General features: G+C 71.9%; 103 protein-coding genes, 2 tRNA genes and 1 pseudogene (2 of these 106 only partly in view). 67 read left to right on the top strand and 39 right to left on the bottom strand.

From position 1 onward, the window contains the following. On the top strand, positions 1-1707 hold the 3' portion of the coding sequence (locus R4Z63_RS06440) for an AMP-binding protein (RefSeq protein ID WP_384446972.1). It extends 111 nt beyond the left edge of the window; only the last 1707 of its 1818 coding nucleotides appear in the window; its start codon lies off the left edge, out of view; its stop codon occupies positions 1705-1707. A 68-nt stretch (positions 1708-1775) separates the two neighbouring features. Beyond that, on the top strand, positions 1776-2381 hold the full coding sequence (locus R4Z63_RS06435) for a TetR/AcrR family transcriptional regulator (protein WP_037925716.1): 606 nt from the start codon (positions 1776-1778) through the stop codon (positions 2379-2381). Here R4Z63_RS06435 and R4Z63_RS06430 read toward each other — a convergent pair. Then, positions 2320-3471 carry an alkene reductase gene (locus R4Z63_RS06430; RefSeq protein WP_384446974.1) on the bottom strand — a complete coding sequence of 384 codons (1152 nt, stop codon included), beginning with the start codon at positions 3469-3471 and terminating at the stop codon, positions 2320-2322. The genes R4Z63_RS06435 and R4Z63_RS06430 overlap by 62 nt on opposite strands. A 53-nt stretch (positions 3472-3524) precedes the next feature. On the opposite strand from R4Z63_RS06430, the gene R4Z63_RS06425 reads away from it, so the two are divergent. Further along, positions 3525-3896, top strand: coding sequence for a MerR family transcriptional regulator (locus tag R4Z63_RS06425; RefSeq protein ID WP_037925719.1), 372 nt, complete (start codon positions 3525-3527; stop codon positions 3894-3896). Between the two features lie 134 nt (positions 3897-4030). Here the strand turns inward: R4Z63_RS06425 and R4Z63_RS06420 are convergent, their stop codons facing one another. The 7 genes from R4Z63_RS06420 to R4Z63_RS06390 form a co-directional block, all read right to left on the bottom strand. Next, positions 4031-5245: an acyl-CoA dehydrogenase family protein gene (locus R4Z63_RS06420; RefSeq protein WP_037925721.1), complete on the bottom strand. Its 1215-nt coding sequence runs from the start codon at positions 5243-5245 to the stop codon at positions 4031-4033. A gap of 10 nt (positions 5246-5255) precedes the next feature. Further along, complete coding sequence (locus R4Z63_RS06415; protein ID WP_037925723.1) at positions 5256-6305, bottom strand: phosphotransferase family protein; 1050 nt, start codon at positions 6303-6305, stop codon at positions 5256-5258. A 141-nt stretch (positions 6306-6446) separates the two neighbouring features. Continuing rightward, positions 6447-7358 carry an MBL fold metallo-hydrolase gene (locus R4Z63_RS06410; protein WP_384446977.1) on the bottom strand — a complete coding sequence of 304 codons (912 nt, stop codon included), beginning with the start codon at positions 7356-7358 and terminating at the stop codon, positions 6447-6449. A gap of 131 nt (positions 7359-7489) precedes the next feature. After that, positions 7490-7786 carry a hypothetical protein gene (locus tag R4Z63_RS06405; protein ID WP_037925727.1) on the bottom strand — a complete coding sequence of 99 codons (297 nt, stop codon included), beginning with the start codon at positions 7784-7786 and terminating at the stop codon, positions 7490-7492. Between the two features lie 83 nt (positions 7787-7869). Beyond that, the gene (locus R4Z63_RS06400; RefSeq protein WP_384446980.1) at positions 7870-8172 is read right to left on the bottom strand and encodes a DUF202 domain-containing protein; all 303 of its coding nucleotides are present in this window, start codon (positions 8170-8172) and stop codon (positions 7870-7872) included. An 11-nt stretch (positions 8173-8183) separates the two neighbouring features. Next, entirely contained in the window at positions 8184-8582 is a 399-nt protein-coding gene (locus tag R4Z63_RS06395; protein ID WP_030963723.1) for a YidH family protein, read from the bottom strand. Positions 8583-8591: 9 nt separating this feature from the next. Further along, complete coding sequence (locus R4Z63_RS06390; RefSeq protein ID WP_384446982.1) at positions 8592-9113, bottom strand: NUDIX domain-containing protein; 522 nt, start codon at positions 9111-9113, stop codon at positions 8592-8594. Positions 9114-9197: 84 nt separating this feature from the next. Here R4Z63_RS06390 and R4Z63_RS06385 point away from each other — a divergent pair, with 84 nt between their 5' ends. Continuing rightward, positions 9198-10853: an FAD-binding dehydrogenase gene (locus R4Z63_RS06385; RefSeq protein WP_384446984.1), complete on the top strand. Its 1656-nt coding sequence runs from the start codon at positions 9198-9200 to the stop codon at positions 10851-10853. A gap of 87 nt (positions 10854-10940) precedes the next feature. On the opposite strand, the gene R4Z63_RS06380 is transcribed toward R4Z63_RS06385, so the two are convergent. Beyond that, positions 10941-11366 (bottom strand): ASCH domain-containing protein, encoded by a 426-nt coding sequence (locus R4Z63_RS06380; RefSeq protein ID WP_037925736.1) that lies wholly within the window; start codon positions 11364-11366, stop codon positions 10941-10943. A 360-nt stretch (positions 11367-11726) separates the two neighbouring features. Between R4Z63_RS06380 and R4Z63_RS06375 the strand changes: the two genes are divergently transcribed. From R4Z63_RS06375 to R4Z63_RS06365, 3 genes are all read left to right on the top strand, one after another. Further along, positions 11727-12674, top strand: coding sequence for a hypothetical protein (locus R4Z63_RS06375; protein WP_384446986.1), 948 nt, complete (start codon positions 11727-11729; stop codon positions 12672-12674). Between the two features lie 93 nt (positions 12675-12767). Next, positions 12768-14312, top strand: a complete 1545-nt coding sequence (locus tag R4Z63_RS06370; RefSeq protein ID WP_037925738.1) for an APC family permease — start codon at positions 12768-12770, stop codon at positions 14310-14312. Between the two features lie 209 nt (positions 14313-14521). Continuing rightward, positions 14522-15961, top strand: a complete 1440-nt coding sequence (locus R4Z63_RS06365) for an amino acid permease (protein WP_037925740.1) — start codon at positions 14522-14524, stop codon at positions 15959-15961. Between the two features lie 181 nt (positions 15962-16142). Here the strand turns inward: R4Z63_RS06365 and R4Z63_RS06360 are convergent. From R4Z63_RS06360 to R4Z63_RS06350, 3 genes are all read right to left on the bottom strand, one after another. Then, a tRNA-Leu gene (locus R4Z63_RS06360) sits at positions 16143-16227 on the bottom strand. A gap of 717 nt (positions 16228-16944) precedes the next feature. Next, positions 16945-18147: a hypothetical protein gene (locus R4Z63_RS06355; protein ID WP_384446989.1), complete on the bottom strand. Its 1203-nt coding sequence runs from the start codon at positions 18145-18147 to the stop codon at positions 16945-16947. A 484-nt stretch (positions 18148-18631) separates the two neighbouring features. Continuing rightward, positions 18632-18719, bottom strand: a tRNA-Leu gene (locus R4Z63_RS06350). 172 nt (positions 18720-18891) lie between these two features. Here R4Z63_RS06350 and R4Z63_RS06345 point away from each other — a divergent pair. The 3 genes from R4Z63_RS06345 (at position 18892) to R4Z63_RS06335 (ending at position 21508) form a co-directional block, all read left to right on the top strand. Then, entirely contained in the window at positions 18892-20217 is a 1326-nt protein-coding gene (locus tag R4Z63_RS06345) for a M20/M25/M40 family metallo-hydrolase (protein WP_037925745.1), read from the top strand. A 131-nt stretch (positions 20218-20348) separates the two neighbouring features. Further along, on the top strand, positions 20349-20582 hold the full coding sequence (gene chpH / locus R4Z63_RS06340; RefSeq protein ID WP_037925746.1) for a chaplin ChpH: 234 nt from the start codon (positions 20349-20351) through the stop codon (positions 20580-20582). A gap of 164 nt (positions 20583-20746) precedes the next feature. After that, positions 20747-21508 carry a chaplin gene (locus tag R4Z63_RS06335; protein WP_384446992.1) on the top strand — a complete coding sequence of 254 codons (762 nt, stop codon included), beginning with the start codon at positions 20747-20749 and terminating at the stop codon, positions 21506-21508. A gap of 40 nt (positions 21509-21548) precedes the next feature. On the opposite strand, the gene R4Z63_RS06330 is transcribed toward R4Z63_RS06335, so the two are convergent. Next, complete coding sequence (locus tag R4Z63_RS06330) at positions 21549-21737, bottom strand: DUF5703 family protein (RefSeq protein WP_030037337.1); 189 nt, start codon at positions 21735-21737, stop codon at positions 21549-21551. 47 nt (positions 21738-21784) lie between these two features. Here R4Z63_RS06330 and R4Z63_RS06325 point away from each other — a divergent pair, with 47 nt between their 5' ends. After that, positions 21785-22447: a hypothetical protein gene (locus R4Z63_RS06325; protein ID WP_384446994.1), complete on the top strand. Its 663-nt coding sequence runs from the start codon at positions 21785-21787 to the stop codon at positions 22445-22447. A gap of 71 nt (positions 22448-22518) precedes the next feature. Here R4Z63_RS06325 and R4Z63_RS06320 read toward each other — a convergent pair whose 3' ends face one another. Next, entirely contained in the window at positions 22519-24798 is a 2280-nt protein-coding gene (locus R4Z63_RS06320; protein WP_384446996.1) for a helix-hairpin-helix domain-containing protein, read from the bottom strand. After that, positions 24795-25778: an aldo/keto reductase gene (locus tag R4Z63_RS06315; RefSeq protein WP_384446998.1), complete on the bottom strand. Its 984-nt coding sequence runs from the start codon at positions 25776-25778 to the stop codon at positions 24795-24797. Before R4Z63_RS06315 ends, R4Z63_RS06320 begins: the two co-directional genes overlap by 4 nt. A gap of 101 nt (positions 25779-25879) precedes the next feature. Between R4Z63_RS06315 and R4Z63_RS06310 the strand changes: the two genes are divergently transcribed. Both R4Z63_RS06310 and R4Z63_RS06305 read left to right on the top strand, forming a co-directional pair. After that, entirely contained in the window at positions 25880-26929 is a 1050-nt protein-coding gene (locus R4Z63_RS06310; protein ID WP_037925756.1) for an LLM class F420-dependent oxidoreductase, read from the top strand. A 194-nt stretch (positions 26930-27123) separates the two neighbouring features. Continuing rightward, a complete protein-coding gene (locus tag R4Z63_RS06305; protein ID WP_384447001.1) occupies positions 27124-27912 on the top strand; it encodes a ferritin-like domain-containing protein in 789 nt (262 codons plus the stop codon). Positions 27913-27961: 49 nt separating this feature from the next. Here the strand turns inward: R4Z63_RS06305 and R4Z63_RS06300 are convergent, their stop codons facing one another. After that, a complete protein-coding gene (locus tag R4Z63_RS06300; protein ID WP_037925760.1) occupies positions 27962-28954 on the bottom strand; it encodes a magnesium and cobalt transport protein CorA in 993 nt (330 codons plus the stop codon). Positions 28955-29009: 55 nt separating this feature from the next. Between R4Z63_RS06300 and R4Z63_RS06295 the strand changes: the two genes are divergently transcribed. From R4Z63_RS06295 to mshC, 4 genes are all read left to right on the top strand, one after another. After that, on the top strand, positions 29010-29729 hold the full coding sequence (locus R4Z63_RS06295) for a histidine phosphatase family protein (RefSeq protein ID WP_037925762.1): 720 nt from the start codon (positions 29010-29012) through the stop codon (positions 29727-29729). Between the two features lie 77 nt (positions 29730-29806). Beyond that, a complete protein-coding gene (locus R4Z63_RS06290; protein WP_037925764.1) occupies positions 29807-30397 on the top strand; it encodes a DUF3090 domain-containing protein in 591 nt (196 codons plus the stop codon). Between the two features lie 14 nt (positions 30398-30411). Further along, a complete protein-coding gene (locus R4Z63_RS06285; protein ID WP_384447022.1) occupies positions 30412-31233 on the top strand; it encodes an SCO1664 family protein in 822 nt (273 codons plus the stop codon). Between the two features lie 109 nt (positions 31234-31342). Next, a complete protein-coding gene (gene mshC, locus R4Z63_RS06280; protein WP_037925768.1) occupies positions 31343-32572 on the top strand; it encodes a cysteine--1-D-myo-inosityl 2-amino-2-deoxy-alpha-D-glucopyranoside ligase in 1230 nt (409 codons plus the stop codon). A 142-nt stretch (positions 32573-32714) separates the two neighbouring features. On the opposite strand, the gene R4Z63_RS06275 is transcribed toward mshC, so the two are convergent. From R4Z63_RS06275 to R4Z63_RS06255, 5 genes are all read right to left on the bottom strand, one after another. After that, entirely contained in the window at positions 32715-33713 is a 999-nt protein-coding gene (locus tag R4Z63_RS06275; RefSeq protein WP_037925769.1) for a PAC2 family protein, read from the bottom strand. A 126-nt stretch (positions 33714-33839) separates the two neighbouring features. Beyond that, on the bottom strand, positions 33840-35447 hold the full coding sequence (locus R4Z63_RS06270) for a glycerol-3-phosphate dehydrogenase/oxidase (protein ID WP_384447005.1): 1608 nt from the start codon (positions 35445-35447) through the stop codon (positions 33840-33842). Between the two features lie 41 nt (positions 35448-35488). Next, the gene (glpK, locus tag R4Z63_RS06265; RefSeq protein WP_037925773.1) at positions 35489-37015 is read right to left on the bottom strand and encodes a glycerol kinase GlpK; all 1527 of its coding nucleotides are present in this window, start codon (positions 37013-37015) and stop codon (positions 35489-35491) included. 79 nt (positions 37016-37094) lie between these two features. Then, a complete protein-coding gene (locus R4Z63_RS06260) occupies positions 37095-37877 on the bottom strand; it encodes an MIP/aquaporin family protein (protein ID WP_384447007.1) in 783 nt (260 codons plus the stop codon). 314 nt (positions 37878-38191) lie between these two features. Continuing rightward, positions 38192-38959 carry an IclR family transcriptional regulator gene (locus R4Z63_RS06255; RefSeq protein ID WP_384447009.1) on the bottom strand — a complete coding sequence of 256 codons (768 nt, stop codon included), beginning with the start codon at positions 38957-38959 and terminating at the stop codon, positions 38192-38194. A 274-nt stretch (positions 38960-39233) separates the two neighbouring features. Between R4Z63_RS06255 and metH the strand changes: the two genes are divergently transcribed. From metH to R4Z63_RS06235, 4 genes and pseudogenes are all read left to right on the top strand, one after another. Then, positions 39234-42746 (top strand): methionine synthase, encoded by a 3513-nt coding sequence (metH, locus tag R4Z63_RS06250; protein ID WP_037925779.1) that lies wholly within the window; start codon positions 39234-39236, stop codon positions 42744-42746. Between the two features lie 112 nt (positions 42747-42858). Beyond that, entirely contained in the window at positions 42859-43560 is a 702-nt protein-coding gene (locus tag R4Z63_RS06245; RefSeq protein ID WP_037925781.1) for an HAD family hydrolase, read from the top strand. Between the two features lie 602 nt (positions 43561-44162). Continuing rightward, positions 44163-45768: pseudogene (locus tag R4Z63_RS06240) on the top strand (ABC transporter substrate-binding protein). Positions 45769-45839: 71 nt separating this feature from the next. Then, positions 45840-47423 carry an ABC transporter substrate-binding protein gene (locus tag R4Z63_RS06235; protein WP_037925786.1) on the top strand — a complete coding sequence of 528 codons (1584 nt, stop codon included), beginning with the start codon at positions 45840-45842 and terminating at the stop codon, positions 47421-47423. Between the two features lie 122 nt (positions 47424-47545). Here the strand turns inward: R4Z63_RS06235 and R4Z63_RS06230 are convergent, their stop codons facing one another. Both R4Z63_RS06230 and R4Z63_RS06225 read right to left on the bottom strand, forming a co-directional pair. Then, on the bottom strand, positions 47546-48217 hold the full coding sequence (locus R4Z63_RS06230) for a response regulator (protein ID WP_037925788.1): 672 nt from the start codon (positions 48215-48217) through the stop codon (positions 47546-47548). A gap of 178 nt (positions 48218-48395) precedes the next feature. Beyond that, a complete protein-coding gene (locus R4Z63_RS06225; protein ID WP_384456617.1) occupies positions 48396-49283 on the bottom strand; it encodes a RecB family exonuclease in 888 nt (295 codons plus the stop codon). Between the two features lie 223 nt (positions 49284-49506). On the opposite strand from R4Z63_RS06225, the gene R4Z63_RS06220 reads away from it, so the two are divergent. The 3 genes from R4Z63_RS06220 (at position 49507) to R4Z63_RS06210 (ending at position 52347) form a co-directional block, all read left to right on the top strand. After that, positions 49507-50640 (top strand): site-2 protease family protein, encoded by a 1134-nt coding sequence (locus R4Z63_RS06220; RefSeq protein ID WP_106967660.1) that lies wholly within the window; start codon positions 49507-49509, stop codon positions 50638-50640. Between the two features lie 18 nt (positions 50641-50658). Beyond that, positions 50659-51555 (top strand): tRNA (adenine-N1)-methyltransferase, encoded by an 897-nt coding sequence (locus R4Z63_RS06215; RefSeq protein WP_030833375.1) that lies wholly within the window; start codon positions 50659-50661, stop codon positions 51553-51555. Positions 51556-51753: 198 nt separating this feature from the next. Continuing rightward, complete coding sequence (locus tag R4Z63_RS06210; protein ID WP_384453410.1) at positions 51754-52347, top strand: hypothetical protein; 594 nt, start codon at positions 51754-51756, stop codon at positions 52345-52347. 4 nt (positions 52348-52351) lie between these two features. On the opposite strand, the gene R4Z63_RS06205 is transcribed toward R4Z63_RS06210, so the two are convergent. After that, positions 52352-52672 carry a ferredoxin gene (locus R4Z63_RS06205; protein ID WP_384453413.1) on the bottom strand — a complete coding sequence of 107 codons (321 nt, stop codon included), beginning with the start codon at positions 52670-52672 and terminating at the stop codon, positions 52352-52354. Between the two features lie 264 nt (positions 52673-52936). Between R4Z63_RS06205 and arc the strand changes: the two genes are divergently transcribed. The 6 genes from arc to prcA all read left to right on the top strand — a co-directional run bounded on the left by arc (position 52937) and on the right by prcA (position 59098). Continuing rightward, positions 52937-54703, top strand: coding sequence for a proteasome ATPase (gene arc / locus R4Z63_RS06200; RefSeq protein ID WP_030655926.1), 1767 nt, complete (start codon positions 52937-52939; stop codon positions 54701-54703). A gap of 260 nt (positions 54704-54963) precedes the next feature. Continuing rightward, the gene (dop, locus tag R4Z63_RS06195; RefSeq protein WP_384453416.1) at positions 54964-56475 is read left to right on the top strand and encodes a depupylase/deamidase Dop; all 1512 of its coding nucleotides are present in this window, start codon (positions 54964-54966) and stop codon (positions 56473-56475) included. 174 nt (positions 56476-56649) lie between these two features. After that, positions 56650-56862, top strand: coding sequence for a ubiquitin-like protein Pup (locus R4Z63_RS06190; RefSeq protein ID WP_030233608.1), 213 nt, complete (start codon positions 56650-56652; stop codon positions 56860-56862). Between the two features lie 37 nt (positions 56863-56899). Then, positions 56900-57499 carry an endonuclease VII domain-containing protein gene (locus R4Z63_RS06185; RefSeq protein WP_384453421.1) on the top strand — a complete coding sequence of 200 codons (600 nt, stop codon included), beginning with the start codon at positions 56900-56902 and terminating at the stop codon, positions 57497-57499. Then, on the top strand, positions 57451-58290 hold the full coding sequence (prcB, locus tag R4Z63_RS06180) for a proteasome subunit beta (protein WP_037925808.1): 840 nt from the start codon (positions 57451-57453) through the stop codon (positions 58288-58290). Before R4Z63_RS06185 ends, prcB begins: the two co-directional genes overlap by 49 nt. Positions 58291-58333: 43 nt before the next feature. Continuing rightward, positions 58334-59098, top strand: coding sequence for a proteasome subunit alpha (gene prcA, locus R4Z63_RS06175; RefSeq protein ID WP_384453425.1), 765 nt, complete (start codon positions 58334-58336; stop codon positions 59096-59098). A gap of 81 nt (positions 59099-59179) precedes the next feature. On the opposite strand, the gene R4Z63_RS06170 is transcribed toward prcA, so the two are convergent. Next, positions 59180-60178, bottom strand: coding sequence for a LacI family DNA-binding transcriptional regulator (locus R4Z63_RS06170; protein ID WP_037925813.1), 999 nt, complete (start codon positions 60176-60178; stop codon positions 59180-59182). Positions 60179-60313: 135 nt separating this feature from the next. Between R4Z63_RS06170 and R4Z63_RS06165 the strand changes: the two genes are divergently transcribed. The 11 genes from R4Z63_RS06165 to R4Z63_RS06115 all read left to right on the top strand — a co-directional run bounded on the left by R4Z63_RS06165 (position 60314) and on the right by R4Z63_RS06115 (position 71634). Beyond that, positions 60314-61576: an MFS transporter gene (locus tag R4Z63_RS06165; RefSeq protein ID WP_384453429.1), complete on the top strand. Its 1263-nt coding sequence runs from the start codon at positions 60314-60316 to the stop codon at positions 61574-61576. 140 nt (positions 61577-61716) lie between these two features. Beyond that, the gene (pafA, locus tag R4Z63_RS06160) at positions 61717-63078 is read left to right on the top strand and encodes a Pup--protein ligase (protein ID WP_037925818.1); all 1362 of its coding nucleotides are present in this window, start codon (positions 61717-61719) and stop codon (positions 63076-63078) included. 114 nt (positions 63079-63192) lie between these two features. Further along, positions 63193-64134 (top strand): FKBP-type peptidyl-prolyl cis-trans isomerase, encoded by a 942-nt coding sequence (locus R4Z63_RS06155; RefSeq protein WP_384453432.1) that lies wholly within the window; start codon positions 63193-63195, stop codon positions 64132-64134. 38 nt (positions 64135-64172) lie between these two features. Continuing rightward, positions 64173-64559, top strand: coding sequence for an FKBP-type peptidyl-prolyl cis-trans isomerase (locus tag R4Z63_RS06150; RefSeq protein ID WP_037925824.1), 387 nt, complete (start codon positions 64173-64175; stop codon positions 64557-64559). 124 nt (positions 64560-64683) lie between these two features. After that, positions 64684-65640, top strand: a complete 957-nt coding sequence (locus R4Z63_RS06145) for a helix-turn-helix transcriptional regulator (RefSeq protein WP_037925826.1) — start codon at positions 64684-64686, stop codon at positions 65638-65640. Between the two features lie 97 nt (positions 65641-65737). Next, positions 65738-66706 carry a helix-turn-helix transcriptional regulator gene (locus R4Z63_RS06140; RefSeq protein WP_037925829.1) on the top strand — a complete coding sequence of 323 codons (969 nt, stop codon included), beginning with the start codon at positions 65738-65740 and terminating at the stop codon, positions 66704-66706. Positions 66707-66720: 14 nt separating this feature from the next. Next, positions 66721-66948, top strand: coding sequence for a CpXC domain-containing protein (locus R4Z63_RS06135; protein ID WP_384453438.1), 228 nt, complete (start codon positions 66721-66723; stop codon positions 66946-66948). A gap of 26 nt (positions 66949-66974) precedes the next feature. Next, a complete protein-coding gene (locus R4Z63_RS06130; protein WP_037925835.1) occupies positions 66975-67175 on the top strand; it encodes a hypothetical protein in 201 nt (66 codons plus the stop codon). 169 nt (positions 67176-67344) lie between these two features. After that, positions 67345-67638, top strand: a complete 294-nt coding sequence (tatA, locus tag R4Z63_RS06125; RefSeq protein ID WP_037925838.1) for a Sec-independent protein translocase subunit TatA — start codon at positions 67345-67347, stop codon at positions 67636-67638. Between the two features lie 47 nt (positions 67639-67685). Then, complete coding sequence (gene tatC, locus R4Z63_RS06120; RefSeq protein WP_384453442.1) at positions 67686-68651, top strand: twin-arginine translocase subunit TatC; 966 nt, start codon at positions 67686-67688, stop codon at positions 68649-68651. A 142-nt stretch (positions 68652-68793) separates the two neighbouring features. Further along, positions 68794-71634 carry a DEAD/DEAH box helicase gene (locus R4Z63_RS06115; RefSeq protein ID WP_037926458.1) on the top strand — a complete coding sequence of 947 codons (2841 nt, stop codon included), beginning with the start codon at positions 68794-68796 and terminating at the stop codon, positions 71632-71634. 49 nt (positions 71635-71683) lie between these two features. On the opposite strand, the gene R4Z63_RS06110 is transcribed toward R4Z63_RS06115, so the two are convergent. From R4Z63_RS06110 to R4Z63_RS06095, 4 genes are all read right to left on the bottom strand, one after another. Then, a complete protein-coding gene (locus R4Z63_RS06110; protein ID WP_384453446.1) occupies positions 71684-72640 on the bottom strand; it encodes an RluA family pseudouridine synthase in 957 nt (318 codons plus the stop codon). Between the two features lie 19 nt (positions 72641-72659). Then, positions 72660-74195, bottom strand: a complete 1536-nt coding sequence (locus R4Z63_RS06105) for a serine hydrolase (RefSeq protein ID WP_384453449.1) — start codon at positions 74193-74195, stop codon at positions 72660-72662. Positions 74196-74319: 124 nt separating this feature from the next. Further along, positions 74320-75159: a siderophore-interacting protein gene (locus R4Z63_RS06100; protein WP_384453452.1), complete on the bottom strand. Its 840-nt coding sequence runs from the start codon at positions 75157-75159 to the stop codon at positions 74320-74322. A 49-nt stretch (positions 75160-75208) separates the two neighbouring features. Continuing rightward, complete coding sequence (locus R4Z63_RS06095; protein WP_384453497.1) at positions 75209-76114, bottom strand: 5'-3' exonuclease; 906 nt, start codon at positions 76112-76114, stop codon at positions 75209-75211. Between the two features lie 231 nt (positions 76115-76345). Here R4Z63_RS06095 and R4Z63_RS06090 point away from each other — a divergent pair, with 231 nt between their 5' ends. Next, complete coding sequence (locus tag R4Z63_RS06090; protein ID WP_236647779.1) at positions 76346-76987, top strand: helix-turn-helix domain-containing protein; 642 nt, start codon at positions 76346-76348, stop codon at positions 76985-76987. A gap of 8 nt (positions 76988-76995) precedes the next feature. Then, positions 76996-77715 carry a helical backbone metal receptor gene (locus R4Z63_RS06085; protein ID WP_384453455.1) on the top strand — a complete coding sequence of 240 codons (720 nt, stop codon included), beginning with the start codon at positions 76996-76998 and terminating at the stop codon, positions 77713-77715. 170 nt (positions 77716-77885) lie between these two features. On the opposite strand, the gene R4Z63_RS06080 is transcribed toward R4Z63_RS06085, so the two are convergent. Next, entirely contained in the window at positions 77886-79004 is a 1119-nt protein-coding gene (locus R4Z63_RS06080; protein ID WP_384453458.1) for a TDT family transporter, read from the bottom strand. 70 nt (positions 79005-79074) lie between these two features. On the opposite strand from R4Z63_RS06080, the gene R4Z63_RS06075 reads away from it, so the two are divergent. Next, positions 79075-80043 (top strand): LysR family transcriptional regulator, encoded by a 969-nt coding sequence (locus tag R4Z63_RS06075; RefSeq protein WP_384453461.1) that lies wholly within the window; start codon positions 79075-79077, stop codon positions 80041-80043. On the opposite strand, the gene R4Z63_RS06070 is transcribed toward R4Z63_RS06075, so the two are convergent. From R4Z63_RS06070 to R4Z63_RS06055, 4 genes are all read right to left on the bottom strand, one after another. Next, complete coding sequence (locus R4Z63_RS06070) at positions 80040-80837, bottom strand: thioesterase family protein (RefSeq protein WP_384453464.1); 798 nt, start codon at positions 80835-80837, stop codon at positions 80040-80042. The genes R4Z63_RS06075 and R4Z63_RS06070 overlap by 4 nt on opposite strands. Positions 80838-81100: 263 nt before the next feature. After that, a complete protein-coding gene (locus R4Z63_RS06065; protein WP_037925860.1) occupies positions 81101-81808 on the bottom strand; it encodes a gamma-glutamyl-gamma-aminobutyrate hydrolase family protein in 708 nt (235 codons plus the stop codon). 60 nt (positions 81809-81868) lie between these two features. Next, positions 81869-83347: an ethanolamine permease gene (gene eat / locus R4Z63_RS06060; RefSeq protein WP_037925863.1), complete on the bottom strand. Its 1479-nt coding sequence runs from the start codon at positions 83345-83347 to the stop codon at positions 81869-81871. A gap of 135 nt (positions 83348-83482) precedes the next feature. Further along, on the bottom strand, positions 83483-84229 hold the full coding sequence (locus R4Z63_RS06055) for a FadR/GntR family transcriptional regulator (RefSeq protein ID WP_384453467.1): 747 nt from the start codon (positions 84227-84229) through the stop codon (positions 83483-83485). 77 nt (positions 84230-84306) lie between these two features. On the opposite strand from R4Z63_RS06055, the gene R4Z63_RS06050 reads away from it, so the two are divergent. The 4 genes from R4Z63_RS06050 (at position 84307) to R4Z63_RS06035 (ending at position 89304) form a co-directional block, all read left to right on the top strand. Further along, positions 84307-85677 carry a glutamine synthetase family protein gene (locus R4Z63_RS06050; protein ID WP_384453470.1) on the top strand — a complete coding sequence of 457 codons (1371 nt, stop codon included), beginning with the start codon at positions 84307-84309 and terminating at the stop codon, positions 85675-85677. A 37-nt stretch (positions 85678-85714) separates the two neighbouring features. Then, entirely contained in the window at positions 85715-87094 is a 1380-nt protein-coding gene (locus R4Z63_RS06045; protein ID WP_037925874.1) for an aldehyde dehydrogenase family protein, read from the top strand. A 4-nt stretch (positions 87095-87098) separates the two neighbouring features. Next, positions 87099-87890 carry a 3-oxoacyl-ACP reductase gene (locus tag R4Z63_RS06040; protein ID WP_037925877.1) on the top strand — a complete coding sequence of 264 codons (792 nt, stop codon included), beginning with the start codon at positions 87099-87101 and terminating at the stop codon, positions 87888-87890. A gap of 100 nt (positions 87891-87990) precedes the next feature. After that, positions 87991-89304, top strand: coding sequence for an HAD family hydrolase (locus tag R4Z63_RS06035; protein WP_384453475.1), 1314 nt, complete (start codon positions 87991-87993; stop codon positions 89302-89304). On the opposite strand, the gene R4Z63_RS06030 is transcribed toward R4Z63_RS06035, so the two are convergent. Beyond that, on the bottom strand, positions 89291-90493 hold the full coding sequence (locus R4Z63_RS06030) for an alanine racemase (protein ID WP_037925883.1): 1203 nt from the start codon (positions 90491-90493) through the stop codon (positions 89291-89293). The two genes, R4Z63_RS06035 and R4Z63_RS06030, sit on opposite strands and share 14 nt — an antisense overlap. A 305-nt stretch (positions 90494-90798) precedes the next feature. Here R4Z63_RS06030 and R4Z63_RS06025 point away from each other — a divergent pair, with 305 nt between their 5' ends. Genes R4Z63_RS06025 through R4Z63_RS06015 form a run of 3 tightly spaced genes read left to right on the top strand, consistent with a single transcriptional unit; the run spans position 90799 to position 93575 of the window. Then, the gene (locus R4Z63_RS06025) at positions 90799-91602 is read left to right on the top strand and encodes a hypothetical protein (protein WP_384453478.1); all 804 of its coding nucleotides are present in this window, start codon (positions 90799-90801) and stop codon (positions 91600-91602) included. Then, complete coding sequence (gene mycP, locus R4Z63_RS06020; protein WP_384453481.1) at positions 91599-92813, top strand: type VII secretion-associated serine protease mycosin; 1215 nt, start codon at positions 91599-91601, stop codon at positions 92811-92813. The genes R4Z63_RS06025 and mycP overlap by 4 nt, the downstream gene beginning before the upstream one ends. Before the next feature lie 21 nt (positions 92814-92834). After that, positions 92835-93575, top strand: coding sequence for an SseB family protein (locus R4Z63_RS06015; protein WP_384453484.1), 741 nt, complete (start codon positions 92835-92837; stop codon positions 93573-93575). A 65-nt stretch (positions 93576-93640) separates the two neighbouring features. On the opposite strand, the gene R4Z63_RS06010 is transcribed toward R4Z63_RS06015, so the two are convergent. Next, positions 93641-94018: a DUF1844 domain-containing protein gene (locus R4Z63_RS06010; protein WP_037925889.1), complete on the bottom strand. Its 378-nt coding sequence runs from the start codon at positions 94016-94018 to the stop codon at positions 93641-93643. Between the two features lie 324 nt (positions 94019-94342). On the opposite strand from R4Z63_RS06010, the gene infC reads away from it, so the two are divergent. The 9 genes from infC to R4Z63_RS05965 all read left to right on the top strand — a co-directional run bounded on the left by infC (position 94343) and on the right by R4Z63_RS05965 (position 104439). After that, on the top strand, positions 94343-95056 hold the full coding sequence (gene infC, locus R4Z63_RS06005) for a translation initiation factor IF-3 (protein WP_037925892.1): 714 nt from the start codon (positions 94343-94345) through the stop codon (positions 95054-95056). Between the two features lie 104 nt (positions 95057-95160). Then, positions 95161-95355, top strand: coding sequence for a 50S ribosomal protein L35 (gene rpmI, locus R4Z63_RS06000; RefSeq protein WP_030770466.1), 195 nt, complete (start codon positions 95161-95163; stop codon positions 95353-95355). Between the two features lie 106 nt (positions 95356-95461). Further along, complete coding sequence (gene rplT, locus R4Z63_RS05995) at positions 95462-95848, top strand: 50S ribosomal protein L20 (protein ID WP_007263143.1); 387 nt, start codon at positions 95462-95464, stop codon at positions 95846-95848. Positions 95849-95993: 145 nt separating this feature from the next. Continuing rightward, positions 95994-96854 carry a TrmH family RNA methyltransferase gene (locus tag R4Z63_RS05990; RefSeq protein ID WP_384451829.1) on the top strand — a complete coding sequence of 287 codons (861 nt, stop codon included), beginning with the start codon at positions 95994-95996 and terminating at the stop codon, positions 96852-96854. Between the two features lie 56 nt (positions 96855-96910). Further along, the gene (locus R4Z63_RS05985; protein WP_037925900.1) at positions 96911-98152 is read left to right on the top strand and encodes a sensor histidine kinase; all 1242 of its coding nucleotides are present in this window, start codon (positions 96911-96913) and stop codon (positions 98150-98152) included. Positions 98153-98305: 153 nt separating this feature from the next. Next, positions 98306-99433 (top strand): phenylalanine--tRNA ligase subunit alpha, encoded by a 1128-nt coding sequence (pheS, locus tag R4Z63_RS05980; protein WP_037925903.1) that lies wholly within the window; start codon positions 98306-98308, stop codon positions 99431-99433. Then, a complete protein-coding gene (gene pheT, locus R4Z63_RS05975; RefSeq protein ID WP_037925906.1) occupies positions 99433-101961 on the top strand; it encodes a phenylalanine--tRNA ligase subunit beta in 2529 nt (842 codons plus the stop codon). The genes pheS and pheT overlap by 1 nt, the downstream gene beginning before the upstream one ends. A 550-nt stretch (positions 101962-102511) precedes the next feature. Then, positions 102512-103852 (top strand): NsdA family TPR-like regulatory protein, encoded by a 1341-nt coding sequence (locus R4Z63_RS05970; protein WP_384451824.1) that lies wholly within the window; start codon positions 102512-102514, stop codon positions 103850-103852. Positions 103853-103905: 53 nt separating this feature from the next. Then, on the top strand, positions 103906-104439 hold the full coding sequence (locus R4Z63_RS05965; RefSeq protein WP_037925912.1) for an NUDIX hydrolase: 534 nt from the start codon (positions 103906-103908) through the stop codon (positions 104437-104439). A 19-nt stretch (positions 104440-104458) separates the two neighbouring features. Here the strand turns inward: R4Z63_RS05965 and R4Z63_RS05960 are convergent, their stop codons facing one another. After that, positions 104459-105352 (bottom strand): 3-hydroxybutyryl-CoA dehydrogenase, encoded by an 894-nt coding sequence (locus tag R4Z63_RS05960; RefSeq protein ID WP_046780433.1) that lies wholly within the window; start codon positions 105350-105352, stop codon positions 104459-104461. A 139-nt stretch (positions 105353-105491) separates the two neighbouring features. Between R4Z63_RS05960 and R4Z63_RS05955 the strand changes: the two genes are divergently transcribed. Further along, complete coding sequence (locus R4Z63_RS05955; protein ID WP_384451819.1) at positions 105492-106733, top strand: glycoside hydrolase family 10-like protein; 1242 nt, start codon at positions 105492-105494, stop codon at positions 106731-106733. A gap of 2 nt (positions 106734-106735) precedes the next feature. On the opposite strand, the gene R4Z63_RS05950 is transcribed toward R4Z63_RS05955, so the two are convergent. Together R4Z63_RS05950 and R4Z63_RS05945 are read right to left on the bottom strand one after the other, a co-directional pair. Beyond that, positions 106736-106933 carry a DUF1918 domain-containing protein gene (locus R4Z63_RS05950; protein WP_030656039.1) on the bottom strand — a complete coding sequence of 66 codons (198 nt, stop codon included), beginning with the start codon at positions 106931-106933 and terminating at the stop codon, positions 106736-106738. Between the two features lie 33 nt (positions 106934-106966). Next, positions 106967-107896 carry a DMT family transporter gene (locus R4Z63_RS05945; RefSeq protein WP_384451816.1) on the bottom strand — a complete coding sequence of 310 codons (930 nt, stop codon included), beginning with the start codon at positions 107894-107896 and terminating at the stop codon, positions 106967-106969. Here R4Z63_RS05945 and R4Z63_RS05940 point away from each other — a divergent pair. The 6 genes from R4Z63_RS05940 to R4Z63_RS05915 all read left to right on the top strand — a co-directional run. Beyond that, positions 107895-109343, top strand: coding sequence for an aminotransferase-like domain-containing protein (locus R4Z63_RS05940; RefSeq protein ID WP_384451814.1), 1449 nt, complete (start codon positions 107895-107897; stop codon positions 109341-109343). The two genes, R4Z63_RS05945 and R4Z63_RS05940, sit on opposite strands and share 2 nt — an antisense overlap. Before the next feature lie 31 nt (positions 109344-109374). Then, entirely contained in the window at positions 109375-109950 is a 576-nt protein-coding gene (locus R4Z63_RS05935; protein ID WP_384451810.1) for a histidine phosphatase family protein, read from the top strand. 242 nt (positions 109951-110192) lie between these two features. After that, on the top strand, positions 110193-111221 hold the full coding sequence (gene argC / locus R4Z63_RS05930; protein ID WP_384451807.1) for an N-acetyl-gamma-glutamyl-phosphate reductase: 1029 nt from the start codon (positions 110193-110195) through the stop codon (positions 111219-111221). Next, positions 111218-112390: a bifunctional glutamate N-acetyltransferase/amino-acid acetyltransferase ArgJ gene (gene argJ / locus R4Z63_RS05925; protein WP_491522520.1), complete on the top strand. Its 1173-nt coding sequence runs from the start codon at positions 111218-111220 to the stop codon at positions 112388-112390. Before argC ends, argJ begins: the two co-directional genes overlap by 4 nt. Then, positions 112387-113331: an acetylglutamate kinase gene (gene argB, locus R4Z63_RS05920; RefSeq protein ID WP_491522519.1), complete on the top strand. Its 945-nt coding sequence runs from the start codon at positions 112387-112389 to the stop codon at positions 113329-113331. Before argJ ends, argB begins: the two co-directional genes overlap by 4 nt. Then, a protein-coding gene (locus R4Z63_RS05915) for an acetylornithine transaminase (RefSeq protein WP_384451798.1) crosses the window boundary here: on the top strand, positions 113328-113414 show its 5' end (the start). The gene runs 1119 nt beyond the window's last position; the window shows 87 of its 1206 coding nt (coding positions 1-87); the start codon lies at positions 113328-113330; its stop codon lies beyond the right edge, outside the window. The genes argB and R4Z63_RS05915 overlap by 4 nt, the downstream gene beginning before the upstream one ends.

Raw genomic sequence — 113414 nt, 5'->3', positions numbered from 1 at the left:
CCACCGCCCACCGTCCTGCACGCCTTCCGGGAGGCCGTGGCCCGCGCTCCCGAACGCACCGCGCTCGCCTACTTCGACGGCCGGGTCGGCTACGCCGAGGCCGATGCGCTCTCCGACTCGATCGCGGGCCACCTCGCGGCGCGGGGCGTCCGCCGCGGTGACCGGGTCGCGGTCATGCTCCAGAACACCCCGCACTTCGTGCTCGCCGTCCTCGGCGCCTGGAAGGCCGGGGCGGTCGTGGTGCCCCTCAACCCCATGTACAAGGCCGGCGAGGTCGGCCACGCCCTGCACGACTCCGGGGCCGCCGCGCTGGTGTGCGACGACCGTGCCTGGACGGCGTACCTTCGCCGGGCGGTGCGGGGCAGCGCCGTGCGGTGCGTGCTGACCACCTCGGCCCGGGACTTCCAGACCAGGAACGACCCGCGCGTCTTCGGCCCCGCACCGGTCACCGGCACCGCCGCGACCCCGGGCCCCGACCGTCCGCTCCTGCCCGCACAAGCGGTCGCGCCGGACCCGGTGTCCGGTGGTGAGCTGCCCGCCGCTGCGGACACCGCGGATCCCCTCGCGGACGCCGCCGGTCCCGTCGCCGCGGACCTCGCCACCGTGGCCCGTGGCGGCCGGCCCGCTCCGCACGGCCCGGACCTCACCGCCGCGGACACCGCCCTCATCAGCTACACCTCCGGCACCAGCGGCACCCCCAAGGGCGCCATGAACCCGCACGGCGCCCTCACCTACAACGCCGTACGGCAGGTCACCTCCCACCCCGTCGCCGAGGGCGCCGGCTACTTCGCCCTCGCACCCCTCTTCCACATCACCGGCATGGTCTGCGAGCTCGCCGCCTGCTTCGTCAACGCCGGCACCCTCGTCCTGGCCCACCGCTTCGACGCCGGCGCCGTCCTCGACGCCTTCCTGGAACACCGGCCCGCCTACACCGTCGGCCCGGCCACCGCCTTCATGGCCCTCGCCGCCCACCCCGCCGCCACCCCGGACCACTTCGCCTCCTTCCAGGTGGTCTCCTCCGGTGGCGCGCCGCTCCCGCCCGCACTCGTCGAACGCCTCCGCGCCGCCTTCGGGTTCTACCTCCGCAACGGCTACGGCCTCACCGAGTGCACCGCCCCCTGCGCCAGCGTGCCCGTGCACCTCGAAGCGCCGGTCGATCCAGCCTCCGGCACCCTCTCCGTGGGCCTGCCCGGCACCGACACGCTCGTACGGATCCTCGGAGAGCACGGGGACGAGCTGCCCCTCGGCGAGACCGGCGAGATCGCCGTCCGCGGCCCCCAGGTCGTACCCGGCTACTGGGGCCTGCCCGCGGAATCCGCCGAGGCCTTCCCGGACGGCGAACTGCGCACCGGGGACGTCGGCTTCATGGACCCGGACGGCTGGCTCTACGTGGTCGACCGGAAGAAGGACATGATCAACGCGTCCGGCTTCAAGGTCTGGCCCCGCGAGGTCGAGGACGTGCTCTACACCCACCCCGCCGTGCGCGAGGCCGCCGTGGTCGGCGTTCCCGACCCCTACCGCGGGGAGAGCGTCAAGGCCTACGTGAGCCTGCGCCCGGGGGCCTCGACCGAGCCCGACGAGCTGTCCGCGTACTGTGCCGCACGCATCGCCGCGTACAAATACCCGCGCCAGGTCGAGATCCTGCCTGTCCTTCCGAAGACGACCAGTGGCAAGATCCTGCGACGGGAACTGCGCGATCGCGGCTGAAAACAGTCGGACGGTCGTACAGCTGGTCGCAGCGACCAGGCAGGAACGAGAAAAGGAAGGTCAGCAGCATGGCGGCCAGGACCACGGAACCCGCAGGCACCCACGAAGCCCCGGTACCGCAGCGGCTGCTGGCCGTCGCCACCCGGCTGTTCGCCGAGCGCGGCTACGACCGCACCTCCGTCCAGGAGATCGTGGAGGCTGCCGGGGTCACCAAGGGCGCGCTCTACCACTACTTCGGGTCCAAGGACGACCTGCTGCACGAGGTGTACGCGCGGATGCTGCGCCTGCAGCAGCAGCGCCTCGACGCGGTGGCCTCGTCCGACGCCCCCGTCGAGGAAAGGCTGCGGGCCGCGGCAGCCGACGTCGTCGTCACCACCATCGAGAACCTCGACGACGCCATGATCTTCTTCCGGTCGATGCACCAGCTCAGCCCGGAGAAGTTCAAGCAGGTACGGGCGGAGCGCCGGCGCTACCACGAGCGCTTCCGGGCACTCATCGAGGAGGGTCAGCGGACCGGCGTGTTCTCCACCGCCACCCCCGCCGACCTGGTGGTGGACTACCACTTCGGCTCCGTGCACCACCTGTCCACCTGGTACCGGGCCGACGGTCCGCTCACACCGCAGCAGGTCGCCGACCACCTCGCGGACCTGCTGCTGAGGGCGCTGCGGCCGTGATCCCCGAGGCGTCCAGCGCGGGATAGTCGGTGTACCCTTCGGCGCCCTGGACGTACATGAAGAACTCCGGCCGGAGCGCGTTGAGCGGAGCACCCCCGCGCAGCCGTTCCACGAGGTCGGGGTTGGCGAGGAAGCCCCGGCCCAGCGCGATCAGGTCGGCGCCCGCGGCCAGCAGCCGCTCGCCCCTGCGCATTCCGGCGTCGGTCGCCACCTCCTCGCGGGTCAGTGCCGGGTTGGCGATCAGCGTGCCCGGCCAGGCGCGACGGATCCCGCCGAAGAGGGGAGCGGCCGGGTCGGCGTACACCTGGTGCAGATAGACCGGGCCGAGCTGCGCCAGTGCCTCGACCAGCGCCGGGTAGAGGGCCTCGGTGTCGCCCTCCTCGATGCCGTTGACGCCGAGTCCCGGCGAGATGCGGACGCCGACCCGGTCCGCCCCGACGGCCCCGATCACCGCCCGCACCACCTCGACGGTGAAGCGGATGCGGCCTTCGGCGGACCCGCCCCACCGGTCGGTGCGCCGGTTGGTGTTCCGTGCGAGGAACTGGTGGAGCAGGTGGCCGTTGGCGGAGTGCACCTCCACCCCGGCGAACCCGGCGTCGACGGCGTTGCGCGCCGCCTGCGCGAAGTCGGCCACGGTGGCCCGGATGTCCTCGTCCGTCATCTCCCGGGGCGTCAGTGCGTCCCGGAGCCCGCCGGGGGTGTGCAGCTGCTCGGGGAAGCGTACGGCCGACGGGGCCAGCGGGACGTGCCCGCTGGTGTCCGGGTGGCCGACCCGGCCGCCGTGCTGGAGCTGGAGGAACATCCGCCCGCCTGCCGTGTGCACCGCGCCGGTGACCCGGCGCCAGCCGGCGATCTGCGCCGGGGTGTGGATGCCGGGGATGTGCGGATAGGTCTGGCCGACGGCGTTCGGTGCGGCGGCCTCGGCGATGATCAGGCCGGCCGAGGCGCGCTGCGCGTAGTACGTGGCCATGAGGGCGCCCGGGACCCCGTCGGCGCCGGCGCGATTGCGCGTCAGCGGGGCCATCACGAGGCGGTTGGGGAGCTCCAGCCCGCCGAGTCGGGCGGGGGCGAAAAGTGTCTTCTGCGTCATGCCGGGTACCGTAAAACCTGACACTGGTGTCAGGTTCAAGGCCTGGGGGGACCGTGCGGATCGGAGAACTGGCGGCGCGCACCGGCGTGGGCGAGCGCTCGCTGCGCTACTACGAGGCACAGGGCCTGCTGGCCGCCGACCGCACGCCCGGCGGGCACCGGGACTTTCCCGAGCGGGCGGTGGACCGGGTCATCCGCATCCAGGAGCTCTACGCGGCCGGCCTCAACAGCACGAAGATCGGGCAGATCCTCCCCTGCATGCGGGACGAGGACGGCGGCCCGTCGGTGCGTGCGACCCCTGCGCTGGTGGCCGAGCTCGCTGCCGAACGGGAGCGGATCGACCGGATGATCGGCGAGCTGATCCGCTCCCGCGACGTGCTGGACGAGGTGATCTCCGCGGCGGCGGGCCGCGTCACGGCCCGCTGAGGCCGGTGCGCGGGCCGCGGCGCGGGCCGGTGCGCACGCCGCGCCCGGCCCGGCCACGATCCGGCCGGCCCGGGGCCCGGGCGGGTGGCGGGCCGGCGCGTGGAGGCCCTGCTGCGCCCGGGGCCGGCCCGAGGCTAGAGGTACCGCTTCAGTTCGCGGCGGGCCAGGGAGCGCTGGTGCACCTCGTCCGGACCGTCGGCCAGGCGCAGGGTGCGGGCCGCGGCCCACAGCTCGGCCAGGGGGAAGTCCTGGCTCACCCCGCCCGCGCCGTGCAGCTGCACCGCGTCGTCCAGGATCCGTACCACCGCCCGCGGGGTCGCGATCTTGATGGCCTGGATCTCCGTGTGGGCGCCCCGGTTCCCGACCGTGTCCATCAGCCAGGCCGTCTTGAGCACCAGCAGCCGCAACTGCTCCACCGCGACCCGCGCGTCGGCGATCCAGTTCTGCACGACGCCCTGCGCGGCCAGCGGCTTGCCGAAGGCCGTCCGCTCCACCGCCCGCCGGCACATCAGCTCGATGGCCCGCTCCGCCATCCCGATCAGCCGCATGCAGTGGTGGATGCGTCCCGGGCCGAGCCGCGCCTGGGCAATGGCGAAGCCGCCGCCCTCCTCCCCGATCAGGTTCGCCGCGGGGATCCGTACCCCGTCGAACACCACTTCGGCGTGGCCGCCGTGGTCGTGGTCCTCGTACCCGTACACCGTCATGGCCCGCCGCACTTCGACCCCCGGGGTGTCCCGGGGGACCAGGACCATCGACTGCTGACGGCGCGGATCGGCGCCGTCCGGGTCGGTCTTGCCCATCACGATGAAGATCTTGCAGTCCGGGTTCATGGCGCCGGAGATGAACCACTTGCGGCCCGTGACCACATACGCGTCACCGTCCCGTTCGATCCGGGTCTCGATGTTCGTCGCGTCCGAGGAGGCCACCTCGGGCTCCGTCATCGCGAAGGCGGAGCGGATCGCGCCTTCCAGCAGGGGCTCCAGCCACTGCTTCTTCTGTTCCTCGCTCCCGAACTGCGCCAGCAGCTCCATGTTCCCGGTGTCGGGGGCCGCGCAGTTGGTCGCAGTGGGCGCCAGGTGCGGGCTGCGGCCGGTGATCTCCGCCAGCGGTGCGTACTGGAGGTTGGTCAGCCCCGCACCGTACTCCGGGTCCGGGAGGAAGAGATTCCACAGGCCCTGGCGGCGCGCCTCGGCCTTCAGCTCACCGAGGACGGCCGGGGTGTCCCAGGGCGAGGCCAACCGTGCGCGCTGCTCGGCGGCGACGGCTTCCGCCGGGTGGACGTACTCCTCCATGAACGCGAGCAGCCGCTCGCGGAGTTCCTCGGTCCGGTCGTCGAATGCGAAATCCATGCGGGGTGCCTCAGCCTTCCTGCAGTTCCTGGAGGGTGGTCAGTCCGTGCTCGATGAAGACCGGAACCAGCTCGCCGATCCGGTCGAAGCCCGCGCCGACGGTCTGCCCGAGCGTGTAGCGGTAGTGGATGCCCTCGAGGATCACCGCGAGCTTGAACCAGGCGAAGGCCGTGTACCAGGCGATGGCCCCGGTGTCCCGCCCGGAGCGCGCGGCGTACCGCTCGACCAGTTCCGCGGGAGCCGGGTGGCCGGGGGCTCCGCTCGTCGTGCTGACGGGGGATCCGGCCAGTCCCAGATCGGAGCTGTACATCACCAGCAGCCCGAGGTCGGTCAGCGGATCGCCGAGCGTGGACATCTCCCAGTCCAGCACCGCCCGGATCGTGTCGGTGCCGGACGGGGTCCCGTCGATCAGCACGTTGTCCAGGCGGTAGTCGCCGTGCACCACGGTCGGGGCGGGGGAGCCGGGCAGCCTGCGGCCCAGCGCGCCGTGCAGCTCGTCGATCCCGGCGAGCTCACGCCCCCGCGAGGCCGCGAGCTGCTTGCCCCAGCGGCGCAGCTGCCGGTCGAGGAAACCCTCCGGCCGGCCGAAGTCGCCCAGGCCCACCGCCTCCGGATCCACCGCGTGCAGGTCGACCAGCGTGTCCACCAGTCCGAGCACCGCCCGCCGGGTCCGCTCCGGGCCGATGGCGGCGAGTTCGCCGGCCGTGCGGTACGGCACCCCGTCCACGTACTCCATGACGTAGAACGGCGCCCCGAGCACCTCCTCGTCCTCGCACAGCAGCACCGGCTCCGGGACCGGCACGGCCGTTCCGTGCAGCGCCGCGATGACCCGGTGCTCGCGGCGCATGTCGTGGGCGGTGGCCAGCACATGGCCGAGCGGCGGCCGGCGCACCACCCAGCGCCCGGTCCCGTCGGTGATCTCGTACGTGAGATTCGACCGGCCTCCCTCGATCAGCCGGCCGCGCAGCGCAGCGGCCGCGAGTCCCGGTCGGACCCGGTCGAGATGACCGCGCAGCCGCTCCAGATCCAGGCCTGGCGGGTCGGCCGGGGCTGAGGTCATGTGCGCACCTCCGTGCGGAGAGTCGGTGGGGACGTGCGGTGGTGCGTCGGCGCACCATCGCAGGCAATCATGCCGACCAGTCGGTATGCCGTCCAGTGGGCGGGCCGGAGGATCGACTCCGGCCCGCCGGACTCGCCGGACTCACGCGTGGCACAGGATCGGCGTACCGCCGTTCATCACCGTCATGTCCGCGAGCACCGCCGGTATGTCCAGCGGCGCACCCTCCGGCTCCCCGGCCAGCTCCGCGTAGGCCCGGTGCACGTTGGCCACCAGCCGCTCGCTCTCCCGCCAGGCCGCGAACTCGCCGAGGTCGGCCTGCCGGGCCACCTCCAGCGGGGTCAGCCCCCTGGCCCGCCCCTCCCGGGAGACTTCGGCCACGTACCGCAGGTAGCGCTCGGTGGAGTCGTAGGCCGACGGGTCCGTCAGCGGTCCGTGGCCCGGTACGACGGTCTCCGCGTCCAGTGACCGCAGCAGCTCCAGGGCCCGCAGGGAGCCGGCGAGCGAGCCCATCGCAAGGAACGGCGTGCCCCCGGCGAAGACCAGGTCCCCGGTGAAGACCACCCGGTGCTCGGGCACCCACACGACCGAGTCCCCGGTGGTGTGCGCGACCCCCGGGTGGACGACCCGCACCTCGGTCGAGCCCACGTGCACGGTCGCCCGGTCGCTGTAGGTCAGGTCGGGGGCGGTGATGTCTATCGCCCCGAAGTCCGTCGCCGGCCAGATCATCTCCAGCTGGTGGCCCGCGGCGAGCTGCTCGGCCCGAGCGGCGTCGTGCCCGAGGATCAGCGCCCCGGGGGTGAAGACGCAGTTGCCGTAGGTGTGGTCGCCGTGGTGGTGGGTGTTCACCACCGTCCGCGGGAGCGGCACCCCGGCCGCCGCGATCGCGTCACGCAGCGCCAGTGCGCGCCGCTCGGTGGCGGCGGTGTCGATGAGCAGGGTCCGGCCGCCGTCGCTGACGAAGCCGGCGTTGTTCAGGCACCATCCTCCGTCGGGCTGGACGTAGGCGTACACCCCCGGTGCGGGCTGGACGAGGTACGGGTCGTCGACGGGCATCTGCGCTCTCCCCGGGTCGCTTTGACGGACGGTCGGCATCCTGTCAGTCGTCGCCGCACGGGGGGAGGGCGGGTGCCGCCACCGGTCACCCCTGGTGGGCCGGGGGAGCGGGTCGGTGACGGCCTCGCAGATCAGTGGTCGTCGTAGTGCCCGTCGTGTGCGGCGTGGCGGTGTCCGTCGTGCAGGTAGTCGACGTGGTCGCCGTGCTGGACCGTGTCGTGCCCGCAGCCCGTGCCGTGGGTGTGGGCGTGGCCCTCGTGCGCGGTGTGCCCGGTCGGCTCGCACTCGTCCCAGTGCCCCGAGTGCTCCCGGTGCAGGTGGCCGTCGTGCGCGTAGTCGACGTGGTCGCCGTGCGGGACCGCCCGGTGGCCGCAGTCCGCGCCGTGGGCGTGCTGGTGCGTGGGGTGTTCGTGGTGGAGGGTCGTCATGGCGCCGAGACTAGTGCGAATGGTCGGCTATCACCTGTTGTGTCCCGCTTGATCGGGGGAAGTGTGATGATGGGGCCGACGGCTCAGAGGATGACCGCCACCGCAAACGCCGCCAGCGCCACCGTGCACGCCACCACGGACAGCGCCGACCCGGGGTCCAGCACCCGCGGCCGGCCGGTGGCCAAGGCCCGGATCCTGCGGTGCGCCACCCACAGGAACGCCAGCCAGACCAACACGATCAACGCGGCCCCGGCCAGTTCCGACGGCGACCCCGGCCCGCGCAGCGCCTGCCGCAAGGCCAGCACCGCCACCACCGCGGACGCCAGCGTCGTACGCCGCCACGCCAGCCGGGTCCGCTCGGGCTGGAGCCCGGCGTCGCGATCCACCCCCGGGACGCTCACCGCCCGGACGTCCAGCCCAGCAGCACGACCACCACCATCGCCACCGCGACCAGCCCCACGCCCAGGCTCAGCACCACCGGGAACCGCGACAGCGGCAGGTCCTCGTGCCGCCGCATCGCCCGCTCGCAGCGCACCCAGTGGTTCACCGCCCGCAGCGCGCAGGCCGCGCCGACCGCGAGGAGCGCGAAGGCCATGCCCACCCGCACCCCCCAGCGCAGGTCGGGCAGGAACTGGTCGACGGCGAAACCGCCGCCGACCAGCGCCAGGGCGGTCCGGATCCAGGCGAGGAACGTGCGCTCGTTGGCCAGCGAGAAGCGGTAGTCGGGGGTGTCGCCCTCATCCTTCAGCCGCGACGGTGCGAACCACAGGCGTACGTCCTTGACGAAGTCGATCACCGGATCAATCTACTGGCGGGAGCCGCGATACGCCCGCAGCCGCCGGTAGGCCTCCAACCCGTCCGGCACCCAGGGCCACTGCCCGCTCCCGATCCGCCGGTCCAGCTCCTCCCGCGTCAGGAAGGAGTGCCAGGCCACCTCCGAGCCCTGCGGGGCCACCGGCAGCTCGCACCGCACCTCGTGCACGGACGACCACCAAGCCCCGCCCGGGCCCTCGTACAGGAACCTGAACAGCGGTTCCGGCTGTGCCAGCCCCCGCACCCCGAGCTCCTCCTCGGCCTCCCGCAGCGCGGCCTCGGCGTAGCTCTCGCCGGCGCCCACCACCCCGCCCACGAACATGTCGTAGTGCGAGGGGAAGACGAGCTTCGACGCGGTCCGCCGGTGCACGAAGATCCGCTCCTCCGCGTCCCTGGCCAGCACGAACACACAGCGGTGGATCAGGCCGCGGGCGTACACCTCGCCCCGCGGGGCCTGCCCGAGGACCCGGTCGTCCCGGTCCACCACGTCCAGTACTTCATCAGCGGCACGCACGGGCCCATCCAACCACCGCTGTTGACTGGTTACCGCTCCGTAGCAAAGGATCTGCCCCACCATCGACGGAGGACGGGTGTCCGCATGACGTACGACGCAGACGTGATCGTGATCGGAGCCGGGCTCGCGGGCCTGGTGGCCACCGCCGAGCTCGTCGACGCGGGCCGCAAGGTGGTCCTGCTCGACCAGGAGCCGGAACAGTCCATCGGGGGCCAGGCGCACTGGTCCTTCGGCGGGATGTTCCTCGTGGACTCGCCCGAGCAGCGCCGGATGCGGATCAGGGACAGTCGGGACCTCGCCCTCCAGGACTGGCTCGGCACCGCCGGGTTCGACCGCGAGGAGGACGCCTGGCCGCGCCGCTGGGCCGAGGCCTACGTCGACTTCGCGGCCGGGGAGAAGCGCCGCTGGCTGCACGCGCGCGGAGTCCGCTTCTTCCCCGTCGTCGGCTGGGCCGAGCGCGGCGGCTACGACGCGGACGGCCACGGCAACTCCGTCCCGCGCTTCCACATCACCTGGGGCACCGGGCCCGGGCTGGTGGAGCCGTTCGAGCGGCGGGTCCGGGAGGGTGTGGCCCGCGGCCTGGTCCGGCTGGCGTTCCGCCACCGGGTGACCGGTCTGGCCGCCACCGCCGGCGCCCTGGACACCGTGACCGGGGAGATCCTCGAACCCTCCGACGCCGCGCGAGGCACCGCCAGCAGCCGCGAGGCCGCCGGAACCTTCTCCCTGCGGGCCCAGGCCGTGATCGTCACCAGCGGCGGCATCGGCGGCAACCACGACCTCGTGCGCGCGCAGTGGCCTGCCCGGCTCGGCACTCCGCCCGCACGGATGCTCTCCGGCGTACCCGCGCACGTCGACGGCCTCATGCTGGGGATCGCGGAGGCGGCGGGCGCCAGCCACATCAACAAGGACCGGATGTGGCACTACACCGAGGGCATCCGGAACTGGGACCCGATCTGGGCCCGGCACGGGATCCGCATCCTCCCCGGCCCGTCCCCTCTCTGGCTGGACGCCACGGGCAGACGGCTGCCCGTACCGCTCTTCCCGGGCTTCGACACCCTCGGCACGCTCGACCACATCATGCGGACGGGCCACGACCACACCTGGTTCGTGCTCAACGAGCGCATCATCGGGAAGGAGTTCGCCCTCTCCGGCTCCGAGCAGAACCCCGACCTCACCGGCCGGTCGGTGCGCGGCGTCATCACCCGCGCGCGCCAGGCCGTACCCGGCCCGGTCAGGGCCTTCATGGAGCACGGCGCCGACTTCGTCGTCGAACGCGACCTGTCCGCCCTGGTGCGCGGCATGAACGCGGTCACCGGGGAGGACCTCCTCGACGAGGCCGCCGTGCGGCGCGCGATCACGGCCCGCGACCGGGAGGTCGCCAACCCCTTCACCAAGGACCTCCAGGTGACGGCGATCCGCGGGGCCCGCCGGTACCTCGGCGACAAACTGATCCGCACCGCCGCCCCGCACCGGATCCTCGACCCGAAGGCCGGCCCGCTGATCGCGGTACGGCTCTCCATCCTGACCCGCAAGTCCCTGGGCGGCCTGGAGACCGACCTCTCCTCGCGGGTCCTGACCGGGACGGGCGAGCCGCTCCCCGGCCTCTACGCCGCGGGCGAGGCGGCCGGCTTCGGCGGCGGCGGGGTGCACGGCTACCGGGCCCTGGAGGGCACCTTCCTCGGCGGGTGCGTCTTCTCGGGCCGTGCCGCGGGCCGGGCCGCGGCACGGGCGGTGGGCTGAGGGCGGCTCCCGCGCGGGAGGGCTGCCGAGGCCGACTCCCACCGCCGTGCTCGGCAGCCGCGCCAGACAACTCGTGTGCCGGGAGCGTCAGGGCAGCCGTTCGGCGACCCGGAACCGTTCCGCGACCACGAGGGTGTCGTCGTCGACCGTGAACCCCGGGTCGCCGATCACCGTGCGCACCGGCTCGCTGTGCCAGAACTCCTCGTGCGCCGTACGCCATTCGGCCACCGACGTATACCCCTCTCCCTCGTCGAGAGCGTGCCCCATCCCCACATCGGCGAGCCGCAGCACCTCCACGGCCGTCACCTCCACCACCGCCACCCCGCGCCCGCCGGAGTCGACCAGCAGCGACCGCGCGCCGGGCCGCGGTAGCGGCTCCCGTTCCGCCTCGTACTCCGCCAGCAGGCCGGTGGTGCTGGTCTTCGCCCCGCTCAGCACGGCCGCGACCAACTGGTCGCGCAACGGGCCGGGGAACCCGAGCAGGTACGGGGGAAGATCGTCATATGCCGTCATACGGCCACCCTAGGGTGCCTGCCGTCGCCGGCCGGAACGAATATCGTCCGCCCAACTGGCACGATCACCACAGCAGTTGAAACCCGCCACGCACTGGACCGGACCTTGACTCGGAGCTGCGCGTAACGGTTTGCTGTGCGTGATCACCGGAGTGCTCAACGGAGTTCCGACGAAATTCCGCCCGCGCGCCGGAGACTCCGAGCAACACCACCGCAGTCCTCCGGAGCCCCACGCGGCTCCACCGGCACGACCCCCCGACCTCACCGGTCGGCCGCCCCGACCGTGCGTGCCCCCTGCGCGCGGGGGAGGCCCCGCCGCCCCGACCCCCGTCCGCCCGCGTCCTGGAGGGAAATCCCGCGGATGTCCCCGCCTCCGCCGCCCCTCGGCCGCACCCGCAAGCGGGACGCGCAGCTCTTCGACCCGGCCCTCTGCGATGCCGAACTCATCGACGTACGTTCCCAGTTCACTCAGGGGCGGTGGGCCAGGGTCCGTTCCCTCCTCGTCGGCACCGGCGACGACTGGGACCGCAGGGGCCACCGCGTCGTCGTCCTCGCCCAGACCCCGGCGGCCACCGCATGGGCCCGCGAGTGGCTGCTCGCCGAACCGGACAGCGCCGACGCCGCCACCCTCCTCGCCTGCGCCGCCGTCTTCACCGCCCTGCGCCACAAGGGCACCCCGGCCGAGGCCGAGGAAGCCTGCCGCCGTGCCGCCGCGCTGCTTCCCGACGACCCCACCCCCTGGCTCGGGCTGCTCCTGCTCTCCCGGGCCTTCGGCAGCGAGGAGGAGTTCAGCCGCCACTTCGACCAGGTCCGGGCCCGTCACCCCGAGCACCACCACGCCCACCACCTGATGGTGGCGAAGCTGGCCGAACGCACCCTCGCGCCCGGCCAGGACCCGCTCCACGAGGTCTACGACTTCGCCGCCTGGGCCGCCGAGGAGTCCCCGGCGGACTCCCCGCTGGCCGTGCTCCCCGTCGTCGCGCACGCCGAGCGCTACCGGGTGCTCGCCGCCGGCCGCGGCCACACGGCCGAATCGGCCGCCGCACACTGGGAGGGCCGCCGCGCCCGCCAGGTGCTGCGCTCGGCCTTCGACTGGTGGCTGGAGTGGGAGCGCGATGACCACCCCCGCAACCGGGTCGACCTCAACTTCCTCGCCCACGCCAAACTCTGCGAAGGCCGCCCGGCCGAGGCCGCCGCGCTCTTCCACCGCATCGGCAGCCATGCCACCCGAGCCCCCTGGTCCTATCCCGACCGCGACCCCCACAAGGCCTTCCTCGCAGCGCGCAACGTGGCGCTCGGCACCGCCTGACCCGTCACGGTCCCCCGCGGCCCCGGCCCGGCCCGGCCGTCCGCCTCCCCCCACCCGCCCCCGAAAGAACCGCGCCCCCGAAAGGACGCCGCCATGCCGACGGGCAGATCCACCACGCTCCAGGAACCGGCCGAGATACGCACGTACAAGGGCCAGGACCGCGCACTGCGCGCCGACCGCCTCGGCACGGCCGGCCTGCTGCTCTCCGTACTCGCCGCGAGTGCCCCCCTGATGGTCGTCGCGGGTGTCATGCCCACGACTTTCGGTCTGATGGGCGTGGTCGGCCAGCCCCTGCTCTTCGTGATCCTGGGCCTCGTCCTTGCGCTGTTCAGCGTCGGTTACGCCGAGATGAGCCGCCACGTCCACAACGCCGGCGCCTTCTACGCCTACATCGCCCGCGGCCTGGGCCCCACCGCCGGTGCCGCCGCCTCGCTCGTCGCCCTCGTCGCGTACAGCGCCATGCAGGTCGGCGTCTACGGCATCCTCGGCTTCGAGATCTCCGGCCTCTTCGCGACCTACCTGGACATCGAGCTCGCGTGGTGGATCCCGGCCCTGCTCGCGGTCGCCGTCACCGGCGCCCTCGGCTGGCTCAAGATCGACCTCAATGCCAAGGTCCTCGGCGTCCTCCTCCTGATCGAGTGCGCCCTCGTCGTCATCTTCGACGCCGCCGCCCTCGCCGAGCCGGGGCCCGAAGGGCTCTCGCTCCACGCGTTCAATCCCGAGACCCTCAGCGGGCCCGGCCTCGGCACCGCCCTGTGCTTCTGCATCGCCGCCTTCGTCGGGTTCGAGCAGTCCCCGGTGTACGCCGAGGAGACCAGCCGGCCGCACATCGTCGTCTCCCGCGTGATGTTCCTCGCGGTCGGCTTCGTCGCCCTCTTCTTCGCCTTCAGCGCCTGGGCCCTCACCGTCGCCACCGGCCCCCGCGAGGTCGTCGGGACCGCGGCCGAAGCCGGCCCCGGCCTGCTCTTCCAGCTCACCGAGGCGCGGCTCGGCACCGCCTTCACCGACGTCCTGCACGTCCTCTTCGTGACCGGCATGTTCGCCGCCATGCTCAGCTTCCACAACGTCGTCGCCCGCTACGCCTTCGCCATGGGCCGCGAGGGCCTCCTCCCCGCAGCCTTCGGCCGTACCAACGCGGGCACCGGTGCGCCCGCCACCGGCTCGCTCCTGCAGACCGGCATCGCGACCCTGGTCGTCCTCGCCTTCGCGGTCACCGACGACCTCCCGGCCGGCGACCCCACCGCACCCGTCCTGCACCTGTTCACCTGGATGGGCAGTGTCGGGGCCCTCGGTGTGACGCTCCTCATGGCCGCCGCCTCCGTCGCCGTGATCGCCTTCTTCGTCCGCCGCGGCACCGCGGGCGCCCAGGTCTGGCGGCTCGTCGCGGCCGCCGGCGCCGGCCTCGCCCTGCTCGCCATCGCCGTCTACACCGTCAAGGACTTCGGCGTCCTGGTCGGCGCCGAGGAGGGCTCGGCGCTCAGCTGGGTCCTGCCGGGCATCATCGGGGCCGCCGTCGTGGTCGGCCTGCTGTACGGAGTCCTCCTGCGCCGCAGCCGCCCCGAGGTCCACGCCCGGATCGGCCTCGGCAACGAAGCCTTCCGCCTCGACCAGGCGGCTGAGGGCACACCCGGCGACTGACCTCTCTTTCCAACCTCCACGAAGCCCCTGGCGCCCGTTTCCAAGGTCGTCGGGGGCTTCCGCATGCAGGGGGTGATTTTGGCGGCGGGCCCGGCCTCGTGGTCTCCTATGGCGATCAAATCACCCGGAAGCCACCACAGGGGACACCACCCAGCTCCCCTGCGAGGCCGTCCGGGCTGCCTGTCCCACCCACGAAGGCGACGTCATACATGACCGACCGCACCATGACCGAGGCACCCGCCCCGGCGTCCTCCCGCCATGTCGACGCCGGTGACGAGGGGTACAGCAAGGACCTCAAGTCCCGCCACATCAACATGATCGCGATCGGCGGAGCGATAGGCACCGGCCTGTTCCTCGGCGCCGGCGGCCGCCTCGCCGGTGCCGGCCCCTCCCTCGCGATCGCTTACGCGGTGTGCGGCGTCTTCGCCTTCTTCGTGGTCCGCGCCCTCGGCGAGCTCGTCCTCTACCGGCCCTCCTCGGGCGCCTTCGTCTCCTACGCCCGTGAGTTCATGGGCGAGAAGGGCGCCTACACCGCCGGCTGGCTGTACTTCCTGAACTGGTCCACCACCACCGTGGCCGACATCACGGCCGCCGCCGTGTTCGCCCACTACTGGTCCGCGTTCACCGACGTCCCCCAGTGGGTCCTCGCGTTCATCGCGCTCGCCATCGTCCTCACCGCCAACCTGATCTCGGTGAAGTACTTCGGCGAGATGGAGTTCTGGTTCTCCATCGTCAAGGTCAGCGCCCTGGTGATCTTCATGCTGGTGGCCATCTACCTGGTCGCCACCAGCCACCCGATCGACGGCCACACCCCCGGCCTCACGACGATCACCGACAGCGGGGGCCTCTTCCCCTCCGGCGTGCTGCCGATGCTCCTGGTGGTCCAGGGCGTCGTCTTCGCGTACGCCTCCGTCGAGCTGTGCGGCGTCGCCGCGGGCGAGACCGAGAACCCGGAGAAGATCATGCCGAAGGCGATCAACTCCATCATGTGGCGCGTCGGCGTCTTCTACGTCGGCTCGGTCGTGCTGCTGGCCCTGCTGCTCCCGTACACCGCCTACTCCGCCGACCAGTCCCCGTTCGTCACCGTCTTCGACAAGCTCGGCATCCCGGGCACCGCCGGCATCATGAACCTGGTTGTCCTCACCGCGGCCCTCTCCTCGCTGAACTCGGGCCTGTACTCCACCGGCCGCATCCTGCGCTCGATGGCCCTGTCCGGCTCGGCCCCGAAGTTCACCGGCGTCATGAACAAGGGCAAGGTCCCCTACGGCGGTGTCCTGTTCACCGCCGCCTTCGGCGTCGCGGGCGTCGGCCTGAACTACTGGATGCCCGGCGAGGCCTTCGAAATCGTCCTCAACCTCGCCTCCATCGGCATCCTGGGCACCTGGGGCATGGTCATGCTCTGTTCGCTCTTCTTTTGGCGCCGCTCGCAGAACGGTCTGGTCTCCCGCCCGTCGTACCGCCTGCCCTGGGCCCCCTACACCCAGGTCGTGACCCTGCTCTTCCTCGCCACGGTCCTGGTGCTGATGTGGAGCGACGGCGGCGTCGGCCGCACCACGGTCATGCTCGTCCCGGCCATCGCTGCTGCTCTGGTGGGCGGCTGGTTCCTGGTCCGCGGCCGAGTGGCCGCACTGGCCGCCGGCCGGGACTGACCCCTCCTGAGGCACCCGGGGCCCTCGTGCCGGCCGCCGCCGGTACGGGGGCCCGTTGCGCTCCGCACGCCCCCGGGCGGCGGCCGGCCGGGGCGGCGCCACCGGACCGGCCCGTCCGGCGCGGGGTCCAGGACGCACGAGAGGCCGGCCGGGATTTCTCCCGACCGGCCTCTCGCTGTTGTGTCCGAGGGGGGACTTGAACCCCCACGCCCGATAAAGGGCACTAGCACCTCAAGCTAGCGCGTCTGCCATTCCGCCACCCGGACCGGGTGTGTGCCGTCCGCCTTTATGGGGCGTTGCGACGAGCGAAACACTACCAAACATTCCGGGCCCGCCGCCGCGCACCCGGTGCGGCCGTCGGCCGTGCCCGTGAACGAAGAAGGACCCCGCTGAAGCGGGGTCCTTCCGTCGGTGTCCGAGGGGCGGCTCGAACTCTCTACTCGGGCACCAGCCCCTTTGCCTTCTGGCCTGGGGAAACGTGCCCCCCGAGGTCACTTCATCGTGGCTGCGGTCGGGCACGGTTACCTGGCACTTCTGCCTGTTCCCGCCTGGTGGTGGTCATGCGTCGGTCACGTGGCCAACCCTCGGGCCCGAGCCCTCCAGGCGGCCGAGAACCGCCCCACAAGGGCCCTGTGAACGATCATTGCCCCTGACGCTCAGACGCCGCCGCAACGAAGCTCGTGCACGTTGGCGTGAGCCGCGACGCCGGAGGCAGTCGTGGGGCTACGGTTCATCGGGATTGACCCAAACGCGGGGCAGCGGGTTCCCCCACCGTATGAATGGACGAGGACAAGGGGGAGCTGGTGTTTCAGCGCTGCGGCGGAGCTGAACGCGGCGAGCCTCGACCCCGCGCTTCGACCTCTGCGCCTGACTTTTCAGCACCACCTGACTGACGGCGCCGCCCAACGGGCGCGCCGAGGTCCGCCGGCAGCTCCACCGCCCGGCCCGGCCCGGCCCGGCACTGCTGGGCGGGTGCTGGTGCCTCAGTTGTTGCACCCAGCGACGGTGTTGGCCGGGGCGCAGTTGTTCGGCGTGTTGTTGGAGAAGCGGCTTCCGACTGCGGTGACCGTGGACGTCGTGTAGATGCCACCGCCGTCGGTGGCGGAATTGCCTCTGACGGTGACGCCGACGAGCGTGGCGGTGTCCCCACCGTCGTAGTGGAGGCCTCCGCCGGTCCCTGCGGAGGTGTTGTCGCGAAGCGACCCGCCGGACATCCTGAGCGGCCCCGTGGTGTACATGCCTGCGCCGAGGCTGGTCGCCTCGTTGCGGGCGATGGTCACACCCGAGAGCCGGACCTGGGAGCCCGGGGCCCCGACGGCCAATCCCCCACCGATGCGTCCGGTGTTGTCGGTGATGGAGCCTCCGATGGCGTCGATCGTGTTACCGGGCGCACCGATGGCGAGCCCCCCGCCCAAACCTGGCGAGGTGTTGCCCTTGATCGTGACGGAGCGCAGGACGATCTCCTGATCGGGGCCACCGGTACCGACCCCACCGGCGTAGTTGCTTGCACTGTTGTCCCGCACGGTGCCGGAGTTCGCGACCAACTTGCTGCCGAGGCCGCCGAGGAGCACGCCGCCGCCGAAGCCGGCGGAGTTGTTCCGCACCGCGCTGGAGTTGAGGGTGAGGAGAGGGCCGATGCTTGCGATACCGCCACCGAAGGTGCCAAAACTGTCGCGCACGGTACTGGAGTTGAGGGTGAGCGTGCCGTTGTTCAGCACGCCGCCCCCGAGCTCGCCGGGGAGATGGCCATTGGCCAGGGTGACGCCGGTGAGACTGAGGCTGGCGCCGGTCCCGACCTCCATGACGCGGAAGTTCGTCGCCGCGCTGCTGCTGCGGGCGATGGTCGAGCGGGAGCCCGCGACCTTGATGTTCCCCGTGACCGGGGTGAGCCCGGTGTTACCGCCGAAGGCACTGTCCAGGGTGTAGGTGCAGCCCGGCGCCAGGGCGATGGTGAAGGCGCTGGATACGGCGTTGCCCTGGACGATGGCGGCATTCAGTGCGGAAACGTTCCCGCAAGGGACGTACGCTGCGGCCTGGGCAGGGCTCGCCAGGGCTACGGGCAGGGCCATGACGCCCATGGCGGCCAGTACGGCCACGCAGCCCCGCAGCGCTCGGCGCGGGGGATGCGCCCCGGAGCCCGGCTCGCCCAGGGTGGCGGGCGGCCTCGACAGCATGGATGGGGACACAACGACTCCTGGATGACCGGGCTGCCCCCGTGGCATGGTCATCGCTCGGCGCGTGACCGCGAGGACAGCGGACGTACATCCGGCGGGATAGCCGGTGCCGACGCCCCCGTAACGTTTCGATGTGCGGTCTGCGCTCCGATGCCCCGGGGATTCCCCATATCGGCGTATCGGCGTATCGGCGTATCGGCGGCAGCGAGGTCGGCGAGGCAGGGCCGTCATGGGCAGACGTGGACGGGGGCTCACGGCCCGCTCCCGCCCGCACGGCGCACGACGCCCGCGCGCGGAGCACTACACCACGGCCCACTACGGGCATCCGCGTAGGGGCGGAGCAAGGACGGAGCGCGGAAGCGCGCGCCCTCCGGTGTGGACCGACACACGGCCCGTCTTGCATGGTCTGACCAGGGGCTCGCTGGACCATGGGTCACGTGGTCGGTCACGCCGCCGCCCGGAAAGCAGAAAACCCCACGTGAAGTGGGGTCTCAGCTGGTGTCCGAGGGGGGACTTGAACCCCCACGCCCGATAAAGGGCACTAGCACCTCAAGCTAGCGCGTCTGCCATTCCGCCACCCGGACCGGGTGTGTGCCGTCCGGCCCTCGCGGGCCGTTCCGACAGGGGAAACAGTACCAAACGGCGGGGGGTCCTCGACCGCACCCCCCGACGGCCGAGGAGCACCCTTGGGGAGAGCGGCCCGGGGCGGGAGGATGGGAATGTTCGGTACTGCGTGGATCAGTGGGAGGAAGCAGCGTGAGCCAGGCGAGCGCGGGCAAGACCGTCTCCGGCGAGGACGAGGTCGTCGACCTCTGTCGGGACCTCATCCGGATCGACACCAGCAACTACGGAGACCACTCGGGCCCCGGGGAGCGCAAGGCGGCGGAGTGGGTCGCCGAAAAGCTCGCCGAGGTCGGGCTGGAGCCGCAGATCTTCGAATCGCACAAGGGGCGCGCCTCGACGGTGGCGCGGATCGAGGGGGAGGACCCCTCGCGACCCGCGCTGCTGATCCACGGGCACACCGACGTGGTTCCGGCGAACGCCGCGGACTGGACGTACGACCCGTTCTCGGGCGAGATCGCCGACGGCTGCGTGTGGGGCCGCGGCGCAGTCGACATGAAGGACATGGACGCGATGACGCTGGCCGTCGTCCGCGACCGGATGCGCAGCGGCCGTAAGCCCCCGCGGGACATCGTGCTGGCCTTCCTCGCCGACGAGGAGGCGGGCGGCATCTACGGGGCGCGGCACCTCGTCGACCAGCATCCGGGCCTCTTCGAGGGCGTCACGGAGGCGATCGGCGAGGTCGGGGGCTTCTCCTTCACGGTGAACGAGAACCTCCGGCTCTACCTCGTGGAGACCGCCCAGAAGGGCATGCACTGGATGCGCCTGACGGTGGAGGGCACCGCGGGCCACGGCTCCATGACCAACAACGACAACGCCATCACGGAACTGTGCGAGGCCGTGGGCCGGCTCGGCCGCCACCAGTGGCCGGTGCGCGTGACCAAGACCGTACGGTCCTTCCTGGACGAGCTCTCCGACGCGCTCGGCACCCCCCTGGACCCGGACGACATGGACGCCACGCTCGCCAAGCTCGGCGGCATCGCCAAGATGGTGGGCGCGACCCTGCGCAATTCGGCGGCACCGACGATGCTCGGCGCCGGCTACAAGGTCAACGTCATCCCCGGCCAGGCCACGGCCCACGTCGACGGCCGCTTCCTGCCGGGCTACGAGGAGGAGTTCTTCGCCGATCTGGACCGCATCCTCGGCCCCCGCGTGAAGCGGGAGGACGTGCACGGCGACAGGGCGCTGGAGACGGACTTCGACGGCCGGCTGGTGGACGCGATGCAGGGCGCGCTGAAGGCGGAGGACCCGATCGCGCGGGCGGTGCCGTACATGCTCTCGGGCGGCACGGACGCCAAGTCCTTCGACGACCTCGGCATCCGCTGCTTCGGCTTCGCGCCGCTGCAGCTGCCCCCGGAGCTGGACTTCGCCGGCATGTTCCACGGTGTGGACGAGCGGGTTCCGGTGGAAGGTCTGAAGTTCGGGGTGCGCGTGCTCGACCGGTTCATCGACAACGCCTGAGATTCGAGAAGGTGTGCGCATTCCACTGGGAAGAGTGAATGCACTCATACGCTCGTAGCCCCGGTGATCCCTCCTCGTTACAGGTGGTGCGGTCCGCGGCTGGGACCGCACTTTGCCTACTAGGAGGAACAATGCTCAAGAAGGTTGTCGCCGCTGCGGCTGCCACCGGTGGTCTGGTTCTCGCGGGTGCGGGTATGGCCGTCGCCGACGCGGGTGCCCAGGGTGCGGCCATCGGCTCCCCGGGTGTCCTGTCCGGCAACGTCGTCCAGGTCCCGGTTCACGTCCCGGTCAACGTCTGCGGCAACACCGTGTCCGTCATCGGCCTGCTGAACCCGGCCTTCGGCAACACCTGCGTCAACGCCTGACGCGTCTGAAGTCTTCGGCCCCGGAACGCAATCCAGCGCTCCGGGGCCACCGGGCTTTTACGGTCCGGAACCAGAACCACTCATCGGCGTACCAGGCGGGGGAGCCTGGACGGTCGGGCCCTGCGGGCCCCGACCGACACGTACACACCAGGGGACGAGTACAGATGCGACGACCGGCACAGGTCACCAGGAAGACCCTGATCACCATCGCTGCCGCGGGGGGTGTCCTCGCACTGGGCGGGGGTTACGCACACGCGGACTCCGGGGCTGCGGGGCATGCGAAGAACTCTCCGGGCCTGCTGTCCGGGAACGCTGTCCAGGCGCCCGTTGACGCACCGGTGAACGCCTGCGGGAACACGGTGACCGTGGTGGGAGGCCTCAACCCGGCCTTCGGGAACCACTGCGCCAACGGCTCGGGCCACGGCAGGCCGGGCCACCCCGGTCACCCGGGCCACCCCGGTCACCCGGGCCACCCCGGTCACCCCGGGAATCCCGGCCACCCCGGTCACCCGGGTGATGGCGACGAACCGTGCGACGACCACCCGGGAACCCCCGGCAACCCCGGTACCCCGGAGAACCCGGGTACCCCGGAGAACCCGGGCAACCCCGGTACCCCGGAGAACCCCGGTACCCCGGGCAACCCCGGAACTCCTGAGAACCCGGGAACCCCCGGTATCCCGGAGAACCCGGGCAACCCCGGTACCCCGGAGAACCCGGGAACCCCCGGTACCCCGGAGAACCCGGGCAACCCCGGAACCGGTTCCGTCACCCCCGTCACGCACCCCGGCACGGGTACCGGCACCGGGGTGACCCCCGGCCTCGCCGCCACCGGATCCGGTGACGTGCTGACCGCGGGCCTCCCGATCGCGGGTGGCCTGCTGCTGGCCGGCACCGTGCTCTACCGGCGTTCCCGGAACGCCGCCTGACGGTCGCTCACCACGCGGGCCCCGCCCCCGGGGCCCGCGTTCACCAGGTGGCGCGGACCTGACGGATGATCCGGCGGCGCAGTCGCACGCGGCGGCTGCCGTCCCGGTGCAGGCTCAGCCGGTCGATCTCCCAGTTCCCGTACTCGGCATGGTCGGTCAGCAGGCGGGTGGCTTCCTTGCGAGGAACCCCGCGGGGCACGTACACGTCGACAAATTCGTATTCCGGCATCGCATCTATTGTGCGGGCAGAGCCTCGCTACGGATAGCGTCTGCTCTATGTCTGATGCCGCTCTGCCCACTGTTGCCGAGGTCCGCGCCGCCGCCGAGGCGGTCAAGGCCGCGCTCGACCGCCACCTCGCCGCGGTCGAGCGCAGGATCGGGGACGAGGATCCGGACGTCTACGCCGCCTTCAACGAACTCGCCGCCGCCGCCGAGGAGTACGACGAACTCCTCTACGACCGCTACGACGAGGTCACGCCCTTCGAGATCCCGACGCCCGAGGACGGCGTCCCGTACACCGGCCCCGCCGAACCCGCCGCCTTCAGCGTGCTCATCCGCCGCGACTACGCCGTCGTCGAACCGGCGCGCATGATCGCCCAGGCCGAGCGCGTCGCCGCGCACGACCGGGACGCCGACTTCGTCCGCGACGGCGGCACCGCCGACGCCCTCGGTGTGATCTTCGGGGAGTACGAACCGGACGAGATCGCCTCCCGCTCCAAGGACTTCGGGTTGGAGGAGGGCGACTCCACGCTCTGGATCGCCGCCTCGGAGGACATGGCGGAACCGGGGGAGTGGCTGGGCTCGCCCTTCGGGCACATCGACCCGCAGGACGTCCTGCACCGGTTCGACGTCAGCTCCGTCTTCGACGAGGAGGCGGACGGGTTCGACGACGCCGAAGGCGAGGGCGAGACCGCCCGGCCCGGCCTGGCTCCCGCCTGACCTCCGGGACCGCGCTCCGGGCGCGGGCCGACACCGTGTCCTCCCGCCCCGGGGCGGGAGGACACGGCCGACTACTGCTCCGCGTGCTCGCCCGCCGCTGCGAGGGCCTTCAGCAGACCCGCCAGCCGCGTCGTGCGCGGCTTGGGCAGCACCTCGGCGACCGCGCGCGGCAGTGCCTGGTCGACGCCGTGCACCACCGACAGGTGCCGCTCGGCCCGACCGAACGCCGTGTAGACCCAGTCCCGCGACAGCGCCTGCGCCGCGTCACCCGGCAGCACCACGACCACGGCGGGCCAGCGCGCGCCGACCGCCTGATGTGCCGTCACCGCCCAGCCGTGCCGCACCTGGGACTCGACGAGCTCCTTGGGTACCACGATCGGCGCGCCCGCACGGTCCAGGTGCAGCCCCTGGGCGTCGGCCGACACCACACGGGCCGGGAGGGCCCGGCCGGCGGACGGCACGTGGACCACGCGGTCGCCGGGGTCGAAGCCGCCGAACCGGCCCGGGCCGGGATTGAGGCGCTCCTTGAGCGCGGCGTTCAACGCCCGGGTCCCGGCGGAGCCGCCGTGCCCGGGAACGATCACCTGGACGCCGTCCGCCGGGATCCCGAAGGCCCGCGGCACCGACTCGGCCACGAGCTGCACCGCGCGGTGCACTGCCTCCCCGGCGTCCCGCACCGGGACGATGACGACCTCCTTGCCAGGCGTCTCCACCTGGTTCAGCTCCCCGATCCCCACCCCGGAGACGAGCTCTCCGAGGGGACCCGGATCCGGCGTGCGGGAGACCAGCTGCGGGCAGGTACGTGCAGCCAGCAGATCGGCGAACACCCGCCCCGCCCCCGCGGAGCCGAGCACTCCGGGGTCTCCGGACAGGACCAGCCGGGCTCCGTCCGGAACGCCCTCGACCAGCGCGGCCGCCGCCTCCACGTCCAGCTGCGGCGCGTCCAGCACGACCAGCAGGTCCACCGGGAACTGCCCGTCCGCGTCCCGTCCGGGCCCCTCCAGGCCGGACAGCAGGCCGGCCACGGTCACCGAGTCCGGGCCGCCGGGCGCGTGCGCGGCCACGCAGACCCGCAGACCCAGCCCGCGGGCCGCCGCGGCCAGCGCGAGGGGCTCGGCCCGGGCCGCCTCACCACCCGTGTGGGTGACCAGGGCGTGGCCCGCGACCGCGCGGATCAGCTCGCCGGAAGACCGGTCCGGCGCCGCCGCGGCGGCCTGCTCCCAGTCCGCCGGGCCGCCGAAGGTGCCGGACAGCCGGGCCAGGCCGTCGGCCAGGCTCTCCTCGGCCATCGCGGCACCCTCCAGGCCCACGAGGATCCGTACCGGCTGCTCCTCGCCCTCCTCCGCCGGCGGGCCGAGGGGCTCGTGGAAAACCAGCACCGAGGCCTCCGCGACGGCCCGCTCCAGCGCCTCGGCCGGGTCCGGCACGCCGTACTGGGCCAGAGCCTTCTCCAGGACCGGGGCCTCCAGCGCGGTGTGCCCCTTCAGGCCCGCCTGCTCCAGCAGCCAGCCCACCAGGACCCCCGTGCGGCGCTCGTCCCCGGGACCGGCCCCGTCGCCCAGCAGCGTGCGGGCGAAGCCGTCGGCCTGCGCCGGCCGTACGGCGGGGACCGCCAGCAGCCGCCACGGGTTCTCCGCGAGCTCCTGCGCCGCCGCGTCGCCCAGGGCTGCCGCCACGGGGGCGGCCAGCGACTCGGGAGCGCCACCGCGGGCCAGGACCGCGCGCACCGCCTCGACTACGTCGGCGGCGGGTACGGAGGCCGGCGCCGGCGCCGGAGCGGCCGGGCGCGGGGACGGGGGCACCGGGGCCGCCTTGCGGGGTGCGCTCGGCGCCTCGTCGAAGTACGCGGGGGCGGGCTTCTCGCCGCTCTCCACGGCCCGTACGGCGGCCAGCAGGTCGGCGGCCTTCCCGCTGAGCTTCGCGCCGGCCTCTACGGGGCGCTCCCGCTCGGCCTTGCGCCGGGCGATGCGCTCCCGCTCGATCTTCTGCGCGGCCAGTTCCGCTTGGGCCTCGCTGAGCCCGCCGCCCGCGGCGGGCTCAGCGGTGTCGTCGGCCGTCGCGGGCGCCTCCGGCCCGGGGGTCGCGGTGGGCCCCGCGGGGCTTTCCCCCACCCCGTCGCTGCCCGCCCCCGAGGGCTCCGCCGCAGGGCCACCGCCACCGGCCGGGCCGTCCGCCGGCGGCTTCGCCCCCTTGCCGTCCTCGCCGTGCGGTGCGGCAGTCCCGGCCGGCTCGTCCGTACCGGCTTCGTCCGTACCGGCTTCGTCCGTACCGGTCTCGCCCTGCGGTGCGGCGGGGCCGGCCGGGTCGTCCGCGGCAGCGGTGGCGGGATCGGCCTGACGGTCCGTACTCACAGCGTGCTCCAGTCCTGATCGGGATAGCGGTGCTCCGGCGCCGACACGTCGTCCAGCGCCCGGCGGATCTCCTCCGGAAGACTAAGCGCCTCCACCGACAGAGCCGCCGCGAGCTGCGCCGACGTGCGCGCGCCGATGATCGGCGCGACCACCCCCGGCCGGTCCCGGACCCATGCCAGGGCCACCTGGAGCGGGGTCACGGCCAGACCCTGCGCCGCCGTCACCACCGCGTCCACGATCCGGCCCGCCGCATCGTCCAGGTACGGCTCCACCAGCGCGGCCAGGGACGGCGAGGCGCCCCGGGAGTCGGCCGGCGTACCGTCCCGGTACTTGCCCGTCAGCACTCCGCGGCCCAGCGGGGAGGAGGGCAGCAGGCCGACCCCCAGGTCCAGGGCCGCGGGCAGTACCTCCCGCTCGATCCCGCGCTGCAGCAGGGAGTACTCCATCTGCGTCGCGGCGATCCGGGTGCGCACCCCGGGCGCCGCGAGCTGCCAGGTCGCCGCCTTCGCCAACTGCCAGCCGCAGAAGCCGGCCACTCCCGCGTACCGGGCCCGGCCGCTGCTCACCGCCAGGTCCAGGGCTTGCAGGGTCTCCTCCAGCGGGGTCGCCGGATCGAAGGCGTGCACCTGCCACAGGTCGACGTAGTCGGTGCCCAGCCGGTCCAGCGAATCGTCCAAGGCGGCGAGCAGACGGCCCCGCGAGCCGTCGAAGCGCCGGTCCGGGTCCGGCACGCTGCCCGCCTTGGTCGCGATCACCAGGTCCCGGCGCGGGACGAGCCCGCCCACCAGCCGCCCGAGGAGGTACTCGGCCTCCCCGCCGCCGTACACGTCGGCGGTGTCGACCAGGGTGCCGCCCGCCTCCCAGAAGGTCTTCACCTGTTCGGCGGCGGCTTCCTCGCCGGTGTCGCGGCCCCAGGTGAGGGTGCCGAGGCCGATCCGGGAGACGCGCAGTCCGGTGCGGCCGAGATGCCTCTGCTCCATGAGCGCTGAGACTACTGGGGCGCTGACGTGGAGCACTCGGGCGCGCTACAGTCCCCGCACATCAACGTTACTGATCGGTACACCGGTAAGGGGACGACAACATGCGGCTCGGCATCAATCTCGGTTACTGGGGCGCCGGCATGGACGCCGACAACCTCGCCGTCGCCCAGGAGGCCGACCGCCTCGGCTACGACGTCTGCTGGGCGGCGGAGGCCTACGGCTCGGACGCCCCGACCGTCCTCGCCTGGGTCGCCGCCCAGACCGAGCGCATCGACGTCGGCTCGGCGATCCTGCAGATCCCCGCCCGGCAGCCGGCCATGACCGCGATGACCGCGGCCACCCTCGACTCGCTCACCAAGGGCCGCTTCCGGCTCGGCCTCGGCGTCTCCGGCCCCCAGGTTTCGGAGGGCTGGTACGGCGTCAAGTTCGACAAGCCGCTCGCCCGCACCCGCGAGTACGTGGAGATCGTGCGCAAGGCCATGTCGCGCGAGCGGCTGAGCTACGAGGGCGAGCACTGGACCCTGCCGCTGCCGGGCGGCCCGGGCAAGCCGATCAAGCTGACCGTGCACCCCGAGCGCGAGCACATCCCGCTCTACATCGCCGCCATCGGGCCGAAGAACCTGCAGCAGACCGGCGAGATCGCCGACGGCGCCCTGCTGATCTTCCCGGCCGCCGAGCACCTGGAGGCCACCGCGCTCACCCACATCCGGGCGGGCCGCGAGAAGGCCGGGCTGACGATGGACGGCTTCGACGTCTGCCCGACCGTGCCGCTGGCGCTCGGCGACGACGTGACCGCCCTCGCCGACATGTTCCGGCCGTACACCGCCCTGTACGTGGGCGGTATGGGCAGTCGGAAGCAGAACTTCTACAACCAGCTGGCCCAGCGCATGGGCTACGAGAAGGAGGCCGCCGAGATCCAGGACAAGTACCTGGCCGGCGACAAGAACGGCGCGGCCGAGGCCGTCCCCCACTCGCTGATCGACTCCACCACGTTGCTCGGCCCGGTCGAGCGGATCGCCGACGGGATGCGGGCCTACGCCGAGGCCGGGGTCACCACCCTCACGCTGGCACCGGCCGGCTTCACCCTGGACGAGCGGATCGCCGCCCTGCGCGCCGGTACCGAGGCCATGGAGCGCGCAGGCCTGGCCTGAGCCGGCTGCCGCCGGAAAGTCCTGCGGCCGTGGTGGGGGCTCGGGGGGTCTTCCCCGCCACGGCCGACACACCCCACAACGGGCCGGACGCCCGCGGGGTTACGCACACCGGCCCGGGCGGGAGGTTCGTTCATTCGGGCGAGTCGTGCCACCTCTCGGTTGCCCGGCCCGTGGACCGGCGTTTGACTCGTTGCATGCTCTCTGCCCGCAGCCTGTTCCAGGAGATCGTCGACAACGACGACTCCTTCCAGCTGTTCTGCTCCATCGCCGCCAGCGGGGAAGCCCAGGGCGGCTGGGAGAACGCCCGCATCGCGGCCCTGGTGCCGGACTCCATGCGCGACCTCGCCCCCAAGATCACCCGGCACGGCGCCGACGAGGACAAGCACGGCCGGATCTTCCACGCCCTGCTCCGCAAACGGGGCCTGGAAGCCGTCCCCGTCCCGCCGGAGACCGACTACACGATGCTGCTGGAGCGCCGCGGGATCGGCCTGGCCCACGACAAACTGCGTCGCCAGCAGGCGCTGAGCGACGAGGACATCGTCGTCTACCTCGCGCACAGCCGGGTCACCGAACAGCGCGCCGCCGACCAGATGGACATGCTGGTCAAGTACTTCGGCGACCACCCCGTCGTGGGCAAGGCCATCCACATGATCAGCAACGACGAGGACAACCACCTCGCCTACTGCCACGAGGAACTGCTGCGGCTGGCCCGCGCCGGCCACGGCCGGACCATCCAGCGGGTGCTGCGCGAGAGCGCGCTCGCCGAGATCTCCGTCTACCGCGACGTGAGCCTCGCGGTGATGGACCACATGGGACGGCTGCTGCACTGGCCCGCGCCGAAGGCGGCCCTGCTGGCCGCCGGCATCCGCGCGATGTACGCATACGAGCGCTTCAGCGGCTGGCACCGGATGGTCGACCTGCGGATGCCCGAGCGTCGTGACGCCCTCGGGGGCGGGCCCGTCACCAGCCCCGAGTACGCCTAGCTCGATCTTTGACCTGTGCGGCCACGACGACGGGTGCCGTCCGTCCGGCCTACAGCCAGCCCCGGCGCCGGAACATCCGGTGCAAGCCGAGGCAGGCGCCCGCCATGAGGGCCAGCACCGCCGGATAGCCCCACCACTGGCGCAGCTCGGGCATGTGGGCGAAGTTCATCCCGTAGATCCCGGCGACCATCGTCGGGACGGCCGCGATCGCCGCCCAGGCCGAGATCTTCCGCACGTCGTCGTTCTGCCGCAGACCCGTCTGGGCGAGGTGCGCGGCCAGCGCGTCCGACAGCAGCCGGTCCAGGCCCTCGATGTACTCGCTCGCCTTGGTGAGGTGGTCGGCGACGTCGCGGAAGAACGGCCGGGCGTGTTCGTGGACGAAGGGCACCTCGCCGAAGGCCAGCCGTTCCATCGGCGCCAGCAGCGGGTTCGTCGCCCGCCGGAACTCCAGCACCTGCCGCTTGAAACCGTAGATCCGGGCGGCCGTGTTCCTGGTGTCCGGGGCGTTCGGGGTGAAGACCTCAGCCTCCAGCTCCTCCAGGTCCGACTGGAGTTCGGCCGCCACCTCGATGTAGTGGTCCACCACCGCGTCGGCGACCGCGTACAGCACGGCCGTCGGGCCGTGCCGCAGTACGTCCGGCTCATGCTCCAGCCGGTGGCGCACGGCGGTCAGCGGGGCCCCCTCGCCGTGCCGGACCGTGACGACGAAGCAGTCGCCGATGAACAGCATCAGTTCGCCCGCGGACACGGTGTCGGTCGCCTCGTCGTACAGCACCGGCTTCAGCACCACGAACAGCGAGTCGTCGTACACCTCCAGCTTGGGGCGCTGGTGGGCCTTGAGGGCGTCCTCCACCGCCAGCGGGTGCAGGCCGAACTCCCGGCGGACGTGATCGAACTCCGCTTCCGTCGGCTCGTACGTGCCGATCCACAGGAAGGCGTCACCGCTCGTCCGGGCTTGGTCCAGAGCGTCCGAGAAGTCCTGGGGACCCTCGGCGCGGCGACCGTCCCGGTAGATCGCGCAGTCGACAATCACGCCGAACATTCTCCCCCGCCGCCGACGGGCCCGCACCCGTCCGGCAGCGCCTACGCTGGCCCCCATGGCCACGCTGATCCTCGTACGACACGGGCGGTCCACCGCCAACACCGCAGGGCTGCTCGCCGGGTGGACTCCCGGCGTGGCCCTCGACGAGCGGGGCGCCGAGCAGGCAGCCGCGCTCCCCGGACGGTTGGCGGGCGTGCCCCTCGCCGCCGCCGTCACCAGCCCGCTGCAGCGCTGCCGGGAGACCCTGGCACCCCTGCTGGCCGCCCGGCCCGAGCTGGAACTCCACACCGACGAGCGGATCGGCGAGTGCCACTACGGCGACTGGTCCGGACGCAAACTCTCGGAACTCTCCGAGGAACCGCTGATGAAGATCGTGCAACAGCACCCTTCGGCGGCCGCCTTCCCCGGCGGGGAGTCCATGCGGGCCATGCAGGCGCGCGCCGTGGACGCCGTACGGGAGTGGAACGCCCGGATCGAGGAGCGGGAGGGCGGTGACGCCGTCTTCCTGATGTGCTCGCACGGCGACATCATCAAGTCCCTCGTCGCGGACGCCCTGGGCATGCACCTGGACCTCTTCCAGCGCATCCACGTCGATCCCTGCTCGGTGACGGCGATCCGCTACACGCCGACCCGCCCGTTCGTGTTCCGGCTCGGCGACACCGGGGACCTCGGCTCCCTCGTGCGGCGACCGGCCGCACCGGAACCGGTCGCCTCCGACAAGGACGCCGAAGACTCCGGGAACGCCGTCGTGGGGGGCGGCGCGGGCGCGGCGTGATCGCCCGGCGCAGTAGGGTGGACGGGCTCACACAAGGGCGCATACCCGCCCCCGCCGCCGAGACTTGGAGACTGGACGTGCCCCGTCAGGTGTTCCTCTACGACCCGCCGGACCGCTTCGTGGCCGGCACGGTCGGCTTGCCGGGACGCCGTACGTTCTTCCTGCAGGCCTCCTCCGGCCCCCGCGTCACCAGTGTCTCCCTGGAGAAGACCCAGGTCGCCGCACTGGCCGAGCGGATGGACGAGCTGCTGGACGAGGTCGTGCGGCGCACCGGCGGAAACGCCCCGGTCCCGGCCATGGCCCCCGCGGAGGCCGCCGACACCGCCCCGCTGGACGTCCCCGTCGAGGAGGAGTTCCGCGTCGGCACCATGGCCCTGGCCTGGGACGGCGAGGAGCAGCGGATGATCGTCGAGGCCCAGGCCCTGGTGGAGCTCGACGCCGAGTCTGACGAGGACCTCGCCGAGGCGGAGGAGCGGCTGCTCCAGGACGAGGAGAACGGCCCGCCGATGCTGCGGGTCCGCCTCACCGGCGCCCAGGCCCGCGCCTTCGCCAAACGCGCCCTGGACGTGGTCAACGCCGGCCGCCCGCCGTGTCCGCTGTGCAGTCTGCCGCTGGACCCGGAGGGGCACGTGTGCCCGCGCCAGAACGGCTACCGGCGCCAGGCGTGACGGGTCAGGGGGACATGCGGGAGCACGGGCGGGGGCACATGGAGGAACTGCTCGCCAGGGGCGAGCTGACCGTCGTCGGCCGGATCCGCGAGGCGTCCAACGCCGTCCTGCTGTGCACCGTCACGTACGACGGGGTGAGCGCCGACTGCGTCTACAAGCCGGTCAAGGGGGAGCGCCCGCTGTGGGACTTCCCCGACGGGAACCTCGCCCAGCGGGAGGTCGCGGCCTATCTGGTCTCCGAAGCCACCGGATGGGGGCTGGTGCCCGCCACCGTGCTGCGGGACGGCCCCTACGGCGAGGGCATGGTCCAGCAGTGGATCGAGTCCCGGCGGCCGCAGGAGGCCTCCCCGCAGGAAGAGCTCCTCGCGCTCGTCGAGGGCGAGGAGGCCGGCGAGGGGTGGAAGCCCGTGGCCTTCGCCGACGTCGGCGAAGGCCGTACCGCCCTGCTCGTCCACGCCGACGACCCGCGGCTGCGCCGGCTCGCCGTCCTCGACGCCGTGATCAACAACGGCGACCGCAAGGGCGGGCACCTGCTGCCGGCCCCCGACGGACGGATCTACGCCATCGACCACGGCGTGACCTTCCACACCGAGGACAAGCTGCGCACCCTGCTGTGGGGCTGGGCGGGGGAGCCGCTGACGGACGAGGCCCGCCGGGCCCTCGCCGTGCTGACCGCGGAACTGGCCGAGGGAGCGCCGCTCGCCACCCGGCTGGCCGAACTGATCACGGAGCCCGAGCTGGCCGCCGTACGGGCCCGGGTGGCGCACCTGCTGCGCACCGGGAAGCACCCGCAGCCGTCCGGGCAGTGGCCGGCGATCCCGTGGCCACCGGTCTGAACCGGCCATGGCGACACGCACAGAACCGGCCGCACCGCAAGAGTGCTGATCAAGACAACAGTGCAGGTCCAGTTCGTTTCCGGAACATCCGTCCGGTTAGGCTCGACACATGCATGCCTGGCCCGCTTCTGAGGTCCCCGCCCTTCCCGGCAAGGGCCGCGACCTCCAGATCCACGACACCGCGACCCAGGGGACGATCACCCTCGCCCCCGGTCCCGTCGCCCGCATCTACGTCTGCGGCATCACCCCGTACGACGCGACCCACATCGGTCACGCGGCGACCTACAACGCGTTCGACCTCGTGCAGCGCGTGTGGCTCGACACCAAGCGGCAGGTCCACTACGTCCAGAACGTCACGGACGTGGACGACCCGCTCTTGGAGCGGGCGCTGCGCGACGGCCACGACTGGACCGAGCTGGCCGAGCGTGAGACCGCGCTCTTCCGCGAGGACATGACGGCCCTCAGGATGCTGCCGCCGCAGCATTACATCGGAGCCGTCGAGGCCATACCCGGCATCGTGCCGCTGGTCGAGCGGCTGCGGGACGCGGGAGCCGCGTACGAGCTGGAGGGCGACATCTACTTCTCGGTGGAGGCCGACCCGCACTTCGGCGGTGTCTCCCACCTCGACGCCGAGGCGATGCGGCTCCTTTCGGCGGAGCGGGGCGGCGACCCCGACCGCGCGGGCAAGAAGAACCCGCTGGACCCGATGCTGTGGATGGCGGCGCGTCCGGGCGAGCCGAGCTGGGACGGCGGCTCGCTGGGCCGCGGCCGGCCCGGCTGGCACATCGAGTGCGTCGCGATCGCCCTGGAACACCTGGGCATGGGCTTCGACATCCAGGGCGGCGGCTCCGACCTGGCCTTCCCGCACCACGAGATGGGTGCCTCGCACGCCCAGGCGCTGACGGGCGAGTTCCCGATGGCCAAGGCGTACGTCCACGCCGGCATGGTCGCCCTGCACGGCCAGAAGATGTCGAAGTCGAAGGGCAACCTCGTCTTCGTCTCGGCGCTGCGCCGGGCCGGGGTGGACCCGGCGGCGATCCGCCTGGCCCTGCTCTCGCACCACTACCGGGCGGACTGGGAGTGGACCGACGCAGTCCTCGACGAGGCCGTGGCCCGGCTGGAGCGGTGGCGCGCGGCGGTGTCCCGGCCGGACGGCATCCCCGCGGACGCGGTCCTCGAAGAGGTCCGCGAGGCCCTTGCGAACGACCTGGACGCCCCCGCGGCCCTGGCCGCCGTAGACCGCTGGGTGGAGCTGCAGAACGCCACCGACGGCGACGATGCGTCGGCCCCCGGCCTGGTCTCCCGGACCGTGGACGCCCTCCTGGGCGTGGCCCTGTAGCCTTCGCGGCCAAGCCCGCCGATGCCCCCGGTCCCGGCCGGGGGCATCGCGCTGTCCGCGGGTCCCGGCGCCGCCGGGACCCGGTGGAGGGCGGGGAGGGGGCGGCTCCGCACGGCGGCGGCCCCGCACCCCGCCCCGCCGATCACGCGTCCGGCGTCTCGTCCCCGCCGGCGGACGGGCCGGCCGGCGGCTCCGGATCCTCCCCGGAGGTGTCCGGCCTGCGCTTCGGGGGACGGGGCGGACCCCCGCTCGTGTCCCGCAGGTACGAGCCGTCGCCAGGCTCCGCGGCCGGGCCCGCCGCGGGGTCCCGTCGCCGCAGGTACCTCTCGAACTCCCGTGCGATCGCGTCGCCCGAGGCCTCCGGCAGGTCGGCGGTGTCCCGCGCCTCCTCCAGGCTCTGCACGTACTCCGCCACCTCGCTGTCCTCGGCGGCCAGTTGGTCCACGCCCAGCTGCCACGCGCGGGCGTCCTCCGGGAGCTCGCCCAGCGGGATCCTGATGTCGATCAGGTCCTCCAGCCGGTTCAGGAGGGCCAGCGTCGCCTTCGGGTTCGGCGGCTGCGACACGTAGTGCGGCACCGCGGCCCACAGCGACACCGCCGGCACCCCCGCGTGCGTACAGGCCTCCTGGAGGATGCCCACGATGCCCGTGGGGCCCTCGTACTTGGTCTCCTCCAGGTCCATGGTCCGCGCCAGGTCCGCGTCCGAGGTGACCCCGCTCACCGGCACCGGCCGGGTGTGCGGGGTGTCCCCGAGGAGCGCCCCGAGGATGACCACCATCTCGACGCCCAGCTCGTGCGCGAAGCCGAGGATCTCGTTGCAGAACGACCGCCACCGCATGGACGGTTCGATGCCGCGCACCAGCACCAGGTCGCGCGGCTTGGCCCCGCCGATCCGCACCACCGAGAGCCGGGTCGTCGGCCACGTGATCTTCCGTACCCCGTTGTCCAGCCACACCGTCGGCCGGTTGACCTGGAAGTCGTAGTAGTCCTCGGCGTCCAGAGCCGCGAAGACCTCGCCCTTCCACTCCCGGTCCAGGTGTGCGACCGCACCGGAGGCCGCGTCTCCCGCGTCGTTCCAGCCCTCGAACGCGGCCACCATGACCGGGTCGATCAGCTCGGGCACGCCCTCAAGCTCGATCACCCAGGTCTCCTTCCCAAGTTCCTTGCGTACGTGGGTCAGCCTAAGCCTTGACGGGACACCCGCCACAGCCCACGACAGAGGGGCGGTTCCCCTCGGAACCGCCCCTCTTCCCCACCTGCGGGAGAGCTATGCCTTGCGGGCCAGCATCTCCTCGACCCGGGCCTTGACGGAGTCGTCGTCCAGGCCGCGGATGGTCACCGTCGTACGGCGGCGCAGCACGTCGTCGACCGTCTCGGCCCACTCGTGGTCGCGGGCGTAGGCGACCTGCGCCCAGATCTCCGGACCGTCCGGGTGGATCCGCTCGGCCAGCGCCGGGTCATCGTTCGCGAGGCGTGCGATGTCGAAGGCCAGGGAGCCGTAGTGCGAGGCCAGGTGGCGCGCGGTCAGCGGGTCCATCCGGGTGCCGGGCTCACGGTCCACCAGCAGCCGGTGCGCGACCGCGTTCGGGTTGGCGACACCCGGCAGCGCGATCCGGCGCACCAGGGACTTCACGGGCTCCATGTCCTCGGTCAGCGGGCTGCCCGGGAGCTTTGCGAGCTTGTCCATGACGACCCGGCCGATGTGGCGGTACGTGGTCCACTTGCCGCCGGCGACCGACAGCATGCCGCCCGCGCCCTCGGAGACGACGGTCTCGCGCTTGGCCTTCTCGACGCCGCCGGGGCCGCCGGGCAGCACGCGCAGGCCCGCGAAGGCGTAGGTCATCAGCGAGCGGTCGAGGTCGGCGTCCTTCACCGAGAAGGCCGCCTCGTCCAGGATCTGCTGGATGTCGGACTCGGTGGCGCGCACGTCCGCCGGGTCGCCCTCGTACACCTCGTCGGTGGTGCCGAGCAGCAGCTGGTCCTCCCAGGGGAGGGCGAAGGTGATGCGGTACTTGTCGATCGGGGTGGCCATGGCGGCCTTCCACGGCGACTTGCGCTTCATGACGATGTGCGCGCCCTTGGAGAGGCGGATCGACGGCATCGAGTGCTTGTCCTCCATGCGCCGCAGGTGATCCACCCACGGGCCGGTGGCGTTCAGCACCACGCGCGCGTCGATCCCGAACTCGGTGCCGTCCAGGCGGTCCTTGAGCTCGGCGCCGGTGACCCGGCCCTGCGTCTTGCGCAGGCCGGTGACCTCGGCGTGGTTGAGGACGACCGCGCCCGACTCGACGGCCGCGCGCACCGTCATGACGGCGACGCGGGAGTCGTTCATCTGGTGGTCGTAGTAGACCGCGACGGCCTTGAGGTTGTCGGTCTTCAGGCCGGGGTTGTCGGCGACGGCACGGGCCGGGGATATGACCTTGCCCATGCCGTCGCCGAAGGCCGAGAGGGCGGAGTAGGCGAAGACGCCCGCGCCCAGCTTGGCCGCACCCACCGGGCCGCCCTTGTAGACCGGCAGGTAGAAGGTGAGCGGGTTGACCAGGTGCGGGGCCACGTCCTTGGCCAGCACCCGCCGCTCGTGGTGGTTCTCCGCGACCAGCTTGACCGCGCCGGTCTGCAGGTAGCGCAGGCCGCCGTGGACCAGCTTGGAGGAGGCCGAGGAGGTGGCGCCGGCGAAGTCGCCGGCGTCCACCATGGCAACCCGCAGCCCCGACTGCGCGGCGTGCCAGGCCACCGAGGTGCCCAGGATTCCACCGCCGATGACCAGCAGGTCGTACGTGGCCTTCGCCAGCTGCTCGCGGGTCTCGGCACGGCTCGCGTTCGCGCCGGCGGTCGGGTGCGTACCCAGTGCGGGGACGCTCTGCAGGGTGCTCATGTCTCTTATCGCTCCTCGTCGATTGACTCAGCTGGTGCGGATCAGCTGGCGTCTTCGTCGTCGACCCAGCCCATGGACCGCTCGACGGCCTTGAGCCAGCTCTTGTACTCGCGCTCCCGCTGCTCGGCGGGCATCCGCGGGGTCCACTCCGCCGCCCGGCGCCAGTTGGCGCGCAGGGCGTCGGTGTCGGGCCAGAAGCCGACGGCCAGGCCGGCGGCGTAGGCGGCGCCGAGGCAGGTCGTCTCGGCGACCATCGGGCGCACCACCGGGGCGTCCAGGAAGTCCGAGAGCGTCTGCATCAGCAAGTTGTTGGAGGTCATGCCGCCGTCGACCTTCAGGGCCGCGAGCTCGACGCCCGAGTCCTTGGTCATGGCGTCGGTGATCTCACGGGTCTGCCAGGCGGTGGCCTCCAGGACGGCACGGGCGATGTGCGCCTTGGTGACGTACCGGGTGAGGCCGGCGATCACACCACGGGCGTCGGAGCGCCAGTACGGGGCGAACAGGCCGGAGAAGGCCGGCACGAAGTAGGCGCCGCCGTTGTCCTCCACGGAGAGGGCCAGGGTCTCGATCTCGGCCGCGGACTTGATCAGGCCCATCTGGTCGCGCATCCACTGGACGAGCGAGCCGGTGACGGCGATGGAGCCCTCCAGGGCGTAGACCGGCTTCTGGTCGCCGATCTGGTAGCCGACCGTGGTCAGCAGGCCGCTGTAGGAGTTGATGATCTTGTCGCCGGTGTTCATGAGCATGAACGTGCCGGTGCCGTAGGTGGACTTGGCCTCGCCCTCGGCGAAGCAGGTCTGGCCGAACAGCGCGGCCTGCTGGTCGCCGAGCGCCGAGGCGACCGGGACACCGGCGAGGACGCCCTCCTTGACGTGGCCGTAGACCTCGGCGGAGGACTTGATCTCGGGGAGCACGTTGAGCGGGACGCCCATCGACTCCGCGATCTTCTCGTCCCAGGCCAGGGTGTGCAGGTTCATCAGCATGGTGCGCGAGGCATTGGTGACGTCCGTGACGTGCGCACCGCCCTGGGCGCCACCGGTGAGGTTCCAGATGACCCAGGAGTCCATGGTGCCGAAGAGGATGTCGCCTGCCTCGGCGCGCTCGCGCAGGCCCTCGACGTTGTCGAGCAGCCAGCGGACCTTCGGACCCGCGAAGTAGCTCGCCAGCGGCAGGCCGGTCTCGCGGCGGAAGCGGTCCTGGCCGACGTTGCGGCCGAGCTCCTTGCACAGGGCGTCGGTGCGGGTGTCCTGCCACACGAGCGCGTTGTGGACCGGCTCACCGGTGTTCTTGTCCCACAGGACGGTGGTCTCGCGCTGGTTGGTGATGCCGATCGCCTTGACGTCGGCGGAGGTGATCTCGGCCTTGGCGATGGCGCCGGCGACGACCTCCTGGACGTTGGTCCAGATCTCGGTGGCGTCGTGCTCCACCCAGCCCGGCTTCGGGAAGATCTGCTCGTGCTCCTTCTGGTCGACGGCGACGATCCGGCCGTCGCGGTCGAAGACGATGCAGCGAGAGGAGGTGGTGCCCTGGTCGATCGCGGCGATGAAGGGGCCGGTGCTGCTGGTCATGATGGCTGCTCCTGGCAGGTCTGGTGAGTAGGCGGAATCAGGAGTGCGGTGCGGATCTTACGAGCGCGGCATGTGCTGATCAGGCGAACGCGATGTTGTAGAGACCGCCGGCGAGTGCGGCACCGGCGAGCGGGCCGACCACCGGGATCCAGGAGTATCCCCAGTCGGAGCCGCCCTTGTTGGGGAGCGGCAGCAGGGCGTGGACGATGCGGGGGCCGAGGTCGCGGACCGGGTTGATGGCGTAGCCGGTCGGGCCGCCCAGGGAGAGGCCGATGCCGACGACCACGAAGGACGTGATCAGGACGCCTATGACGCCGAGGCCCTTGCCGTCGTCCTGGAGGCCCTGGGTCAGGATCGCCAGGACCAGGACGGCGGTGCCGATGATCTCGGTCGTGAGGTTCTGCACGACGTTGCGGATCTCGGGGCCCGTGGAGAAGATGCCGAGCACGGGGCCGGCCACGTCGTGCGGGTGCGGGTCCTCCGGGCCGAGCTTGGCGTCGCGGATGTGCTCGGGGTCGGCGAGGTGCACGCGGAACTGGCCGTAGTAGGTGATCCACATCAGGACCGCGCCGAGCATGGCGCCCAGCAGCTGGCCGGCGAAGTAGACGGGGGTGTCGCCCCACTCGCCGGTCTTGACGGCGAGGCCGACGGTGACCGCCGGGTTGAGGTGCGCACCGGAGAGCGGTGCGGACACGTAGGCCGCGATGAGGACGGCGAAGCCCCAGCCGAAGGTGATCGCGAGCCAGCCCGCATTGCGGGCCTTGGAGCTCTTGAGCGTCACGGCGGCGCAGACGCCGCCACCGAGCAGGGTGAGCAGGGCGGTACCGATGGTCTCGCCGATGAAGATGTCGGAGCTGGACACCCGCGACTCCTTACGTACGTCCAGGGGTGGGCGGACACCGGGTCCCTCCGGTGGTTCCGCGCACTCGGTGAGTGCTGCACCGGTCCTTGGCCTTGTCGCATCCTAGCGCGTATTGCCGGTAGGTGTTCGACAATGCCGACCGATGAACGGCAGTTTTCCGCCCAGGTGAAGAACGCGTCAAGGGTCGGTCGGGCCAATGTGTCGGATCGTTACCCGTAGGTGCGATCAGCCAAATCCAGCCATTCGAAGGTCGGGATGTGGCGAAAAATGGGCATAAGAGGGCCAGGTGGTGGTCGAAGCCTGCTAAAGGGAGGTCAGAACCGGCCTGCGCCGAGATCGCGTGAAACCGCGCGCGCACAGTCGCGCACCGAGGCCACCAGGGCCGCGCGGGGCTCGCCGCCCTCGCCGCAGACCCGCTCCACGGCGCCCGCCACCGCCACCGCGCCCACGGGCATGCGGCGCCGGTCGTGGATCGGCGCCGCTACCGAGGCGACCCCCTCCCACGTCTCCTCGACGTCCGCGGCCCATCCGCGCGCCCGGGTCAGGCCCAGGACCTCCTCGAAGCCGATGGCGTCGGTGACGGTGCGGGGGGTGAACGCGTCGCGCTCCACCTCCAGCGCCTGGGTGTGCGCGACCGGGTCGTACGCCGACAGCACCTTGCCCAGGGCGGTGGAGTGCAGCGGCTGCATGGCCCCGACCTCCAGCACCTGGCGGCTGTCGTCGGGCCGGAACACGTGGTGCATGATCAGCACCCCGCTCTGGTGGAGCACGCCGACGTACACGCTCTCGCCGCTCGCCCGGGCCAGGTCGTCCGTCCACACCAGGGCGCGGGCGCGCAGCTCGTGGACGTCGAGGTAGCTGTTGCCCAGGCGCAGCAGCTCCGCGCCCAGCTGGTAGCGGCCGGAGGCCGGGTCCTGCTCCACGAAGCCCTCCGCCTGGAGGGTGCGCAGGATGCCGTGGGCCGTTCCCTTGGCCAGGCCCAGCGATGAGGCCACGTCGGAGAGGCCCAGCCGGCGTTCGCCGCCCGCCAGGAGTCGCAGCATCGCAGCGGCTCGTTCGAGCGACTGGATGTTCCGTGCCATCGCGCAGCCTCCTGCTGACCTTCGTTACTACTGACCATCTTGACGTGGTTCGACAATGCTGAACAGTATCGGTCGATGTCGACCTTGCGCACCGTCGGAGATCTGTTCGCCGTACGGTCACCGGGACATCCGCGCCACGTTCCCGCCACAGAATGCAGTCCGCCACGTGGGACACCCGCACCGGGGCCGGTGCCTCGCGGTTACCCTGGCCGCGTGCGCCCCTGACACAGCGGGGGCGCAAAGCCGACAGCCGTCGCATCCCAGGGAGCACTCCATGGCCTCGTTGCCGAACCCGCCCGCCGCCACCCAGACCAGGGCCGACGCCCTCCGGGAGGCGCTCGCGACCCGCGTGGTCGTCGCCGACGGAGCCATGGGGACGATGCTCCAGGCGCAGGACCCCACCCTGGAGGACTTCCAGCAGCTCGAAGGCTGCAACGAGGTCCTCAACATCACCCGTCCCGACATCGTCCGCACGGTGCACGAGGCGTACTTCTCGGTGGGCGTGGACTGCGTCGAGACCAACACCTTCGGTGCGAACTACGCGGCCCTCGCCGAGTACGACATCGCCGAACGCAACTTCGAGCTCTCGGAGGCTGGCGCGCGCATCGCCCGCGAGGCCGCCGACTCCTTCACCGCCTCCACCGGACAGCAGCGCTGGGTGCTCGGTTCCATGGGCCCCGGCACCAAGCTGCCCACGCTCGGCCACATCACCTACGCGCAGATCCGCGACGCCTACCAGACCAACGCCGAGGGCCTGCTCGCCGGCGGTGCCGACGCACTGCTCGTCGAGACCACCCAGGACCTCCTGCAGACCAAGTCCTCCATCATCGGCGCCCGCCGGGCCATGGAGGCGCTCGGCGTCACGGTCCCGCTGATCTGCTCCGTCACCGTCGAGACCACCGGCACCATGCTGCTGGGCTCCGAGATCGGCGCGGCCCTGACCGCGCTGGAGCCGCTCGGCATCGACATGATCGGCCTGAACTGCGCCACCGGCCCCGCCGAGATGAGCGAGCACCTGCGCTACCTCGCGCGCAACGCCCGCATCCCGCTCTCCTGCATGCCCAACGCCGGTCTGCCCGTCCTGACCAAGGAGGGCGCGCACTACCCGCTGACCGCTCCCGAGCTCGCCGACGCCCAGGAGACCTTCGTCCGCGAGTACGGCCTGTCCCTGGTCGGCGGCTGCTGCGGCACCACCCCCGAGCACCTGCGCCAGGTCGTGCAGCGGGTCCGCGGCACGGCGGTCGTCCCGCGCGATCCGCGGCCCGAGCCCGGTGCCGCCTCGCTCTACCAGACCGTGTCCTTCCGTCAGGACACCTCGTACATGGCGATCGGCGAGCGCACCAACGCCAACGGCTCCAAGAAGTTCCGCGAGGCCATGCTGGAGGCCCGCTGGGACGACTGCGTCGAGATGGCCCGCGACCAGATCCGCGAGGGCGCGCACATGCTCGACCTCTGCGTGGACTACGTCGGCCGCGACGGCGTCGCCGACATGGAGGAGCTCGCCGGCCGCTTCGCCACCGCCTCCACCCTGCCGGTCGTCCTGGACTCCACCGAGGTGCCGGTGATCAAGGCGGGCCTGGAGAAGCTCGGCGGCCGCGCGGTCATCAACTCGGTGAACTACGAGGACGGCGACGGCCCCGAGTCCCGCTTCGCCAAGGTCACCCGGCTGGCCCAGGAGCACGGCGCCGCGCTCATCGCGCTGACCATCGACGAGGAGGGCCAGGCCCGCACCGTCGAGCACAAGGTGGCCATCGCCGAACGCCTCATCGAGGATCTGACGGCGAACTGGGGCATCCGCGAGTCGGACATCCTCATCGACACGCTGACCTTCACCATCTGCACCGGCCAGGAGGAGTCCCGCCGCGACGGCATCGCCACGATCGAGTCGATCCGCGAGCTCAAGCGCCGCCACCCCGACGTCCAGACCACCCTGGGCCTGTCGAACATCTCCTTCGGCCTGAACCCGGCCGCCCGCGTCCTGCTGAACTCCGTCTTCCTCGACGAGTGCGTCAAGGCCGGCCTCGACTCCGCCATCGTCCACGCGTCGAAGATCCTGCCGATCGCCCGGTTCGACGAGGAGCAGGTCTCCACCGCCCTCGACCTGATCTACGACCGTCGCACCGAGGGCTACGACCCGCTGCAGAAGCTGATGGCCCTCTTCGAGGGCGTCAACACCAAGTCCCTCAAGGCGGGCCGCGCCGAGGAACTCCTCGCGCTGCCCCTGGAGGAGCGCCTGCAGCGGCGGATCATCGACGGCGAGAAGAACGGCCTGGAGGCCGACCTGGACGAGGCCCTCCGAACCCGCCCCGCGCTTGACATCGTCAACGACACCCTCCTGGAGGGCATGAAGGTCGTCGGCGAGCTCTTCGGCTCCGGCCAGATGCAGCTCCCCTTCGTCCTGCAGTCCGCCGAGGTGATGAAGTCGGCGGTGGCCTACCTGGAACCGCACATGGAGAAGACGGACGACGAGGGCAAGGGCACGATCGTCCTCGCCACCGTCCGCGGCGACGTCCACGACATCGGCAAGAACCTCGTCGACATCATCCTGACCAACAACGGCTACAACGTCGTCAACATCGGCATCAAGCAGCCCGTCTCCGCGATCCTGGAAGCCGCCCAGGAGCACAAGGCCGACGTCATCGGCATGTCCGGCCTGCTCGTGAAGTCCACCGTGATCATGAAGGAGAACCTGGAGGAGCTGAACCAGCGCAAGCTGGCCGCCGACTACCCGGTGATCCTCGGCGGCGCCGCCCTCACCCGCGCCTACGTCGAGCAGGACCTCCACGAGATCTACGAGGGCGAGGTCCGCTACGCCCGCGACGCCTTCGAGGGCCTGCGCCTCATGGACGCCCTCATCGCCGTCAAGCGCGGCGTGCCCGGCGCCACCCTGCCCGAGCTGAAGCAGCGCCGCGTCGCCAAGCGGGACACCCCCGCGCTCCAGGTCGAGGAGCCGGAGGAGCCCGGCGGCCGTTCCGACGTGGCCGTCGACAACCCGGTGCCCGCCCCGCCCTTCTGGGGCACCCGAGTGGTCAAGGGCATCCCGCTCAAGGACTACGCCTCCTGGCTGGACGAGGGCGCCCTCTTCAAGGGCCAGTGGGGCCTCAAGCAGGCCCGCGCCGGCGGCGCCACGTACGAGGAGCTCGTCGAGAACGAGGGCCGCCCGCGGCTGCGCGGCCTGCTGGAGAAGCTGCACACCGAGAACCTGCTGGAGGCGGCCGTCGTCTACGGCTACTTCCCCTGCGTCTCCAAGGGCGAGGACCTGATCATCCTCGACGACGCCGGCAACGAGCGGACCCGCTTCACCTTCCCGCGCCAGCGCCGCGGCCGCCGCCTGTGCCTCGCGGACTTCTTCCGCCCGGAGGAGTCCGGCGAGACCGACGTCGTCGGCCTCCAGGTGGTCACGGTCGGCTCGAAGATCGGCGAGGCAACGGCCCGGCTGTTCGAGTCCGACTCCTACCGCGAGTACCTGGAGCTGCACGGCCTGTCCGTCCAGCTCGCCGAGGCCATGGCCGAGTACTGGCACGCCCGCGTGCGCGCCGAGCTCGGATTCGGCGGGGAGGACCCGGCGAAGGTCGAGGACATGTTCGACCTCAAATACCGGGGTGCCCGCTTCTCCCTCGGCTACGGCGCCTGCCCCGACCTGGAGGACCGCGCGAAGATCGCCGAGCTCCTCCAGCCGGAGCGGATCGGCGTCCACCTCTCGGAGGAGTTCCAGCTCCACCCGGAGCAGTCGACGGACGCCATCGTGATTCACCACCCCGAAGCCAAGTATTTCAACGCACGCTGAGCTCCGGCGACGTACACTTGTCGGTCCCATACAGGCCGGTCGCCTGTTCCCCGGGGGGTGCCCCCGCGGGAAGAGGCGACCGGCTTTCTCGTCCCTTCCGAGAGGCACGCGCATGACGAGCACCGTTCCCGCCCCGGTCACCCGCACGGCCGACGGTTCGGCCCTGCAGGCGGTGCTGCTCGACATGGACGGCACCCTGGTCGACACCGAGGGCTTCTGGTGGGAGGTCGAGGCGGAGGTCTTCCGGGAGCTCGGGCACCGGCTTGAGGATGCCTGGCGGGACGAGGTCGTCGGCGGGCCGATGACGCGGAGTGCCGGCTTCCTGATCGAGGCCACCGGCGCCGCCATCACCGTCGCCGAGCTGAGCGTCCTGCTCAACGAGCGCTTCGAGGCCCGCATCGCCGACCGGGTCCCGCTCATGCCGGGCGCCGAGCGGCTGCTGGCCGAACTGGCCCGGCACAACGTGCCCACCGCCCTCGTCTCCGCCTCCCACCGCCGGGTCATCGACCAGGTCCTGCTCACCCTCGGCCGCGACCGCTTCACCATGACGGTCGCGGGCGACGAAGTCGCCCGCACCAAGCCGCACCCCGACCCGTACCTGCTCGCGGCCCGCACGCTGGGTGCCCACCCCTCACGCTGCGCGGTCATCGAGGACACCCGCACCGGTGTGGCGGCCGCGGAGGCCGCCGGCTGCCAGGTCGTGGCCGTCCCGTCGGTCGGCGTGATCGAACCGGCTCCGGGGCGTACGGTCGTCCGCTCGCTGGAGGACGTCGACCTGGCATTCCTGCGCTCCCTCGTCGCCCCCATGAACTGAGAGTGACGACCGGAGCCGGTCCGGCCGCCCGGACCGGCTCCGGTCCGGTGCCCGCCACCCAACGGGACACATCGGCATGCAGTGACCTACATCGGTATGCATCACCACGCACCGGAATCCTCTGAGTACGCTCCGTGCCGAATGGAATGGCGTTGGGTTGCGTCTCGACGGAAGGATCTTCCGTCGGGGGGCCTGGAGGCTGAAATTCCATCCCCTATGAGGCCGTTGCGCAGGGTGACCTTGGTCACGCGCCACACCCTCGACGGGCCTGTCAGGGGGCCCTTTGGGCTTCCCATGTGTCCGCATTGATCAGCCCCTGACCGAATCTGCGGAGCCCTGCCTGTGAACAGGCAGTTCGCTCCGATCACGGTGCGATTACGCATCAAGTCCGGCCAGTTCCAGCCATCCCGCCCTGGACCACTAGTGTCGATCCGGGCACTGCGCCGCACCCAGCCGCGTCCCGGACACACACCCCTGTGCCGGACCGCGTGGACCGATCGTCACAACCACCGGCCCGATCGTTCCGCCCAGAACGGGCGACCGCCGCGAAGTGCCCTTCACGCCGCTTTGAGCAAGTGCCGGTTACAGGGAGTACTTCCAGCATGAACCGCAAGACCATGGTGCTGACGGCCGCGGCCGGACTGCTCACCCCCGCGCTGGCCGCATGCGGCACCGCGAGCGGCGGAGGAGCAGGATCCGCGGCGATCGTCGTCGGGACCACCGACCGGTTCGAGGCCGCAGAGTTCGCCCCCGCCCCCTTCGACCCCGCCTACGCCTACGACGCCGGCGCCTGGAACATCCTGCGCCAGACCGTCCAGACGCTCATGCACACCCCGCGCGGTGGAGGTCAGCCCGTCCCCGAGGCGGCCTCCGCCTGCCGCTTCACCGACTCCCGCAACGAGAGCTACCGCTGCACGCTGCGCCCCGGGCTCACGTTCGCCAGCGGGGACCCGCTCACCGCCCGGGACGTCAAGTTCTCCATCGACCGCGTGCTCGCCATCAAGGACGAGAACGGCCCCTCCTCGCTGCTCTCCACCCTCGACAACGTCGAGGTCAAGGGCGAGGACACCGTCGTGTTCCACCTGAAGACCCCGGACGCGACCTTCCCCTTCAAGCTCTCCACCCCCGCCGCCGGCATCGTCAGCGAGAAGGACTACGACGCCAAGAAGCTCCGCGAGGGCTTCGTGGTGGACGGCTCCGGCCCCTACACCATGAAGGCCGAGGTCAAGGAGAACCGCCTCGTCCGTGCCGTCTTCAGCAAGAACCCCCGCTACAAGGGCGACATCAAGCTGCAGAACGACAAGGTCGAGCTGCGCACCTATCCCGACTCCCAGGCCATGGGCAAGGCCCTCACGGACGGGAAGATCCACATGGTCTCCCGCACCCTGTCGCCCGCTCAGATCACCGAGCTCAGCGTCAAGCCGCCCAAGGGCGTCAAGCTGGTCCCGATGCCCGGCCTGGAGATCCGCTACCTCGGCTTCAACACCGACGCGCCCGTCGTCAAGGACAAGGCCGTGCGCCAGGCGCTCGCCGCCGCCGTCGATCGCAGCGCGCTGATCTCCAAGGTCTACGGCAAGTCCGCCCAGCCGCTCTACTCGCTGGTCCCCACCAGCGTGACCGGCCACGTCAACTCCTTCTACAACAAGTACGGCGACGCCAACACGCCCAAGGCCGCCGCGCTGCTGAAGGAGGCCGGGATCAAGACCCCGGTCAAGCTGACCCTGCACTACACCAACGACCACTACGGCGACGGCACCGCGGCCGAGTTCGAGGCCCTCAAGGCCCAGCTCAACTCCACCCAGCTGTTCGACATCACCGTCCAGGGCAGCGAGTGGGCGGACTTCCGCCCCGCGCAGAAGAAGGGCGACCACGCCGCCTACGGGCTCGGCTGGTTCCCCGACTACCCCGACGCCGACAACTTCCTCGCCCCGTTCCTGGAGCAGGACAACTTCCTGGGGCACGCCGTACGCCAACAGCGCGGTGCGCACCAGGCTCCTCCCCGAATCCCGGCGCGCGGTCGACCGTAACGTCGCCGCCCCCGCGATCACGGAGATGCAGGACATCGTCGCCGAGGACGTACCCGTCCTGCCCCTGTGGCAGGGCAAGCAGTACGTCGCCGCGCGCGACGGGATCACCGGAGTGGAGTGGTCGGTCAACGCCATCTCCGACCTCCAGTTGTGGGAGCTCGGCCGCGGCGTAAGCGGCTGAGCAAGGCAGAGACCGGCAGCGGATGTCGCGGGCCGGCGCAACGAAACAGTTCGACTGTGAAGGACGTTCGCGTGAATCGACGTAACCAGTGGCTGGTGGCCCCGCTCGGCGCGGCCACCGCTGCCGCGCTGCTCAGCGGTTGCGGTTCGACCGATGGCTCCAATGCCGGCAGCGGCAAGGGCGTGGTCATGGGCATATCCGACAAGGTGAAGTCCACCGACCCGGCGTCCGGCTATGACCCGGGCTCCTGGCTGCTCTTCAACAACGTCTTCCAGTCGCTGCTCAGCTTCCCCAAGGGCGGCACCACCCCCGAGCCCGACGCGGCGCAGAGCTGCGGCTTCGAGGGCGGCGACAGCAAGCTCTTCAAGTGCACCCTCAAGCCCGACCTGAAGTTCAGCAACGGCAACGAGCTCACCTCGAAGGACGTCAAGTACTCCTTCGAGCGCACGCTGAAGATCAACGACGAGAACGGCCCCGCCGTCATGCTCGCCTCGATCGCCGGCATCGACGCCCCCGACGACCAGACCGTCGTCTTCCGCCTGAAGAACTCCGACGCCACCTTCCCGAGCAAGATCGCCTCGGGTGCGGGCTCCATCGTCGACCACCGCGAGTACCCGGCCGACAAGCTCCGCACCGACAACAAGGCCGTCGGCTCCGGCGTCTACAAGCTCGACTCCTTCAGCGACAAGAGCGCCACCTTCTCGGTCAACGGCTCCTACACCGGCAAGGCCAAGGCCAAGAACACCGGCGTCACGCTGAAGTTCTTCAACGGCGACCAGGCCGGTCTCAAGACCGTCCTGGAGAACGGGGACGTCGACTTCGCCTTCCGCGGCCTCGCCGCCAAGGACATCGCCGCCCTCGCCTCCACCAAGACCGGCGACGACAGGGTCGACGTCGTCCAGGGCACCGGCGCCGAAGTCGAGCACATGGTCTTCAACGTGAACGACCCGGTCGTCGGCAAGCTCCCCGTCCGCAAGGCCATCGCCTACCTCGTGGACCGCGAAGCCCTCGTCAAGGACGTCTACGCCGGCACCGCCACCGCGCTCTACTCCATCGTGCCGACCGGCATCGCCGGCCACACGACGCCGTTCTTCGACCGCTACGGCGGCACCCCGCAGCCCGAGAAGGCCAAGGCCGTCCTCAAGGCCGCGAACATCAACGGCAAGGTCAAGGTCACCCTGTACTCGACCCCGTCCCGCTACGGCCCCTCCACCGACCAGCAGTTCGAGGTCATCGCCAAGCAGCTCAACGACAGCGGCCTCTTCGAGGCCGACGTCAAGTCCGTCGAGTACGAGCAGTACGAGAAGGACATCCAGGCGGGCAAGTACGGGATCTACGTCAAGGGCTGGGTCCCCGACTACCCGGACGCGGACAACTTCACCCAGCCGTTCTTCGGCCCGGGCAACGTCCTCAACAACAACTACGACAACAAGGAGATCACCGGGACGATCATCCCGTCGACCTCCGCGAAGTCCGACCGCACCGCGGCCAACACCGACTACGACCGGCTCCAGGACATCGTCGCCGACGAGCTCCCGATCCTCCCGCTCTGGCAGGGCAAGCAGTACGCCGTCACCCGCCAGAACGTGAACGGCCTGCAGTGGTCCCTGGACGCCTCCACCGTCTTCCGCTTCTGGGAGATCAGCAAGGGCTGATCCGGGCCGCCCCCGGACACAGCACGGGGCCGCACGCGCAGGGTTCCCCGCGCGTGCGGCCCCGTGCCCGTTCCCGGCGGTTCCGGCGGCCGCCGCCGCGACCGCCGGGAACGGGCACCGCGCTACTGAGCCCCGGGGCGCACCAGACCGCTCTCGTACGCGTACACCGCCGCCTGCACCCGGTCGCGCAGCCCCAGCTTCGTCAGGACGTGCCCCACGTGCGTCTTGACCGTCGTCTCGCTCACGAACAGGTCCGCGGCGATCTCCGCGTTCGACAGGCCCCGCGCCACCAGCTTCAGCACCTCCAGCTCGCGCTCGGTCAGCGTCCCCAGAGTGTCCGGGACGCGGTCCTCGCCCGACGGCAGGTGCCCCGCGTACTTGTCCAGCAGCCGCCGCGTGATGCTCGGCGCGAGCATCGCCTCGCCCGCCGCCACCACCCGGATCGCCTGCACCAGCTCGCCCGCCGGCGCGTCCTTCAGCAGGAACCCGCTCGCCCCCGCCCGCAGCGCCTCCACCACGTACTCGTCCAGATCGAACGTGGTCAGCACCAGCACCTTCGCCGGACCGTCCCGGCCCGGACCAGTGATCCGGCGCGTCGCCTCGACCCCGTCCATCCGCGGCATCCGGATGTCCATCAGCACCACGTCCGGCTGCAGCGCCCGCACCTGGTCCAGCGCCTGCAGGCCGTCCCCGGCCTCGCCGACCACCGCCAGGTCCTGCTCCGCCTCCAGGATCATCCGGAAACCGGTGCGCAACAGTGGCTGGTCGTCGACCAGCAGAACGCGGATGGCCACGGGCGATACCTCGTATTCGTCGGACGGCTTCGGCGGGCACGCCCATTCTGCCCTGACCCGACGATCAAGGAATCCCGCCCCCGGCCGGGCCGCCCCGGCCCCGGAGCCCGGCGGCCGGACCGGGCGCGCCGGCCCTGCGGTACACGGCACCGCGGTGCCCGGCCCTGCGGTGCCCGGCCTAACTCTCCGGAGCCCCGGCCGGCCGCGGCACGACCGGCAGCGGGTACACCGGGGGAGTGCCGCCGAACTCCGGACACGACGCCTGGTGGTCGCACCAGCCGCACAGCTTGGTCGGCCGCGGCCGCCACTCACCCGTCAGCGTCGCCTCCCGGATGGCTTCCCACAGCGCCAGCAGCTTGCGCTCCACCCGCTCCAGGTCCGCCACCACCGGGTCGTACGTCAGCACGTCCCCGCTGCCCAGGTACACCAGCTGCAGCCGCCGCGGCACGACCCGCTTCAGCCGCCACACCACCAGCGCGTAGAACTTCATCTGGAACAGCGCACCCTCGGCGTACTCCGGCCGCGGCGCCTTCCCCGTCTTGTAGTCGACGATCCGCACCTCACCCGTCGGCGCCACGTCCACCCGGTCGATGATCCCGCGCAGCCGCAGCCCCGACTCCAGCTCCGTCTCCACGAAGAACTCCCGCTCCACCGGCTCCAGCCGCGTCGGGTCCTCCAGCGTGAACCAGCGCTCGACCAGCGCCTCCGCCTCCGTCAGCCACCGCGTCAGTGCCGCCCCCTCATCGCCCTCCGGGAACAGCTCGGCCAGCTCCGGCCGCGAGCGGAGCAGCCGGTCCCACTGCCCCGGGACCAGCTCCTTCGCCCGTGGCGCCGTCCGCTCCTGCGCGGGATGATCGAAGAGCCGCTCCAGCACCGCGTGCACCAGCGTGCCCCGGGTGGCCGCCGCGCTCGGCTTCTCCGGCAGCTTGTCGATCACCCGGAACCGGTACAGCAGCGGGCACTGCATGAAATCGCTCGCCCGGGAAGGAGAGAGCGAAGAGGGTGCCGCAGCACTGGGGCTCGCGGCTTCGGCCGCGCCAGGCACGGCACCGGGGCTCGTCGTCATGCACAAAACCCTACGACCCGCCACGGACAGCACGCGCATACCATCGACGCCGGGCCCCCTCGCACTGCATGATCGGAGCATCACCGGGCACCGCGCACACCGTGCCGAACGCGACCAGAACCACACATGAACCCCCAGCACCGAACGAAGGACAGACGTGGCAGACACCGACCAGACCGGCGGGCGCGATGACCGGCGCCCGGGACCGGGCGGCGGACTCCTCATGGGCCGCCCCTTCGGCGTGCCCGTCTACGTCTCTCCCAGCTGGTTCCTCGTCGCCGCCCTCATCACCTGGGTCTTCGGGGACCAGCTCGACCGCGTCCTGCCCGACCTCGGACCCGTCCGCTACCTGGTCTCCCTCTTCTTCGCGGTCGCCTTCTACGCCTCGGTCCTCGTCCACGAACTCGCGCACACCGTCGCCGCCCTCCGCTTCAAACTCCCCGTACGCCGCATCCAGCTCCAGTTCTTCGGAGGCGTCTCGGAGATCGAGAAGGAGTCCGAGACCCCCGGCCGCGAGTTCGTCCTCGCTTCCGTCGGCCCGCTGCTCTCCCTCCTCCTCGCCGGCGGCTTCTACCTCGGCATGAAGGCCGTCGACCCCGCGACCGTCCCCGGCGTACTCCTCGCCGGCCTGATGATCTCCAACCTGCTCGTCGCGGCCTTCAACCTGCTCCCCGGCCTGCCCCTCGACGGCGGCCGCATGCTCCGCGCCGTCATCTGGGGCATCACCGGCAAACCCATGGCCGGCACCATCGCCGCCGCCTGGGTCGGCCGCGCCCTCGCCGTCGCCGTCCTGCTCGGCCTGCCCCTGCTCACCCACACCGGACTCCTCGGCAACCGCACCGAGGAGATCGGCGGCATGGACACCGTCATGGACGCCCTCCTCGCCGCCATCCTGGCCGCCATCATCTGGACCGGAGCCGGCAACAGCCTGCGCATGGCCCGGCTGCGCGAACACCTCCCCGAGCTGCGCGCCCGCAGCCTCACCCGGCGCGCCATCCCCGTCGAGAGCGCCACGCCCCTCTCCGAAGCCCTCCGCCGCGCGAACGAGGCCGGAGCCCGCGCCCTCGTCGTCGTCGACGGTCATGGAGACGCCACCGCCATCGTCCGCGAGAGCGCCATCGCCTCCGTACCCGAACACCGCCGCCCCTGGGTCGCCGTCAGCACCCTCGCCCAGGACCTCACCGACGGCATGAAGGTTTCCGCGGAACTCACCGGCGAAGAACTCCTCGACCACCTCCGCGCCGCCCCCGCCACCGAATACCTCGTCCTCGAACCCGACGGCGCCATCTACGGCGTCCTGTCCACCCTCGACGTCGAGAAGGCCTTCGTGAAGGCCATGGCACGGCCCCGGTCCTGAAGCCAATACACTGGTCACATGTCCGAACCGACCGGTGCCGCCCGCCGACGCGGGCCCTTCAAGGTCGGGGACCAGGTTCAGCTCACCGACCCCAAGGGCCGCCACTACACGTTCACGCTCGAAGCCGGGAAGAACTTCCACACCCACAAGGGTTCCTTCCCCCACGACGAGCTGATCGGTGCTCCCGAAGGCAGTGTTGTCCGTACCACGGGGAACGTCGCGTACCTCGCGCTGCGCCCCCTGCTCCCCGACTACGTCCTGTCCATGCCCCGCGGCGCCGCCGTGGTCTACCCCAAGGACGCAGGCCAGATCCTGGCCTTCGCCGACATCTTCCCCGGCGCACGCGTCGTGGAGGCGGGCGTGGGATCCGGCTCCCTGAGCAGCTTCCTGCTGCGCGCCATCGGCGACCAGGGCATGCTCCACAGCTACGAGCGCCGTGCGGACTTCGCCGAGATCGCCACCGCCAACGTGGAACGCTACTTCGGCGGACCCCACCCGGCCTGGCAGCTCACCGTCGGCGACCTCCAGGACAACCTGTCCGACACCGACGTCGACCGCGTCATCCTGGACATGCTGGCCCCCTGGGAGTGCCTGGAGGCCGTCTCCAAGGCCCTCGTCCCCGGCGGCATCCTCTGCTGTTACGTGGCCACCACCACCCAGCTGTCCAAGACCGTCGAGTCCATCCGCGAGATCGGCTGCTTCGCCGAGCCGCAGCCGTGGGAGTCGATGATCCGCAACTGGCACGTCGAAGGCCTCGCGGTCCGCCCGGACCACCGCATGATCGGCCACACCGGCTTCCTCGTCACCGCCCGCCGCCTCGCGGACGGCGTCGAGCCCCCCATGCGCCGCCGCCGCCCCGCCAAGGGCGCCTACGGCGAGGACTACGAAGGTCCCGGCAGCGACCGCTCCGCGTAGGGTCCCTCCACCCCCGCGGCAGCCCCAACACGACGGCGCTGCGGCGCAGTTCCCCCGGCACAGGGGGAACTGCGCCGCAGCGCCTTTTCGTTGTCTCCGCGTCGCCTTCGTACCGACCCGGACCCTGCCGTTCCACCCCCGTGTGAGGTGTGGCACGATGCTGGCTCCCCGTCACCCTTCGCACAGGAGACACCCCGCGTGCTGCACACCCCCGCCACGCTGGCAACCCCGGACCCCCTGGCCCACACCCGGACCAGGCTCCTCCACTGGCTCACCACGGCCACCGCCATGGCCGCCGTCATAGCCGCAGCGGGACTCGTACAGCCGGCCACGGGCAGCCCGGCGGCCGGGCGGGAGCCCGCTGGGGAGGGCCCGCAGGCCGTCGCCCCCGACGCCGCGGCCGTCACCTACCCCCTCGACTGTAAGGGCACGTCGCAGACCGTCACCGCCACCGCCCAGGGCGACCTCGACGGCGACGGCCGCCCCGAGACCGTGGCGGCCGTCCGCTGCGACGCGGGCTCCGGCACCCCGCCGCACGCGATCTACGTACTCACCCAGGGGCCGGCCGAGGGCTCCCGCCCCCGGGTCGTGGCCACCCTCCTGGACACCCCCCAGCGCCGGACCGCCACGGAACTGACCGTGCGCGACCGGACCGTCACCGCGCGCCTCCTCGGCTACTCGGGCCCCGAGGTCCCGCGCTGCTGCCCCGACAAGAAGCAGCTCGCCAAGTGGCGCTGGAGCGACGGAAAATTCCGCCAGGAGCTGACGGACTCGGCCGCCAGGAGTGTTTGAAACATCACTCCGCGTCCGGGCCGAAGACCTCCACCCCGTCCGAAACGCGCCTTACGTGGATGCAGTCACCCGGGCATTCCTTCGCCGAGTCGACCACGTCCTGGAGGAGCGGCAGCGGCACCGGCGTGGTCGCCCCCGCCTCCTGCAGCAGCTCGTCGTCCGCGCTCTTCACGTACGCCAGACCGTCGATGTCCAGCTCGAACACCTCGGGCGCGTACTGCGCGCAGATGCCGTCCCCGGTGCAGAGGTCCTGGTCGATCCAGACCTCGAGCGGCTCGCCGGTCCCGCTGGCGCCGCCCGTCGGAGCGTCCTGCTGCACGGTCATATCTCCTGCCGTTTCCTGCGGTGAGTGATCCATCCCGGTCACGACCCGCAACAAGTCGCGCGGGCCCTGACGGGTGTTGAACACTTCGACCTTACAACCGGCGGCTTCCCGAGTTTGATGGGTGGGTATTTCCTTGGCGTGAGGGAGTACGCAAGGGTGAAGATCGGACACACCTCTATCGTCTTTGTGATCTAGGGGTTTCAATCACCACCAGCCCAGGTAGGGTCAGGAAGCGTCCAGCTCCCCTTGGAGGAGGTGAGGACCGTGGCAGCCCACGACGACGACATCAACCGCGGCATCCGGCCCGCGCGAGGGTCCGAGGACCCCGCCGGCCAGGTTGCCTATCTCGAGCAGGAAATCGCCGTCCTGCGACGTAAGCTCGCCGACTCTCCGCGACACACGAGGATTCTCGAAGAGCGGATCGTCGAGCTCCAGACAAATCTGGCCGGCGTCTCCGCACAGAACGAACGGCTGGCGAATACCCTCCGTGAGGCCCGGGACCAGATCGTGGCCCTCAAGGAGGAGGTCGACCGGCTCGCACAGCCGCCGGCAGGCTTCGGTGTGTTCCTCCAGGCGAACGAGGACGGCACCGTCGACATCTTCACCGGAGGCCGGAAGCTCCGTGTGAACGTGAGCCCCAGCGTCGACCCGGAAGACCTCCGGCGCGGCCAGGAGGTCATGCTCAACGAGGCCCTCAACGTGGTCGAGGCCATGGAATTCGAGCGGGCCGGGGACATCGTCACCCTCAAGGAGATCCTCGAGGACGGCGAGCGCGCCCTGGTGGTGGGGCACACCGACGAGGAACGGGTGGTGAGGCTCGCCGAGCCGCTCCTGGACATCACCATCCGCCCCGGCGACGCCCTCCTGCTCGAACCCCGCTCCGGCTACGTCTACGAGGTGGTCCCCAAGAGCGAGGTCGAGGACCTGGTCCTCGAAGAGGTGCCCGACATCGACTACGACAAGATCGGCGGCCTGGGCGACCAGATCGAGCTGATCCGCGACGCGGTCGAGCTCCCGTACCTCTACCCCGACCTGTTCAAGGAACACGAACTGCGGCCCCCGAAGGGCATCCTGCTCTACGGCCCGCCCGGCTGCGGCAAGACGCTCATCGCCAAGGCCGTCGCCAACTCCCTTGCCAAGAAGGTCGCCGAGGTGACCGGACAGGCCCAGGGGAAGTCGTACTTCCTGAACATCAAGGGCCCCGAGCTCCTCAACAAGTACGTCGGCGAGACCGAGCGGCACATCCGCCTGGTCTTCCAGCGGGCCCGTGAGAAGGCCAGCGAGGGAACCCCCGTCATCGTCTTCTTCGACGAGATGGAATCCCTCTTCCGCACCCGCGGATCCGGTGTCAGCTCGGACGTCGAGAACACCATCGTCCCGCAGCTCCTCGCCGAGATCGACGGCGTGGAGGGCCTGGAGAACGTCATCGTCATCGGCGCCTCCAACCGCGAGGACATGATCGACCCGGCGATCCTGCGCCCCGGCCGGCTGGACGTGAAGATCAAGATCGAGCGTCCGGACGCCGAGGCGGCGAAGGACATCTTCGCGAAGTACCTCAAGGCCTCGCTGCCCCTGCACACGGACGACCTGTCCGAACACCAGGGTTCCACGGCCGGCACCGTCCACAGCATGATTCAGACCGTCGTCGAGCAGATGTACGCCGAAACCGAGGAGAACCGCTTCCTCGAGGTCACGTACGCCAACGGCGACAAGGAAGTCCTCTACTTCAAGGACTTCAACTCGGGCGCGATGATCCAGAACATCGTCGACCGAGCCAAGAAGATGGCCATCAAGGCCTTCCTCGAACACAACCAGAAGGGCCTGCGGGTCTCCCACCTCCTCCAGGCCTGCGTGGACGAGTTCAAGGAGAACGAGGACCTTCCCAACACCACCAACCCGGACGACTGGGCCCGGATCTCCGGCAAGAAGGGTGAGCGGATCGTATTCATCCGTACCCTCGTCACCGGAAAGCAGGGCGCGGACACCGGACGCTCCATCGACACGGTGGCGAACACCGGTCAGTACCTCTGACCCGGAGCGGCTGCGGATGCCCTCCCGGGGCGTCCGCAGCCGACTGCTTTACCGACCGCTTTACCGGCCGTATTCCAGCCGGTGACAGGGCAGATTCAATGACGGAAATGATCTCCCCACGAGCGCGCAGTGGTTCTAGGCTCTTCCATACCGCCGGTCGCGCAGTGCGGGGACGGGCACCGCACAGTCACACGCACCGGAGCACCAGCGGTACTTGAGCGCCGCCCCCGTCAGGGGCGCCGCCGGGCAAGGAGGGCCGCATGACCGTACGGCGAGTAATGGGGATCGAGACGGAGTACGGGATCTCCGTCCCCGGTCACCCGAACGCCAATGCCATGCTCACCTCGTCCCAGATCGTCAACGCCTACGCGGCGGCGATGCACCGGGCGCGGCGCGCCCGCTGGGACTTCGAGGAGGAGAACCCGCTGCGGGACGCCCGCGGCTTCGACCTCGCCCGCGAGGCCGCCGACAGCAGCCAGCTGACCGACGAGGACATCGGCCTCGCCAACGTCATCCTGACGAACGGCGCACGTCTTTACGTCGACCACGCGCACCCCGAGTACAGCTCCCCGGAGATCACCAACCCGCTGGACGCCGTGCTCTGGGACAAGGCCGGCGAGCGGATCATGGCCGAGGCCGCCGTACGGGCCGCCCAGCTGCCCGGGGCCCAGCCGATCCACCTCTACAAGAACAACACCGACAACAAGGGCGCCTCCTACGGCACGCACGAGAACTACCTGATGAAGCGGGAGACCCCCTTCTCGGAGATCGTGCGCCACCTGACCCCCTTCTTCGTCTCGCGCCAGGTCGTGACCGGGGCGGGACGCGTGGGCATCGGCCAGGACGGCCGCGAGCATGGCTTCCAGATCAGCCAGCGTGCGGACTACTTCGAGGTCGAGGTCGGCCTGGAGACCACCCTGAAGCGGCCCATCATCAACACCCGGGACGAGCCGCACTCCGACGCCGAGAAGTACCGCCGGCTCCACGTGATCATCGGCGACGCGAACCTCTCGGAGATCTCCACCTACCTCAAGCTGGGCACCACGGCGCTCGTCCTGTCCATGATCGAGGACGGGTTCATCGGCGTCGACCTGGCCGTCGACCAGCCCGTACGCACCCTCCACCACGTCTCCCACGACCCCGGACTGAAGTACCTGATCACGCTGCGCAGCGGCCGGACACTGACCGCCGTGCAGCTCCAGATGGAGTACTTCGAGCTGGCCAGGAAGTACGTGGACGAGCGTTTCGGCTCGGACGCGGACGAGCAGACCAAGGATGTCCTCGCCCGCTGGGAGGACGTGCTGGGCCGGCTGGAGAGCGACCCCATGAGCCTGTCGGGGGAGCTGGACTGGATCGCCAAGCGGGAGATCCTGGAGGGCTACCGGCGCCGGGACGGTCTCGACTGGGACGCGGCGCGGCTGCACCTGGTGGACCTCCAGTACTCGGACGTACGGCCCGAGAAGGGCCTCTACAACCGCCTGGTGGCCCGCGGCAAGATGAAGCGGCTGGTGGACGAGTCCGCGGTGGAGCGGGCTCAGAGCAAGCCTCCGGAGGACACCCGGGCCTACTTCCGCGGCCGCTGCCTGGAGCAGTACGCGGACGACGTGGCCGCGGCCTCGTGGGACTCGGTGATCTTCGATCTCCCGGGCCGGGACTCGCTCCAGCGGGTCCCGACGCTGGAACCCCTGCGGGGGACCCGCAAGCACGTCAAGGAGCTCCTGGACCGCTGCCGCACGGCGGAGGACCTGGTCCGGGTGCTTTCGGGGCAGTGAGCGCGGCTGAAAGGCCGCCGGTCCGGGAATCATGAGGAGAACCGGACGTTGTGAAAGTACGAGGACGAATGCCGGGCCCTCCCTATAGGGTCCGACATAGGGTCTGATCTTGAGAGATCCCGAATCCCGGGGTCTCTCGACATGAGCGTGCGAACCGAGCGGGGTGAGGTAGACATGGCGACCAAGGACACCGGCGGCGGACAGCAGAAGGCGACGCGCTCGACCGAGGAGGTCGAGGAGGCCGCGGTCGAGGAATCGACCGACCTCAAGGAGCGCCAGGAAAAGCTCTCCGACGACGTCGACTCCGTACTTGACGAGATTGACGATGTACTCGAGGAAAACGCGGAGGACTTCGTTCGGAGCTTCGTACAAAAAGGCGGCGAGTGACCTTCGAATCTAAGGTGGGTCCGCCAGTGTGTGCTCCATGCCTCATGGAACGAAGTGGTGTCGTGGCTGCGCCAGCGACCTGCCACTGAGCGGATTCGCTTCGGATCGGAATCGAAGCGATGGGCTCCAGCCCAGATGTCGTGAATGCGTGGCGGCGTACAGTGCGGAGCACTACAGGCGCCGCCAGGCAGCCAAGGGTAAATCCGTCAGGGAGCACGTGGAGGTGCCGGCGGGGCACAAGCTGTGCCGACTGTGCGGTGAGATCAAGCCGCACAGCGAATGGCACAAGAACGCAAGTGCTTCTGACGGGTTATCCACTCGATGCAAGGCGTGCCGGACCGCCCTGGGGCGGGCGGACCATCTCAAGCGCTCATATGGCATGACCGAGGCCGATCGGGACGAGATGGTCGCCGCTCAGGGCGGGCTCTGCTGCATCTGTCTCAAGGCTCCGGCCGTACATGTGGATCATTGCCACAAGACGGGTAGGGTCCGAGGCGTACTGTGCTTCAACTGCAACACGGCCATCGGCAAGTTGGGTGACGACCCCGACGCAGCCCGTCGGGTCGTCTCATACTTGGAGGGACACGCGTGGAAGCCAACAATCGTGGCACAGGGCGTCTACCGGCAGCCTTCCTGACGCCGGGGTCGTCGTCCTTCATGGACTTCCTGGGCGCGCACTCGCCCGAGATGCTGCCCGGCAACCGCAAGCTGCCGGAGGGTGTCGTCGAGGCGCCGCACGGGACGACCATCGTGGCCGCCACCTTCCCCGGCGGGGTCGTGCTCGCCGGCGACCGGCGGGCGACCATGGGGAACATGATCGCGCAGCGGGACATCGAGAAGGTGTTCCCGGCCGACGAGTACTCCGCTGTCGGCATCGCCGGTACGGCCGGCCTGGCCGTGGAGATGGTCAAGCTGTTCCAGTTGGAGCTGGAGCACTTCGAGAAGGTGGAGGGGACGACCCTCTCCCTGGAGGGCAAGGCCAACCGGCTCTCCACCATGATCCGGAGCAACCTCGGCATGGCCATGCAGGGCCTGGCCGTGGTGCCCCTCTTCGCCGGCTACGACGAGGCCAAGGAGAAGGGTCGGATCTTCTCCTACGACGTCACCGGCGGCCGTTCCGAGGAGCATGGCTACGCGGCGACCGGGTCCGGTTCGATCTTCGCGCGGGGCTCGATGAAGAAGCTCTACCGCCCGGACCTGACCGAGGAGCAGGCCACCACGCTGGTGGTGCAGGCGCTCTACGACGCCGCCGACGACGACTCGGCGACCGGTGGGCCGGACCTGTACCGCCACATCTATCCGATCGTCACCGTCATCACCGACGAGGGCTTCCGCAGGCTGGGCGAGGACGAGTCGCAGGCGCTCGCCCGGTCTGTCACCGATCGTCGTCTGGAGCAGCCCGACGGCCCGCGCGCCGCCCTGCTCTGACCGCCCGTCACCTCGTCGCCCAGAAGAAAGGGACGGAAAGCCGGTGTCGACTCCGTTCTATGTGTCACCCCAGCAGGCCATGGCCGACCGGGCGGAATACGCCCGGAAGGGCATCGCCCGCGGTCGCAGCCTTGTCGTGCTGCAGTACGCCGACGGCATCGTGTTCGTCGGCGAGAACCCGTCCCGTGCGCTGCACAAGTTCAGCGAGATCTACGACCGGATCGGTTTCGCGGCCGCCGGCAAGTACAACGAGTACGAGAACCTGCGGATCGGCGGTGTGCGCTACGCGGATCTGCGCGGATACACCTACGACCGTGACGACGTGACGGCCCGTGGGCTGGCCAACGTGTACGCGCAGACCCTCGGCACGATCTTCTCCTCGGCCGGTGAAAAGCCGTACGAGGTGGAGCTGGTGGTGGCCGAGGTCGGTGCGACGGCCGCCGGCGACCAGATCTACCGCCTGCCGCACGACGGTTCGATCGTGGACGAGCACGGCTCCGTCGCGGTCGGCGGCAACGCCGAGCAGATCAGCACCTACCTCGACCAGCGGCACCAGGACGGCATGACCCTTTCGGAGGCGCTGAAGCTGGCGGTCGCGGCGCTGTCCAGCCAGGCCAACGGCACCGACAAGGCGATTCCGGCGGAGCGGCTGGAGGTGGCGGTGCTGGACCGGACCCGGTCCCAGCAGCGCAAGTTCAAGCGGATCCGGGGACGGCAGCTGGCGCGGCTGCTGGAGGCGGACGTGCCGGCGGCCGCGCAGGCGGACGCCGTGTCGAACGACGAGGCTCCCGAGGACGAAGCGGAGTAGGGAGCCGGGCCAGGATCCGGGTACGCGGCCCCGGTTGCCCCCCGCTGGGGGGTGGCCGGGGCTTCGGCGTGTCCGGCCGGTTCAGGGGGTGGGTGCCGGTCCCGTGGAGTCACGGACGACGAGGGTGACGGGGATGTCGGGGGCGGTCCAGCGATCGCCGTCGAGGACGGCGAGGAGTGCGGTCATGCCCTGCTCGCCGACTTGTTCGGCGGGCAGGTGGACCGTGGTGAGTTCGGGTTCGACGGCGGTGGCGAGGGCGAGGTCGTCGAAGCCGGTGACGGAGAGGTCCCCGGGGACGCTCAGGCCGAGGCGGCGGGCGGCCTTGCAGGCGCCGGCGGCGAGGATGTCGTCGTCGCAGACGACGGCCGTGGGGCGGCCCTCGGGGGCCGCCAGGGCGGCTTCCATGGCTGTACGGGCGCCGTCGGCGGTGAGGGGGGACCGTACGGTACGCAGCTCGGTCCCGGGGCCCAGAAGGGCGCTGAGGGCTTCGGCGCGGGTGTCGAAGGTCCAGGAGCCGACGGCGGAGGCGAGGTGCAGGAAGCGCCGGTGGCCGAGGGCGAGGAGGTGCTCGGTGACCTGGCGCATGCCGTCGGCCATGGCGAGGTTGACGTGGGCGGCGGCGCCGCCGGCGCGGGGGTCGCTGTCGAGCATGACGAGGGGGAGGGCGTCGCCGCCGATGGCCTGGAGCGCGTGGGCGGCCATGGACGAGGCGATGACTCCGTCGAGGGCGGCGCGGGCGGAGGCGAAAGGGTCCCGGGCGGGGCCGGTGCCGTCGGGGGACGGGTAGAGGACCACGCCGAAGCCGTGTTCGGCGGCCACACGGGCGGCACCGGTGTAGACGCGGGCGAAGAACTCGTTGGTGAGGGCCGGGACGACGAGGAGGGCGGTGCGGGTGGAGCCGAGGCGCAGGTTGCGGGCGGCGAGATTGGGGCGGTAGCCGAGCCGGGTGGCGGTCTCCCGGACGAGGGCGGCGGTGCGCTCGGAGACGCGGCCGGGCCACTTGTCGCCCAGGACGAGGGAGACGGTGGCCTGGGAGACCCCGGCGGCGGTGGCCACGTCCCGGCTGGTGGGTCTCGTCACACGGGGCTCCTGCTGGGCGAGGTCAGGGGTGGTTGCGGAGTCCGCGGGGTGGACCCGTGGACAGTGGCCATGGTACGTATGACTCCTCACGTTATACGTATTACCCCGGTGGGATCCGGGCAGAAGGGGGCAGTCATGGCCGCGGGATACGCGGAGCTGCTGGGGACGCGGCACGCCGCGAGGCTCTTGGCGGGCACGCTCGTCGGCAGGCTGCCGAACGCCACCGCGCCGATCGCGATCGTGCTGTTCACGCGCGCGGAGGGTGGCAGCTACAGCCTCGCGGGGGCGCTGGCCGCGGTGTACGGGCTGGCGAACGCGCTGGGCCAGCCGCTGCTCGGACGTGCCGTGGACCTCCTCGGGCAGCCGCGAGTACAGCTGCCGGCGGCTCTGCTGTCCGCGCTCGGCATGGCGTGGCTGGCCCTCGCCGGCACCGGGTCGGTGGTCGTGGCGTACGCCGCGGTGGCGGTCGGCGGCCTCTTCACGCCGCCGCTGGAGGGCGGGCTGCGGGCCCTGTGGCCCGGTGTGCTGGGGGGTCGCGAGGAGAAGGTGCACGCGGCGTACGCGATGGATGCGGTGGCCCAGGAGGTCATGTACACCGTCGGTCCGCTGCTGGTGACGCTGTTCGTGTCGGTGTGGTCGCCGGCCGGCGCGCTGCTGGCGCTGCACGCGATCGGGGTGCTCGGCGCGCTGTCGGTCGTGGCCAGCGAGCCGTCGCGGACGTGGCGCTCGGAGCCCCGGGAGGCCCACTGGCTGGGCGCACTGCGGTCGAAGGGGCTGCTGGCGCTGCTGGGCTCCTTCTTCTTCGTGGGCATGGCGCTGGGCTCGATCACCGTGGCCGGCGTGGCGTACGCGGACGGCAACGGCGGCGAGGCGGTGTACGGCTGGCTGATGGCCGCGCTCGGGCTGGGCGCGCTGATCGGCGGCATGCTCTACGGCGCGCGCCCGTGGGCGGGCGCCCCCGAGCGGCGGCTGCGGCTGCTGGTGGCGCTGCTGGCGGTCTGCTACCTGCCGCTGCTGCTGACCCCGGGGCCGGTGGCGATGACGGCGCTGGCGGCGCTGTCGGGCGTGTTCCTGGCGCCGTCGCTGGCGTGCGCGTTCATCGTGGTGGACCGGCACGCGCCGGTGGGCACGGTGACAGAAGCCTTCTCGTGGCTGGTGACCTTCTTCGGCGTGGGCGCGGCGATCGGCACGGCGGCCGCGGGGCCGGCGGTGGAGCTGGGCGGTACCGCGTGGGGCTTCGCCGTGGCGTGCGCCGCGGGCGGCGCGGCGCTGCTGGTCCTGATGGTGACTCAGAGGGTGATGTCAACTGCGGTTCCCAGTCGGGCGGTGGCGGGTTCGGCACGGGGAGTTCCGGACGGGGCCGGTGAGGTGGCCCCGCAGGCCCGGTCGGCGCAGTGACGGGCGGGCGCGCCGGTGCGGCGCGCCGGCGGCTTTCACCCCCCGCCCGCCGGGTGCTTGGCGGCTCGCACGGGGGAACTGATCGAAACGGCGGCTCCGAACCCGGTTTCAGAAGAGGGCAGAAGGCGTAATGTTCAGTCATGGACCGCCGCATTTTCGGGCTGGAGAACGAGTACGGCGTCACGTGCACGTTCAGGGGACAGCGCCGACTGTCTCCTGACGAAGTGGCGCGCTACCTCTTCCGCCGTGTCGTGTCATGGGGCCGCAGCAGCAATGTCTTCCTGCGGAACGGCGCCCGCCTGTACCTCGACGTGGGTTCGCATCCGGAATATGCAACTCCCGAATGTGACAACGTGACCGAGCTGGTCACGCACGACAAAGCAGGCGAGCGCATTCTCGAAGGACTGCTCGTCGACGCCGAGCGCCGCCTGCACGAGGAGGGAATCGCGGGCGACGTCTATCTCTTCAAGAACAACACCGACTCGGCGGGCAACTCGTACGGCTGCCACGAGAACTACCTGGTGGCCCGGCACGGGGAATTCTCCCGCCTGGCGGACATTCTCATTCCGTTCCTCGTCACCCGGCAGCTGATCTGCGGGGCCGGCAAGGTGCTGCAGACCCCTCGGGGCGCGGTCTACTGCGTGAGCCAGCGGGCTGAGCACATCTGGGAGGGCGTCAGCTCCGCGACGACGCGTTCGCGGCCGATCATCAACACCCGCGACGAGCCGCACGCGGACGCGGAGCGCTACCGCCGTCTGCACGTGATCGTGGGCGACTCGAACATGTCCGAGACGACCATGCTGCTGAAGGTCGGGGCGACCGACCTGGTGCTGCGCATGATCGAGGCGGGCACGGTGATGCGGGACCTGACCCTGGAGAATCCGATCCGGGCGATCCGCGAGGTCAGCCACGACATCACGGGCCAGCGCAAGGTGCGGCTGGCCAGCGGCCGGGAGGCCTCCGCGCTGGAGATCCAGCGGGAGTACTACGACAAGGCCGTGGACTTCGCCGAGCGCCGGGGCATCCGCACCGGTGTGGTGGACCAGGTGCTGGAGCTGTGGGGCCGCACGCTGGACGCGATCGAGGCGGAGGACCTGGACCGGATCGGCACCGAGATCGACTGGGTCATGAAGTACCAGCTCATCGAGCGGTACCGGGAGAAGCACAACATGACCATGTCGAATCCGCGGGTGGCTCAGATAGACCTCGCCTACCACGACATCCACCGCCGGCGCGGGCTGTACTACCTGCTGGAGCGCAAGGGGCAGGCGGCGCGGATCTGCAACGACCTCAAGATCTTCGAGGGCAAGTCGGTGCCTCCGCAGACGACCAGGGCCCGGCTGCGCGGCGACTTCATTCGCCGGGCGCAGGAGCAGCGGCGGGACTTCACGGTCGACTGGGTGCACCTGAAGCTCAATGACCAGGCGCAGCGGACGGTGCTGTGCAAGGACCCGTTCCGGTCCGTCGACGACCGCGTGGAGAAGTTGATCGCCGGTATGTAGGCGGCCGGCGGACGCCCCGCATCCCACCTGGGCCCCGTACGTTTCTCGTACGGGGCCCAGTGCACGGCTTAGAGTGGCGGTCGACCGTCCAGCCGTCAGAGATCTGAGGAACCCGTGCGCCGACTTGCCGGCCTGCTTGTCGTACCCCTTCTGCTGCTGTCGACAGCGGCCTGTGGCGACGACAGCGGCTCCGACTCCGCCCAGATGAAGAACGGGGCGCCCGCGATCACCAAGGGCGCCGAGTTCGGGGAGACCCCCACCCTGTCCAAGGGGAAGGGCGAGCCGCCCAAGGAGCTGAAGGTGGTGACCGTCAAGGAGGGCACCGGCCAGGTGCTGAAGAAGGGCGACATCGCCCAGGTCAACTACTACGGCCAGGTCTGGGACGGCACCGAGCCGTTCGACCAGAGCTTCGGCAAGGGGCAGCCGTTCGACGTGACGATCGGCGCGGGCGCCGTCATCAAGGGCTGGGACCAGGGCCTGGAGGGCCAGAAGGTCGGCAGCCGCGTCGAGCTGGTGATCCCGCCGGACCTCGGTTACGGGGCCCAGGGATCGCCCCCGAAGATCAAGGGGAACGCCACCCTCGTCTTCGTCGTGGACATCCTCAAGGGCGCCACGGTCCCGCCCTCGGCGACCGGCAAGGAAGTCCCCCAGGACAACAAGGACCTGCCGAAGGTCGGTACCAACACGGACGGCAAGGAAGTCTCCGTGGCCGTCCCGAAGGACGCCACCCCGCCGTCGAAGCTGGTCTCCGAGTACGTCCTGGAGGGCGACGGCCCGGCCGTGACGGACAAGGACAACGTCACCGTCAAGTTCCACGGCAAGACGTGGAAGGACGACAAGACGTTCGAGAGCACCTACACCTCGGGCCAGTCGGTGACCTGGCCGCTGGAGCAGCTCCAGGTGAAGGGCCTCAAGGACGGCATCGTCGGCAAGAAGGTCGGCAGCCGCATCCTGCTGGTCATTCCCCCGGACATGGGCTTCGGCGACAAGGAGCAGGGGACCATTCCGGCGAACTCGACGCTGGTCTTCAGCCTCGACATCCTCGCAGTGATGTAAGACTGTCCCGGTTGTCCCATAGTTTGAGGAGCAGTTCCGTGAGCAGCAAGCCTGAGAAGCTCGAGAAGCCCGAGATCGACTTCCCGGAGGGCCCGGTCCCCACCGACCTCGTCATCGAGGACATCTGGGAGGGCGACGGCGCCGAGGCCACGGCCGGCTCGCGCGTCTCCGTCCACTACGTGGGCGTCGCGTTCTCCACCGGCGAGGAGTTCGACGCCTCCTGGAACCGCGGCTCCGCGCTGCAGTTCCAGCTCGGTGTCGGCCAGGTCATCGCGGGCTGGGACAAGGGCGTCCAGGGCATGAAGGTCGGCGGCCGCCGCAAGCTGACGATCCCCGCGCACCTCGCCTACGGCGACCGCGGCGCAGGCGGCGCGATCGCCCCGGGCGAGACGCTGATCTTCGTCTGCGACCTGATGGCCGCCTGATACCGGGCCGCGTCGCGCGCATGGGCCCCCGCCGTGAGGCGGGGGCCCTCGCTTTTGTCCGGGACCGCCGGGGCGGTACGGTCAACGGTCACGAGTGTGTGTCGAGAACGGGGGATGGGCGTCGATGGCGATTGCCAAGGCCGAGCGCCTGATGAATCTGGCGCTGTGTCTGTTGGGGACCCGCCGGCCGCTGAGCAAGCGCGAGCTGCGCGGTTCCATCGAGGCCTACATGGAAGCCGGCAACGACGAGTCCTTCAACCGGATGTTCGAGCGGGACAAGGACGACCTGCGCGAGCTCGGCCTGGTGATCGAGACGGTGGAGAACCTGGAGGGGGAGACGGGCTATCTGGCCCGCCGGGACAGCAACCGGCTGCCCCCGGTCTCCCTCGACGCCGAGGAGGCCGCCGCCCTGGGGCTGGCCGCCAAGGTCTGGCAGCAGGCCCGCCTCGCGGGAGCCGCCAGCGGCGCCCTGCAGAAGCTGCGGGCCGGCGGGATGCCGGAGGCGGACAACCCGTACGAGGGCCAGCACAGCGCCATCGAGCCGCGCATCCCGGTCCACGAGGCCGCCTTCGAACCGCTGATGCTGGCCTGCCGGGACCGTCGGCCGGTGGTCTTCGACTACCGCAAGTCGACCGCGGCCCGGCCCGAGACCCGCCAGGTGGAGCCCTGGGCGCTGGAGTGCTGGCGCGGCCACTGGTACCTGGCCGGCTACGACCGGGACCGGGGGGCGGAGCGGGTGTTCCGGCTCTCGCGGATCACCGGGAAGGTCCGCTCGCGCGCGGCGAAGTACACCGCGGAGGTGCCGGACGTGGTGACGGTACGGGAGACCGTGGCGAGCTGGGCCGGGGAGAGCGCGGAGCGCTCCGCGCTGATCCGGCTGCGGGCCGGGGCGGGCTACCCGCTGCGGGCCAAGGCCACGGCGGTGCGCGAGGGCACGGACGGCTGGGACGAGCTGGAGATCCCCTACGGGCACGGGCTCGACGCCTGGCTGGTGGAGTTCGGTCCCGATGTCGTCGTGGTCGGCCCCGCCGATCTGCGGGCGGACGTGGTGGACCGGCTGCGGGCCGTGGCCGGAGCCTGACACGCTTGCCGGGTACCGCCCGCGGTGCGGGGCCGGCCGCCGTACCACTCAAGACCGCGACATCCACAGACGTGCCCTGAGGGGGAGACGTACCAGCATGGCTGCCAACGCCATCGACCAGACCCGCCGGATGCTGTCCCTGGTGACGTACCTGCGCGAGCGCCCGGGTGCGCACGTCGCCGACGTCGCGCGCGCCTTCGGCATCACCGAGGACGAGCTGATCTCGGACCTCGATGTGCTGCCCATGTGCGGCACCAGCTTCCGGGGCGGGGACCTGCTCGACATCGACACCGACGGGGAGCGCATCTGGTGGCGCAATCCTGATGCCTCGGGGGAGTCCACCGCCGAGCCGCTGCGGCTCGCCGCCGACGAGGCGACCGCGCTGCTGGTGGCCGCACGCGCGGTGGCCACCCTGCCCGGGCTGCGCGAGAGCGACCGGGACGCCCTGCTGCGGGCCACCGCCAAGCTGGAGGCGGCCGCAGGCGAGGCGGCCGGGGCGAGCTCCCGGCTGTCGGTGACCTTCGAGTCCGAGGGCGGGGTCTTCGCTGACGTCGACCGCGCCATCGCGGAACGCCGGCGGCTGTGGCTGCGCTACTACTCCCCGGCGCGCGACGAACTCACCGAGCGCGAGGTCGACCCGATCCGGCTCTTCGCGGTGGGGCACACGTACATGGAGGGCTGGTGCCACCTCTCCGAGGCCCGGCGTACCTTCCGGCTCGACCGGGTGGCCGAGATCCGACTGCTGGACGAGCGGGCCGAGCCGCCCGCCATCGAGCCGCGCGACCTGTCCGAGGGCCTCGTCCAGCCGGCCGCCGAGGACCCGGAAGTCGTGGTCGAGGTCGGGCCGGGCGGGCGCTGGGTCGCCGAGTACTACCCGCACGACACCGCGGAGGAGCTTGCGGACGGTGGCCTGCGCATCACGTTGCGCAGCCCGGACCCGGCCTCGCTGCGCCGGCTCGCGCTGCGACTGGGCCGCGACGGCCGGATCGTGGCTCCCGCCGAGCTGGCGGACAGCGCGCGCAGCGCCGCCCGGGAGGCCCTCGCGGGGTACGGGGAACAGGTCTGAGGGGAGCGCGGACGATGTCGCCAACGTCCGGGCCGGTCGCCTTCAAGGCCTCCTGTCCCGAGTGCCGCGCCCGCTTCGAGCTCGACGCGGGCGCCCTGCGGCTGGCCATCGGCGGCAGCCGCAGGGCCACCTTCTACTCCTTCACGTGTCCTGAATGCGGTGCCGCCGTCCGCAAGCCGGCCGGCGACCGCATCGTGGAACTGCTGACCGGGGGCGGCGTGAGCACCCTGCGCAGCATGTGAGGGGCCGGTGGCCTAGGCTCGGCCCCATGCTGTGGCCGATGTTCGCAATTGCCCTGGGCTTCCTCGGAGTCGCCGTGCTCGCCGTGCTGGCCGTCCGCGTATATGTGGAGGTGCGCAGGCTCTCCGCGCAGGTCGCGCTGGCCAGCCGCCGGATCACCGCCGCGTCCGCAGACCTGGAGCGGGAGGCGCTGGGGCTGGCGCGGGCGGGCGCCGACGCGCGGCCGTGACGCACGCGACAGCCGTGTGACCGGGGGATTGACAACCGGCCAGGACGCAAGACCTGGTATGCCGGGGGATTGCCGGGCGTTAACCCCCTGGGGTTACGATCCTCGGTAGAGACAGTCCCATGGCGCCCGTGCCGGTGTGCTGTGAACCTCGGAGAAAAGGAAGATACCTATGTTCGGCAACCTCAGGGGTTGGGAAATCTTCATCATTCTCGGAGTCGTCATCCTGCTGTTCGGCGCCAAGAAGCTCCCCGACATGGCTCGCTCCCTCGGCAAGTCGGCCCGCATCCTCAAGAGCGAGGCCAAGGCCATGAAGAAGGACGGCGAGGCCGACGACGCGGCCGCCGCTCCCGCCGCGGACCAGTCCGCCCAGCAGCCGGTCGCCCCGCGCACCATCCAGGCCGCGCCCGGTGACGTCACCAGCTCCCGGCCGGTCAGCGAGCCGAACCGCACCGCCCAGGGCTGAGGGACGCCCTTCACGCCAGTCATCTGCAACGAGACAAGGGACGTGGGTTGCTCAAGTCTGCCCGCAAGCAGGGGAAACAAGAACGAAAGGCAAAGGACGCCGAAGGGCGCATGCCTCTCGTCGAGCACCTGCGCGAACTGCGTAACCGCCTGCTGAAGTCGGTCCTGGCGATCCTCGTGATCACGATCGTCGCTGCCTTCTTCTACCGGGAGATCATCAACTTCCTGTTGAAGCCGATGCTGGACTCCGTCGGCTGCACTAACGGTGTGGTGACCCAGCGCAACGGACGCCCCTGCGCCGACATGACCGTCAACGGCCTGATCTCGGCGTTCTCGATCGCCCTGAAGGTCTCGCTGATGGCCGGTGTGGTGCTCTCCGCCCCGGTGTGGCTGTACCAGCTGTGGGCGTTCGCCGCGCCCGGTCTGCACAGCCACGAGAAGAAGTACGCGCGCAGCTTCGTGGCGGTCGGCGCACCCCTGTTCCTCACCGGCGCCGTCCTCGCGTACAAGATCCTCCCGCAGACCGCGACGATCATGCTCGAGTTCACGCCCGACCACGCGCGCAACCTGCTCCCGGTCGACGACTACCTCGACCTGGTCACCCGCATGGTGATCGTCTTCGGCCTGGCCTTCGAGCTGCCGCTGCTGCTGATCCTGCTGAACTTCACCGGTGTGCTCACCGGCAAGCGGCTGGCCGGCTGGTGGCGGGGCATGGTCCTGGGCATCACGATCTTCGCCGCCTTCGCGACGCCCACCGGCGACCCGCCGACCATGCTCGCACTGGCCCTGCCCATCGTGGCCCTCTACTTCGCGGCCGTGGGCCTCTGCCTCCTCAACGACCGCAGGCGCCGCCGCAACGACCCCGACGCCGGACTGAGCGACGACGAGGCCTCCCAGCTGGACCTGACCCCGGCGCCCATCGGTGAGATGGATCCGGTGCCGGCCCCCGCGGCGCTGCCCGGACAGGCGGACGGCGGACGCCGGCGGATCAACGGCTACGACGACGCCACCTGACGCGAAGGCCCCGCGCGCGCCCCGGCCCGGGAACGGGCTCCGGCGCCTTCCCGGTGACCGCCGGGGGCGTGCGCGGGGGTCCGGCTCCTCCCACAAATGATCGCGACTGTTGTCGGACCCGGCGGGTAGGCTCGACAACAAGATGACCGAAGAACTCTCACCCGCCGAGCGGTACGCCGCTGCCCGGATCCGCGCCGCCGAAGAAGCCACCGCCCTGGCCCCCTTCCGCGAGATGTACGACTTCGACCTGGACGCGTACCAGGTGGAGGCATGCAAGGCGCTGGAGGCCGGCAAGGGCGTCCTCGTCGCCGCCCCGACCGGCTCGGGCAAGACCATTGTCGGCGAGTTCGCCGTGCACCTGGCCCTCGCGCAGGGCCGCAAGTGCTTCTACACGACGCCGATCAAGGCGCTCTCGAACCAGAAGTACGCCGATCTCGTCAAGCGCTACGGCGCCGACAAGGTGGGCCTGCTGACGGGCGACAACAGCGTCAACTCCGAAGCGCCGGTGGTCGTGATGACCACCGAGGTGCTCCGCAACATGCTCTACGCGGGCTCGCAGTCGCTGCTCGGCCTCGGCCACGTCGTGATGGACGAGGTCCACTACCTCTCCGACCGGTTCCGCGGAGCCGTCTGGGAGGAAGTGATCATCCACCTCCCCGCATCGGTCACCCTGGTCTCCCTGTCGGCGACCGTGTCTAACGCCGAGGAGTTCGGCGACTGGCTGGACACCGTGCGCGGGGACACCGAGGTGATCGTCTCGGAGGAGCGGCCCGTCCCGCTGTGGCAGCACGTCATGGCCGGCCGCCGGATCTACGACCTCTTCGAGGAGGAGTCCGACCACGGCGGCCGCGGCTCCGCGCGCCGCGAGGTCAACCCCGACCTGCTGCGCATGGCGCGCGAGGAGAACAGCCGCACCTACAACCCCAAGGACCGGCGGCGCGGCAAGATGGTCCGCGAGGCGGACCGCGAGCGCGAGCGGCGCTCCCGCGGCCGGATCTGGACCCCCTCCCGTCCCGAGGTCATCGCCCGCCTGGACAACGACGGGCTGCTGCCCGCCATCAACTTCATCTTCAGCCGGGCCGGCTGCGAGGCGGCCGTCCAGCAGTGCCTGTACGCGGGCCTGCGCCTCAACGACGAGTCCGCGCGGCTGAAGGTCCGCGAGCTGGTCGAGGCACGCACCGCCGCCATCCCCACCGAGGACCTCCACGTCCTGGGCTACTACGAGTGGCTCGAAGGCCTGGAGCGGGGCATCGCCGCGCACCACGCGGGCATGCTGCCCACCTTCAAGGAGGTCGTCGAGGAGCTCTTCGTCCGCGGCCTGGTGAAGGCCGTCTTCGCCACGGAGACCCTGGCGCTGGGCATCAACATGCCCGCGCGCACGGTGATCCTGGAGAAGCTGGTCAAGTGGAACGGCGAGCAGCACGCCGACATCACCCCCGGCGAGTACACCCAGCTGACCGGCCGGGCCGGTCGGCGCGGCATCGACGTCGAGGGGCACGCGGTCGTGCTCTGGCAGCGGGGCATGGACCCGGCCGGGCTCGCCGGACTCGCGGGCACCCGCACGTATCCGCTGCGCTCCAGCTTCAAGCCCTCGTACAACATGGCCGTCAACCTGGTGAGCCAGTTCGGGCGGCACCGCTCGCGGGAGCTGCTGGAGACCTCCTTCGCGCAGTTCCAGGCGGACCGCTCCGTCGTCGGGATCTCCCGGCAGGTGCAGCGCAACGAGGAGGGTTTGGCCGGCTACCGCGAGGGCATGACCTGCCACCTGGGGAACTTCGAGGAGTACGCGCAGCTGCGCCGCGACCTCAAGGACCGTGAGACGGAGCTGGCCAAGCAGGGCGCGGCCCAGCGACGGGTGCAGGCGGCCAGTTCGCTGGAGAAGCTCAAGCCGGGCGACATCATCCACGTTCCGACGGGCAAGTTCGCCGGCCTCGCCCTGGTCCTGGACCCGGGCGTGCCGGCCGGACGGGTCCACGGGCACCGCGGTCACGAGTACGCCGAGGGCCCGCGCCCGCTGGTGCTCACCGCGGAGCGCCAGGTCAAGCGGCTCGCCGCGATCGACTTCCCGGTCCCGGTCGAGGCGCTGGACCGGATGCGGATCCCCAAGACCTTCAACGCGCGCTCGCCGCAGTCCCGTCGGGACCTTGCCTCCCAGCTGCGGAGCAAGGCCGGGCACATCACCCCGGAGCGACGCTCCCGCGGCAGGGCGGCGGCCGCCGACGACCGCGAGATCGCCCGGCTGCGCAGCGAGCTGCGGGCGCACCCCTGCCACGGCTGCGACGAGCGCGAGGACCACGCCCGCTGGGCGGAGCGCTACCACCGGCTCCAGCGGGACACCCACCAGCTGGAGCGGCGGATCGAGGGCCGGACCAACACCATTGCCCGCACCTTCGACCGGATCCACGCGCTGCTGACCGAGCTGGACTACCTGCGTGAGGACGAGGTCACCGTGCACGGCAAGCGGCTCGCCCGGCTGTACGGGGAGCTCGACCTGCTGGCCTCCGAATGCCTGCGCGCCAGGATCTGGGAGGGTCTGAGCCCGGCGGAACTGGCCGCCTGTGTCTCGGCGTTGGTCTTCGAGGCCCGGCAGTCCGACGACGCGGTCGCGCCGAAGGTTCCCGGTGGCGCGGCGAAGGTGGCGCTCGGTGAGATGGTCCGCATCTGGGGCCGGCTGGACGCGCTGGAGGAGGAACACCGCATCAACCAGGCGGAGGGCGTGGGCCAACGCGAGCCGGACCTCGGCTTCGCGTGGGCGGCATACCAGTGGGCCTCCGACAAGAGCCTGGACGAGGTGCTCCGCGAGGCCGAGATGCCCGCCGGTGACTTCGTGCGCTGGTGCAAGCAGGTCATCGACGTGCTCGGGCAGATCGCGGCGGCCGCCCCCTCCGCCCATGGCGACAGCGGAAGTACGGTCGCGAAGAACGCCCGCAAGGCCGTGGACGCGCTCCTGCGGGGGGTCGTGGCCTACAGCTCGGTCGGTTAGCGGGTCCCGGTGCCGGGCGTTGTGGGCCGGTGGGCTTGGGCAGCATGCCCTAGCCGCCGGTGTCCCAGCCGGGGTGGTCGTGCCAGGCCCGGAGGGTGCGGGTGCTCTCGAAGCGGTGGGCGGCTCCGGTCACCGGGTCGGTGAACGCCAGCACCCGGGCCAGGAGTTGAAGGGGTCGGCGGTAGTCGTCCGGAGCCGGGTCGGTCACCTCCGGGTACACCGGATCGCCCAGGATGGGCAGGCCCAGGCTGTTCATGTGCACCCGCAGCTGGTGGGTGCGGCCGGTGTGCGGGGTGAGCTGGTAGCGGCCCAGGGCGCCGCGGACGTCGACGAGCTCGATGAGGCTCTCGGCGTTGGGCGGGCCGGGGACTTCGGTCGCCGCGATCACCCCGCGGAGCTTCTCGATGCGGCTGCGGACGGTGCGCGGGAAGGCGAGCGCCGGGTCGTGGGGCGCGATGGCCTCGTACTCCTTGTGGACCTCGCGCCGCTGGAAGAGCAGCTGGTAGGCGCCGCGGTCCTCGGGGCGGACGCTGAACATCACCAGACCGGCGGTGAGCCGGTCCAGGCGGTGCGCGGGGCTGAGGTCGGGCAGGGCGAGCTCCTCGCGCAGCCTGGCCAGGGCGGTCTCGGTGATGTGGCTGCCGCGCGGGGTGGTCGCCAGGAAGTGTGGTTTGTCCACGACGAGGAGGTGCTCGTCCCGGTGGACCACGCCGACCGCGAACGGGACCCTGGGTTCCGCCTCCATGTCGCGGTGGAACCACAGGTAGCGGCCGGGCTCGTACGGGTCCCCGGCGCGCAGCACCTGCCCGTCGGCGCCCAGTACCCGGCCCGCGGCCAGCAGCCGCGCCATGGACTCCGCGCCGCGGGTGCCGGCGTAGCGGGCGGTGAGGTAGCTGCCGAGGTCCGGCCAGCTCCGGTCCGGGTCGGGCGGCAGCCGGAGCCTGACCGGGTCGATACCGGCCTGCTGGGGAAGGGGCGAGGGGGGCGCCTGGGTTCTGCGTCTCATCGGAGGACAGGCTATGCGGCTACTGCCGGGTGAAGGTGCCCAGGTGGTTGGCGTCGAGGTACTCGACGCGGAGCGTGCCGTCCCCGAAGGTCACCCCGGTACGGCCGACGGCGTTCTCGCCCGTGGTCACGAAGCTGAAGGTGTCGCCGTCGTAGTGGGTCAGCGGGAACCGCAGGGGCTTCGGGCCGAGGGCGAGGGTGAGGGCGCCGTCGTCGTCTGCCGTCACGGTGGCCCTGCCGTAGTACGGGTTGTCGTAGGTGCCGGTGTACGCGGCGCTGTCGCGGGCCGGCTTCGCACCGGCGGGCGGGTGGGCGTAGTCGGTGGCGGACCGGCCCGCGGCGTCCATCTGCGCGTACAGGGAGCCGGCGAGCGCCAGCCAGTCGGCGGTGGCCTTGCCGTGCTCGGCGAAGTCGAAGAAGTCCAGGGCGACGGCGTCGGCCAGGCCCACGGGGGCGCCGTTGGTGAGGACGACGATGCCGAGCCGCTCCAGCGGGAGCATGGTCACGTTGGTGTTCGCGCCGAGTTCGAAGGCACCGGAGTGGCTCAGGCGCAGTCGTCCCGCGTCGTCGTACGAGACGTTCCAGCCGAGGCCGTAGAAGCCGGTGCGGGCGGTGGGGGTCGAGGGCGGATGCGAGACGATCGCGGGCACGTGGGTGCGGGCGAGCGCATCGGCGGGGATGATCCGCTTGCCGTCCAGGGAGCCGTCGGCGAGCTGGAGCCGCAGCCAGCGGGACATGTCGCGGGCGGTGGAGCTGACACCGCCGGCCGGGGCCTGGGCGTCCGGGTCGCGTACGTAGCGGGGGCTCCAGGTGCCGTCGGGGTCCTCGACGTGGGTGGCGGCGCGGTCGGGGGCGTTGGCGAAGGCGGAGAACTCGGTGCTGGTGTCCCCCATGCCGGCGGGCTTGAAGAGGGTGTCGTCGGCGAGCTTCTGCCAGCTGGTGCCCTTGGCCCGGGCGACCGCCTCGGCGGCGGCCGTGAAGCCGAAGTTGGTGTAGGCGTAGCTCGCGCGGAAGGGGGTGAGCGGTTCCAGGCGCAGGTGGTCGAGGATGTACGACTGGTCGTAGCCGAGGTCTTCGAGGAGGTCGCCGGCGTGGTCGGGCAGGCCGCTGCGGTGGGAGAACAGATCGGCGGTGGTGACGTGCCCGGTCACCCAGGGGTCCTTCAGGGAGAAGCCGGGCAGGGAGGCGTGGCGGTCCCACCCGTCGGGGTCGGCGAGGGCGCCGGCGACGACGGTGGAGGAGACGGGCTTGGAGAGCGAGGCGAGCTGGAAGACGGTGTCGGGGCCGACGGTGGCGCTCTCGCCGGTGCGGCGGACGCCGAAGCCCTTGAGGTGGACGACCTTGTCGTCGTGGACGACGGCCACCGCGACGCCGGGGACACCGGTGCGGCGCATCAGGTCCGTGACCGTGCCGTCGAGGCGGGCGACGGCCGCGTCGACGGCGGCGTCCGTGAGCTGAGGGCGGGGAGCGGGGGGCGGGCTCGGTGCGGCCGTGGCCGCCGTGGCGGTGAGGAGGGCCGCGGCCCCTGCCGCTCCGAGAGCGCGGAGCGTACGCATACGAGCATTCTCCCGCGGTACGCCTCGTCGCGCGCGCCGCGGCTCCGGGGGAGAGGGCGGGGTGGGGCTCCGCTGCGAGGAGGCTGCCTCGCGCCCCGCACCCCGGACTCCGCCCCGGAGAGGGTCAGGCCGCCGCGCGGTGTTCCTGTTCGGCTTCGACCGTGGCGTTCCAGTCGCGCTTGATCGCGCGCCAGCCCTCGTCCGTCTCGCCCAGGCGCCAGTAGCCCGAGATCGACAGGCGTTCGCGTGCGATGCCGCGCTCCAGGCGGAGGTGGCGGCGCAGGTCCTTGACGAAGCCGGCCTCGCCGTGGACGAAGGCGTGGACGTCCGGGGAGGGGAACTCCAGCGCCTGGACGGCCTCGACCAGGGCCTCGCCGACCGGGCGGTTACCGCGGTGGAGCCAGACCGGGGTGATGCCGTCGGGGGTGGCCACCTTCAGCTCGTCCTGCGGGCCGTCGATCTCCACGAAGGCGCGGACGTCCGCGCCCGCGGGCATCCGCTCCATCGCCGCGGCGATCGCCGGCAGCGCGCTCTCGTCGCCGATCAGGAGGTGCCAGCCGGCCGCCGGGTCCGGGGCGTAGGCGCCGCCGGGGCCGAGGAAGCGCACGAGCTCGCCCGGCTGGGCCCGAGCCGCCCAGGGGCCGGCCAGGCCCTCGTCGCCGTGGACGACGAAGTCGAGCGTCAGCTCCAGGTGCGCCGGGTCCCAGTTGCGCACGGTGTAGGCGCGCTGGCGCGGCCACTGGGCCCGCGGAAAGTCGCCGCGGATGCGTTCCAGGTCCCAGGGCGCGGGGTAAGTGACACCCTCGGGAGCGAAAAGGAGTTTCACGTAGTGGTCGGTGTACTCGCCCGCACCGAAGTCGGCCAGCCCCTCACCGCCCAGCACGATCCGCACCATGTGCGGCGAAAGCCGCTCGGTGCGTACGACAACGGCGGTGCCGACGGTGCGGCCGCGTCCTTCTGCCACGGTGACTCCCCTGACTCCCATGAAACTTAGCCTTACCTAAGTTAGCACCTCAGCGGCGCAGGGCGCCGCCCAGGCGGGACACAGCACCGCCCAATCCCCACCGATGGGCTAGTGCGTCGACCAGCTCGGGCTGCGCCGGGACGGCCGGAAGTGCGGCGTCGAACTGCGGAAGCGGCACGTCGGAGGCCACCTTGACCACCTTCGGTGCCACCGCCAGGTACGGCCGGGACTCGTCCAGCCGCCTGCGCTGGGCGGGCGTCAGCTTCGACTTCGGGTCGTCGACCGCCGCGATGATCCCGGCCAGGTCGCCGTAGGCGTCGAGCAGTTTCGCCGCCGTCTTCTCGCCGATGCCGGGGACGCCGGGCAGACCGTCGCTCGGGTCGCCGCGCAGCAGGGCGAGGTCCGCGTAACCGGGGCCGTCCACCCCGTACTTCTCCCGCAGCCACGCCTCGTCCGTCAGCTGTAGGGTGCCCACTCCCTTGAGCGGGTACAGCACCCGCCGCTGCCGGGCGTCGTCCACGAGCTGGTACAGGTCCCGGTCGCCCGTGACGATGTCGACCGGTCCCGTCGCGCGGGCGGTGAGCGTCCCGATCACGTCGTCCGCCTCATACCCGGCGACGCCGACCCGGGCGATGCCGAAGGCGTCCAGCGCCGCTTCGATGATCGGCACCTGCGGGGCGAGCGTGTCCGGAGTCTCCTCCACGTCGGGGCCCGTCGCGGTCTCGACGGCGACGCGGTGGGCTTTGTACGAGGGGATCAGCTCCACCCGCCAGTGCGGCCGCCAGTCCGCGTCCATGCATGCCACCAGGTCGTCCGGCCGGTGGTCCTGGACCAGCCGGGCGATGAAGTCGAGGAGCCCGCGCACGGCGTTGACCGGGGTGCCGTCGGGGGCCTTCACGGAATCCGGTACGCCGAAGTAGGCGCGGTAGTAGAGGGAGGCGGTGTCCAGGAGCATCAGGCGTCGTGTCGTCACGGGAACGATGATGCCGCAAGCGGCTTCGCCGCCGTCCCGGCCGCAGGGGCGGCGGCCGGGACGCTCCGGCGGGCTCCCGGCCCACCCCGAGGCGCCACGCACGGTGAGCGGACGAGTACGAGAAGGTCCGTGCGGGCGAAACCGGAGCCGGTTGCTGCGTAAGGTGCTTACAGCACACCGATGTGCGACGGACATGGGGAGGGCAGCCCCGACATGAACGACAGGGACGGCACGGACGGCCCGAGCGGCACGCTGGACGACAGGGACGACAAGAGCAAGGACAAGGACGGCAAGGAACCGCTGCGGGTGGGTGTGGCCGTGCGCAAGCGCCGCCGCGCGCTCCACCTCACGCTGGCCGCCGTGTCGGCGCGAAGCGGCCTGTCGGTGCCCTTCCTGAGTCAGATAGAGAACGAGCGCGCCCGGCCCAGCATGCGGTCCCTGGAGCGTGTCGCCGACGCGCTGGAGACCACGGCCGTGGAGCTGCTCGCCGCCTCCGACACCGCGCGCACCGTGGATCTCGTACGGGCCGGGGACGAGTCCGGGCTCACCCCGGTCCCGGGGGTACGGCCCCTCGTACGCGGGCATCACCAGCTGCACGCCATGGAGTTCACCGGGGACCAGGACGCCGGGCGCGAGTACCAGCACCGCAACGACGAGCTGATGTACGTGGTCGAGGGTGCTTGCCAGGTGGAGGCCGAAGGGCGGGCGTACCGGCTGGAGAGCGGGGACGCGTTGTTCCTGTCCGGCGGTGTGCGCCACCGCTGGCGGGCCGTCACCGAGGACACCCGGATCCTGGTCGTCGCCGTGGGGGAGCACATCCACGCGACGTCCGAGCCCCCGTCTCCCGGCCGGTGAGCCCCGGCGTGCGGCGCGTCGTGTCGCTGGTGCCGTCGCTGAGCGAGGCGGTGGCCGTGAGCGCGCCCGGGCGGCTCGTCGGGGTCACCGACTGGTGCACGCACCCCGGCGGCCTCGGGACGGTGGAGCGGATCGGGGGGACGAAGAACCCCGATGTGCGCAGGATCGCGGAGCTCCGCCCGGACCTGGTGATCGCCAACGAGGAGGAGAACCGGGCACCGGACCTCGCCGCGCTGAGGGCCGCCGGCGTGGAGGTGCTCGTCACCGAGATCCGCGACCTCCCCCAGGCGCTGCGGGAGTTGGACCGGGTGCTGGTGGGCGCGCTGGGACTGCCGAGACCGGCGTGGCTGGCGGACGCGGAGGCGGCGTGGGCCCGCGTGGAACCGGTGGGAGAGCTCACGGCCTTCGTACCGGTGTGGCGGCGGCCGTGGATGGTGCTCGGCCGGGACACCTTCGCGGGCGACCTGCTGGCACGGCTCGGGGTGCGCAACGTCTACGCCGGGCACGCGGAGCGGTACCCGAAGATCCCGGTGGAGGAGCTGGCCGCGGCCGGCTGCGATCTGGTGGTGCTGCCGGACGAGCCGTACCGTTTCACGGCCGCGGACGGCCCGGAGGCCTTCCCCGGCCTCCCGGCGGCCCTGGTCGACGGCAGGCACCTGACCTGGTACGGGCCCTCGCTGGCCGACGCGCCGACGGTACTGGCCGCTGCGCTGGCCGCCGCGTGCTGAGCGGTTCGGCTCGCTCTTCGGTTCCTCTCGGAGTGGCCGGTTGCCGGGGCGGGACGGTGCCGGTGCGGTGGTGCCACGGCGGAGTGCCTCCCCGGCTCGGCGAGTGACGGCGATCTCGGCCAGGACGGGACCGCGCCCGGATCCGCCTGTCCCCCCCCGCAAGGGGGCGGTCAGCCGGCGAGCAGCCGGCCCGTGAACAGGCCCCGGAGGGTGTGGGCGGCGGCGAGGAGCCAGGCCGTCAGCAGGGCGAGGAAGAGTGCCGCGGCCAGCCAGCCGAGGGCGGTGAGCCCGGTGTGGCGGGCCAGGCCGGCGGCGCCGGTGACACAGGTGCCCACGGGGAAGGTCAGCGCCCACCAGGTCATCGCGAAGCCCATGCCGCCCCGGGCCGCCCGCACCAGCATGCACCCGGCGAGTGCCAGCCAGAGCAGGGCGAATCCCATCACGGGCACCCCGTAGACGACCGCGAAGCCGGCGAGGGCGTCGGCGTAGGGGGCGCCGACGGCCCCGGGGGCCATGTCGGCGAGCTGGTTCACGGCGGTGGTGGACTGTCCGAGCGGACCGAGGACCAGGAACAGGGTGGGGGTGAGGGCCAGGGGGAGGGGACCGCCCACGACCAGCCGGCCGAAGATGAGGGGGAGCACGAGCAGGGTGGCGAGCAGGCTGGTGCCGAACATGGCGTAGCAGGCGAGCAGCATGGCCTCGCGGGGCTGGCCGGCGGGCAGGTGGGGGATCAGCAGCGGGCCGAGGGCGGCCGAGACCATGGGGGCGACGAGGGGGAGCAGCCACACCGGGCTCGCCTGCCCCGGTTCGACCTTGTGGCGCACCACCATCAGGTAGGGCACGGCCACAGCCGCGACCAGGCCGATCGCCGTGCCCGCGGTGAACAGCACGGTGTCCGCGGCCACGGCGGCGCCGGTTCCGACGAGGTCCCTGCCGACGATGAGGGTGCCGCCGCCGACGGCCAGCAGCGCCATGGACAGGCAGCCGTAGAAGGGGGCCACGGCGGGGTCGAGCAGGTGGGCGCGGGCCTGGTCGCGGTGGTGCAGCCAGTGCCCGGCACGGGCGACCAGCAGGACGGCGAGGGCGGCCGCGGAGAGTGCCCAGACGAGCTGGCAGGCCACGCGCTGGCCGGGCAGCTGGTACGGGAGGGTCGCACCGGCGTTGGCGACCATCGCGGTGCCCATGACGGAGGCGTACCAGTTGGGGCCGAGGTGGCGCAGCGCAGGTGCCTTGTGGGCGGCGGGCGCGGGCTCGGTGAGGGAGCGGGGTCGCACGAGGGTGGTGGCCATGGGTCCAGCGTCACGCCGGGGCGGGACGCGCGGCAGGGATCACCTCTCTATAAGGCCATAAACTGATGTTATGGGTGAGGAGAACATGATTCCGCTGGCACACCGCGTACCGGACCTGGGTGCACTGGAGCTGCTGCTCGCGGTGGCCCGGATGGGCAGCCTGAGCGGCGCGGCCCGGCGGCTGGGCATCACCCAGCCCGCGGCGAGCAGCCGGATCCGGGCAATGGAGACCCGGCTGGGCGTCGCCCTGGTGGACCGCTCCCCGCGTGGCTCGACGCTGACGGCCGAAGGCGCGCTGGTCACGGACTGGGCCCGGCGGGTGGTGGAGGCGGCCGAGGCCTTCGACGCCGGCGCACAGGCGCTGCGGGGGCGGCGGGACTCGCGGCTGCGGGTGGCGGCCAGCATGACGATCGCGGAGTACCTGTTGCCCGGGTGGTTGATCGCGCTGCGCGGTCAGCGTCCGGACACGGCGGTGTCACTGCACGCGGGCAACTCGGCGCTGGTCGTGCAGCGGGTCCTCGCGCACGAGGCCGACCTCGGCTTCGTGGAGGGGCTGACGGTGCCCGAGGGCCTGGACTCGGCGGTGATCGCGCAGGACCGGCTGGTCGTGGCGGTGGCGTCGGCGCACCCGTGGGCGCGGCGCGCGCGGGGCGTGGAGGCGGCGGAACTCGCCGCGACGCCGCTGATCCTGCGGGAGCGGGGATCGGGGACGCGGCAGGTGCTGGACGCGGCGCTCGCCGGGCACGGCGGGCTGGCCGCGCCGCTGCTGGAGCTGGCGTCGACGACGGCGGTGAAGGCGGCCGCGCTGGGCGGCGCCGGGCCGTGCGTGCTGTCGGAGCTCGCCGTGGTGGACGAGCTGGCGGCGCGCAGGCTGGTGGCGGTGCCGGTGACGGGCGCCGGGCTGGGTCGGGCCCTGCGGGCGGTGTGGCCCGCGGGCGCTCGCCCGGCGGGCCCGGCCCGGGACCTGCTGTCCCTGACCCGGGGCACCGCCCAGGGGCCGGGCCGGCGGACGGACCCCAGGGCATCGGACGGACCCTAGGGCAGCGGGCGGACCGTGAGGATCTGTTCGGCGTGGCCGACCGGGCCGTCGAGATCGTGCAGGACGCTGCTGGTGAGCCCCTGACCCGACGGGCCGAAGGTGACGGTGGTGTCCAGGCCGGTCCATGGGCCGCGCGGCTGTCGGTGCAGGTGGATCGTCAGGTCGAGGTTCGGGAACATCCACGCGGTGGGGTCCTGCTGGGCCGCGACGCCGTTCGCGGTGTCCACCAGGGCGACGTACGAGGCGAGGGCGCTGCTGGGCTCGCCCGCGACCAGGGTGAGCGGCGAGGACACCCAGGCCGCCGTGCGGCCGCGGCGGGAGGGCGGCGTCCGGCGGACCTCGATGGAGGAGACGAAGCCGCCGTCCCATTCCTCGTCCATGGCCCAGACGTCGAGTTCCCCGGGAGCGGGGAGGGGCTCGTGCGGGCTGTCGGCCACCGAGGTGGAGTCCAGGGTCGCCAGCAGCCAGGCGCGGGCGCGGACCACCGGCCGGCCGCCGATGGCCACGGTCGCCTCCAGCAGCTCGATGGTGCGGCCCGGGCGCAGGGTCTCGACGGTGATCTCGCACTCGTCGAGGGCGATACGGCCGAGGATGTCGTAGCTGATCCGCGCGAGTGCCGACGGTGCGGGCCGCCCCGCCAGGTGTCCGTCGATCGCGTGCACCACGAGGCCGGCGAGCGGGCTGAAGTGCTGCTCGCCGGTGTTCCACGCACCGCCCGCGTGGGCGGTGGGCTTGTAGCGGTGGCCGCCCGTCCGCTCGTAGTAGCTCTCGGGCAGGGCCTCGCCGGTGGTCACGGGTCTGTCTCCTCGGGCGGGTGGGAACGAGCAGAGATCGGTGTATCGATCACGCATCGCAGGAGGCGGCGTCCCGTCCGTCACTGTGATCTGTCGGACAGCAGGGCGGCGGCCGTGCCGTGTGACTCCGTCCCCCCTCCCTCCAGCGTGCACATGTGAGGGTTCCGGGGCCATGCGGGCTCGGGGGCGGCGCTGTCCGGGCGGACCTCGGCCGCCCCGCCCCGCGCGGTTGCGGGGGCGGGGCGGCCGTCGCCGTACGCCGTTCAGGCCACCGGAACCCCGCGGTGCGCCGCGGCCGCCTCGATCAGCGAGGACATCACCCGCGTGTCCTTGTCACGCTCCGGGTGCCACTGCACGCCCAGCGCCCAGCGCGCCGGGTCGGGCAGCTCGATCGCCTCCACCGTCCCGTCGAGCGCGTGCGCCGAGACGACCAGGCCGCGCCCCAGGCGCTCGACCGCCTGATGGTGGTAGGTCGGTACCTGCGCCTCCTCCGGGACCAGCTCGGCGTACCGGGTGCCCGGGACGGGGCGCACCGGGTGCCAGGAGGTGACGTCCGGGGTGTCGACGTGGCCGTCGATGTGCTGGACCAGCGTGCCGCCCAGGGCCACGTTCAGCGCCTGCATCCCCCGGCAGATGCCGAGCACGGGCACGTCCGCCTCCAGCGCCGCGTTGATCAGGGCCAGCTCCCAGTGGTCGCGGACCGTCGCGGGCGGGCCCGTACGGGGGTCGCGTGCGGCGCCGTAGTGGACCGGGTCCAGGTCCGGGCCGCCCGCGACCACGAGGCCGTCCACCCGGCTCAACACCTCCGCCGCCGCACCGGGTTCGTCCGGGGGCAGCAGTACGGCCGCGCCGCCCGCCGCCTGGACGAGTGCGTAGTACCCGGCCGGTACGAGGGACGTAGGCAGGTCCCACACCCCGTAGCGGGTGGATTCCTCGACGTAGGTGGTGATGCCGATGAGCGGCCTGGGCACGTTCTCTACCTCCGTGAACGGGACGGCGGACGACAGGACAGGACGGGACAGGACAGGATCTCAGTCGCGGGCCAGCTCCGCCTCGGCTTCCGCGAGGGCCGCGAACTCCTCCTCGGGGGCCGAGGCCACCAGGTGGTGGCGGCTGTGGAAGGCGAAGTAGGCCAGGGCGACGGCGTACACGGCCAGGGCGATGAAGGCCGCGTCCTTGTCCACCAGGAAGGTCGCGACCAGGGCCGACAGGGCGAGCGCGAAGGCCACCGAGGAGGTCAGGATGCCGCCCGGGGTGCGGTACGGACGCGCCAGCTGCGGCTCCCGGCGGCGCAGCACGATGTGCGAGAGCGCCATCAGGGCGTAGGAGATGGTCGCGCCGAAGACCGCGATGTTGAGCATGCGGGCGCCGTTGCCGGTGGCCGCGGCCAGGGCGAAGCCGATCGCGCCGGGGATGACCAGGCCGAGGTACGGGGCCTTGCGCTTGGAGGTCAGGGACAGGAAGCGGGGCAGGTAGCCGGCCCGGGAGAGGGCGAAGAGCTGGCGCGATCCCGCGTAGATCAGCGAGAAGAAGGAGGCCACCAGGCCCGCCAGACCCGCGTAGTTCACGAAACGGCTCAGTGCGGTCGGGCCGCCGTCCCCTTCCAGGGCGACCACCAGCGGATTGCCGGCCGTCTTGACGGCGTCTGCGCCCTGCGCGCCGGTCGCCGCGAAGAAGGTGATCAGGGCCAGCAGGGCGAGGATGCCCATGGAGATGGACAGCGCCTTCGGCATGGAGCGGACCGGGTCCTTCGCCTCCTCGGCCGCCAGCGGTACGCCTTCCACGCCGAGGAAGAACCACATGCCGAAGGGGAAGGCGGCCCAGATGCCGAGCACGCCCAGCGGCAGCCAGGAGTTCGAGCCGAAGGCGGTCGGGTCGACCGGGATGTCGTTGAGGCCGTCCGCGCTGAACTCCGTGAAGGCGCCGACCGCGAAGATCAGCAGTGCGGCGACGGCGACGGCGGTCACGACGAGGCTGAAGCGGAGCGCCTCGCCGACGCCCCACAGGTGCACGCCGATGAAGATCACGAAGCAGCCGAGGTAGACGGGCCAGCTGGAGGTGAGGCCGAAGAGGCCGAGGGACTCCACGTAGTCGCCGATGAAGATGACGATCGCCGCGGGGGCCAGGATGTATTCGATGAGGATGGCGGTGCCGGTCAGGAAGCCGCCCCAGGGGCCCAGCGCGCGGCGGGCGAAGCCGTAGCCGCCGCCCGCCGTCGGCAGGATCGTCGACAGCTCGGCGAGGGAGAAGACCAGGCAGGCGTACATGGCGCCCATCAGGACGGTGGCGATGGCGAGACCGCCGAAGCCGCCCTTGTCGAGCCCGACGTTCCAGCCGGAGAAGTCCCCGGAGACGACGTAGGCGACGCCGAGGCCGGTCAGGAGCAGCCACCCGGCACTGCCGCGGCGCAGCGTGCGGCGCTCCAGGTAGTCGTCCGGGCCGTCGCCGCCGGCGGGTGACGTGGTGGGTGCGGGTACGGCTGCCAGCCGTGCCTCGGTGTCGTCGGCCATCGTGCGCTCCTGCCTCAGGGCAATGGTTGTGGGGCGTACCTTTGCCCTAGTGGAGCGGAGCGCGCAAGACCTCTGCGTAAAACAGAAGTTACGAAAGCCTCTCGGGCGCCCCGAGATCCCCGCTCCCCGGCCGGCTCAGGCGAGGAAGCCGCGCAGCAGTGCGGCCGTGCCGCAGCAGTGCTCGCGCATGGTCGCGCGGGCCCGAGCCGCATCCCCCTCCAATACCGACTCCACCAGCGCGCTGTGCTGCTGCTGGGAGTGCTCCAGGTTGCGCACCAGCAGCGGGATGCAGTCGAGCAGGTCGTTGACCGTGGCGCGGACGGCCGCGTACTGGGCCGTCAGGGTGGCCGACCCGGCGAGCTCGCACAGGGCGAGGTGGAAGAGCGTGTCTTGCCTGCGGTAGTCCGCCAGCGGGGCGTCGTGGGTGGCGTCCAGGGCCGCGAGCAGCCGTTCGGTGCCCTCTTCGGTCAGCCCCTGGGAGGCGCACAGCCCGGCCGCCCCCACCTCCAGGACCTCGCGGAAGCGCAGCACGTCCTCGATGTCCACGCCCGCCACCCGCCTGCGCAGCTCCTCCTCCGTGCCGCCGGCCGGGGTGTCGGGACGGGGCAGCACGAACGTTCCGCCGTACCGGCCGCGCCGCGCCTCCACCAGGCCCTGGTCCTGAAGTACCTTCAGGACCTCGCGCAGGGTGACCCGGCTGATCCCCATCCGCTCGGCCAGCTCGCGCTCGGGCGGCAGCCTTTCGCCGCCGGGCACCAGGCCCAGGCGGACCACCTGGAGGATCTGCTGCAGCGCCTCCTCGAAGCCGTTGCCCGCCCGCACCTGGCGCAGCACCGGGTTCAGGCGCCGGGCGGCGTCGCCCTCGCTCGCCGTATCGGTCATCTCGGTCCCTCCCCTTCCCAAGCAATGGTTCTATTCAATACCTTAGGCCTCCTCGGCTCACCGAAGGAGAGATTCCCGTGGTAGACCGCAAGCCGCCGCTCGCGCCCGAGGAGCTCCGTGCCCTCGTCGCCAGCGGTGAGATCGACACCGTGGTCCTGGCCTTCCCCGACATGCAGGGGCGGCTCCAGGGCAAGCGGTTCGCCGCACAGTTCTTCCTGGACGAGGTCCTCGCGCACGGCACCGAGGGCTGCAACTACCTGCTGGCCGTCGACACCGACATGAACACCGTCGACGGCTACGAGATGTCCTCCTGGGAGCGGGGCTACGGCGACTTCGCCATGCATCCCGACCCCGCCACCCTGCGCCGCATCCCCTGGAACCCCGGCAGCGCCTTCATCCTGGCCGACCTCGCCTGGAACGACGGCACCCCCGTCGTGGCCGCCCCCCGCCAGATCCTGCGCCGCCAGCTGGAACGCCTCGCCGAGCACGGATACACCGCGATGGTCGGCACCGAGCTGGAGTTCATGGTCTTCCAGGACACCTACGAGCAGGCCTGGAACGCCAACTACCGCGGCCTGACCCCCGCCAACCAGTACAACATCGACTACTCGGTCCTCGGGACCGGCCGTGTCGAACCCCTGCTGCGCCGGATCCGCAACGAGATGCAGGCCGCCGGTCTGACCGTCGAGTCGGCCAAGGGCGAGTGCAACCTCGGCCAGCACGAGATCGCCTTCCGCTACGACGAGGCGCTCACCACCTGCGACCAGCACTCCGTCTACAAGACCGGCGCCAAGGAGATCGCCGCACAGGAAGGCGTCTCGCTCACCTTCATGGCCAAGTACGACGAGCGCGAGGGCAACTCCTGTCATATCCACCTCTCCCTCACCGACGCCGACGGACGCAACGCGATGGCCGGAGAGGGCCACGAGGAACACGGTATGTCACCGGTGATGCGCCACTTCCTGGCCGGCCAGCTCGCCGCGCTGCGCGACTTCTCCCTTCTCTACGCCCCGAACATCAACTCGTACAAGCGTTTCCGGCCCGGATCCTTCGCGCCGACCGCCGTCGCCTGGGGCCTCGACAACCGCACCTGCGCCCTGCGCGTCGTCGGCCACGGCCGCTCCATGCGCTTCGAGAACCGCCTCCCCGGCGGCGACGTCAACCCCTACCTCGCCGTCGCCGGCCTGGTCGCGGCCGGCCTCTACGGCATCGAGAACCGCCTGGAACTGCCCCCGATCTGCACCGGCAACGCCTACACCGGCGACTACGCCCACGTCCCCGCGACCCTGCGCGAGGCCGCCGAACTCTGGGAGAACAGCGAGATCGCCAAGGCCGCGTTCGGCCCCGAGGTCGTCGCCCACTACCGGAACATGGCCCGCGTGGAACTCGACGCCTACGACTCCGCGGTGACCGACTGGGAGCTGCGCCGCTCCTTCGAACGCCTGTAGTCATCCACGCCACCGAACCGAAACTGTGAGGCACCACGTGTCCGATGCGCTGGCCCCCTTCGATCTGAGAGTGCTCAATCCGGCCACCGAGGAACTCGTCGCCGTCGTCCCGGCCGCCACACGGGACGACGTCGACGCCGCCGTCGCCCGGGCCGCCGCGGCCCAGCGCGCCTGGGCGGCGGCCGCCCCCGCCGACCGGGCCCGCCTGCTGCGCCGCTTCGCCGCGGTCGTCGACGCACACGTCGAGGAACTGGCGCAGCTGGAGGTCCGCGAAGCCGGCCACACAATCGGCAACGCCCGCTGGGAAGCCGGCAACGTACGCGACCTCCTCGACTTCGCCGCCGGGGGCGTGGAACGGCTCTCCGGCCGTCAGATCCCCGTCGCCGGCGGCATCGACGTCACCTTCCTCGAACCCCTCGGCGTCATCGGCGTGATCGCCCCGTGGAACTTCCCCCTGCCGATCGCCGCCTGGGGCCTGGCCCCGGCCCTCGCCGCAGGCAACGCCGTCATCCTCAAGCCCGCCGAGACCACCCCCCTGACCGCGCTGCGCCTCGCCGAACTCGCCCTTGAGGCCGGGATCCCCGAGCACCTCTTCCAGGTGCTCCCCGGCCGCGGCGACACCGCGGGCGACGCCCTCGTCGAACACCCCGGCGTCGCGAAGATCGTCTTCACCGGCTCCACCCGGGTCGGCAAGCAGATCATGGCCAAGTGCGCCGAACGGGTGAAGCGCGTCACCCTCGAACTCGGCGGCAAGAGCCCCAACATCGTCTTCGCCGACGCCGACCTGGAGGCCGCCGCGGCCGCCGCCCCCATGTCCTTCCTCGACAACACCGGCCAGGACTGCTGCGCCCGCACCCGCATCCTCGTCCAGCGCTCCGCGTACGACCGCTTCCTCGACCTCGTCGCCCCCCGCATCGCGGACGTCGCCGTCGGCGACCCGCTCGACGAGAAGACGCAGATGGGCCCGCTGATCTCCCGGTCCCAGCTGGACCGAGTCCGGTCCTTCGTCACCGACGACCTCACCGCGGTCCGCGGCACCGCCCCCGAAGGCCCCGGCTTCTGGTACCCGCCGACCCTCGTCACCGATGTCGACCCCGCCGCGCCCGTCGCCGTCGAGGAGGTCTTCGGGCCCGTCGCCGTCGTCCTGCCCTTCGAGGACGAGGAGGACGCCGTACGCCTGGCCAACGCCACCGCATACGGCCTCTCCGGTTCCCTGTGGACCCGGGACATCGGCCGCGCGCTGCGCGTCTCGCGGGCCGTCGCCGCCGGCAACCTGTCCGTCAACTCCCACAGCAGCGTCCGCTACTGGACCCCCTTCGGCGGCTACAAGCAGTCCGGGCTCGGCCGTGAGCTCGGACCCGACGCCCTCACCGCTTTCACCGAGACCAAGAACGTCTTCATCAGCACGGAGGCCTGACCCCATGTCCGTAGAGCCCAACGCGATCATCTGCCGCCGCCTCGTCGGCCGCACCGCCGTCATCACGGGAGCCGGCAGCGGCATCGGCCTCGCCACCGCCCGCCGACTGGCCTCCGAAGGCGCCAACGTCGTCTGCGCGGACATCGACGAGACGGCCGGCAAGGCCGCCGCCGAGGAGGTCGGAGGCCTCTTCGTGAAGGTCGACGTCACCGACAAGGAAGACGTCGAGGCCCTCTTCAAGACCGCCTTCGACACCTACGGCTCCGTCGACATCGCCTTCAACAACGCGGGCATCTCGCCCCCGGACGACGACTCCATCCTCACCACCGAGCTCGACGCCTGGCGCCGCGTCCAGGACGTCAACCTCACCTCCGTCTACCTCTGCTGCAAGGCCGCACTGCCCTACATGCAGCGCCAGGGCCGCGGCTCCATCATCAACACCGCCTCCTTCGTCGCCATCATGGGCGCCGCCACCTCCCAGATCTCCTACACGGCTTCCAAGGGCGGCGTCCTCGCCATGTCGCGCGAGCTCGGCGTCCAGTTCGCCCGCGAGGGCATCCGCGTCAACGCCCTGTGCCCGGGGCCCGTCAACACCCCGCTGCTCCAGGAACTGTTCGCCAAGGACCCCGAGCGCGCCGCCCGCCGCCTCGTGCACATCCCGCTGGGCCGGTTCGCCGAGCCCACCGAGATCGCCGCCGCCGTCGCCTTCCTCGCCAGCGACGACTCTTCCTTCATCAACGCCACCGACTTCCTCGTCGACGGTGGCATCTCGGGCGCGTACGTCACGCCCCTCTAGAGCTCACCCACCACCACCCACCCGACAGCCGGGCGTCGCACGACGCCCGGCTGTCGTGCTCCACCGCCCGTGACGCCTTCACCGCCAGGAGCGATCACCCGTGTCCCCACGCACCACCACCCAGCGCCTCCAGGCGCTCGCCGCCGCCGCGGTCACCGTGGCGGCCCTCGTCGCCGCCGGCCCCACCGCCGCGGCCGCAGGCCCCCTTGCGCACTGCGCCACCCCGCGGCTGACGACCGGCTGGTACGGCGACAACCAGGCGCGCCTCCAGCAGCTCATCGACCGCTACGGCCGCTGCGGCCCCCACCGCCCCACCCGCGCCAGGCCCGTCGCCGTCTTCGACTGGGACAACACCGTCGTCAAGAACGACGTCGGCGACGCCACCATGTTCTGGCTGCTCCGCAACGGCAAGGTCCGCCAGCCCGCCCGCGGGGACTGGACCACCACCAGCCGCTTCCTGAGCCCGGCCGCCGCCGGGGCCCTCGCCGACGCCTGCGCCGCCCTCGCCCGCCCGGGCACCCCGCTGCCCACCGGGACCCCCGCGGGAGCCGGCTGCGCGGACGAGATCAGGGCGGTCTACGGCACCGCCGCGACCCGCACCGGAGCCACCGCCTTCACCGGCTGGGACCGCCGCACGATGGAACCCGGGTACGCCTGGCTGCCCCAGCTGATGCAGGGCTGGACCGCCCACGAGATCCGCGGCTTCGCCGCCGCCGCCCGCACCGAGAACCTCGACGCGCCCGTCGGCGCCACCCAGCAGGTCGGCACCGGCAGCGCCACCGGGTGGGTGCGCTACTACGACCAGCAGAAGGACCTGATCAAGAGCCTCGTCAAGGCCGGCTTCGACGTCTGGATCAGCTCGGCCTCCCCCCAGCCGGTCGTCGAGGTCTGGGCCGCGGCCGTCGGCATCGGCGCCGACCGCGTCATCGGCATCCGCAACACCACGACCCGCGGCGGGGCGTACACCGCCCACCTCCAGGGATGCGGCTCCGTCGCGGACGGAGCCGACACGATGATCACGTACATCGACGGCAAGCGCTGCTGGATCAACAAAGAGGTCTTCGGAGTGCGCGGCCCCGCCGCCGGGACGGTCCAGCCGCCCGCCCGCCGCCCGGTGTTCGCGGCGGGAGACTCCGACACCGACATCACGTTCCTGCGGGACGCGACCGTCCTGCGGCTCGCGGTGAACCGGAACAAGACCGAGCTCATGTGCCGGGCCTACGACAACAGCGACGGCAAATGGATCGTCAACCCGATGTTCATCGAGCCCAAGAAGCAGAGGACCAGCCCCTACCCCTGCTCCACCACCGGCTACATCGACCACGACGGCACCGCCGGCCCGGTCCGCCGCGACGACACGAGCGTCATTCCGGATCAGGCGGACACCGTGTTCCAGGCCGTCACAGAAAGGTGAGGCCCTCGCCCCGATAGGTCGGCACACTGCCCGAGACCCGGTCGCCCTCCACAAGGTGCAGGGTGTCGAACCGCTCGCACAGTTCGCCGGCCTTCGCATGGCGGAACCAGACCCGGTCGCCGATCAGCAGGTCGTCGGCCGGGCTCCCCAGCAGCGGCGTCTGCACCTCGCCCGCGCCCTCCTGCGGGTCGTAGCGCAGCCCCTGCGGCAGGTACGGGACCGGCAGCCGGTCCGGGCCGGGCGCCCCGGACGCCGGGTAGCCGCCGCCGAGCACCGTGACCACCCCCACCCCGGGCCGGCGTACCACCGGCTGGGCGAAGAGGGCGGCCGGTCGGCCGCTGAACGAGGTGTAGTTGTCGAAGAGCCGCGGCACGTACAGCCCCGACCCAGCGGCGATCTCGGTCACCGCCTCCTCGGCCGCGGTCTGCTGCACGCTGCCCGTGCCGCCGCCGTTGACGAACTCCAGGTCCGGTACGACGGCCCGTACGGCCGCCACCACCGCGGCCCGGCGCGCCGCCAACTCCCTGCGGGCCGCGCCCTGCATCAGCCGGATCGCCCGAGACCGCAGGGGGCGCCCCGCCAGAGCGTCCCCGACCCCGGCGACATGGCCCTCGTACGCCATCAGCCCCACCACCCGGAACCCGGGGCGCGCGACGACTGCCCGGGCCAGCGCCGCCAGTTCCGCCGGTTCGCGCAGCGGCGACCGGCGCGCGCCCACCCGGATCCGGCCGCCCATCAGGTGCAGGGCGGTGTCCAGTTCCAGGCACACCCGGATCTCCTCGGCACCGCCGTCACGGGCCGCGTCGACCAGGTCCAGCTGCGCGGGGTCGTCCACCATCACGGTGACGGCCGCGGCCAGCTTGGCGTCGCCGGCCAGCTCGCCGAAACCGGCCCGGTCCGCGGAGGGGTAGGCGAGGAGCACGTCCTCGAACCCGGAACGGGCCAGCCAGAGCGACTCGGCGAGGGTGTACGACATGATCCCGGCGAACCCGGGGCGGGCCAGCACCCGTTCGAGCAAAGCACGGCACCGGACCGACTTGCTGGCGACCCGGACCGGCTTGCCGCCGGCCCGGCGCACGAGATCGTCTGCATTGGCGTCGAAGGCCTCGACATCCACGATGGCCAGCGGCGCGTCCAGGTGCGCGGTCGCCCGGTCGTACCGGGCGCGGTCGGCGGCGGGGGAGTTCATGGGCGGCAGCTTGCCAGAGGTCTCTACCGGTGGGTAGGGCCCCGGGCCAACCCCCGGGGCTCCGCCCGGACCCCGTGCCTCGAACACCGGCGAGGCTGGAGGGGGCGAGGCCGAGGGGCAGCGTGGCCGGGGGAGAGGCGGCGCGGCAGTGGTGAGGGGGATCTGCCGGGCCGGGGTGGGGACAGGTCGGGGCGTCGGCCGGGACGTAGAACGTGGCCCGACGGGACCGCTCCGCCGGGTGGGTGTCCGCGAACCCCGTAGAGTACGGGCAGGCAGCCGTACGGAACGGGGGGCGGAGCCGCCGGATGACCACGACGACACCGCGGACCACGATCCCGGGCGAGCCCGACCCCTGGTCCCCGCCGCCCCGGCCCACCCACGTCCCGCCGCGCCGTCACCCCGGCCGCGTCGTGGCCGCCACCCTCTGCCTCGTCCTCGGCGGCGGCCTCGTCGGCGGAGCCGCCCTCACCACCTGGGCCGAACACCGCGCCGCGAACCGCCCCCTGCCCGCCGACGCCGCCTACCGCAAGGCCGGCTCGCTGTGGCGCGCGGCCCCCGTGGACAGCCTCTTTCCGCCCGTCCTCGCCGGCCCCTCGGCCGGCCCCGGCGGCGCCGACCGCACCTGGACCCGCGTCGCGCTCGCCCCCGACGCCGACTGCCCCGCCGCCCTGCCCGCCGACTGGCTGGCCGCGGTGGCCGAGACCGGCTGCACCCGCGTGCTCCGCGCCACCTACACCGACGCCACCCGCAGCGCCCTGATCGCCGTCGGCATGGTCTTCACTCCCGCCGACGGGCCCACGATGAGCTCCCTCCGGGGCCGACTCACCGCCCCGCCCGCCTACGGGTTCGCCGACGACCAGCGCGCCGCCTGGGCCGCCTCCGTACGCACCGAGGCCCCCGTTGTCGTCTATGCCGTCTCCGCCTTCGCCGACGGCCGCCCCCAGGAGGCCCCGCGCCCGGCCGGGGACCTCGTCGCGAAGGGCGCCACGGGCGCCGCCGCTCAGGCGGGCCTCGGCCACGAGGCCACGGCGGTCGCCGACCGCATCGGGGACGGTCTGGCGGCCCTCGCCGCACCGCCCGTCACCCCAGCCCCGAAGGCCGCACGATGACCCTCGCCGGAGCCTCCGCCCGGGCCCTCCTCCGTGGTGCGGCCGTGTTCGCCGCCGCCGCTCTCCTGGCCACCGCCACTGCCGCCCCGGCCGCTGCCGACACCATCCGCGACCGCCAGTGGGGGCTCCTGGCCCTGCGCGCCGAGGAGGCCTGGGGCACCACCCGCGGGGACGGCGTGACCGTCGCCGTCCTCGACACCGGCGTCGACGAGTCCCACCCGGACCTGTCCGGCCAGGTCCTCGCCGGCACCGACCTCATCGGCATGGGCGCCGGCCCCGGCGACCGGGCCTGGGCCCGCCACGGGACCGCCATGGCGAGCATCATCGCCGGGCACGGGCACGGTCCGAGCCGCAGCCAGGGAGTCCTCGGCGTCGCGCCGCAGGCGCGGATCCTGCCCGTACGGGTGATCCTCGAAGAGAGCGACCCGGGCCGGGCCAAGGCACGCGAAAGCAAGGGCGGTGCCCTGGCCGAAGGCATCCGCTGGGCCGCAGACCACGGGGCCGACGTGATCAACCTGTCCCTCGGCGACGACAGCGACTCCGCCCACCACGAGGCGGGCGAGGACGAGGCGGTCCAGTATGCGCTCGCCAAGGGGGTGGTCGTCGTGGCCTCCGCAGGCAACGGCGGCGAGTCGGGCGACCGCGTCTCCTACCCGGCCGCCTACCCGGGGGTCATCGCCGTGACCGCGGTCGACCGCCGCGGCCGGAAGGCGAAATTCTCCACGCGCAATTGGTATGCCACCGTGAGCGCCCCCGGAGTCGACGTCGTCATCGCCGACCCGGACCGCTCCTACTACGAGGGCTGGGGCACCAGCGCCGCCGCCGCCTTCGTCTCCGGAGCGGCGGCCCTGGTCAGGGCCGCGCACCCCGATCTGTCCCCCGCCCAGATCAAGAAGCTGCTGGAGGACACCGCCTCCGACTCCCCGGCCGGTGGTCGCGACGACGCCCGCGGCCACGGAATGGTCGATCCCGCAGCCGCCCTCCAGATCGCGGACGAGATGCGGCCCGAGGCTGCGGTACCCGCCCCGGCCCCGGCCGCCGCCCGGTACTTCGGCCCGGGCCCCGAGCCGGTCCGCCCGCCGGAGCGCGGCGCCCGGCTCGGCGCTCCGGCCGCCGCGGCCGCCGGAGCAGTGCTGCTCGTGCTGGCCGCCGTACTGGCCCGGCGCCCGCGACGCGGTCCCCGGGGCGGCGGCGCGGACCCGGCACAGTAGGGTCGGGTAACTGTGGCGAACATGGCGAACAAGAACATTCCCGACCCGGGCTTCTCCGACGACGACGGCTCCGCCGATCCCGAGCTGACCGCGGCCCTCGCCGCATGGGCCGAGGACCGCACGCAGGAGCCGCGCGTCCTGGCGGCACTGAAGGGCGCCCGCCTGCTGGTCCCGGTGGTGGCCGTCCTCGGCGAGGTGGAGACCGACCCGGAGACCGGACTCAAGCGGGAGAAGACCAGCGACATGGCCGTCCCGACCCTGCGGGCGGGGGACCGGCGGGCCCTGCCGGCCTTCACCTCGATCGCCTCGCTCGCGCTCTGGGACCCGGCCGCCCGGCCGGTGGCCGTCCCGCTGCACCAGGCTCTGGCGGCCGCCGCGCACGAGAAGGCCGACACCGTCGTGCTGGACCTGGCCGGCCCGGTCGCCTACCAGCTGACCGGGCCTGCGCTGCTCGCGCTCGCCGAGGGCCGCACGAACACCGACCCACTGGCCGACCCCGCCGTGCGGGAGGCCGTACGGGCCGCCGTGTCCGCCGAGCCGGCCGTGCGGTGCGCCCACCTCGGCCCGGGCGGCGCCGACGCTGACGGAACCCTGGCGATCGTGCTGGCCGCCGACGCCCAGGCCCCCGCCGCGGCCCGCCGCGTCGCCGAGGCCCTGGCGGCGGACACCACCCTGCGGGCCCGCTTGGTGCGCGGCCTCGACCTGGCGCTGCTGCCGCCGGACGCTCCGGTCCCGCCCGGCGAGCCCCTCTACACCCGCTGAACGACGCGGGAGGGGCGGGCCGTGACGTCACGGCCCGCCCCTCCCGCGTGGTGCTCGTCCCCGGATCAGCCGAAGACGGGACCGGTGAACTTCTCGCCCGGGCCCTGGCCCGGCTCGTCCGGGACGACCGAGGCCTCGCGGAAGGCCAGCTGGAGCGACTTCAGACCGTCGCGCAGCGGGGCGGCGTGGAAGGAGCTGATCTCGGTGGCGCTCGCGGTGACGAGTCCGGCCAGGGCCGTGATCAGCTTGCGGGCCTCGTCGAGGTCCTTGTGCTCGGAGTCCGGCTTGTCCAGGCCCAGGTTGACCGCCGCGGCGCTCAGCAGGTGCACGGCCACCGTCGTGATCACCTCGACGGCGGGCACGTCCGCGATGTCGCGGGTCATGGCGTCGTAGTCGGGGGCGCCGTCGGCAGCGGGGTCGGTGGAGGGTGTCGCGTCAGTCATGAGCCCCACGATATGCCGTGCGGCGGGCTTGCAACGCGGGTGCTAGTATGTACATCGACCGGCCGGATGCCATGGTGTCCGGCCCACAAGTGGAGGCTCCGTTCTCCCACCTGACCGCCTTCCGGGGCGGCGGGTCACCGGTCAGGCGGCATCCATCGTTCCGTACGGACGATGGAAAGCCGCCCGAGTCTGCGCCCCGCGTGCTGCATGCGGCGGTGCTCCGGTCGTTTTGGAGCCCCTGCCTGTGCCCGGCGGGGCTTTTTCATTCTCCCGCTGTGGTCGGTCTGACGGAAATACACGTCAGCGGCTGTCTGCCAGGCAGTCGTGTGGTGCTACCGAGGAGGATCCATCAGCACCGAGCCCCGCATCAACGACCGGATTCGCGTTCCCGAGGTACGACTCGTCGGTCCCAGCGGCGAGCAGGTCGGCATCGTGCCGCTTGCCAAGGCGCTTGAGCTGGCACAGGAGTACGACCTCGACCTGGTCGAGGTCGCGGCGTCCGCACGCCCGCCGGTCTGCAAGCTCATGGACTACGGCAAGTTCAAGTACGAGTCGGCCATGAAGGCCCGTGAGGCGCGCAAGAACCAGGCGCACACGGTCATCAAGGAAATGAAGCTCCGGCCGAAGATCGACCCGCACGACTACGACACCAAGAAGGGTCACGTCGTTCGGTTCCTCAAGCAGGGCGACAAGGTCAAGATCACGATCATGTTCCGTGGTCGCGAGCAGTCCCGGCCGGAACTCGGCTACCGACTGCTGCAGCGTCTCGCTTCGGACGTCGAGGAGCTCGGCTTCATCGAGTCGAACCCGAAGCAGGACGGCCGAAACATGATCATGGTCCTCGGTCCGCACAAGAAGAAGACCGAGGCCATGGCCGAAGCCCGCGAGGCGCAGGCCGCACGCAAGGCCGAGCGCCAGGGCGCCGCCGCCGCCGACGAAGCGACTCCCTCCCAGGAGGCCGCCCCGGTCGAGGCGACGGACGCCAAGGATGCCAAGGTCACCGAGGCCGACGCCGGTGAGGCGAACGCCGAGGCCTGATTCCGAGGCACCTGTCTCGAATCACCTACACACCATGACGCTCCCCCGAGCCGGTCCGGTGCGGACCGGCGAGGGAGCGCCACCGACGAGGAGATAACGGCGCCATGCCGAAGAACAAGACGCACAGCGGTACCAAGAAGCGTTTCAAGGTCACCGGCTCCGGCAAGGTGCTCCGCGAGCGCGCCGGCAAGCGCCACCTGCTCGAGCACAAGTCGTCCCGCCTGACCCGTCGCCTCACCGGCAACGCGGAGATGGCTCCCGGCGACGCCGCGAAGATCAAGAAGCTTCTCGGCATCTGACATCTCCGCTCCCCCTGCCGGGAGCGGAAGCATGTCGAGACCGGGACCCCATCGAATTTCCGGGTCGTGTGAAGACACCCACGGCCCCGCTACAAGGAGTTAAAAAGTGGCACGCGTCAAGCGGGCAGTAAACGCCCACAAGAAGCGCCGGGCGATCCTCGAGGCGGCCTCCGGCTACCGCGGTCAGCGTTCGCGCCTGTACCGCAAGGCCAAGGAGCAGGTCACCCACTCGCTGGTCTACAACTTCAACGACCGCAAGAAGCGCAAGGGCGACTTCCGTCAGCTGTGGATCCAGCGCATCAACGCCGCTGCCCGCCAGAACGGCATGACGTACAACCGCCTCATCCAGGGTCTGAAGGCCGCCAACATCGAGGTGGACCGCAAGATCCTCGCGGAGCTGGCCGTCAACGACGCCAACGCGTTCGCCGCCCTCGTCGAGGTCGCGCAGAAGGCGCTCCCGGCCGACGTCAACGCCCCCAAGGCCGCTGCCTAAGGGCTAGCCGGCCCGCGATCACGCGGCCGGCCCCCACGGACCCGCAGGCATTCGCCTGCGGGTCCGTGTGCTTTCGCCCCGCACCACGTCCGCCCGCCGGCCGCGCCCGCGCGCGCTCCGGAACCCCGAGAGAGAACCGCAGACCATGGCTACCCCCGCCGAGCTGATCTCCCCCCGATCCCCGCGGGTGGCCGCCGCCAGGCGACTGGCGCGGCGCAACTTCCGCACCAAGGAGCGCCGGTTCATCGCCGAGGGCCCGCAGGCGGTCCGCGAGGCCGTCGAGCACCGCGGTCCCACGGGCGCCCCGACCCTGATCGAGCTGTTCGCCACCGTCGAGGCCGCCGAGCGCCATCCCGAGATCATCGGCGCGGCCCTGGACGCGGGGGCCCGTGTGCACCACGCCTCCGACGAGGTGCTCGCCGAGGTCTCCCAGACCGTCACCCCCCAGGGGATCGTGGGCGTCTGCCACTTCCTCGACTCGCCCTTCGAAGAGATCCTCAAGGCCGGGCCCAGACTCGTCGCCGTCCTCGCGCACGTGCGCGACCCCGGCAACGCGGGTACGGTGCTGCGCTGCGCGGACGCCGCCGGGGCCGACGCGGTGGTGCTGACCGACGCCTCCGTGGACCTCTACAACCCCAAGTCCGTACGGGCCTCCGTGGGCTCCCTCTTCCACCTGCCGGTCGCCGTCGGCGTTCCGGTGGAGCAGGCCGTCGCAGGGTTGCGCGCCGCCGGCGTACGGATCCTCGCGGCCGACGGGGCCGGCGAGGACGACCTCGACGCCGAACTGGACGCCGGCACCATGGGTGGCCCCTCCGCCTGGGTGTTCGGCAACGAGGCCTGGGGCCTTCCGGAGGAGACCCGGGCGCTCGCGGACGCCGTCGTACGGGTCCCGATCCACGGGAAGGCGGAGAGTCTGAACCTGGCGACGGCCGCCGCCGTGTGTCTCTACGCGTCCGCGCGTGCACAGCGGGCGCCCGGAGGGTGCCGCTCCGTGACCCCCAGCTAGTAGTGTGGCGGCCCGGGGGGCCCACTGCGCTACTCGGAGATGTGGGGTACGGGGACATGACCGTCGGTACGAACAGCTGGCCCGGAGCCGCGGACGCGGCCGAGGAGCCGTTCCTGGACGCCCTCGACCCTCCGGTCGCGGCCGCCGACGGGCTGTGCGGCGTACCGCCCCAGGCGGTGGACTCGGGCCGCGCCCGCGCCGCCCGGCCCGTGGTCCCCGCCGCGCGGGAGGCCGCCGAGGTCCCGGGCGCCGGACTCGGCTTCGAGGTGGACCCGGACCACCTGCCCGACGGGCTCGTCGTCGCCGACGACACCGGCCGGGTGGTCTGCTTCAACGCGGCCGCCGCGCGGATCACCGCTCTGGCGCCGCAGGAGGCGCTCGGCGCCCCCATCGACCGGGCCCTCCCGCTGGAGGACCTCGAAGGGCGTCGCTGGTGGGCGCTGACGGACCCGTACGGAGGCCTCGCCACCCGCCGCGGCCAGCCCGAGCGGAACCTGCTGCTTCCCGGCGGCCGGGAGGTGCTCGTCTCGGCCAGCTACATCCGCACCCACCCCACCGGCCCGGTCCGCCGGCTCGTCGTCACCCTGCGCGGCACCGAGGCCCGCCGCCGCACCGAACGCAGCCACGCCGAGCTGATCGCGACGGTGGCCCACGAGCTGCGCTCCCCGCTGACCTCCGTCAAGGGGTTCACCGCGACCCTGCTCGCCAAGTGGGAGCGGTTCACCGACGACCAGAAGCGGCTGATGCTGGAGACCGTCGACGCCGACGCCAACCGGGTCACCCGCCTCATCGCCGAGCTCCTCGACATCTCGCGCATCGACTCCGGCCGCCTGGAGGTGCGCCGCCAGCCGGTCGACATCGCCACCGCGGTGGGCCGCCACGTACAGGCACTCACCGCGAACGGCCAGGCGCCCGAGCGCTTCCTCGTCAGCATCAGCCGTCCGCTCCCCGACCTGTGGGCCGATCCGGACAAGATCGACCAGATCCTCGGCAACCTCCTCGAAAATGCGGTGCGCCACGGCGAGGGAACGGTCACCATCGGGGTGTCGCCGCATGAGAAGGGAACCGCCGTCACCGTGTCCGACGAAGGCCCCGGGATCCCCGAGGAGTCGATGGCCCGCGTCTTCACCCGCTTCTGGCGGGGGAGCAAGCGCGGAGGCACCGGCCTGGGCCTCTACATCGTCAAGGGCATCGTCGAGGCGCACGGCGGCACCATCACGGTCGGCCGCGGCCCCGGCGGCGGCGCCGAGTTCCGATTTATCCTGCCCGTGAGCGCCCCGGCCTACCTCACGCAGTAGCCCTGCTGAGCGTCTCGCCGGGTGGCCCACGGGCTCCTCCACCCCCAGCGGCGCTTAGACTCGTCCTTTGGCACCTTTGTGTCCTTGTGCCGAGCGCGTCCTGCGCGTCGCGCGGGGGACCCAACCAGCCAGCCATCGGAAGTACGGGAAGAGATGTCGGCACCGAACAAGTCGTACGACCCTGTCGAGGTCGAGGCACTGAAACCGGAAGAGATCGAGCGCATGCGGGACGAGGCGCTCGCCGCCTTCGCGTCCGCCGGCGACCTCGACGCGCTGCGCGAGGCGAAGACCGCGCACATGGGCGACCGCTCGCCCCTGGCGCTCGCCAACCGCGAGATCGGCGCCCTGCCCCCGCAGGCCAAGGCCGAGGCGGGCAAGCGCGTGGGCCAGGCCCGCGGCGCCGTGAACAAGGCCTTCGGGGCCCGCACCGCCGAGCTCGAGGCCGAGCGCGACGAGCGGGTGCTGGTCGAGGAGGCGGTGGATGTCACGCTGCCGTACGACCGCACCCCCGCGGGCGCCCGGCACCCCCTGACCACGCTGATGGACCGCGTCGCGGACATCTTCGTCGGCATGGGGTACGAGGTCGCGGAGGGCCCCGAGGTCGAGGCGGAGTGGTTCAACTTCGACGCCCTCAACTTCACGCCCGACCACCCGGCGCGCCAGATGCAGGACACCTTCTTCGTCCGGGGCCCCGAGGGCACCGAGGGAGACGAGTCCGGTGTCGTGCTGCGCACCCACACCTCCCCGGTGCAGGCGCGCTCGCTCCTGGAGCGCAAGCCGCCCGTCTACATCGTCTGCCCGGGCCGCGTCTACCGCACCGACGAGCTCGACGCGACGCACACCCCGGTCTTCCACCAGGTCGAGCTGCTCGCCGTGGACGAGGGCCTGACCATGGCGGACCTGCGCGGCACCATCGACCACATGGTCAAGGAGCTCTTCGGCGAGGAGACCACCACCCGGCTGCGCCCGCACTTCTTCCCGTTCACCGAGCCGTCCGCCGAGATGGACATGCAGTGCTACGTGTGCCGCGGTGAGTCGGTGGGCAACCCCGACCGCCCGTGCCGGACCTGCTCCAGCGAGGGCTGGATCGAGCTCGGCGGCTGCGGCATGGTCAACCCCAAGGTGCTGACCGCCTGCGGTGTGGACCCGGAGAAGTACAGCGGGTTCGCCTTCGGCTTCGGCATCGAGCGGATGCTGATGTTCCGTCACAACGTTGAAGACATGCGAGACATGGTCGAGGGTGACGTTCGTTTCACCCGGCCTTTCGGGATGGAGATCTGATGCGGGTCCCGCTTTCGTGGCTGCGGGAGTACGTCGACCTCCCCGCCGGTGCATCCGGTCGCGACGTCGCGGCCAAGCTCGTCGACGCCGGCCTGGAGGTCGAGACGGTCGAGCAGCTCGGCGCCGGGCTCAAGGGCCCCCTCGTCGTCGGCCAGGTGCTGACCATCGAGGAGCTTGAGGGCTTCCGCAAGCCGATCCGCTTCTGCACGGTCGACGTCGGCACCGCCAACGGCACCGGCGAGCCGCAGGAGATCGTCTGCGGCGCCCGGAACTTCTCCGTCGGTGACAAGGTCGTCGTGGTCCTGCCCGGTGCCGTCCTGCCCGGCGACTTCGCGATCGCTTCGCGCAAGACGTACGGCAAGACCTCGCACGGCATGATCTGCTCCGGCGACGAGCTCGGCATGGGCGACGACGGCACGCACGGCATCATCGTGCTGCCGCCGGAGCACGAGACCGGCACCGACGCGATCGAGCTGCTCCAGCTCGTCGACGAGGTGCTGCACATCGACGTCACCCCGGACCGCGGCTACTGCATGTCCCTGCGCGGCATCGCCCGCGAGGTGGCAACCGCCTACGGCCTGCCGCTGCGTGACCCCGCGCTGCTCGACGTGCCCGGCCCGAACTCGTACGGCTACCCGGTCAGGATCGACGACCCGGCCGGCTGCGACCGCTTCACCGCCCGCACCGTCACCGGTCTCGACCCCGAGGCGCGCTCGCCGATCTGGCTCCAGCGCCGCCTTCAGAAGGCCGGCATGCGTCCGATCTCGCTCGCCGTCGACATCACCAACTACGTGATGCTCGAACTCGGCCAGCCGCTGCACGCCTACGACCGTTCGCGGATCGACGGCACCATCGGCGTCCGCCGCGCCGAGCAGGGCGAGAAGTTCACCACCCTCGACGGGGTCAAGCGCACGCTCGACGCCGAGGACCTGGTGATCACCGACAACAGCGGGCCGATCGGCCTCGCCGGCGTCATGGGCGGCGCCAACACCGAGATCGCCGACTCCGTCACCGACCCGGAGACCGGCGCCGTCACCGGGACCACCGACGTGGTCATCGAGGCCGCGCACTTCGACTCCGTGTCGATCTCGCGCACCGCCCGCCGCATGAAGCTCTCCTCCGAGGCCTCCAAGCGCTTCGAGCGGGGCGTCGACCCGCAGGCGGCCGCCGCGGCCGCCCAGCGGACCGTCGACCTGCTCGTGCTCCTCGCCGGCGGCACCGCGGAGGCCGGGGTCACCGAGGTCGTCGCCCCGGGCGCGCCGCGCACCATCGCGATGGCCGCCGACCACCCGGACCGGGTCGCGGGCATGGAGTACGGCCGCGAGACCGTCGTGCGCCGCCTCCAGGAGATCGGCTGCGACGTCTACGGCCAGGACGAGCTCGTGGTCACGCTGCCCTCGTGGCGGCCCGACCTCGCCGCGCCCAACGACCTCGCCGAAGAGGTCATCCGGCTGGAGGGCTACGGGAACCTCCCGTCGACCCTGCCGCAGGTGCCCTCCGGCCGCGGTCTGACCGCCCGGCAGCAGCTGCACCGCCGGGTCGGCCGTGCGCTCGCCGGTGCCGGCTACGTCGAGGCGCTCAGCTACCCCTTCCTCGGCGAAGGCGTCTTCGACCAGCTCCAGCTGCCGGCGCACGACGCCGCCCGCCAGGTCGTCAAGCTGGTCAACCCGCTCTCTGACGAGGAGCCGGCGCTGCGCACCACGCTGCTGCCGGGTCTGCTCGGCGCGCTGCGCCGCAACGACAGCCGGGGCAGCCACGACCTCGCGCTCTTCGAGACCGGTTCGGTCTTCCGGGCCGCCGCGCGGCCGGGTGCCGCCGTACGGCTGCCCGTCGACCGGCGTCCCACCGACGAGGAGATCGCCACCCTGGACGCGGCGCTGCCCGCGCAGCCGCGGTACGCCGCGGTCGTGCTGGCCGGTGCGCGCGAGCAGGCCGGCTGGTGGGGCAAGGGCCGCCCGGCCGACTGGGCCGACGCGGTCCAGGCCGCCCGGGCACTGGCCGTCGAGGCCGGTACCGAGCTCGTCGTCCGCCAGGGCCAGTACGGCCCCTGGCACCCGGGCCGCTGCGCCGAGCTGGTCGTCACGGTCGACGGTGTGGAGCAGGTCATCGGCCACGCCGGCGAGCTGCACCCGCGGGTGGTCAAGGCCATGGGCCTGCCGGCCCGCACCAGCGCGATGGAGATCGACCTGGACCGTCTCGCGGCGGCCGGCGGCACGGCCGTCCAGGCGCCGCGGATCTCCTCCTTCCCGGTGGCGACCCAGGACGTCGCGCTGATCGTGGACGCCTCCGTCCCGGCGTCCTCCGTGGAGGCCGCGCTGCGCAAGGGAGCGGGCGAACTCCTGGAGTCGCTGCGCCTGTTCGACGTGTTCACCGGTGAGCAGGTCGGCGAGGGCAAGAAGTCCCTGGCCTACGCGCTGCGCTTCCGGGCGGGTGACCGGACGCTGACCGCCGAGGAGTCCACGGCCGCGCGCGACGCCGCAGTGGCGCTCGCCGGCGAGCGGACCGGGGCGGTGCTCCGGGGCGCGTAGCCGAACGGTCCCCGGACCCGATCAGTGCCTGATGGGGGGCGTATCCGCAACCGGATGCGCCCCCCCCCCGCGCCATGGCGGGTACGGGGAGCCGCTGCCTCACCTGTCGGGGTGAGGTCCCCACGGCCCATGCCGGGGGCAGCCGTCCGGTTGGTGCACCGGGGCGGCTCGCGGGCGGCGAGGCCCTGGCGGGCGCGCGATGCCCGGCGCCGGCCACGCGTGCCGGGCCTGGTGGATGGGCCCGGCACACGTCCGGTCCGGTCCGCTGCCGGGGCCCGGCGACCAACCGGGCGCCGGCGGAACCGGAAGGCGCCGCCCGCCTGCCGTGGAGTGTCGGGCAGACAGCAGGACGGGCGGCGCGGTGACGGGTCGTCGCACTGTTCGAGGGGGAGCCGACGACCCGAGCTCCTCTTGGCGAGGGTCTTCAGTGAAGCGCCTGCGGGGGTCCGTGCGGCAGAGTGCGGATCGCATTTATGCGCGTACTCACTTCACACCCCGTGTGAACCGCACACCCCACTAGCCTGGTACCGACGAGCTCCGGGAGCGGCCCATGCAGCCCAATGTCCTGCTCGACGCCCTCCTCGCCGAGGCGGGCATGTCCCACGCCGGGCTCGCCGCTCACGTGAACCAGGCGGGGCGTACCCGCGGGCTGGCCCTGCGCTACGAACACACCGCCGTGACACGGTGGTTGAAGGGGCAGCGTCCCCGCGGTCAGGTCCCCGACCTGATCTGCGAGGTGCTCGGAGGCCGCCTGCGGCGGCCCGTTGGGCTGGACGACATCGGACTCGGAGTGCCGGACCACCCCGGGGCCCTGCATGCCTCCCCGCTGAGCGGGTTCGTGGACCGGGCCGCTGCCCTGTGGCGTTCCGACGGCCAGGCCCGGCCCCAACTGCTCACCGCCGGGGCGGTCACCGGCACCCCGGCCGTCATCCCGGTCTGGGAGTGGGAGAACCCGCCGGAGGACGCCGACGTCTCGCGTGACGGGCCGAACCGGATCGGACCCGAGCACGTCGACGTCCTCAAGTCCGCCCGCGCCCACTACGAGCTGATGTACCGCCGGGCCGGCGGCGTGGCCACCCGAGATCGGATCGTCCGCTTCCTCGGCACCGAGACCGCGCCGATGCTGCGCGGGAGTTACCCCGACGACCTCGGCCGCCGACTGCACCGGGCCACCGGGTCCCTGGTGGCGGTGGCGGGCATCTGCGCGTACGACTCGGACGCGCACGGGCTCGCGCAGCGCTACTTCCACCAGGCGCTGCGCCTGGCCAAGGCGAGCGGCGACCGGGGACTCGGGGCGTACGTGATCGCCCTGATCGTCAACCAGTCCCTGCACCTGCGCGAGTACCGCCAGGCCGTCGCCTTCGCCGAGGCCGCACTGCGCGCCGCAGGCCGGCACACCACTCCGGCGCTCGCCGCCGACCTGCACGCCATGCAGGCCAAGGCGTTCGCCCAACTCGGCGACACCCAGGCCGCGCTGGCGTGCATCCGGGGCGCGGAGGCGGCCGCCGCGCGGATCCGCCCGGGCAGTGAGCCGGACGAGACCGGCTACGTACAGCCGGGCCTCGTCAATGTGCAGGTCGCCGAGGCGCTGCTCAGTCTGGGCGATCTGGAGGCCGCGCGGGTCCACGCGGCCGCCGCCGTCGGTACCCCGGCCCACGATCGCGGCCGGGTGCACCGGCTGGCGATGCTCTGCGAGATCCAGCTCCGCCAGGGCGAGGCGGACCGGGCCGCGGCGGGCGCGGCCGAGATGGCCGAGAGGGCTCGCGGGATGGAGTCGCTGCGGCTGCGCGACCGGCTGCGAGCGGTTCGCGAGCAGCTGCTGAACAGCGGTTGTTCCGAGGCGCAGGCAACCGTGCGGCTCATCGACGGGGCCCTGCGCGTTCCGCTGTGACAGGGCAGCTGCTGCGATGTGTGCCACCTACTCGAACGGAAGGCGGCACAACCGTGCAGTGGACGAACCTGAGTGAGCAGACCGTGTACAAGAACCGCTGGTTCGACGTGAATCTCGCCGACGTGGAACTCCCCGACGGCCGGCACCTCGACCACTTCGTGATCCGGCTGCGCCCGGTCGCCGTGGCCACGGCCGTCAACGAGGCCAACGAGGTGCTGCTGCTCTGGCGGCACCGCTTCATCACCGACAGCTGGGGCTGGGAGCTGCCCGCCGGGGTGGTCGAGGACGGCGAGGACATCGCCGCCGCGGCGGCCCGGGAGATGGAGGAGGAGTCGGGCTGGCGGCCCGGCCCGCTCCACCACCTGATGACGGTCGAGCCGTCCAACGGGCTGACCGACGCCCGCCACCACCTGTACTGGGCGGACGGGGCCACCTACACCGGCCACCCCGAGGACGACTTCGAGTCCTCACGCCGGGAGTGGGTCCCGCTGGGGCTCGTTCCCGACATGATCGCGGACGGGGAGATCCCGGCCGCCAACATGGCGGCCGGGCTGCTCCTGCTGTACCACCTGCGGCTCGGCCGGTAGGGCACCGCGACCCGGGCGGTCAGCCGTACGGGTAGAAGCCCGCACCCGTCTTGCGGCCCAGGCGGCCGGCGTCGACCATGCGCTGGAGCAGCGGGGGAGCGGCGTACAGCGGCTCCTTGTACTCGGCGTACATCGAGTCGGCGATCGAGGCGATGGTGTCCAGACCGATGAGGTCGGACAGCTTCAGCGGGCCCATCGGGTGGGCGCAGCCCAGCTCCATGCCGTTGTCGATGTCCTCGCGGCTTGCGATGCCCGACTCGAACATCCGGATCGCGGACAGCAGGTAGGGGACGAGGAGCGCGTTGACCACGAAGCCGGAACGGTCCTGGGCGCGGACGGCGTGCTTGCCGAGCACGTCCCGCACCAGGGCCTCTGCCCGCTTGATCGTCTCCTCGCCCGTGGTCAGCGCCGGGATCAGCTCGACGAGCTTCTGGACGGGGGCCGGGTTGAAGAAGTGGATGCCGATCACCTGGTCGGGCCGGGAGGTCGCGACGGCCAGCTTGACCAGCGGGATCGAGGAGGTGTTGGAGGCGAGGATCGCGTCCGGGCGGGTGATCACCTGGTCGAGGACCTGGAAGATCTCGGTCTTGACCTGTTCGTTCTCGACGACCGCCTCGATGACGAGGTCGCGGTCGGCGAACTCGCCGAGGTCGGTGGTGAAGGTGAGGCGGGCCAGGGTGGCGTCCCGCTCCTCTTCGGTGATCTTGCCGCGCTCGGCGGCCTTGGTCAGGGAGTTCTGAAGCCGGGTACGGCCGATCTCCAGGGCTTCGCCGGTGGTCTCGGCGACCTTGACCTCAAGGCCGCTTCGGGCACACACCTCGGCGATACCCGCGCCCATCTGGCCACAGCCCACTACGCCGACCCGTGTGATGTCGGAAGGGAGGTCAGTCACTTCGTGCCTTTCGCAGCTCATCCGTCGGCGGGTCCCCCGTGTGATTCCGGCGCCCGCCACGCCCCCCGACGTTACTCCCGACCTTGCGCGGCTCCGCGGGCCGGGGCGGGCATGCTGGGCGCACACCGCACACCGTCACTCAAAGAAACGGAGTCATCACATGGCGCACATCGGCCGACGGGCACTGCTGGCAGGGGCGGCGGGGGTGATCGCCGCCGCTTCGGGGGCACCGGCGTTCGCCGCGCCGCAGACCGCGGGCCCGCACTCCGGGCGGGGGGCCGGCACCCCCGAGTTCCGTGGGATGTGGATCGCGTCCGTCTCGAACGTGGACTGGCCCTCGCGCAGCGGGCTATCGGCCGCGACCCAGCGCAAGGAGCTGTTGGGCCTGCTCGACACCGCCGTCCGTCGCCGGCTCAACGCGGTAGTCCTCCAGGTCCGGCCGACCGCCGACGCGCTGTGGCCGTCCCCCTTCGAGCCCTGGTCGCAGTGGCTGACGGGCAAGCAGGGGGTCGATCCCGGCTGGGACCCCCTCGGCACGGCCGTCGCCGAGGCGCACGCTCGCGGCCTGGAACTGCACGCCTGGTTCAATCCGTACCGGGTGGCCAACCACGCCGACCTCGACCGGTTGGTGCCCGAGCACCCGGCGCGGCGGCGCGGCTGGACGGTCGAGTACGGCGGGAAGCTCTACTACAACCCCGGCGTGCCCGAGGTGCGGCGGTTCGTGCAGGAGGCCATGCTCGACGCGGTCACCCGCTACCCCCTGGACGCCGTTCACTGGGACGACTACTTCTACCCCTATCCGGTGGCGGGCGAGTACTTCGACGACGACGACGCCTACGACGCGTACGGGGCCGCCTTCCGGTCGAGGGCGGCCTGGCGCCGCAACAACACCGACACCCTGGTCCGCGAGATGTCCCAGCGGCTGCGCGCCCTGCGCCCCGCGGTCAGGTTCGGCATCAGCCCCTTCGGGATCTGGCGCAACTCCGACCGCGACCCGGCCGGATCGAAGACCCGGGGCCTTGCGGCGTACGACGACCTCTACGCGGACACCCGCAGGTGGGTCAGGGAGGGCTGGATCGACTACGTCGTTCCGCAGGTCTACTGGCACATCGGTCACGCGGCGGCCGACTACGCGGCGCTCGTCCCCTGGTGGGCCCGGACCGTCGCGGGCACCAGCACCGAGCTGTACGTGGGCGAGGCGCTGTACCGCTGCGACGGCGCGAGCCCCACGCCGGCCTGGCGGGATCCGGCGGAGCTGTCGAGGCACGTGCGTCTCGCCCGCGGATACCCGGAGGTCCGCGGCCATGTCTACTTCTCGGCGAAGCAGGTGGCCGCGGACCCCAACGGGGCGATGGCACGTGTGGTCGCCGACCATTACGGCTCGGCCGTGCCCCCGCGGTGAATTCAGTGCCTGGGCTCTGCAGGGTGGCGGACCACGCAGTCGGGTCCGGGAGCCATCAGCGCTTCGTGTCCGTCCTGGAATCGGACCCGGTACGGGGGCGTCCCGTTCTCGCCGAGCACCTGGGTGATCTCGCCCACCTTGTCGGGTTGTCCGACGATCCTGCCGTGCTGCACCAGCTGGTCGCCCTCGGTAGCTCGCATGTCTGACCTCCTCGGTGGCGCTCCGATCCGGTGCTAGCAGTTTAGGTCGTTCTGCTGCTGTTTGACCCGTTGGGTCACCGCGATGCAGACGAGAACCGCGCAGGCCGCGGCCGGTGCGGCGGGAGCGAGCCGCTCCCCGAGGAGCGCCACGGACCAGACCAGGGTCAGCAGCGGTTGCGCGAGCTGGAGCTGGCTGGCCCGGGGTGCCCCGATCTCGGCCATGCCCCGGTACCAGACGTACAGGCCGAGGAAGGTGGAGCCGGCCGCCGCCCAGACCAGGCCGGCCAGCCCGTGGCCGGTGAGGTGCACCGGCTCGTACACGAGCCCGAGCACGGAGCCGGCCACGGTGAGCGGCAGGCACAGCACCAGTGCCCAGCCGATCACCTGCCAGCCCGGCAGGACACGGGCGAGCCGGCCGCCCTCGGTGTACCCCGCCGCGCACACCAGCAGCGCCGCGAAGAGGTAGCCGTCTCCGGCGGAGAGCGAGCCGCCGCTCTGCGCGAGCGTGAAGCCGAGCACCACGGCGGCCCCGGCCACGGCCGCGGCCCAGAAGGCGCGCGGGGGGCGGTGGCCCGTGCGCAGCGCGGACAGGGCTGCCGTGGTCAGCGGCAGGAGGCCGACCACGACGGCGGCGTGCGAGGTGGTGGAGGTCTGCAGCGCCAGGGTCGTCAGCAGCGGGAAGCCGACGACCACCCCGCCGGCGACGACGGCGAGGCCCGCCCAGTGCGCGCGGGCGGGCGGCGCCACCCGTCGGGCCAGCAGGAAGGCGCCCGCGATGGCGGCCGCCAGGACGGAGCGCAGGGCCACCAGCGACCACGGGCCGAAGCTCTCCAGGCCCCAGGCGGTGGCGGGGAAGGTCAGCGAGAAGGCGACCACGCCGAGCGCGGCGAGGACCGTGCCCCGCGCCAACGGATTCTTCACCGCTATCGCGGTCGGGAGAGTAGCGCTATTCTGTGCTGTCATGTATGAGCGTAGCAGTGTGGTAGAGCTGGCGGATTCTCTGCGATCCGAGCTCAACCGCTACTCGGTGGGTGGAAAGCTGCCCTCCAGTCGGGCTTTGATCGAGCGCTACCGGGTCAGCCCCGTCACGGTCTCCCGGGCCCTGGCGCAGCTCGCCGCCGAGGGCCTCGTGGTCACCCGGCCGGGTGCCGGCGCCTTCCGCGCCGCCCCGCGGGCGGCGCTCCCCACGGCCGGGGACACCTCCTGGCAGGAGGTCGCGCTCAGTGCCGAGGGGGCCGGTGACGTCGTCCCCCGCTCGGTGGACGCCTCCGGGGTGCTGGCCTGTCTTGCCGCGCCGCCGCCGTCGGTGATCGCCCTCAACAGCGGCTACCTGCACGCCTCGATCCAGCCCGAACGGGCCATGGCCGCCGCGCTCGCCCGGGCCGGCCGGCGCCCGGGGGCCTGGGACCGGCCGCCCATGGAGGGGCTGCCCGAGCTCCGGGACTGGTTCGCCCGCGAGATCGGCGGGGCGGTCGGGGCCGCTGACGTCCTGGTGACCGCCGGCGGGCAGAGCGCGCTGACCACCGCCCTGCGGGCGCTGGCCCCGCCCGGTGCGCCGATCCTCGTGGAGTCGCCGACCTACCCGGGGCTGCTGGCCATCGCCCGGTCCTCCGGGTGCCGGCCGGTGCCCGTGCCGGTCGATGCCGAAGGGGTCCGGCCGGAACTGCTGGCCGCCGCGTTCGAAGCGACCGGGGCGCGCGTGTTCGTTTGCCAGCCGCTCTTCCAGAACCCCACCGGCGCGGTGCTGGCGCCCGCGCGGCGGGCCGAGGTGCTGCGGATCGCGCGGGCCGCCGGGGCGTTCGTGGTCGAGGACGACTACGCCCGCGCCCTCGGGCACGACGACTCCGGGCCGCTGCCCGCGACCCTGGCCGCCGAGGACCAGGACGGAGTGGTCGTGCACGTCAGGTCGCTGACCAAGGCCACCTCGCCCAGCCTGCGGGTCGGCGCGCTGGCCGCGCGGGGGCCGGTCGTGGACCGGCTGCGCGCCGTCCAGGTCGTCGACAGCTTCTTCGTGCCCCGGCCGCTCCAGGAGGCGGCCCTGGAGTTGGTCGGCGCACCCGCCTGGCCGCGCCACCTGCGCACGGTGGCCGCCGAACTGCGCCACCGGCGGGACGTGCTCGCCGGTGCGCTGCGGCGGGAGCTGCCCGGCTTGACCGTGGCCCATCTGCCCTCGGGCGGCTACCAGCTGTGGGCCAGGATGGCCGGGGGTGGCGATGACGCGTCCTTCGCAGCCACGGCCCTGCGCGCCGGGGTTGCGGTGGCTCCTGGCCGCCCCTATTTCTGTGCCGAGCCGCCCGCCCCGTACGTGCGGCTGGGCTTCGCCGGGGTCTCCGGCCCGGGCGATCTGGTGGAGGCCGTCCAGCGGATGCGCGCGGGTCTGCGGGAGGAGGCGAGGGCTCCGGACGCTTGACCCGCCGCCCCGCGCGGCCCACCATCGCCGCATGCATGTTCGGGTTTCGCTGGTCGCCGCAGCCCGTAGTTCCCCGCTGCTCGCCGAGCGCTTCGACGACGACCGCCCGCTGGACGGAGCCGGCTGGCGGGCGGTGGAGTCCGCCGCGCGAGGGCTCGTGCCCCTGGGTGCGGCCGAGCTGCGCTACTGCTCGCCGACCCCGCGCAGCCGGGCCACGGGCGAGGCCCTCGGGTACGCGCCGTTGGCCCAGCCGGCGCTGCGCGAGTGCGACATGGGCCGCTGGCGCGGGCTGACCCTCGCCGAGGTGACCGCCCGGGAGCCCGGGGCGGTGGACCAGTGGCTCGGCGACCCCTGGGCCGCCCCGCACGGAGGGGAGTCGCTGCTCGCCTTCATTTCCCGGATCGGCGGGTGGCTCGACACCCGGCCGGCGGACGACGGCGGCGCGATCGTGGCGGTGGCGGAGCCCTCCGTGGTCCGTGCCGCTCTCGTCTACGCCTTGAAGGCGCCCCCGCTGACCTACTGGAACGTGGACGTCCGGCCGCTGTCGACAGTGACCCTCACGGGCTGCCCCGGCCAATGGCACCTGTGCCTGCAGGCCCCCGCGTGACGGTCCCGTGACACCGGCCGGGCCCGGCTGGCTCCTGCGGCCCCCGCCGCGGTCCGGGCACCCGCCCCGTCCCCGGCATGATCGGCGCAATCGCCGCCGCGGCGCGGCCTTTCCTGCTAGACATCTTCCAGAGGGTGCCCTTCGCGCCCTTTCTTTCGGTGAGGGCCCTCCGCCGGGAGATCCACCGCATTGCATAAAACTGCGGCGGTACGTATAGTCATGCCATCGATGAGGAGGGTCCGATGGTGGTACGTGTAGCGGTGGCCGGAGCGAGCGGATACGCGGGTGGAGAAGTCCTGCGCCTGCTGCTCTCGCACCCCGAGGTGGAGATCGGCGCCCTGACCGGCAACTCCAACGCAGGGCAGCTCCTCGGCTCCCTGCAGCCGCACCTCGTGCCGCTCGCCGGGCGCACCCTGGAGGCGACCACCCCGGAGGCGCTCGCCGGTCACGACGTGGTCTTCCTCGCGCTCCCGCACGGCCAGTCCGCCGCCGTCGCGGCCCAGCTCGGCGAGGACGTCCTCGTCGTCGACATGGGTGCCGACCACCGCCTCAAGGACGCGGCCGACTGGGACGCGTTCTACGGCGCCCCGCACGCCGGGACGTGGCCCTACGGCCTCCCCGAACTGCCCGGCGGCCGTGCCGCACTGGAAGGCGCCCGACGGATCGCGGTCCCCGGCTGCTTCCCCACCGCCGTCTCCCTCGCCCTCTACCCCGCCTACCAGGCGCAGCTCGCCGAACCCGAGGCCGTGATCGTGGCCGCCACCGGGACCTCCGGCGCGGGCAAGGCGCTCAAGCCGCACCTGCTCGGCGCCGAGGTCATGGGCACCGTGACCCCGTACGGCGTGGGCGGCGGCCACCGGCACACGCCCGAGATGGTGCAGAACCTCAGCCCGCTCGCGGGCGAGCGCGTCTCCGTCTCCTTCACGCCGACCCTGGTCCCCATGGCCCGCGGCATCCTTGCCACCTGCTCGGCCAAGGCCCGCCCCGGCACCACGGCGGAGTCGCTGCGCGCCGCCTACGAGAAGGCGTACGCCGAGGAGCCCTTCGTCCACCTTCTGCCCGAGGGCCGGATGCCGTCCACCAAGTCCGTCCACGGTTCCAACGCCGTCCACGTCCAGGTCGCCCACGACGAGTCCGCCGGGCGGATCATCGCCGTCAGCGCCATCGACAACCTCACCAAGGGCACCGCCGGCGGTGCGGTGCAGAGCATGAACATCGCCCTCGGGCTGCCCGAGCAGCTCGGGCTTTCCACGATCGGAGTCGCACCGTGAGCGTTACGGCTGCACAGGGATTCACGGCTGCGGGCGTCGCCGCCGGCATCAAGGCCAACGGCAACCCGGACCTGGCCCTCGTGGTCAACAGCGGTCCGCGCCTGGCCGCGGCGGGCGTCTTCACCTCCAACCGCGTCAAGGCCGCCCCCGTGCGCTGGTCCGAGCAGGTCCTGCGCGGCGGCACGGTCTCCGCGGTGGTCCTCAACTCGGGCGGCGCCAACGCGTGCACCGGCCCCAAGGGCTTCCAGGACACCCACGCCACCGCCGAGAAGGTGGCCGCCACGCTCAACGGACACGGATCCGGCGGCGAGCACAACGCGGGCGAGATCGCGGTCGCCTCCACCGGTCTGATCGGCGTCCTGCTCCCCATGGACAAGCTGCTCCCCGGCATCGATGCCGCCGCCGCGGCCCTGTCCGAGAACGGCGGCGAGGCGGCCGCCATCGCCATCAAGACCACCGACACCGTGCACAAGACGGCCACGGTCACGCAGGGCGGGTGGACCGTCGGCGGCATGGCCAAGGGCGCGGGCATGCTCGCCCCGGGCCTGGCCACCATGCTCGTCGTCCTCACCACCGACGCCGACGTCGACGGTGCCACCCTCGACCGGGCCCTGCGGGCCGCGACCCGCACCACCTTCGACCGGGTCGACTCCGACGGCTGCATGTCCACCAACGACACGGTGCTGCTGCTGGCCTCCGGGGCGTCCGGGGAGGTGCCCGCGTACGCGGACTTCGCCGACGCCGTGCGCAAGGTCTGCGACGACCTGGCCCGGCAGCTCATCGGGGACGCCGAGGGCGCCAGCAAGGAGATCCGGATCGAGGTCGTGGGCGCCGCGAGCGAGGACGACGCCGTCGAGGTGGGCCGCTCCATCGCCCGCAACAACCTCCTCAAGTGCGCCGTCCACGGCGAGGACCCCAACTGGGGCCGCGTCCTGTCCGCCATCGGCACCACCGGGGCCGCCTTCGACCCGGACCGGCTCAACGTCGCCATCAACGGCGTATGGGTCTGCAAGAACGGCTCGGTCGGCGAGGACCGCGACCTGGTCTCGATGAAGGACCGCGAGGTCCGCATCACCGCCGACCTGTCCACCGGCGGCGAGTCGGCCGTCATCTGGGCCAACGACCTGACCGCCGAGTACGTCCACGAGAACAGCGCCTACTCCTCATGAGCGACGACAAGGCCGGCCAGCCCGGCACCTCCGGCGGCACCGCCCGCAAGCACACCGCCCTGCCCAAGGCGCAGATCCTCATCGAGGCCCTGCCCTGGCTCCGGCGCCACAACGGCAAGACCGTCGTGATCAAGTTCGGCGGCAACGCCATGGTCGACGACGAGCTGAAGGCGGCCTTCGCCCAGGACGTGGTCTTCCTGCACCAGGCCGGCCTGAACCCCGTCGTGGTGCACGGCGGCGGCCCGCAGATCAACGCCCAGCTCGACAAGCAGGGCCTGGTCAGCGAGTTCAAGGCCGGACTGCGCGTGACGACCCCGGAGGCCATGGACGTCGTACGGATGGTCCTGGCCGGCCAGGTCCAGCGCGAGCTGGTCGGTCTGCTCAACCAGCACGGGCCGCTCGCCGTCGGCATGACCGGCGAGGACGCCCGCACCATCACCGCGACCAAGCACAGCCCCCAGATCGACGGCGAGCTCATCGACATCGGCCGGGTCGGCGAGATCACCGCCGTCGACACCGGTGCCATCGAGGCGCTGCTGGCCGACGGCCGCATCCCGGTCATCTCCTCCATCGCCGGGAGCGCCGACGACCATCACGTCTACAACGTCAACGCCGACACGGCGGCAGCGGCGCTCGCGGCCTCCCTCGGTGCCGAGACGCTGATGGTCCTCACTGACGTCGAGGGCCTCTACGCCGACTGGCCGAACAGCGACGAGGTCATCAGCCGGCTCACCGTCAGCGAGCTGGAGAAGCTGCTGCCCGAGCTGTCCAGCGGCATGGTGCCCAAGATGGAGGGCTGCCTGCACGCCGTGCGCGGCGGTGTCGGCACCGCCCGCGTCCTCGACGGACGGGTTCCGCACTCGATCCTGCTGGAGATCTTCACGGACTCCGGCATCGGCACGATGGTCGTGCCCGACCAACAGCCAGGGGGAGCAGCATGACGAAGGGCACCGGCAACCAGGAGTACGGCGCCCGGTGGCAGGGCGCGCTGACCGACAACTACGGCACGCCCGCCGTCGCCCTC

This window comes from Streptomyces sp. PL-29, assembly GCF_058344425.1.
This window is presented reverse-complemented; position numbering and strand designations above follow the sequence as displayed.

Coding starts and splice junctions, on each gene's coding strand:
- mshC (WP_037925768.1), top strand. CDS start 31,343: ATGCATGCCTGGCCCGCTTCTGAGGTCCCCGCCCTTCCCGGCAAGGGC.
- metH (WP_037925779.1), top strand. CDS start 39,234: ATGGCCTCGTTGCCGAACCCGCCCGCCGCCACCCAGACCAGGGCCGAC.
- R4Z63_RS06430 (WP_384446974.1), bottom strand. CDS start 3,471: ATGACGCAGAAGACACTTTTCGCCCCCGCCCGACTCGGCGGGCTGGAG.
- R4Z63_RS06310 (WP_037925756.1), top strand. CDS start 25,880: ATGCGGCTCGGCATCAATCTCGGTTACTGGGGCGCCGGCATGGACGCC.
- argB (WP_491522519.1), top strand. CDS start 112,387: ATGAGCGACGACAAGGCCGGCCAGCCCGGCACCTCCGGCGGCACCGCC.
- R4Z63_RS06380 (WP_037925736.1), bottom strand. CDS start 11,366: ATGACGGCATATGACGATCTTCCCCCGTACCTGCTCGGGTTCCCCGGC.
- R4Z63_RS06300 (WP_037925760.1), bottom strand. CDS start 28,954: ATGTTCGGCGTGATTGTCGACTGCGCGATCTACCGGGACGGTCGCCGC.
- R4Z63_RS06315 (WP_384446998.1), bottom strand. CDS start 25,778: ATGGAGCAGAGGCATCTCGGCCGCACCGGACTGCGCGTCTCCCGGATC.
- R4Z63_RS06140 (WP_037925829.1), top strand. CDS start 65,738: ATGGCTGCCAACGCCATCGACCAGACCCGCCGGATGCTGTCCCTGGTG.
- R4Z63_RS06130 (WP_037925835.1), top strand. CDS start 66,975: ATGCTGTGGCCGATGTTCGCAATTGCCCTGGGCTTCCTCGGAGTCGCC.
- R4Z63_RS06295 (WP_037925762.1), top strand. CDS start 29,010: ATGGCCACGCTGATCCTCGTACGACACGGGCGGTCCACCGCCAACACC.
- pafA (WP_037925818.1), top strand. CDS start 61,717: ATGGACCGCCGCATTTTCGGGCTGGAGAACGAGTACGGCGTCACGTGC.
- R4Z63_RS05935 (WP_384451810.1), top strand. CDS start 109,375: ATGCATGTTCGGGTTTCGCTGGTCGCCGCAGCCCGTAGTTCCCCGCTG.
- R4Z63_RS05970 (WP_384451824.1), top strand. CDS start 102,512: ATGCAGCCCAATGTCCTGCTCGACGCCCTCCTCGCCGAGGCGGGCATG.
- R4Z63_RS06215 (WP_030833375.1), top strand. CDS start 50,659: ATGTCCGAACCGACCGGTGCCGCCCGCCGACGCGGGCCCTTCAAGGTC.
- R4Z63_RS06010 (WP_037925889.1), bottom strand. CDS start 94,018: ATGACTGACGCGACACCCTCCACCGACCCCGCTGCCGACGGCGCCCCC.
- rpmI (WP_030770466.1), top strand. CDS start 95,161: ATGCCGAAGAACAAGACGCACAGCGGTACCAAGAAGCGTTTCAAGGTC.
- R4Z63_RS06220 (WP_106967660.1), top strand. CDS start 49,507: ATGGGCCGCCCCTTCGGCGTGCCCGTCTACGTCTCTCCCAGCTGGTTC.
- R4Z63_RS06335 (WP_384446992.1), top strand. CDS start 20,747: ATGCGACGACCGGCACAGGTCACCAGGAAGACCCTGATCACCATCGCT.
- R4Z63_RS06435 (WP_037925716.1), top strand. CDS start 1,776: ATGGCGGCCAGGACCACGGAACCCGCAGGCACCCACGAAGCCCCGGTA.
- R4Z63_RS06325 (WP_384446994.1), top strand. CDS start 21,785: ATGTCTGATGCCGCTCTGCCCACTGTTGCCGAGGTCCGCGCCGCCGCC.
- eat (WP_037925863.1), bottom strand. CDS start 83,347: ATGGCCGACGACACCGAGGCACGGCTGGCAGCCGTACCCGCACCCACC.
- R4Z63_RS06015 (WP_384453484.1), top strand. CDS start 92,835: ATGGCGAACAAGAACATTCCCGACCCGGGCTTCTCCGACGACGACGGC.
- R4Z63_RS05950 (WP_030656039.1), bottom strand. CDS start 106,933: ATGCGAGCTACCGAGGGCGACCAGCTGGTGCAGCACGGCAGGATCGTC.
- mycP (WP_384453481.1), top strand. CDS start 91,599: ATGACCCTCGCCGGAGCCTCCGCCCGGGCCCTCCTCCGTGGTGCGGCC.
- pheT (WP_037925906.1), top strand. CDS start 99,433: ATGCGGGTCCCGCTTTCGTGGCTGCGGGAGTACGTCGACCTCCCCGCC.
- R4Z63_RS06410 (WP_384446977.1), bottom strand. CDS start 7,358: ATGCCCGTCGACGACCCGTACCTCGTCCAGCCCGCACCGGGGGTGTAC.
- R4Z63_RS06145 (WP_037925826.1), top strand. CDS start 64,684: ATGGCGATTGCCAAGGCCGAGCGCCTGATGAATCTGGCGCTGTGTCTG.
- R4Z63_RS06375 (WP_384446986.1), top strand. CDS start 11,727: ATGTCCCCGCCTCCGCCGCCCCTCGGCCGCACCCGCAAGCGGGACGCG.
- R4Z63_RS06225 (WP_384456617.1), bottom strand. CDS start 49,283: ATGACGACGAGCCCCGGTGCCGTGCCTGGCGCGGCCGAAGCCGCGAGC.
- pheS (WP_037925903.1), top strand. CDS start 98,306: ATGTCGGCACCGAACAAGTCGTACGACCCTGTCGAGGTCGAGGCACTG.
- R4Z63_RS06080 (WP_384453458.1), bottom strand. CDS start 79,004: ATGGCCACCACCCTCGTGCGACCCCGCTCCCTCACCGAGCCCGCGCCC.
- R4Z63_RS06135 (WP_384453438.1), top strand. CDS start 66,721: ATGTCGCCAACGTCCGGGCCGGTCGCCTTCAAGGCCTCCTGTCCCGAG.
- R4Z63_RS05985 (WP_037925900.1), top strand. CDS start 96,911: ATGACCGTCGGTACGAACAGCTGGCCCGGAGCCGCGGACGCGGCCGAG.
- R4Z63_RS06305 (WP_384447001.1), top strand. CDS start 27,124: ATGCTCTCTGCCCGCAGCCTGTTCCAGGAGATCGTCGACAACGACGAC.
- R4Z63_RS06090 (WP_236647779.1), top strand. CDS start 76,346: ATGAACGACAGGGACGGCACGGACGGCCCGAGCGGCACGCTGGACGAC.
- R4Z63_RS06385 (WP_384446984.1), top strand. CDS start 9,198: ATGACGTACGACGCAGACGTGATCGTGATCGGAGCCGGGCTCGCGGGC.
- R4Z63_RS05940 (WP_384451814.1), top strand. CDS start 107,895: ATGTATGAGCGTAGCAGTGTGGTAGAGCTGGCGGATTCTCTGCGATCC.
- R4Z63_RS06245 (WP_037925781.1), top strand. CDS start 42,859: ATGACGAGCACCGTTCCCGCCCCGGTCACCCGCACGGCCGACGGTTCG.
- R4Z63_RS06075 (WP_384453461.1), top strand. CDS start 79,075: ATGGGTGAGGAGAACATGATTCCGCTGGCACACCGCGTACCGGACCTG.
- R4Z63_RS06270 (WP_384447005.1), bottom strand. CDS start 35,447: ATGAGCACCCTGCAGAGCGTCCCCGCACTGGGTACGCACCCGACCGCC.
- R4Z63_RS06285 (WP_384447022.1), top strand. CDS start 30,412: ATGCGGGAGCACGGGCGGGGGCACATGGAGGAACTGCTCGCCAGGGGC.
- R4Z63_RS06040 (WP_037925877.1), top strand. CDS start 87,099: ATGTCCGTAGAGCCCAACGCGATCATCTGCCGCCGCCTCGTCGGCCGC.
- R4Z63_RS05955 (WP_384451819.1), top strand. CDS start 105,492: ATGGCGCACATCGGCCGACGGGCACTGCTGGCAGGGGCGGCGGGGGTG.
- R4Z63_RS06115 (WP_037926458.1), top strand. CDS start 68,794: ATGACCGAAGAACTCTCACCCGCCGAGCGGTACGCCGCTGCCCGGATC.
- dop (WP_384453416.1), top strand. CDS start 54,964: ATGACCGTACGGCGAGTAATGGGGATCGAGACGGAGTACGGGATCTCC.
- R4Z63_RS06055 (WP_384453467.1), bottom strand. CDS start 84,229: ATGACCGATACGGCGAGCGAGGGCGACGCCGCCCGGCGCCTGAACCCG.
- R4Z63_RS06025 (WP_384453478.1), top strand. CDS start 90,799: ATGACCACGACGACACCGCGGACCACGATCCCGGGCGAGCCCGACCCC.
- R4Z63_RS06330 (WP_030037337.1), bottom strand. CDS start 21,737: ATGCCGGAATACGAATTTGTCGACGTGTACGTGCCCCGCGGGGTTCCT.
- R4Z63_RS06205 (WP_384453413.1), bottom strand. CDS start 52,672: ATGACCGTGCAGCAGGACGCTCCGACGGGCGGCGCCAGCGGGACCGGC.
- R4Z63_RS06255 (WP_384447009.1), bottom strand. CDS start 38,959: ATGGCACGGAACATCCAGTCGCTCGAACGAGCCGCTGCGATGCTGCGA.
- R4Z63_RS06095 (WP_384453497.1), bottom strand. CDS start 76,114: ATGCTCCTGGACACCGCCTCCCTCTACTACCGCGCCTACTTCGGCGTA.
- R4Z63_RS06030 (WP_037925883.1), bottom strand. CDS start 90,493: ATGAACTCCCCCGCCGCCGACCGCGCCCGGTACGACCGGGCGACCGCG.
- argC (WP_384451807.1), top strand. CDS start 110,193: ATGGTGGTACGTGTAGCGGTGGCCGGAGCGAGCGGATACGCGGGTGGA.
- R4Z63_RS06105 (WP_384453449.1), bottom strand. CDS start 74,195: ATGCGTACGCTCCGCGCTCTCGGAGCGGCAGGGGCCGCGGCCCTCCTC.
- R4Z63_RS06110 (WP_384453446.1), bottom strand. CDS start 72,640: ATGAGACGCAGAACCCAGGCGCCCCCCTCGCCCCTTCCCCAGCAGGCC.
- R4Z63_RS05960 (WP_046780433.1), bottom strand. CDS start 105,352: ATGAGCTGCGAAAGGCACGAAGTGACTGACCTCCCTTCCGACATCACA.
- R4Z63_RS06165 (WP_384453429.1), top strand. CDS start 60,314: ATGGCCGCGGGATACGCGGAGCTGCTGGGGACGCGGCACGCCGCGAGG.
- R4Z63_RS06365 (WP_037925740.1), top strand. CDS start 14,522: ATGACCGACCGCACCATGACCGAGGCACCCGCCCCGGCGTCCTCCCGC.
- chpH (WP_037925746.1), top strand. CDS start 20,349: ATGCTCAAGAAGGTTGTCGCCGCTGCGGCTGCCACCGGTGGTCTGGTT.
- R4Z63_RS05945 (WP_384451816.1), bottom strand. CDS start 107,896: ATGACAGCACAGAATAGCGCTACTCTCCCGACCGCGATAGCGGTGAAG.
- R4Z63_RS06415 (WP_037925723.1), bottom strand. CDS start 6,305: ATGACCTCAGCCCCGGCCGACCCGCCAGGCCTGGATCTGGAGCGGCTG.
- tatA (WP_037925838.1), top strand. CDS start 67,345: ATGTTCGGCAACCTCAGGGGTTGGGAAATCTTCATCATTCTCGGAGTC.
- R4Z63_RS06190 (WP_030233608.1), top strand. CDS start 56,650: ATGGCGACCAAGGACACCGGCGGCGGACAGCAGAAGGCGACGCGCTCG.
- R4Z63_RS05990 (WP_384451829.1), top strand. CDS start 95,994: ATGGCTACCCCCGCCGAGCTGATCTCCCCCCGATCCCCGCGGGTGGCC.
- R4Z63_RS06420 (WP_037925721.1), bottom strand. CDS start 5,245: ATGGATTTCGCATTCGACGACCGGACCGAGGAACTCCGCGAGCGGCTG.
- glpK (WP_037925773.1), bottom strand. CDS start 37,015: ATGACCAGCAGCACCGGCCCCTTCATCGCCGCGATCGACCAGGGCACC.
- R4Z63_RS06405 (WP_037925727.1), bottom strand. CDS start 7,786: ATGACGACCCTCCACCACGAACACCCCACGCACCAGCACGCCCACGGC.
- R4Z63_RS06185 (WP_384453421.1), top strand. CDS start 56,900: ATGCCTCATGGAACGAAGTGGTGTCGTGGCTGCGCCAGCGACCTGCCA.
- R4Z63_RS06370 (WP_037925738.1), top strand. CDS start 12,768: ATGCCGACGGGCAGATCCACCACGCTCCAGGAACCGGCCGAGATACGC.